This window comes from Streptococcus sp. 9.1, assembly GCF_016648815.1.
Taxonomy (GTDB): Bacteria; Bacillota; Bacilli; order Lactobacillales; family Streptococcaceae; genus Streptococcus; species Streptococcus salivarius_E.
Window position 1 is genome coordinate 1 of the sequence record NZ_JACLQS010000006.1, and the last position, 112,000, is coordinate 112,000.

Annotated in this window: 108 protein-coding genes, 2 tRNA genes and 1 CRISPR repeat array; of the genes, 93 read left to right on the forward strand and 17 right to left on the reverse strand. The window is 39.7% G+C overall.

From position 1 onward, the window contains the following. Window positions 1-779 precede the first annotated feature (779 nt). Complete coding sequence (locus tag H7T93_RS05560; protein WP_201041671.1) at window positions 780-2,108, reverse strand: matrixin family metalloprotease; 1,329 nt, start codon at window positions 2,106-2,108, stop codon at window positions 780-782. 213 nt (window positions 2,109-2,321) lie between these two features. Between H7T93_RS05560 and H7T93_RS05565 the strand changes: the two genes are divergently transcribed. The 9 genes from H7T93_RS05565 to folP all read left to right on the forward strand — a co-directional run bounded on the left by H7T93_RS05565 (window position 2,322) and on the right by folP (window position 11,587). Further along, complete coding sequence (locus H7T93_RS05565) at window positions 2,322-3,059, forward strand: LytR/AlgR family response regulator transcription factor (protein WP_201041672.1); 738 nt, start codon at window positions 2,322-2,324, stop codon at window positions 3,057-3,059. A gap of 310 nt (window positions 3,060-3,369) precedes the next feature. After that, window positions 3,370-4,548, forward strand: coding sequence for a sensor histidine kinase (locus H7T93_RS05570; RefSeq protein ID WP_002884300.1), 1,179 nt, complete (start codon window positions 3,370-3,372; stop codon window positions 4,546-4,548). A gap of 111 nt (window positions 4,549-4,659) precedes the next feature. Further along, window positions 4,660-6,039, forward strand: coding sequence for a hypothetical protein (locus H7T93_RS05575; RefSeq protein WP_037602849.1), 1,380 nt, complete (start codon window positions 4,660-4,662; stop codon window positions 6,037-6,039). Window positions 6,040-6,201: 162 nt separating this feature from the next. Beyond that, a complete protein-coding gene (gene rpsP, locus H7T93_RS05580; RefSeq protein ID WP_002884675.1) occupies window positions 6,202-6,474 on the forward strand; it encodes a 30S ribosomal protein S16 in 273 nt (90 codons plus the stop codon). Between the two features lie 11 nt (window positions 6,475-6,485). After that, window positions 6,486-6,734, forward strand: coding sequence for a KH domain-containing protein (locus tag H7T93_RS05585; protein ID WP_002884680.1), 249 nt, complete (start codon window positions 6,486-6,488; stop codon window positions 6,732-6,734). 161 nt (window positions 6,735-6,895) lie between these two features. Further along, on the forward strand, window positions 6,896-8,158 hold the full coding sequence (locus tag H7T93_RS05590) for a bifunctional folylpolyglutamate synthase/dihydrofolate synthase (RefSeq protein WP_070476700.1): 1,263 nt from the start codon (window positions 6,896-6,898) through the stop codon (window positions 8,156-8,158). A gap of 66 nt (window positions 8,159-8,224) precedes the next feature. Further along, complete coding sequence (locus H7T93_RS05595) at window positions 8,225-10,069, forward strand: APC family permease (protein WP_004183113.1); 1,845 nt, start codon at window positions 8,225-8,227, stop codon at window positions 10,067-10,069. 145 nt (window positions 10,070-10,214) lie between these two features. Next, window positions 10,215-10,778 carry a GTP cyclohydrolase I FolE gene (folE, locus tag H7T93_RS05600; RefSeq protein ID WP_002884345.1) on the forward strand — a complete coding sequence of 188 codons (564 nt, stop codon included), beginning with the start codon at window positions 10,215-10,217 and terminating at the stop codon, window positions 10,776-10,778. A gap of 8 nt (window positions 10,779-10,786) precedes the next feature. Next, window positions 10,787-11,587 carry a dihydropteroate synthase gene (folP, locus tag H7T93_RS05605; RefSeq protein WP_014634879.1) on the forward strand — a complete coding sequence of 267 codons (801 nt, stop codon included), beginning with the start codon at window positions 10,787-10,789 and terminating at the stop codon, window positions 11,585-11,587. A 31-nt stretch (window positions 11,588-11,618) separates the two neighbouring features. Here the strand turns inward: folP and H7T93_RS05610 are convergent, their stop codons facing one another. Beyond that, the gene (locus H7T93_RS05610) at window positions 11,619-13,070 is read right to left on the reverse strand and encodes an alpha-amylase (RefSeq protein WP_021143762.1); all 1,452 of its coding nucleotides are present in this window, start codon (window positions 13,068-13,070) and stop codon (window positions 11,619-11,621) included. Window positions 13,071-13,290: 220 nt separating this feature from the next. Here H7T93_RS05610 and folB point away from each other — a divergent pair, with 220 nt between their 5' ends. The 8 genes from folB to H7T93_RS05650 all read left to right on the forward strand — a co-directional run bounded on the left by folB (window position 13,291) and on the right by H7T93_RS05650 (window position 20,251). Next, on the forward strand, window positions 13,291-13,650 hold the full coding sequence (gene folB / locus H7T93_RS05615; RefSeq protein ID WP_014634877.1) for a dihydroneopterin aldolase: 360 nt from the start codon (window positions 13,291-13,293) through the stop codon (window positions 13,648-13,650). Next, complete coding sequence (gene folK, locus H7T93_RS05620; protein ID WP_014634876.1) at window positions 13,647-14,138, forward strand: 2-amino-4-hydroxy-6-hydroxymethyldihydropteridine diphosphokinase; 492 nt, start codon at window positions 13,647-13,649, stop codon at window positions 14,136-14,138. Before folB ends, folK begins: the two co-directional genes overlap by 4 nt. Before the next feature lie 189 nt (window positions 14,139-14,327). After that, window positions 14,328-15,230, forward strand: a complete 903-nt coding sequence (gene murB, locus H7T93_RS05625) for a UDP-N-acetylmuramate dehydrogenase (protein ID WP_021143763.1) — start codon at window positions 14,328-14,330, stop codon at window positions 15,228-15,230. A gap of 46 nt (window positions 15,231-15,276) precedes the next feature. Further along, complete coding sequence (locus H7T93_RS05630; RefSeq protein WP_002884517.1) at window positions 15,277-16,431, forward strand: ABC transporter ATP-binding protein; 1,155 nt, start codon at window positions 15,277-15,279, stop codon at window positions 16,429-16,431. Continuing rightward, window positions 16,415-17,209: an ABC transporter permease gene (locus tag H7T93_RS05635; RefSeq protein WP_021143764.1), complete on the forward strand. Its 795-nt coding sequence runs from the start codon at window positions 16,415-16,417 to the stop codon at window positions 17,207-17,209. The genes H7T93_RS05630 and H7T93_RS05635 overlap by 17 nt, the downstream gene beginning before the upstream one ends. Next, complete coding sequence (locus tag H7T93_RS05640) at window positions 17,206-17,982, forward strand: ABC transporter permease (RefSeq protein ID WP_002884421.1); 777 nt, start codon at window positions 17,206-17,208, stop codon at window positions 17,980-17,982. The genes H7T93_RS05635 and H7T93_RS05640 overlap by 4 nt, the downstream gene beginning before the upstream one ends. Next, window positions 17,975-19,042, forward strand: a complete 1,068-nt coding sequence (locus H7T93_RS05645) for an ABC transporter substrate-binding protein (RefSeq protein ID WP_014634874.1) — start codon at window positions 17,975-17,977, stop codon at window positions 19,040-19,042. Before H7T93_RS05640 ends, H7T93_RS05645 begins: the two co-directional genes overlap by 8 nt. Window positions 19,043-19,351: 309 nt before the next feature. Then, window positions 19,352-20,251: an SPFH domain-containing protein gene (locus tag H7T93_RS05650; RefSeq protein WP_004183097.1), complete on the forward strand. Its 900-nt coding sequence runs from the start codon at window positions 19,352-19,354 to the stop codon at window positions 20,249-20,251. A gap of 43 nt (window positions 20,252-20,294) precedes the next feature. On the opposite strand, the gene H7T93_RS05655 is transcribed toward H7T93_RS05650, so the two are convergent. Next, on the reverse strand, window positions 20,295-20,690 hold the full coding sequence (locus tag H7T93_RS05655) for a VOC family protein (RefSeq protein ID WP_002884456.1): 396 nt from the start codon (window positions 20,688-20,690) through the stop codon (window positions 20,295-20,297). Window positions 20,691-20,805: 115 nt separating this feature from the next. Between H7T93_RS05655 and H7T93_RS05660 the strand changes: the two genes are divergently transcribed. The 18 genes from H7T93_RS05660 to H7T93_RS05745 all read left to right on the forward strand — a co-directional run bounded on the left by H7T93_RS05660 (window position 20,806) and on the right by H7T93_RS05745 (window position 40,261). Continuing rightward, window positions 20,806-21,699: an ROK family protein gene (locus tag H7T93_RS05660; RefSeq protein WP_021143765.1), complete on the forward strand. Its 894-nt coding sequence runs from the start codon at window positions 20,806-20,808 to the stop codon at window positions 21,697-21,699. Window positions 21,700-21,853: 154 nt separating this feature from the next. After that, window positions 21,854-22,948 carry a 3-phosphoserine/phosphohydroxythreonine transaminase gene (gene serC / locus H7T93_RS05665; RefSeq protein ID WP_014634872.1) on the forward strand — a complete coding sequence of 365 codons (1,095 nt, stop codon included), beginning with the start codon at window positions 21,854-21,856 and terminating at the stop codon, window positions 22,946-22,948. A 12-nt stretch (window positions 22,949-22,960) separates the two neighbouring features. Then, window positions 22,961-23,518 (forward strand): GNAT family N-acetyltransferase, encoded by a 558-nt coding sequence (locus H7T93_RS05670; protein ID WP_201041673.1) that lies wholly within the window; start codon window positions 22,961-22,963, stop codon window positions 23,516-23,518. Between the two features lie 18 nt (window positions 23,519-23,536). After that, complete coding sequence (locus H7T93_RS05675; protein ID WP_021143767.1) at window positions 23,537-24,715, forward strand: 3-phosphoglycerate dehydrogenase family protein; 1,179 nt, start codon at window positions 23,537-23,539, stop codon at window positions 24,713-24,715. 55 nt (window positions 24,716-24,770) lie between these two features. Next, a complete protein-coding gene (locus tag H7T93_RS05680) occupies window positions 24,771-25,265 on the forward strand; it encodes a methylated-DNA--[protein]-cysteine S-methyltransferase (protein WP_201041674.1) in 495 nt (164 codons plus the stop codon). A gap of 34 nt (window positions 25,266-25,299) precedes the next feature. Beyond that, entirely contained in the window at window positions 25,300-25,653 is a 354-nt protein-coding gene (locus H7T93_RS05685; protein WP_014634868.1) for an arsenate reductase family protein, read from the forward strand. A gap of 57 nt (window positions 25,654-25,710) precedes the next feature. Beyond that, window positions 25,711-25,781 (forward strand) — tRNA-Thr (locus tag H7T93_RS05690). Window positions 25,782-25,933: 152 nt separating this feature from the next. After that, window positions 25,934-26,308, forward strand: coding sequence for a CidA/LrgA family protein (locus H7T93_RS05695; protein WP_002884266.1), 375 nt, complete (start codon window positions 25,934-25,936; stop codon window positions 26,306-26,308). Then, window positions 26,301-26,996, forward strand: a complete 696-nt coding sequence (locus tag H7T93_RS05700) for an LrgB family protein (RefSeq protein WP_002886784.1) — start codon at window positions 26,301-26,303, stop codon at window positions 26,994-26,996. The genes H7T93_RS05695 and H7T93_RS05700 overlap by 8 nt, the downstream gene beginning before the upstream one ends. Before the next feature lie 85 nt (window positions 26,997-27,081). Continuing rightward, window positions 27,082-27,642, forward strand: a complete 561-nt coding sequence (locus H7T93_RS05705; RefSeq protein ID WP_014634865.1) for an HAD-IA family hydrolase — start codon at window positions 27,082-27,084, stop codon at window positions 27,640-27,642. Continuing rightward, complete coding sequence (gyrB, locus tag H7T93_RS05710; RefSeq protein WP_201041675.1) at window positions 27,643-29,595, forward strand: DNA topoisomerase (ATP-hydrolyzing) subunit B; 1,953 nt, start codon at window positions 27,643-27,645, stop codon at window positions 29,593-29,595. A 96-nt stretch (window positions 29,596-29,691) separates the two neighbouring features. Continuing rightward, on the forward strand, window positions 29,692-31,416 hold the full coding sequence (gene ezrA / locus H7T93_RS05715) for a septation ring formation regulator EzrA (RefSeq protein ID WP_070656459.1): 1,725 nt from the start codon (window positions 29,692-29,694) through the stop codon (window positions 31,414-31,416). Between the two features lie 111 nt (window positions 31,417-31,527). Next, complete coding sequence (gene serB / locus H7T93_RS05720; protein WP_179968977.1) at window positions 31,528-32,175, forward strand: phosphoserine phosphatase SerB; 648 nt, start codon at window positions 31,528-31,530, stop codon at window positions 32,173-32,175. Between the two features lie 332 nt (window positions 32,176-32,507). Next, a complete protein-coding gene (cas9, locus tag H7T93_RS05725) occupies window positions 32,508-36,665 on the forward strand; it encodes a type II CRISPR RNA-guided endonuclease Cas9 (protein ID WP_179968976.1) in 4,158 nt (1,385 codons plus the stop codon). Beyond that, the gene (cas1, locus tag H7T93_RS05730; RefSeq protein WP_179968975.1) at window positions 36,665-37,534 is read left to right on the forward strand and encodes a type II CRISPR-associated endonuclease Cas1; all 870 of its coding nucleotides are present in this window, start codon (window positions 36,665-36,667) and stop codon (window positions 37,532-37,534) included. Before cas9 ends, cas1 begins: the two co-directional genes overlap by 1 nt. Further along, window positions 37,531-37,875 carry a CRISPR-associated endonuclease Cas2 gene (gene cas2 / locus H7T93_RS05735; RefSeq protein WP_155198200.1) on the forward strand — a complete coding sequence of 115 codons (345 nt, stop codon included), beginning with the start codon at window positions 37,531-37,533 and terminating at the stop codon, window positions 37,873-37,875. The genes cas1 and cas2 overlap by 4 nt, the downstream gene beginning before the upstream one ends. Then, entirely contained in the window at window positions 37,865-38,527 is a 663-nt protein-coding gene (csn2, locus tag H7T93_RS05740; RefSeq protein ID WP_179969059.1) for a type II-A CRISPR-associated protein Csn2, read from the forward strand. The genes cas2 and csn2 overlap by 11 nt, the downstream gene beginning before the upstream one ends. A 320-nt stretch (window positions 38,528-38,847) precedes the next feature. After that, window positions 38,848-39,940: direct repeats of the CRISPR family, unit length 36 nt; unit sequence GTTTTAGAGCTGTGTTGTTTCGAATGGTTCCAAAAC. A gap of 81 nt (window positions 39,941-40,021) precedes the next feature. Then, entirely contained in the window at window positions 40,022-40,261 is a 240-nt protein-coding gene (locus tag H7T93_RS05745; protein ID WP_037602882.1) for a hypothetical protein, read from the forward strand. A 37-nt stretch (window positions 40,262-40,298) separates the two neighbouring features. Here the strand turns inward: H7T93_RS05745 and H7T93_RS05750 are convergent, their stop codons facing one another. Both H7T93_RS05750 and H7T93_RS05755 read right to left on the reverse strand, forming a co-directional pair. Then, a complete protein-coding gene (locus H7T93_RS05750) occupies window positions 40,299-41,189 on the reverse strand; it encodes a DMT family transporter (RefSeq protein ID WP_201041676.1) in 891 nt (296 codons plus the stop codon). A 114-nt stretch (window positions 41,190-41,303) separates the two neighbouring features. Then, window positions 41,304-41,669 carry a histidine kinase gene (locus tag H7T93_RS05755; RefSeq protein WP_201041677.1) on the reverse strand — a complete coding sequence of 122 codons (366 nt, stop codon included), beginning with the start codon at window positions 41,667-41,669 and terminating at the stop codon, window positions 41,304-41,306. A 247-nt stretch (window positions 41,670-41,916) separates the two neighbouring features. Here H7T93_RS05755 and H7T93_RS05760 point away from each other — a divergent pair, with 247 nt between their 5' ends. From H7T93_RS05760 to H7T93_RS05790, 7 genes are all read left to right on the forward strand, one after another. Beyond that, window positions 41,917-42,282: an OsmC family protein gene (locus H7T93_RS05760; RefSeq protein WP_201041678.1), complete on the forward strand. Its 366-nt coding sequence runs from the start codon at window positions 41,917-41,919 to the stop codon at window positions 42,280-42,282. A 93-nt stretch (window positions 42,283-42,375) separates the two neighbouring features. After that, entirely contained in the window at window positions 42,376-42,759 is a 384-nt protein-coding gene (locus H7T93_RS05765; RefSeq protein WP_183139864.1) for a PaaI family thioesterase, read from the forward strand. A 13-nt stretch (window positions 42,760-42,772) separates the two neighbouring features. Beyond that, window positions 42,773-43,747, forward strand: coding sequence for an effector binding domain-containing protein (locus tag H7T93_RS05770; RefSeq protein WP_201041679.1), 975 nt, complete (start codon window positions 42,773-42,775; stop codon window positions 43,745-43,747). Beyond that, window positions 43,748-44,479, forward strand: coding sequence for a pseudouridine synthase (locus H7T93_RS05775; protein ID WP_201041680.1), 732 nt, complete (start codon window positions 43,748-43,750; stop codon window positions 44,477-44,479). It abuts the gene before it with no gap. Window positions 44,480-44,559: 80 nt separating this feature from the next. Further along, on the forward strand, window positions 44,560-44,688 hold the full coding sequence (locus H7T93_RS05780; RefSeq protein ID WP_002884629.1) for a DUF4044 domain-containing protein: 129 nt from the start codon (window positions 44,560-44,562) through the stop codon (window positions 44,686-44,688). A gap of 94 nt (window positions 44,689-44,782) precedes the next feature. Next, complete coding sequence (obgE, locus tag H7T93_RS05785; RefSeq protein ID WP_201041681.1) at window positions 44,783-46,096, forward strand: GTPase ObgE; 1,314 nt, start codon at window positions 44,783-44,785, stop codon at window positions 46,094-46,096. 127 nt (window positions 46,097-46,223) lie between these two features. After that, window positions 46,224-46,421, forward strand: a complete 198-nt coding sequence (locus H7T93_RS05790) for a hypothetical protein (protein ID WP_002884415.1) — start codon at window positions 46,224-46,226, stop codon at window positions 46,419-46,421. Between the two features lie 75 nt (window positions 46,422-46,496). On the opposite strand, the gene H7T93_RS05795 is transcribed toward H7T93_RS05790, so the two are convergent. Together H7T93_RS05795 and H7T93_RS05800 are read right to left on the reverse strand one after the other, a co-directional pair. Continuing rightward, window positions 46,497-47,237, reverse strand: a complete 741-nt coding sequence (locus H7T93_RS05795) for an amino acid ABC transporter ATP-binding protein (protein WP_037601657.1) — start codon at window positions 47,235-47,237, stop codon at window positions 46,497-46,499. Next, window positions 47,237-49,435, reverse strand: coding sequence for an ABC transporter substrate-binding protein/permease (locus H7T93_RS05800; protein ID WP_201041682.1), 2,199 nt, complete (start codon window positions 49,433-49,435; stop codon window positions 47,237-47,239). The genes H7T93_RS05795 and H7T93_RS05800 overlap by 1 nt, the downstream gene beginning before the upstream one ends. A gap of 199 nt (window positions 49,436-49,634) precedes the next feature. On the opposite strand from H7T93_RS05800, the gene H7T93_RS05805 reads away from it, so the two are divergent. From H7T93_RS05805 to rpsU, 9 genes are all read left to right on the forward strand, one after another. Beyond that, window positions 49,635-50,570 (forward strand): CPBP family intramembrane glutamic endopeptidase, encoded by a 936-nt coding sequence (locus H7T93_RS05805; protein WP_201041683.1) that lies wholly within the window; start codon window positions 49,635-49,637, stop codon window positions 50,568-50,570. 68 nt (window positions 50,571-50,638) lie between these two features. Beyond that, on the forward strand, window positions 50,639-51,265 hold the full coding sequence (locus tag H7T93_RS05810) for a hypothetical protein (RefSeq protein WP_021143782.1): 627 nt from the start codon (window positions 50,639-50,641) through the stop codon (window positions 51,263-51,265). Continuing rightward, entirely contained in the window at window positions 51,255-53,246 is a 1,992-nt protein-coding gene (uvrB, locus tag H7T93_RS05815) for an excinuclease ABC subunit UvrB (protein ID WP_201041684.1), read from the forward strand. Before H7T93_RS05810 ends, uvrB begins: the two co-directional genes overlap by 11 nt. 515 nt (window positions 53,247-53,761) lie before the next feature. Then, window positions 53,762-54,226: an 8-oxo-dGTP diphosphatase gene (locus H7T93_RS05820; RefSeq protein WP_021143784.1), complete on the forward strand. Its 465-nt coding sequence runs from the start codon at window positions 53,762-53,764 to the stop codon at window positions 54,224-54,226. A 215-nt stretch (window positions 54,227-54,441) separates the two neighbouring features. Then, entirely contained in the window at window positions 54,442-55,254 is an 813-nt protein-coding gene (locus H7T93_RS05825; RefSeq protein ID WP_201041685.1) for a transporter substrate-binding domain-containing protein, read from the forward strand. Window positions 55,255-55,265: 11 nt separating this feature from the next. After that, window positions 55,266-56,063 (forward strand): transporter substrate-binding domain-containing protein, encoded by a 798-nt coding sequence (locus H7T93_RS05830; RefSeq protein WP_037601673.1) that lies wholly within the window; start codon window positions 55,266-55,268, stop codon window positions 56,061-56,063. A gap of 244 nt (window positions 56,064-56,307) precedes the next feature. After that, window positions 56,308-57,417 carry an aminotransferase gene (locus H7T93_RS05835; RefSeq protein ID WP_070476731.1) on the forward strand — a complete coding sequence of 370 codons (1,110 nt, stop codon included), beginning with the start codon at window positions 56,308-56,310 and terminating at the stop codon, window positions 57,415-57,417. Between the two features lie 67 nt (window positions 57,418-57,484). After that, entirely contained in the window at window positions 57,485-58,279 is a 795-nt protein-coding gene (locus H7T93_RS05840) for a transporter substrate-binding domain-containing protein (protein WP_049545253.1), read from the forward strand. 193 nt (window positions 58,280-58,472) lie between these two features. Beyond that, on the forward strand, window positions 58,473-58,649 hold the full coding sequence (gene rpsU / locus H7T93_RS05845) for a 30S ribosomal protein S21 (RefSeq protein ID WP_002884573.1): 177 nt from the start codon (window positions 58,473-58,475) through the stop codon (window positions 58,647-58,649). A 157-nt stretch (window positions 58,650-58,806) separates the two neighbouring features. On the opposite strand, the gene mscL is transcribed toward rpsU, so the two are convergent. Then, window positions 58,807-59,187, reverse strand: a complete 381-nt coding sequence (mscL, locus tag H7T93_RS05850; RefSeq protein WP_037601679.1) for a large conductance mechanosensitive channel protein MscL — start codon at window positions 59,185-59,187, stop codon at window positions 58,807-58,809. Between the two features lie 162 nt (window positions 59,188-59,349). On the opposite strand from mscL, the gene dnaG reads away from it, so the two are divergent. From dnaG to radC, 17 genes are all read left to right on the forward strand, one after another. Further along, a complete protein-coding gene (gene dnaG / locus H7T93_RS05855; protein WP_049545254.1) occupies window positions 59,350-61,161 on the forward strand; it encodes a DNA primase in 1,812 nt (603 codons plus the stop codon). Window positions 61,162-61,164: 3 nt separating this feature from the next. Then, window positions 61,165-62,274, forward strand: coding sequence for an RNA polymerase sigma factor RpoD (gene rpoD, locus H7T93_RS05860; RefSeq protein ID WP_002884252.1), 1,110 nt, complete (start codon window positions 61,165-61,167; stop codon window positions 62,272-62,274). Window positions 62,275-62,327: 53 nt separating this feature from the next. Continuing rightward, window positions 62,328-62,663 (forward strand): metal-sulfur cluster assembly factor, encoded by a 336-nt coding sequence (locus tag H7T93_RS05865; RefSeq protein ID WP_002884757.1) that lies wholly within the window; start codon window positions 62,328-62,330, stop codon window positions 62,661-62,663. A gap of 10 nt (window positions 62,664-62,673) precedes the next feature. Further along, a complete protein-coding gene (locus H7T93_RS05870) occupies window positions 62,674-63,600 on the forward strand; it encodes a glycosyltransferase family 2 protein (protein WP_037611851.1) in 927 nt (308 codons plus the stop codon). A 119-nt stretch (window positions 63,601-63,719) separates the two neighbouring features. After that, window positions 63,720-64,571 (forward strand): dTDP-4-dehydrorhamnose reductase, encoded by an 852-nt coding sequence (gene rfbD / locus H7T93_RS05875; protein WP_049545256.1) that lies wholly within the window; start codon window positions 63,720-63,722, stop codon window positions 64,569-64,571. Window positions 64,572-64,645: 74 nt separating this feature from the next. After that, complete coding sequence (locus H7T93_RS05880; RefSeq protein ID WP_173018418.1) at window positions 64,646-65,341, forward strand: glycosyltransferase family 2 protein; 696 nt, start codon at window positions 64,646-64,648, stop codon at window positions 65,339-65,341. Window positions 65,342-65,346: 5 nt separating this feature from the next. Continuing rightward, window positions 65,347-65,679 (forward strand): DUF2304 domain-containing protein, encoded by a 333-nt coding sequence (locus tag H7T93_RS05885; protein ID WP_011226332.1) that lies wholly within the window; start codon window positions 65,347-65,349, stop codon window positions 65,677-65,679. Continuing rightward, the gene (locus tag H7T93_RS05890; RefSeq protein WP_049545257.1) at window positions 65,672-66,949 is read left to right on the forward strand and encodes a lipopolysaccharide biosynthesis protein; all 1,278 of its coding nucleotides are present in this window, start codon (window positions 65,672-65,674) and stop codon (window positions 66,947-66,949) included. The genes H7T93_RS05885 and H7T93_RS05890 overlap by 8 nt, the downstream gene beginning before the upstream one ends. Then, window positions 66,946-67,950, forward strand: a complete 1,005-nt coding sequence (locus tag H7T93_RS05895; protein WP_038676540.1) for a glycosyltransferase family 2 protein — start codon at window positions 66,946-66,948, stop codon at window positions 67,948-67,950. Before H7T93_RS05890 ends, H7T93_RS05895 begins: the two co-directional genes overlap by 4 nt. Window positions 67,951-67,956: 6 nt before the next feature. After that, entirely contained in the window at window positions 67,957-69,492 is a 1,536-nt protein-coding gene (locus tag H7T93_RS05900; protein ID WP_049545258.1) for a DUF2142 domain-containing protein, read from the forward strand. A gap of 126 nt (window positions 69,493-69,618) precedes the next feature. Further along, entirely contained in the window at window positions 69,619-70,767 is a 1,149-nt protein-coding gene (gene cps2T / locus H7T93_RS05905; protein WP_037611845.1) for a beta 1-4 rhamnosyltransferase Cps2T, read from the forward strand. After that, window positions 70,764-71,720: a glycosyltransferase family 2 protein gene (locus H7T93_RS05910; RefSeq protein WP_038676534.1), complete on the forward strand. Its 957-nt coding sequence runs from the start codon at window positions 70,764-70,766 to the stop codon at window positions 71,718-71,720. The genes cps2T and H7T93_RS05910 overlap by 4 nt, the downstream gene beginning before the upstream one ends. Further along, the gene (locus H7T93_RS05915) at window positions 71,704-72,513 is read left to right on the forward strand and encodes an ABC transporter permease (protein ID WP_037611841.1); all 810 of its coding nucleotides are present in this window, start codon (window positions 71,704-71,706) and stop codon (window positions 72,511-72,513) included. The genes H7T93_RS05910 and H7T93_RS05915 overlap by 17 nt, the downstream gene beginning before the upstream one ends. After that, window positions 72,513-73,718, forward strand: coding sequence for an ABC transporter ATP-binding protein (locus H7T93_RS05920; RefSeq protein ID WP_037611840.1), 1,206 nt, complete (start codon window positions 72,513-72,515; stop codon window positions 73,716-73,718). The genes H7T93_RS05915 and H7T93_RS05920 overlap by 1 nt, the downstream gene beginning before the upstream one ends. A gap of 20 nt (window positions 73,719-73,738) precedes the next feature. Next, on the forward strand, window positions 73,739-74,773 hold the full coding sequence (locus H7T93_RS05925; protein ID WP_037611839.1) for a glycosyltransferase family 2 protein: 1,035 nt from the start codon (window positions 73,739-73,741) through the stop codon (window positions 74,771-74,773). Beyond that, the gene (locus H7T93_RS05930) at window positions 74,770-76,554 is read left to right on the forward strand and encodes a rhamnan synthesis F family protein (RefSeq protein ID WP_037611837.1); all 1,785 of its coding nucleotides are present in this window, start codon (window positions 74,770-74,772) and stop codon (window positions 76,552-76,554) included. Before H7T93_RS05925 ends, H7T93_RS05930 begins: the two co-directional genes overlap by 4 nt. A gap of 49 nt (window positions 76,555-76,603) precedes the next feature. Next, a complete protein-coding gene (gene radC / locus H7T93_RS05935) occupies window positions 76,604-77,290 on the forward strand; it encodes a RadC family protein (RefSeq protein WP_049545259.1) in 687 nt (228 codons plus the stop codon). Window positions 77,291-77,347: 57 nt separating this feature from the next. On the opposite strand, the gene H7T93_RS05940 is transcribed toward radC, so the two are convergent. The 6 genes from H7T93_RS05940 to H7T93_RS05965 form a co-directional block, all read right to left on the reverse strand. Then, the gene (locus tag H7T93_RS05940) at window positions 77,348-78,043 is read right to left on the reverse strand and encodes a gamma-glutamyl-gamma-aminobutyrate hydrolase family protein (RefSeq protein WP_014634832.1); all 696 of its coding nucleotides are present in this window, start codon (window positions 78,041-78,043) and stop codon (window positions 77,348-77,350) included. Next, entirely contained in the window at window positions 78,036-78,695 is a 660-nt protein-coding gene (locus tag H7T93_RS05945) for a redox-sensing transcriptional repressor Rex (RefSeq protein WP_049545260.1), read from the reverse strand. Before H7T93_RS05945 ends, H7T93_RS05940 begins: the two co-directional genes overlap by 8 nt. A 142-nt stretch (window positions 78,696-78,837) precedes the next feature. Then, on the reverse strand, window positions 78,838-79,185 hold the full coding sequence (locus H7T93_RS05950; RefSeq protein ID WP_037603045.1) for a DUF1831 domain-containing protein: 348 nt from the start codon (window positions 79,183-79,185) through the stop codon (window positions 78,838-78,840). A gap of 1 nt (window position 79,186) precedes the next feature. Beyond that, complete coding sequence (locus H7T93_RS05955) at window positions 79,187-80,299, reverse strand: cysteine desulfurase family protein (protein ID WP_201041686.1); 1,113 nt, start codon at window positions 80,297-80,299, stop codon at window positions 79,187-79,189. 3 nt (window positions 80,300-80,302) lie between these two features. Then, on the reverse strand, window positions 80,303-81,274 hold the full coding sequence (locus H7T93_RS05960; RefSeq protein WP_002884482.1) for a ribose-phosphate diphosphokinase: 972 nt from the start codon (window positions 81,272-81,274) through the stop codon (window positions 80,303-80,305). A gap of 273 nt (window positions 81,275-81,547) precedes the next feature. Next, window positions 81,548-82,123: a CYTH domain-containing protein gene (locus H7T93_RS05965; RefSeq protein WP_002886838.1), complete on the reverse strand. Its 576-nt coding sequence runs from the start codon at window positions 82,121-82,123 to the stop codon at window positions 81,548-81,550. Between the two features lie 95 nt (window positions 82,124-82,218). Between H7T93_RS05965 and H7T93_RS05970 the strand changes: the two genes are divergently transcribed. The 10 genes from H7T93_RS05970 (at window position 82,219) to H7T93_RS06015 (ending at window position 94,445) form a co-directional block, all read left to right on the forward strand. Beyond that, window positions 82,219-82,893 carry a GTP pyrophosphokinase family protein gene (locus H7T93_RS05970; protein ID WP_201041687.1) on the forward strand — a complete coding sequence of 225 codons (675 nt, stop codon included), beginning with the start codon at window positions 82,219-82,221 and terminating at the stop codon, window positions 82,891-82,893. Then, complete coding sequence (locus H7T93_RS05975) at window positions 82,865-83,701, forward strand: NAD kinase (RefSeq protein ID WP_080611878.1); 837 nt, start codon at window positions 82,865-82,867, stop codon at window positions 83,699-83,701. Before H7T93_RS05970 ends, H7T93_RS05975 begins: the two co-directional genes overlap by 29 nt. Further along, window positions 83,698-84,594 (forward strand): RluA family pseudouridine synthase, encoded by an 897-nt coding sequence (locus H7T93_RS05980; protein WP_049554141.1) that lies wholly within the window; start codon window positions 83,698-83,700, stop codon window positions 84,592-84,594. The genes H7T93_RS05975 and H7T93_RS05980 overlap by 4 nt, the downstream gene beginning before the upstream one ends. 13 nt (window positions 84,595-84,607) lie before the next feature. Beyond that, the gene (pta, locus tag H7T93_RS05985; protein ID WP_201041688.1) at window positions 84,608-85,591 is read left to right on the forward strand and encodes a phosphate acetyltransferase; all 984 of its coding nucleotides are present in this window, start codon (window positions 84,608-84,610) and stop codon (window positions 85,589-85,591) included. A gap of 235 nt (window positions 85,592-85,826) precedes the next feature. Further along, on the forward strand, window positions 85,827-87,797 hold the full coding sequence (locus H7T93_RS05990; protein ID WP_070576840.1) for a peptide ABC transporter substrate-binding protein: 1,971 nt from the start codon (window positions 85,827-85,829) through the stop codon (window positions 87,795-87,797). Window positions 87,798-87,977: 180 nt separating this feature from the next. Beyond that, window positions 87,978-89,948 (forward strand): peptide ABC transporter substrate-binding protein, encoded by a 1,971-nt coding sequence (locus tag H7T93_RS05995; RefSeq protein WP_201041689.1) that lies wholly within the window; start codon window positions 87,978-87,980, stop codon window positions 89,946-89,948. Between the two features lie 60 nt (window positions 89,949-90,008). Continuing rightward, complete coding sequence (locus H7T93_RS06000) at window positions 90,009-91,502, forward strand: ABC transporter permease (protein WP_201041690.1); 1,494 nt, start codon at window positions 90,009-90,011, stop codon at window positions 91,500-91,502. Further along, on the forward strand, window positions 91,502-92,428 hold the full coding sequence (oppC, locus tag H7T93_RS06005) for an oligopeptide ABC transporter permease OppC (protein WP_149561435.1): 927 nt from the start codon (window positions 91,502-91,504) through the stop codon (window positions 92,426-92,428). Before H7T93_RS06000 ends, oppC begins: the two co-directional genes overlap by 1 nt. Window positions 92,429-92,437: 9 nt before the next feature. Then, window positions 92,438-93,523: an ABC transporter ATP-binding protein gene (locus H7T93_RS06010; protein WP_201041691.1), complete on the forward strand. Its 1,086-nt coding sequence runs from the start codon at window positions 92,438-92,440 to the stop codon at window positions 93,521-93,523. Beyond that, window positions 93,516-94,445, forward strand: a complete 930-nt coding sequence (locus H7T93_RS06015; protein WP_049527675.1) for an ATP-binding cassette domain-containing protein — start codon at window positions 93,516-93,518, stop codon at window positions 94,443-94,445. The genes H7T93_RS06010 and H7T93_RS06015 overlap by 8 nt, the downstream gene beginning before the upstream one ends. A gap of 51 nt (window positions 94,446-94,496) precedes the next feature. Here the strand turns inward: H7T93_RS06015 and H7T93_RS06020 are convergent, their stop codons facing one another. Genes H7T93_RS06020 through H7T93_RS06030 form a run of 3 tightly spaced genes read right to left on the reverse strand, consistent with a single transcriptional unit; the run spans window position 94,497 to window position 96,374 of the window. After that, window positions 94,497-95,282, reverse strand: coding sequence for a hypothetical protein (locus H7T93_RS06020; protein WP_037601745.1), 786 nt, complete (start codon window positions 95,280-95,282; stop codon window positions 94,497-94,499). Between the two features lie 11 nt (window positions 95,283-95,293). Next, window positions 95,294-95,992 carry an ABC transporter ATP-binding protein gene (locus H7T93_RS06025; protein WP_037601748.1) on the reverse strand — a complete coding sequence of 233 codons (699 nt, stop codon included), beginning with the start codon at window positions 95,990-95,992 and terminating at the stop codon, window positions 95,294-95,296. A 4-nt stretch (window positions 95,993-95,996) separates the two neighbouring features. Beyond that, entirely contained in the window at window positions 95,997-96,374 is a 378-nt protein-coding gene (locus H7T93_RS06030) for a GntR family transcriptional regulator (RefSeq protein ID WP_002886850.1), read from the reverse strand. A 181-nt stretch (window positions 96,375-96,555) separates the two neighbouring features. On the opposite strand from H7T93_RS06030, the gene H7T93_RS06035 reads away from it, so the two are divergent. The 15 genes from H7T93_RS06035 (at window position 96,556) to H7T93_RS06105 (ending at window position 111,998) form a co-directional block, all read left to right on the forward strand. After that, complete coding sequence (locus tag H7T93_RS06035; RefSeq protein WP_037603019.1) at window positions 96,556-97,350, forward strand: HAD-IIB family hydrolase; 795 nt, start codon at window positions 96,556-96,558, stop codon at window positions 97,348-97,350. Further along, window positions 97,343-98,161 carry a Cof-type HAD-IIB family hydrolase gene (locus H7T93_RS06040; protein ID WP_037603016.1) on the forward strand — a complete coding sequence of 273 codons (819 nt, stop codon included), beginning with the start codon at window positions 97,343-97,345 and terminating at the stop codon, window positions 98,159-98,161. Before H7T93_RS06035 ends, H7T93_RS06040 begins: the two co-directional genes overlap by 8 nt. A gap of 10 nt (window positions 98,162-98,171) precedes the next feature. Beyond that, the gene (gene ftsY, locus H7T93_RS06045) at window positions 98,172-99,557 is read left to right on the forward strand and encodes a signal recognition particle-docking protein FtsY (RefSeq protein ID WP_037603013.1); all 1,386 of its coding nucleotides are present in this window, start codon (window positions 98,172-98,174) and stop codon (window positions 99,555-99,557) included. Window positions 99,558-99,791: 234 nt separating this feature from the next. After that, window positions 99,792-100,421 (forward strand): guanylate kinase, encoded by a 630-nt coding sequence (gene gmk, locus H7T93_RS06050; RefSeq protein ID WP_002886854.1) that lies wholly within the window; start codon window positions 99,792-99,794, stop codon window positions 100,419-100,421. 21 nt (window positions 100,422-100,442) lie between these two features. After that, window positions 100,443-100,757 (forward strand): DNA-directed RNA polymerase subunit omega, encoded by a 315-nt coding sequence (gene rpoZ, locus H7T93_RS06055; protein ID WP_002886855.1) that lies wholly within the window; start codon window positions 100,443-100,445, stop codon window positions 100,755-100,757. 142 nt (window positions 100,758-100,899) lie between these two features. Next, a complete protein-coding gene (locus tag H7T93_RS06060) occupies window positions 100,900-103,296 on the forward strand; it encodes a primosomal protein N' (protein ID WP_201041692.1) in 2,397 nt (798 codons plus the stop codon). Window positions 103,297-103,313: 17 nt separating this feature from the next. Continuing rightward, complete coding sequence (fmt, locus tag H7T93_RS06065) at window positions 103,314-104,249, forward strand: methionyl-tRNA formyltransferase (RefSeq protein ID WP_037603007.1); 936 nt, start codon at window positions 103,314-103,316, stop codon at window positions 104,247-104,249. Then, window positions 104,239-105,561 carry a 16S rRNA (cytosine(967)-C(5))-methyltransferase RsmB gene (gene rsmB, locus H7T93_RS06070; RefSeq protein ID WP_201041693.1) on the forward strand — a complete coding sequence of 441 codons (1,323 nt, stop codon included), beginning with the start codon at window positions 104,239-104,241 and terminating at the stop codon, window positions 105,559-105,561. Before fmt ends, rsmB begins: the two co-directional genes overlap by 11 nt. Before the next feature lie 43 nt (window positions 105,562-105,604). After that, window positions 105,605-106,342 (forward strand): Stp1/IreP family PP2C-type Ser/Thr phosphatase, encoded by a 738-nt coding sequence (locus H7T93_RS06075; RefSeq protein ID WP_037620217.1) that lies wholly within the window; start codon window positions 105,605-105,607, stop codon window positions 106,340-106,342. Continuing rightward, the gene (gene pknB / locus H7T93_RS06080) at window positions 106,342-108,216 is read left to right on the forward strand and encodes a Stk1 family PASTA domain-containing Ser/Thr kinase (protein ID WP_014634811.1); all 1,875 of its coding nucleotides are present in this window, start codon (window positions 106,342-106,344) and stop codon (window positions 108,214-108,216) included. The genes H7T93_RS06075 and pknB overlap by 1 nt, the downstream gene beginning before the upstream one ends. 147 nt (window positions 108,217-108,363) lie before the next feature. Then, window positions 108,364-109,122, forward strand: coding sequence for a potassium channel family protein (locus H7T93_RS06085; protein ID WP_014634810.1), 759 nt, complete (start codon window positions 108,364-108,366; stop codon window positions 109,120-109,122). Between the two features lie 162 nt (window positions 109,123-109,284). After that, window positions 109,285-109,983, forward strand: coding sequence for a cell wall-active antibiotics response protein LiaF (liaF, locus tag H7T93_RS06090; protein WP_014634809.1), 699 nt, complete (start codon window positions 109,285-109,287; stop codon window positions 109,981-109,983). Then, window positions 109,980-110,990, forward strand: coding sequence for a sensor histidine kinase (locus tag H7T93_RS06095; protein ID WP_013990239.1), 1,011 nt, complete (start codon window positions 109,980-109,982; stop codon window positions 110,988-110,990). Before liaF ends, H7T93_RS06095 begins: the two co-directional genes overlap by 4 nt. Then, window positions 110,980-111,624 (forward strand): response regulator transcription factor, encoded by a 645-nt coding sequence (locus H7T93_RS06100; protein WP_002884791.1) that lies wholly within the window; start codon window positions 110,980-110,982, stop codon window positions 111,622-111,624. Before H7T93_RS06095 ends, H7T93_RS06100 begins: the two co-directional genes overlap by 11 nt. 302 nt (window positions 111,625-111,926) lie before the next feature. Next, a tRNA-Gln gene (locus H7T93_RS06105) sits at window positions 111,927-111,998 on the forward strand. Window positions 111,999-112,000: the final 2 nt, after the last annotated feature.

The window sequence follows — 112,000 nt, forward strand, 5'->3', positions numbered from 1 at the left end:
ATAAGTCAATTTCATAATAAAAACACCCCAAAAGTTAGATTTTTTCTGTCTAACTTTTGGGGTGCAGTTCAGTGAGCTAGACGCTTTTCTTATGAGAGATCTGATAATCTAGGAATGGGGAAAAGTGTTTGGGGAAGATAGGTATAAATGCTAAGAAGGGTTCCTAGACTATTTAGAAAATGTTTATGAGAACAATAAGTTTTAAATGATAAAACATTTATCTATAACTCATTAGGTCTCTCTTTACATTATCTATTGTACCAAAAAAAATGATAGATAACTTACATATTTAAAAAATGTGTAAGAAAAAATCATGAACAGTCATTTTCTAGTCTTGAATGGTAAATTCCAAATAAATTTCATGAGTGGTTGCAAATTGACTATGATAGGAAATAAAGTTACAAGCCATAGGAACACTAAAAAACGCCTAGCTGCTTTAGCTAGACGTTCTTTATTAGGAGAGATCTGGAAATCTAGGAATGGGGGAAAAGTGTTTGGGGAAGATAGGTATAAATGTTAAGAAGGGTTCCTAGACTATTTTTTATTCTGTTTATGAGAATAATGAGTTAAAACTAACAAAAAGTTGAGCTTTACGACTCATCCGGTCTCTCTTTACATTTTCTATTTTACCAAAAAAAATCCAAAAAACTTTACAATTTGTTTAAAAATGTAAGAAAAAATCATGAACAGTCATTTTCTAGTCGCGAATGGTCATCTCTCTTTATTTAAAAAAGCAGAACCATCCAGTCCTGCTTGAATAGTAGTGATAATGTATTGTCTTAGACAATTTTGCTATAGAGTTTCTTAACGTTGTTAATATCAACAGGTTGGATGCTTGTTTTTCCACCTTTAGGCTCCATTACAGAAGCAACGGCACTGTTGTGATCCAGTCCGATTGAATGTCCCAGTTCATGCTGGGCAGTGTTAAGAAGTTTCCCACCATTCTTTTGGTAATAATTGTTTTGGACGTGGAAAGTATTCAGGTATACAGTAGCATTACTATACTGTTTACTTGGGAGGTAATAAGTAGAGTAGGTAATTCCAAGAGGAGCTGCTACATTACCTTCATAACGTTCATCAGCAATGATGTTAGCTTTTTGTTTATCGTTAGTGAGCAAGAAGTTAAAGGCTCCAGTCTTGTTCCAAGAGGTGATAGCTTCTTTGTAGGCACTCACGATTTGTGGATTTTTAGCATTGATGAAAACTGTCGCTTCCTTACTTGACCAGTGTGGTGTAGCATAGTTATCCTTAACGAGCACATTATTTTTTTGCCAGACTTGAGTCACTCGATCCACTGGTTTAGCAGGTTGGATAGGAGTGGCTCCTGGATTTGTGGGTTTAGTTACAGTCGTTGTTGGCTTCTTAGGCTGTGTCGTTGTAGGAGTTGCTGGCTTGTTTACAACAGTCGCAGGTTTCTTAGGTTGACTAGTTGCCGGTGTTGTAGGTTTGTTAGCGACTGTGGCTGGTTTTTTAGGTTGACTAACAGCAGGAGTTGATTGTTTAGGTTTTGTTGTAGCTGTTGTCGTGGGCTTTGTAGAAGGTGTTAATGGTTTTGGAATATAAGTAGATAGAATCTTATGAACGTTACCATTATTAATTTCTGTTGATACCCATGTAGCACCATCTTTTGACCAGGTTTGTGCTTGAGCGACAGTTTCGGTCTTTGGTTCAGAGTGATTTTCTACAGCCTTATGATTGCTATCTGTATTTGTCGGAATTCTAGTCCCATAGGTTTTGCTACCAGTCTGGCTGTCGACAGTACTGCTAGCTGTTTGACTATCTTGTTTCAATTCCTCAAAAGTCGGAGTATTTGTGGGCGTTTGTTCATAGTCATTTTCATGTGTATGAAGATCATCTACAGAGGTATGTGACACAGTAGTCACAGTAGTAGGTGTTTCACTAGATACACCTGTTTGAGTGATGGTATTGGTATTTGTAGTTGTTTCAAGTTCAGAAAATGTCATAGCCTGGTTAGGATCTGAAACATAGGTTTGATCCGCAGAGGCATGCTGAGGATTTCCCACAAGAAAAGCACTAATGATACCGACAGTTGCAAGGGTTAAGATGGTCTTTGTCTTAGTCCCTTGCGTTTTAAAAGAACGTAACATAACTTTCTCCTTTTTAATATAAAACAAAAACAGTTCTCATGATAACATCTAAAAATGAAGACAAAGTGACAAGTAGATAACAATTGTTTTATAAATGAAATGAGGTGAGTTAAAAAGACTTTATGCTGTAAAAAAAGGAATAATATCCGATTAATTATGATAAAATGTTAAATAGGTATATTAAAGTATATTAGAAAGAAAGAGGGAAATAAGATGCTTTCTATTATCGTCCTTGAAGATGATGCCTTGCAGCGTCATCGTGTTAGCCGTTTATTGGACGAAGCAGTTGAGGAGTCGAAGGCCGTTGTTGATGGGATTACCTTTTATGAGCAGGGTCAGGACTTGTTAGATGCTGATAGAGGTTCGGGTAAATCCATGGTTTATCTTTTGGATATTGACCTTAAAAATCAAACGAAGCAGGGACTAGATATTGGGCTTGAAATCCGTAAGGAGGATTTGAAAGCACAAATCGCTTTTGTTACAGCCTACTCTGAGTTTATGCCCTTGACCTTCCGTTATAAGATTCAAGCTTTGGACTTTGTTGATAAGTCTATGGAAGATACAGATCTTAAGAGAGCCTTGGTAGAACTTTTAGATTTTGCGTATTCGCAGGTTGAGCAAGAAACCAAGGCACAGAGTCTGACGGTAAAAACGGATAAAAATGATGTTAACATTCCTTATGATGACATTTTATACATTGAAACAGCCCCTGTGCCACATAAGTTGATCGCTCACACCAAGTCAAACCTAGTAGAATTCTATGGAAAAATTGCAGAAGTAGCGAAATTGGATGATATTTTCTTCCAAACGCATCGCTCTTTTGTTGTCAATGTGAGTAATGTGACAAGTGTGGATCGTACGGCTAATATGGTCTTCTTTGAGGGAGACGAGTCCTGCCTCCTATCGCGGACACGTAAAAAAGAACTTTTGGAACGATTGAAAAATCGTTAAGGCTCAGATTTTCCCCTTCTTCTCTAATCATTATTGAAAGTTTTCTGAAAATCGAGATAATTATTTAATTTTATCTCATATAATAGCAGGAAGTGTGATAAAATAGTAATGTGGCTTTTTACTGCTTATTTAAGATTACTAGAAGGAGGTGGCTAACCATTAAATGATGCTCAATTTGCAAATTGCATTAGAATATCTTTTGCATTTCATCGTCATACAGTGGATTTACGAAAAGACCAGCTTGGTCAAGATACCACGTATGATTCTTCCTATTGCGTTCTTAGTTGAATGTATAGGGGGGATACTGGGGATGTCATATAATGTCGGTTTGTCCTTTATGACACCGTTCTACCTTCTTTTTTATGCATATTTCTATGGCAAGGAAAGAACCACCAATATGTTGGCATTTTATGCCTTCTATCCTCTTGTTCTTTATCTTTTGATTTTTAATGGTTATGCCTACTTTTTGATGCCGGGATTTGGTATCACATCGGATTTCCTTAATAAAAGTTATCTTTATTTCATTTTCTTTGACCTTTTAATTATTCCAACATTTGTCGCTCTTTCCAAACTTCTTAATATTGATTTTAAATATTTGAGGGTTTTGGAGCGAGATCGCAAATTTGGTCGGATAATGTTTTTCACTAACTTTGTTTTGATTAGTTATGTGATTATGAACTATTCCGTAGTTGTGGCTTCGCGTTTCTTTGATTTGTACTATGCTGGCCATATTATAACCTTGATTGGCTATATAGCGATTCTTTATGCTGTTTACAGTGTCAATAGATACGCAGATGAGTACTTTGAAAATGAGCGAAGAAAAGAAAATCGTCGTCACTTGGATGACCTAGAGAAGTATTCTGAACAAGTCGAAAGTCTTTACGAAACGTTACGCAGTTTCCGTCACGACTATACTAATGTTATGATTTCGCTTAATGAAGCCATTCAGATGAAAGACATCGACCAAATCAAGATGATTTATGATAGTGTCTTGAAAGATTCGGCATCAGATTTGAAGCAGCAAAAGTTTGATTTGGCAAAATTAACTCGTGTGACCAACATGCCGCTTAAGAGTCTGTTGTCATCTAAAGTAGCCGAAGCTTTTGATAAAGGTATTCAATGTCATGTTGAGGTTGAAGAGGGCGTCTTCTTCACAGATATGCGTCCACTCGACTTGATTACAATTATATCCATTCTTTGTGATAATGCTATAGAAGCTACTGTATTAGCAGATGAACCAAAATTATCTATCGCTATCTTTAAGATGGAAAATCAATCAGTTATTGTTGTTGAGAATTCAACTAAGGAAGCTTCTATTGATGTAGCTCCTTTGAAACAAAGAGGATTTTCAACAAAAGGAACAGGTCGTGGATTGGGCTTGGCAAATATCGAAGAGATTCTCTTTAGATACGATAATGTCACGCTTGAAACGGAATCAGCACAACACCGTTTTGTCCAATTATTGTCTATTACACCAAAAGAAGATTAATGGGGATTTAATAAGAATTTTTAGAATTCTTATTAATCCCTATTTTTATGTTAAAAAGTATGGTAAAATAGGGAAGTTAATCATGTGTTTTTTAATTCAGGGGGATTTATTATGTTGAAAGACGAATGGTTAGAGTACTTTGAGGCTGTGAATGGCCGAAAACCAAGACCAATCGACTTTAAAGAAGCCTTGGAACGAGGAGAGTTTGTTCTCTCTGAAGGTGCAGAGGCTCACCAAGTAGCTGATCAAGGAGAATCATCAGCTGACCAACAGTTTGAAGAAGGAACCGCAACTGCCAGAGCACTAGCCCAGTCTCAGAAAGAGCGTGACAACGCGCAAGAGGCTATGGCAAATGCGGCCCAAGAAAAGAGAAAGGCCCTATCTCAAGAGACTGTTGGTCAAGTAAGAACCATTCAGTCGGGCCGTCAGGCTGAGGATATTCAAAAAGAAGAGGAACAACGCAAACGCGTCGCAGAGGCTAAGGAGCGTTTGGCAAGCTATGCGCCAACCCGTCCAGATGCAGGAAATCATTCTGTTAATACCTCGAGTGAGCCTAATCAATCTATTCCAGTTTTCAGTAACCAAGCACAGCATCTTGGATTGTCTGAGGATTTGACAAAACTTGATCATAAGGAAGAAAAAGCAGCTAAGAAGCTTGCTCGTCAAGCTACTCGTGATAAGAAAAAGGCTGAAAAATTAGCTGCTAAAGCTAAATCTAAGGAAGAACAGACAGTTGCCAGACTAGAAAAGAGATTGGAAAGTCAGGTTCGTCTTCTAGAAACGATTCAAAACGCTAATCAAAAATCGCAAAAGGCCAAAAATTGGGGCAAAGGAGCCTTGATTTCTAGTCTTGTTGCTGTTGTTTTGATGTTGCTTGTTGGTGGTGTATACGGTTTTTGGCGTAATGCTTCGGGGAACATTGAGGGGACTTGGGAATTAAAATCGTCTAAGGTATTGGACGAAAATTCTGGAAAGTTAACCAATGCTCTGAAAGAACATGAAGATAAAGATGAAATTTACGTCTCTTTCCTTAAAGTTGATCAGTCTAATAATTTACAAACACATTCTTACTTTTATAAAAAAGGTGAGGAGGATCAGCCTACTTTTACAGCTTCAGATTATTTGAAGGAATATCAAGTTGTTGATCAGTGGAATAAATCGATTACCTATACTAAAGAAGTTTCAGAATTTAAGCGTGAGTTGACTAAAGTTGTCTCGCAACTTTATCCAAATGCAGATAAGAATCTAGTAGATTACTATATTTCGGATAATGTAGATAACTATCGACTCTACCGTAAAGGGAAACGCACCAAGTCTTATACTGTAAATAAAGATACCTTGGTTGTTTCTACCTACAACGAGGATGGCAAGTTGACCAGTCGTGATACTTACGAGAAAGTGTCGAAGGCAGCTGCTAAGGGTTTAGAAGCTGAATATGCTGAAGCAAAGGTAGCTTATGAAAAAAATCACAAGACTACAACTAAGAAATAGTCGAAAAGGAAGTTAGAGTTTGACTCTAACTTTTTTTGTAGAAATTTTAAGTCTGTCAAGTTTTTTTCTTGACACATAAAAATGATATGGTATACTAGTTAAGGTCGAGGGGCGATAAGTGCCCCCACCATAATAAAAAACTAAAGAAAAGAGATATTAAAAATGGCAGTAAAAATCCGTTTGACTCGTATGGGTTCTAAGAAAAAACCTTTCTACCGTATTAACGTTGCAGATTCACGTGCTCCACGTGATGGACGTTTCATCGAAACAGTTGGTACTTACAACCCACTCGTTGAAGAAAACCAAGTAACACTTAAAGAAGAACGTGTTCTTGAGTGGTTGTCTAAAGGTGCACAACCTTCAGATACAGTTCGTAACATCCTTTCAAAAGAAGGCGTTATGAAGAAATTCCACGAATCAAAATTCTCAAAATAATTTTTTAGCCTATGGATACCATTGAAAATCTTATTATCGCTATCGTTAAACCTTTAATTGCTTCACCAGATCAGTTGACCATCAAAATTATTGACGGTCCTGAGTTTTTGGAGTACCATCTTGACCTTGCCCCAGCCGATATTGGGCGCGTTATCGGGAAAAAAGGACGTACTATTACGGCGATAAGAGCGATTGTCTATTCGGTACCTACTCAAGGTAAAAAAGTTCGTCTTGTTATTGACGAAAAAGAGAAAGCTTAAGAGGTGACCCTAGGGTTGCCTTTTTTGCATATTTTGGTTATACCTAGGAGTCTTTGGTATAATAAGAGCGTCAAAGCATTAAGCTCAGGGAAAAACTAGAAATCTAGTTTAGAGGTCAGCTTAATGACTAAGTTGAAGCATTAGCCAAAAAAGGAGTAATTATGACTTATCAGGAAGCGTTGGATTGGATTCATGGACAATTAAAATTTGGCATCAAGCCTGGCTTGGAGCGTATGGCTTGGATGCTTAAAGAGTTGGGAAATCCACAAGATAATCTCAAGGCTGTGCATATCGTGGGAACAAACGGCAAAGGGTCTACAGTCAATGCCCTCCAAACCATTTTCACCCAAGCGGGTTATGAGGTTGGAACCTTTACTTCACCCTATATTATTGACTTCAAGGAACGAATTTCTCTTAACGGTCAGATGATTTCAGAAGAGGACTTACTTGACCTGGTTAATCGAGTGAAGCCTGTGGTTGAACGGCTGCCAAAAGAGACAGAGCATGAAAATGCGACAGAGTTTGAAATTATCACAGTTTTGATGTTCCTCTATTTTGGTCAGGTCCATCCTGTTGATATCGCATTCATTGAAGCTGGAATGGGTGGTCTTCATGATTCGACTAATCTCTTTAAGCCCTTGGCAGTCCTGTGTCCATCGATTGGTTTGGATCATCAGGCTATTTTGGGAAATACCCATGCTGAAATTGCTGCTGAGAAGGCTGGTGTTTTGAAGAATGAGGCTCCCTTTATTTATGCGACTGACCGTACTGATGTTCGAGATGTTTTCGAGAAGAAGGCGCGAGAAGAAGGTTCTAAGACCTATGAGCTGGGGAGAGATTTCACAGCTGAAGGGTCAAGCCTTTCCTTTGATTTTACCTATGGAGAGCAAAGGTTAGATGATATAGCCTTGGCTATGGCCGGTCAACACCAAGTAGCAAATGCTAGCTTGGCTATCATGGCTTCTTTATTGCTTCAAAAAGATTATCCTAAAGTAACGCCTGAACTCATAAAGGATGCACTGGCTCATGCCAATTGGCGAGGTCGAACAGAATTTTTAAGACCTAATCTCATGATTGATGGTGCTCATAATAATGAGAGTGTTAAAGTTTTGATTGACTTGTTGCAATCAGAATATGCAGATAAGGAGATTGAACTTCTCTTTGCGGCGATTGACACCAAGCCTATTGATGGCATGCTTGCCCAACTAAAATCGGTTGGTGACTTGACTGTAACGAGTTTTGACTATCCAAATAGTGTTAAATTAGATAAATACCCAGAGGCTTATAATCAGGTACCAGACTTCAAAACATGGATTAAAGGACATGTGACGACTGACAATAAGAAACTTTATGTGATTACGGGATCTCTATACTTCATTTCTCAGGTCAGAAAATGGGTTTTAGAGCAGGCAAGTGATGGTTAAGACTTGAAAGATGACATTTAGGGGCGTATAATAGCCCTCGTATGTTTTAAAAGTAAGGAGATCACAATGTTTCAACGTCTGAAAAACATTTTAATCGGTGAACCTTTAACTCATGATGATAGTGGTGATGAACACTTATTGTCCAAGATTCAGGCCTTGGCCATGTTGTCGAGTGATGCGCTATCATCTATCGCCTATGGTCCAGAGCAAGTCGTTTTGGTTCTGACAGCTGTATCTAGTGCGGCTATTTGGTGGTCAATCCCTATTGGACTTTTGGTTCTCGTTCTTTTGGCCAGTCTTACCATCTCTTATAGACAGGTTATCAAAGCCTATCCTCAAGGTGGTGGCGCCTATATGGTAACGACGGAAAATCTGTCTCCTAAGTTTGGCTTGATAGCTGGTGGTAGTCTTTTGGTCGATTACATGTTGACGGTTGCTGTTTCAGTGGCCTCAGGTGCAGATGCCATTACTTCAGCCCTTCCCTTCCTGCATCCTTTCAATCTTGAAATATCAATGATTTTGGTGCTTGTTTTGATGGTTATGAACCTTAGGGGAATGCGTGAATCGGCAAAATCTTTGATGATACCAGTTTATCTCTTCATTGTTTCGACGCTCTTCTTGTTGGGATTTGGTTTCTTTCAAATTTTAACGGGTCATATGCCTTACGCAGCCACAGCACATTTAGGACAACCAATTACAGGTGTATCATTGATTCTTATTTTAAGGGCCTTTACTTCAGGTTCTGCCTCATTGACAGGGGTAGAAGCTATCTCTAATGCGGTGCCTTTCTTTAAGAAACCTAAGGCCAAAAATGCAGCTTCAACCCTCTTTATTATGTCTAGCATTTTGGGGGCTATGTTTGCGGGAATCACCTTCCTCAACTGGTGGACTGGTATTACGCCTCATGCAGGAGTAACTATCTTGTCACAAATGGCTAGAGAAATTCTCGGTCAGTCATGGATTGGTAGTATTCTATTTTACGTTTTCCAATTCTCTACTGCCATGATTCTTGCAGTAGCGGCTAACACAGGTTTTTCAGCCTTTCCGATGTTGTCCTTTAATATGGCGAAAAATAAATACATGCCTCATATGTACCTTGAAAAAGGGGCACGTATGGGATACTCTAATGGGATCTTGACACTTGCAATTGGTGCCATTACCCTTTTGTTTATTTTCCGAGGAAATACGGAACGGTTGATTCCGCTTTATACCATCGGTGTATTCATTCCATTTGCTCTTTCTCAAACGGGGATGGTTATCCATTGGATTCGTGAATATGGTAAGGGATTCTGGAAACATTCTTTAGCTAATATCTTGGGGGCTCTCATTTGTTATGCTATTGTTCTCATTCTCTTCCTTTTCCGTTTAGGAGATATCTGGCCATTCTTCCCAATTATTGCAATCTTGATGTGGATGTTCCTTAAGATTAAAAAACACTATAATGGTGTTGCTCAACAGTTGCGTATTGATGGAGCGGTAGAAGAACACCATTATCAAGGAAATATTGTTCTTATCCTCGTTGGGAATGTTACCAAGGCTAATATCGGAGCTATTTCCTATGCGCGTTCTATTGGTGACAAGGTTATCGCCATGCATGTATCTACTAAGGATACTGAGAACAAGGACAAGGAAACTGAACAAGAGTTTAAAAAATATTTCCCTGAAATTGAGATGGTTCATATCCAATCACCGTACAGCTCAATCACTCAGTCAACCATTCAGTATGTGGACGAGGTCGCCACTCAAGCTGAGAAGGATAATGCGACTCTGACAGTCATGATTCCTCAGTTTGTACCTAAAAAATCATGGCAAACCATGCTTCACAACCAAATGAGTTTACGATTGAAATATTATCTCAAATGGCGTGAGAATATTGTGGTTTCATCTTATTCTTACCACTTGAAAGACTAAAAAATATAAGCGAAGATATCCTCTATATGAAAGGTGGTCTTCGCTTTTTTTGAGATTTAGGTAGCTAGGAAATCTTATTTTTTGCAAGAAAAATCCAGCAAAATAAGGTATAATAGATAGTATTATAACGTTGCAAGAGGAAATTATGGCAAATCAAGAAAAAGTAGAACAAGCAGTCTATCAACTATTGGAAGCTCTAGGTGAAAATCCTGAGCGTGAGGGACTTTTGGACACACCAAAACGTGTGGCTAAGATGTATGCTGAAATGTTTTCAGGTCTAAATGAAGACCCTAAGGATCAATTTACAGCTGTCTTTTCAGAAGTCCATGACGAAGTTGTCCTTGTCAAGGATATTCCTTTTTACTCTATGTGTGAGCACCATTTGGTTCCATTTTATGGTAAGGCCCACGTGGCTTATTTGCCAAGTGGAGACAAGGTGACAGGACTTTCCAAATTAGCGCGTGCGGTTGAAGTAGCTGCTCGTCGTCCACAGTTGCAAGAACGTCTTACAGATCAAGTTGCTACAGCACTTGAAGAAGCTCTGAATCCTCGAGGAGTTTTTGTCATGGTTGAAGCAGAGCACATGTGCATGACCATGCGAGGCATTAAGAAACCAGGAAGTAAGACAATCACAACTGTCGCTAAGGGCCTTTATAAAGAAGACCGTGAAGAACGCAAGGAAATTCTTTCATTGATGCGTGATTTTTAGGAGTTAAGATGTTTATTGGCAAACATGAGATTGCAGGTAAGGCCTGTATTATGGGAATCTTGAATGTCACCCCTGATTCTTTCTCAGATGGTGGCGATTTTGACACTGTAGAGGATGCGTTGGCTCAGGTTGAGCGTATGATTGCCCAGGGAGCTGCCATTATCGATGTAGGTGGCGAATCTACAAGACCAGGAGCAGAATTTGTGACCGAGGAAGAAGAGATTGCTCGTATCGTGCCAGTTATTCAGGCTATCAAGGCAAAATATGATGTGCTCATCAGTATTGATACCTATAAGACAGCTACTGCCAGAGCTGCTCTTGAAGCAGGGGCAGATATTCTAAATGACGTCTGGGCTGGACTCTATGATGGTCAGATGCTAGCTTTAGCAGCTGAAAAGAATGTGCCGATTATTCTCATGCATAATCAAAAAGAAGAAGTATACAATGATGTCACAGAAGATGTCTGTACATTCCTCAGTCAACGAGCCCAGGCCGCCTTGGAAGCAGGTGTGGCCAAGGACAATATCTGGATTGATCCAGGCTTTGGCTTTGCGAAAAATGTCCAACACAATATTGACCTGCTAAAAGGTTTGGACAAGGTCGTTGCCTTGGGCTATCCTGTTCTTTTTGGGATTTCTCGTAAGCGTGTTGTGGACTACCTACTAGGTGGAAATACCCAAGCTAAGGACCGTGATCAGGGAACGGCTGCTCTATCTGGCTATGCTGTTAGCAAGGGCTGTCAGATTGTCCGTGTGCATAATGTTGATGCCAATCGTGATATTGTTAAGACCATTTCAGGGATTTTATGATACTAAAAAAAGCTCGATTGAGCTTTTTTTCTTAGTCTTGAATTGTCCAAACGCTGACAGATTTTTCAGAAACTGGGAAGTCTCCCCATCCGTCTTCGTCAATGGTTACAGTATCAGAGCAGTTTCCAAGAATGTCATAGAAGGTTTGTCCAGCCCAATCACTACCAATTTCCATAGACTTGCTGTTAGCAGCATCATTAGAGATTGTTACAGCTAATGGAGCGCCATCTTCGTTGCCAGAGCGTGTCCATCCAATACAGTTTGGATTATCAAAGTAGTCTGTTTGCTCTCCGTAAGCTAGGTCTTTACGAGCGTAGAGCAAGGTATCTAGGGTTTCTTGGAAATTTTCTTGAGCAAATTCACCTTCGATTCCATAGTAGTCACCATAAAATAGGCAAGGAAGACCGTCTTCACGGAGAAGAATGAGAGCATAAGCAGCTGGTTTAAACCATTCTTCAACAGTAGATTCTAGAGCTTGTCCGCGTTGAGTGTCGTGGTTGTCTACGAAGGTCACGGCATGTTCAGGATGATTTTTGACCAAAGAATGATCGAAAATTGTTGTTAAATCATAATCAGCTCCAGCTGTGCTAGCGTTGTGTAGATTGTTGTGAAGGGGAACATCAACGAGGTCAAAACGTTTTTCAATCTTTTCAAGATAGGTATTGTTATCATCTTCGTTACCATTCCAAAATTCACCAAAGACATAGAAGTCTTGACCTTGTTTTTCTTTGACATCGCGAATAAAATTACGCATAAAGAAAGAATCAATGTGCTTAATAGCATCCATGCGGAAGCCTTGAACGCCTGTTGTTTCAACGAACCAATCTGCCCATTCATAAATGTTTTCGATAACTTCAGGGTGTTTATAGTCTAGGTTAGCATACATAAGGTAGTCAAAGTTACCATTCTCATTGTCAACCAAGTCGTTGTCTGCCCAACCTTTGTTGTCACCTTGGATAAGATAGATACCACTTTTATTACGTTTAGCATCGAAGTCAGTTCCGTTAAAGTGGTACCAGTGCCATTCAAAATCGTTGTAGGCCTTATTGCGTCCGTCAAAGGTGAAGTGTGTCCAGCCTTCTATTTCAAATGGTTCGCTGATTTCTTGGGTACGGTCCTCTGGGTCAACTTCGACCACTTCGAAGGTCTCGAGTTTATCAGCTGCGGCCTTGTGGTTAAGCACAACGTCGGCCATAGGTACGATACCAACTTCTTTGAGTTGGTTGATAGCATTGAGATACTCTTCTTTAAGGCCGTATTTGGTGCGGACAGTTCCTTTTTGGTCGAATTCTCCAAGGTCAAAGAGGTCATAGACTCCGTAACCAACGTCATCTTTGTTGGTAGCTTTAAAAGCAGGTGGCATCCAAACGTGGCTGATGCCTAGGTCTGCTAAATGTTGGGCATCTTCAGCCAAATTGTTCCAGTGTTGTCCGTCACTTGGGAGATACCATTCAAAGTATTGCATTGCGGTTTGATTAGTCATAGTTTTTTTCCTTATTAGTTGAGATAGTCTTGCTTGTAATCAGGAGTCTTTTTAACTCCTGTGCCTATATTTTACCAAATCAGAAGAATTATGCAACCGATTGCATAAGCGTAAACACAATAACTTCAGATCTGTCTAAAATATCATACTAATTAGAGACCAACTTTTCAACTGTTTTGTGCTAGAATAAAGAGGAGTATAGTCGTCTTAAGGAGAAACTATGGATAAAATTATTTTAAATGGTTGCCGTTTTTATGGCTATCATGGGGCTTTTGCTGAGGAACAGACCCTGGGACAAATTTTTGTGGTAGATTTGGAATTGGCTGTTGATTTAACTAAGGCCTCACAGAGTGACAATCTAGATGATACGGTTCACTATGGATTGGTTTTTGAAGCCGTGCAAAAACAAGTGGAAGATAAAAAGTATATTTTGATTGAGCGTTTGGCTGGTGCGATTTGTGAGGATTTATTTGCACAGTTTCCACCAATTCAATCTATTAAAGTTCGAATTACTAAGGAAAATCCACCAATTAATGGGCATTATAAGAATGTTGGTATCGAATTGGAGCGTAGCCGATGACAAGAGTTTATTTGAGTTTGGGATCTAATATGGGAGACCGTCAAGGCTATCTTCAAAAAGCTGTGAAGACCTTGAATGACTTACCTGAGACGGAAGTTAAAGCGGTATCCTCTTATTATGAAACGGCTGCCTGGGGACTGACTGATCAGGCTGATTTTTTGAATCTTGCCTTGGCTTTAGAGACGAAGTTGCCAGCAGAGACCTTACTAAGGTCATGTCAGCAAATTGAAAAAGACCTTGATCGCGTTCGTCATGAGCATTGGGGGCCTCGGACGGTAGATATAGATATTCTTCTATATGGGCAGGAAATCTGGGAGACTGAGCACCTTAAAGTGCCCCACCCATATATGAGTCAGAGAGCTTTTGTTCTGGTGCCCTTAGTAGAGATAGCAGATGATTTGGTTGACCCTAAAACTGGGCAAGCTTACAAAAATTATTTGAGTCAATTAAACACTAGTGATGTCCGTAAATTGGAGCTTATGGACTAGCTTTGCGTGAAATTCCTTGTCGTCAAGATGGGGAATTTTTGCTATAATTAAACTTGGCTTTTTGCTGTATTTTTCTTCTAATTTTTAGGGAAAAATACTCACTCATTTTTAGGTAGTGATAGTAATATGGGGAAGTCTATCACGATACCTACAAAGAAAACAATGTATAGAAAAAGTATGGAAAATAACATGTTAGATGAACTTAAAGAAGATTTAGTGGGGATTGATATTCGTTTCGACGAACCCTTAAAACGTTATACATATACCAAGGTTGGTGGTCCAGCAGATTATTTGGCCTTTCCACGAAACCGCTATGAACTCTCTCGTATTGTCAAATTTGCTAATAAGCATGACATTCCTTGGATGGTGCTTGGTAATGCCAGTAATTTGATTGTCCGTGACGGTGGTATCAGAGGTTTTGTGATTATGTTTGACAGGCTCAATGGTATCGCAGTTAATGGTTATCAAATTGAAGCTGAAGCGGGAGCTAACTTGATTGCGACAACCAAGGTAGCCCGTTTTCAAAGTTTGACTGGTTTTGAATTTGCAGCGGGGATTCCAGGTAGTGTTGGTGGTGCCGTCTTTATGAATGCTGGTGCCTATGGTGGCGAGATTGCCCATATCTTGGTTTCTGCTCAGGTTCTTACAAAAGACGGTGATATTCGTACGATTGACGCAAGAGATATGCGCTTTGGTTATCGTCGTTCAGTGCTCCAAGAAACAGGAGAAGTGGTTATTTCAGCTAAATTCAACCTCAAACCAGGAGACTACGAGCAAATCAAGAATGAGATGAACCGTCTTAATCACTTGCGAGAGCTTAAACAACCTCTTGAATACCCTTCATGTGGTTCGGTCTTTAAACGTCCACCAGGTCACTTTGCAGGTCAGCTGATTATGGAAGCTAACCTCAAGGGACATCGTATCGGCGGTGTTGAGGTGTCAACTAAGCATGCTGGTTTCATGGTCAATGTTGATCACGGAACAGCTAAAGATTATGAAGACCTTATTGCAGATGTTATCGCCAAGGTTAAGGAAAATTCAGGTGTTAAACTAGACCCTGAAGTACGTATCATTGGCGACAAATTAAACTAATAAAACCCTATCCCTATATTTGCTATCCATGGAGGATTTATGACAATTGACTAATCCGATTATTGCCTTTCGAAACGTCTCAAAAGTGTTTGAAGACAGTGGCACACAAGTTTTAAAAGACATCAACTTTGAATTAGAAGAAGGTAAGTTTTATACCCTACTTGGGGCTTCTGGTTCTGGTAAATCAACAATTTTGAACATCATTGCAGGTCTCTTAGATGCGACCAGTGGTGACGTCCTTTTGGATGGAAAGCGTATCAATGATATTCCTATCAATAAAAGGGATGTCCACACCGTTTTCCAATCTTATGCCCTCTTTCCACATATGAATGTCTTTGACAATGTGGCTTTTGCCCTTAAATTGAAAAAGGTGCCTAAAAAGGAAATCGAAGAGCGTGTAGAAGAAGCCTTAAAGATGGTTCAACTCAATGGTTATCAAAAACGCTCAATTCAAAAATTATCAGGTGGTCAACGTCAACGTGTTGCCATTGCCCGAGCAATTATTAACCAACCACGTGTGGTCCTTTTGGATGAGCCCTTGTCAGCACTGGATTTGAAACTACGTACTGAAATGCAATACGAGTTGCGCGAATTGCAGCAACGTCTAGGGATTACCTTTGTCTTTGTAACCCACGACCAAGAAGAAGCCTTGGCCATGTCGGATTGGATTTTTGTTATGAACGATGGTGAAATTGTTCAATCAGGAACTCCGGTTGATATCTATGACGAACCTATTAACCACTTCGTTGCAACCTTTATTGGAGAATCTAACATCCTACCAGGTGTTATGATTGAGGACTATTTGGTTGAGTTCAATGGGAAACGTTTTGAATCTGTTGATGGAGGAATGCGTCCTAACGAACCTGTCGAAGTGGTTATTCGTCCTGAAGATTTGCAGATTACACTTCCTGAGGAAGGCAAATTGCAAGTTCGCGTGGAAACTCAGCTCTTCCGTGGGGTCCACTATGAAATCATTGCCTATGACAATCTTGGCAATGAATGGATGATTCATTCAACCCGTAAGGCGATTGAGGGTGAGATTATCGGTCTTGATTTTACGCCTGAGGATATTCATATCATGCGTCTTAATGAGACAGAAGAAGAGTTCGATGCACGTATTGAAGAATATGTGGAAGTGGAAGAACATGAAGATGGCTTGATTAATGCCATTGAGGAGGAGCGCTATGAAGAAAACAGCTAGCCTCTTCTCGGTACCTTACCTCCTTTGGCTCCTACTCTTCGTGGTTGCTCCAGTGCTCATGCTACTCTATCAGTCTTTCTTTGATATCAGTGGCAACTTTACTTTGGATAATTATGGCACCTTCTTTTCCAGTTGGACTTACTTAAGGATGAGTTTTAACTCGGTTCTTTATGCAGCCATCATTACTCTGGTAACGCTTATTATCTCTTATCCGACGGCATATCTTTTAACCAGACTGAAGCATAAGCAACTTTGGTTGATGTTGGTCATTTTGCCAACCTGGGTCAATCTCCTTCTGAAAGCCTATGCTTTTATGGGGATTTTTGGTCAACAAGGCGGTATCAATGCCTTTCTCGGTTTCTTTGGGATTGCACCCATGCAAATCCTCTTTACGGATTTCTCCTTTATTTTCGTAGCTAGTTACATTGAAATTCCCTTTATGATTCTACCGATTTTCAATGCACTGGATGATTTGGATGAAAATATTGTGAATGCAAGTAAAGATTTGGGAGCCAATGATTGGCAGACCTTTACCAAGGTTATTTTTCCCTTATCGCTTAATGGGGTACGCTCTGGTGTCCAGTCGGTCTTCATTCCTAGTCTCAGCCTCTTTATGCTGACACGCTTGATTGGTGGTAACCGAGTTATCACCCTAGGGACAGCTATCGAACAGCATTTCCTCACGACACAAAACTGGGGAATGGGGGCAACCATTGGTGTTGTTCTTATTGCTGCTATGATTGCGACAATGTGGTTAACAAAGGAGAGACGTCAATGAAAAAATTTGCAAATCTCTATTTAGCTCTTGTCTTTGTTATCCTTTACCTGCCAATCTTTTATTTAATCGCCTATTCTTTCAATAGTGGTGGCGATATGAATAGTTTCACAGGTTTTACTCTGGATAACTATCAGAGCATGTTTTCAGATAGCCGACTTATGTTAATCCTGGCTCAAACCTTCTTTTTAGCTTTCCTTAGCGCTCTTCTGGCAACGATTATTGGTACCTTTGGGTCTATCTTTATCTACGAGAGTAAACAGAAGCAGCAGACTGGGATTTTATCTCTAAATAACGTGCTCATGGTTGCACCGGACGTTATGATTGGTGCAAGTTTCTTGATTCTCTTCACCTTGATTGGTTTCCAACTAGGTTTTGTATCTGTCTTATTGAGTCACATTGCCTTTTCAATCCCAATCGTGGTTCTCATGGTGTTGCCACGTCTCAAGGAAATGAATCGAGATATGGTGAATGCCGCTTATGACCTAGGTGCCACTCAATGGCAGATGTTACGTGAGGTTATGTTGCCATACTTGACACCTGGTATTATTGCTGGTTATTTCATGGCCTTTACCTATTCATTGGATGACTTTGCAGTAACCTTCTTTGTAACGGGGAATGGTTTTTCAACACTTGCTGTGGAAATTTACTCACGTGCACGTAAAGGGATTTCTCTGGAAATCAATGCCTTGTCTACCGTTGTTTTCCTATTCTCTATTCTTTTAGTGATAGGTTACTATGCGATTACCAAGGAGAAGGAGGAGCAGGATGCGTAGACTCTATCAATTTCTGGCAGGTATCTTAGCCATTATCTTCTTCCTTTGGGGTATCTCTGCCTACATGCAGAGTCGTACAGGAAATGTGTCGGACAAATTAGTTATCTATAACTGGGGTGATTATATTGACCCAGACCTCCTGACCAAATTTACAAAAGAAACGGGCATCAAGGTTCAGTACGAAACCTTTGATTCCAATGAAGCCATGTATACCAAGATTAAGCAGGGCGGAACAACCTACGATATCGCTGTACCGTCAGACTATACCATTGATAAAATGGTTAAGGAAGACCTTTTGGTGAAGTTGGATAAATCTAAAATCAAAGGTTTTGACCAGATTGGTTCAAGCTTTAAAGGGCTTAGTTTTGACCCTCACAATGACTATTCCATCCCTTATTTCTGGGGAACTGTCGGTATTGTTTATAATTCAAAATTGGTGAAAAAAGCACCACAGCACTGGGATGATCTTTGGTCACCAGATTACAAAAACCAGATTATGCTAGTTGATGGTGCGCGTGAAGTCCTTGGTTTCTCACTCAATAGCCTGGGATATAGCTTGAATACGAAGAACATGACTGAATTACGTTTGGCTGAAACTAAACTTAATAGTCTAACACCAAATATCAAGGCTATTGTTGGTGACGAGATGAAGGGCTACATGGTTCAAGGTGATGCGGCCATTGGAATAACCTTCTCAGGGGAAGCTAGTGAGATGCTTGATAAAAATGAGGACCTACGTTATGTTGTCCCATCTGAAGGCTCAAATCTTTGGTTTGATAATCTGGTGATTCCTAAGACTGTAAAGCATGAAAAAGAGGCTTATGCCTTTATCAACTTCATGCTTAAACCGGAAAATGCAGCCCAAAATGCTGAATATATCGGTTATGCCACACCTAACCAAGCAGCTAAAGCTTTGCTTCCAAAGAGTATTACTGATGATAAAGCCTTTTATCCATCAGAATCAACCATTAAAAACCTTGAAGTCTATAACAACTTAGGACAAAAATGGCTCGGAATCTATAACGATATTTACCTTCAAGTTAAAATGTATCGTAAGTAAGTCTTTTGAGATTTGAGTTTTGGATGCCATCTAGAATGATTCTTCAAACGATTTTATTTTCGAAAATACTAAGAGGCTGAAACGATTTCGTTTCAGCCTTTTTCTTATATCGAAAAGTCTCGCCTGTTGCGTACAACTCTCTCGATTAACAGGAGTTTCCAAGTTTTCAAGAGTGCTGACATATAAGCGATAAAGAAAGTGTCTCTTTTACACTATTTCGAACGAGCTATGCTATTTTTCTTGAAAAATTGTATCACTGTGCTATAATAAAGCAAAGAAAATTTTAATGTTTATTTTGGAGGACTTAACATGCAAGCAGCACTTCTCTTTTTACTGTTTTCATTCCTGATTATTTTGGGAATTCTCATCAGTATGCTTTACGTTGTACGTCAACAGTCAGTGGCTATCGTTGAACGTTTTGGGCGTTATCAAAAAATTGCAACGAGTGGGATTCATATGCGTTTACCATTTGGTATCGATAAAATTGCCGCTCGTATTCAATTACGTTTGCTTCAAAGTGAGATTGTGGTTGAGACTAAGACAAAGGACAATGTCTTTGTCATGATGAATGTGGCTACTCAATATCGTGTTAATGAGCAAAATGTTACAGATGCTTACTATAAACTCATGCGTCCAGAAGCTCAAATTAAATCATACATTGAGGATGCTCTCCGTTCATCAGTTCCTAAATTGACGCTCGATGAACTCTTTGAGAAGAAAGATGAAATTGCCCTTGAGGTTCAACACCAAGTGGCTGAAGAAATGACAACTTATGGTTATATCATTGTTAAGACCTTGATTACCAAAGTTGAACCAGATGCTGAAGTTAAACAGTCTATGAACGAAATCAATGCTGCTCAACGTAAGCGTGTCGCAGCTCAAGAATTGGCAGAAGCTGATAAGATTAAGATTGTCACAGCAGCTGAAGCTGAAGCTGAAAAAGATCGTCTTCACGGGGTTGGTATTGCCCAACAACGTAAGGCTATCGTTGATGGATTGGCTGAATCAATCGCAGAACTTAAAGAGGCCAATGTGGGTATGTCTGAAGAGCAGATTATGTCTATTCTTTTGACTAACCAATACTTAGATACGCTTAATACTTTTGCGGCTAAAGGCAATCAAACCTTATTCCTACCAAATAATCCAAACGGTGTGGATGATATTCGTACCCAAATTTTGTCAGCCTTAAAGACAGATAATAAAAATTAAGCACAAAAAGAAGCCAGATCTATACGATCTGACTTTTTTTGTTTTATTTTTCTAGGAATTGCGTCAAACGGATAACTTCAATCTTATAGCCATCTGGATCAGTGATAAAGTAGTACATTTTTGGTTTACCAGGAAGACCTGAGAGGTCTGTAACAGTGTAGCCAGCCTCTTTGTGAGCTTGGTGTGTAGCTTCTAGGTCATCAACACCAACGGCGATATGACCATATCCATCCCCGAGATCATAAGCTTCATGGTCGTAGTTATAGGTTAATTCCAACTCATAATCAGGATCATCTTCGAGTTGTAAATAGACAAGGGTGAACTTATATTCTGGAAAATCATTTCGACGAGCTTCTTTGAAACCAAGTGCCTCTTTATAAAATTTAAGTGAGGCTTCTAGGTCCTTGACACGGACACAAGTGTGTAGAAATTTAGTCATGTGAGATACTCCTTTTATCTAATTGTGTAAGTTTATGATAGCATTTTGGAACCGTTTTTTCTAGTTTTTGCTCTTTTGTGTTATAATGACGAAAAACAATCTGTGGAGGATGCTTATGACGATTTTAGCGATTGATTTTGGGGGAACACAGGTGAAGTCAGCACTTGTTTCGGAGCAGTTCGCCATTGAAAAGAATCTGCCGACGCAGTCATCCCCACAAACCTTGGAACAAGCTATTGACGTGATTGATCAGATAGTTACTTCAGTTAAAGTAGACTTATCAGGTTTAGCAATTAGTGTTCCAGGGACAGTTGATACTGAGGAAGGTGTGATTTATCATGGTGGCTTATTGAGGTTCTTCCACGGTTTTCGTATTAAAGAGGTCCTCGAAGCCAAGTACCATCTGCCTGTAATGGCACTTAATGATGGTAAAGCAGCGGCCTTGGCAGAGCTAGCCACAGGTCATTTGCAAGGAGTGACCAATGGTGCAGCCCTTGTTTTGGGTTCAGGTCTAGGTGGTGGATTCATTATTAATGGTAAACTTTTTCAAGGAAGCCACTTTCAAGCAGGGGAGTTGACCTTTCTGTTACCAGTTCAAATGGAAAAAGTTGATCCTTCATTGATGCGAGGCATGGATTTGTCGGCTGTCGGTTTAATTACCAAGGTAAATGAAGTGCTAGGTAACTCAGATTTAAAGGATGGTTTAGCCGCGTTTAAGGCCATAAATGCAGGAGATGAGACAGTCTATCCGCTTTTTGAAAGCTATTGCCGTAATCTAGCCATTACCATTTTGAATCTTCAAACCATCTTTGATGTGGAAACCTTTGTTATTGGAGGTGGTATTTCAGCCCAGCCGATACTTATCGAGGAGGTCAACCGCCAGTTTGATAAGGTTCACCATGAGATTGACTTTATCGGTAAAATTATTAAACGTCCCGAGATTGTTGCTTGTCATCATCATAATGGAGCTAATCTAATTGGGGCAGCCTATTTTCTTAAGCAAAAATAAACGGATACTAAAATCAATTACTGATGAAAATATACATAAAATACCTAACTTTTTTGAGGCGATCGGTTAATCCCGTTCGTTTTTTACTGTTAACACTTTACAATATTCAGAAAATTCGCTATAATAGGACCATTAAAATTTTGGAGGTGTCTTTATGACAATTTATAATTTCTCAGCAGGACCTGCTACATTACCAAAACCAGTGCTTGAAAAAGCCCAAGCTGAATTGCTTAACTATCAAGAATCCGGTATGTCCGTGCTAGAAATGTCCCACCGTTCTCCAGAATTTGACAAAATCGTTAAAGATGCGGAAGCGACACTTCGTGAGCTTATGGCCATTCCTGATAACTATAAGGTTATTTTCTTGCAAGGTGGCGCTTCAACACAATTTACAATGGTCCCACTTAACCTCGCTCAAGGTAAGAAAGCTTACTACCTTGTAGGTGGTTCATGGGGTAAAAAAGCTTATACAGAAGCTGTTAAACTTTCAAAAACCATTCCTTTTGAACCAATTCTTTTGGCCTCTTCAGAAGAAACTGTTTACGATCACATCCCAAGCTTTGACCCAGCAACAATTGATCCAGAAGCTGCTTATGTTCACTTGACAACGAACAATACCATTGAAGGAACATCTATCTACGATTTGCCTGATACTAATGGTGTGCCAATTGTAGCTGATATGTCTTCAAATATTTTGGCTGCTCGTTACAATGTTGAGGACTTTGCCCTTATCTATGCTGGTGCTCAGAAAAATATTGGACCTGCTGGGGTGACAGTTGTTATCGTTCGTGAAGACTTCCTTAACGACCAACCACAATTGTCTGCCATGTTGGATTACCGTATTCAAGCTGAAGCAGGATCACTTTACAATACACCACCATGTTTCAACATCTATATTTCAAAACTCGTCTTTGACTGGGTTAAAAATGAAATTGGTGGCGTGGACAAGATGGCTGAAATTCAACGTGAGAAATCAGGTCTTCTCTACGACTACATTGAGTCATCTGATTTCTACACAAATCCTGTCAAAGATGCCAAGGATCGTTCTGTCTGCAACATCCCATTTGTAACACCAAGTAAAGAGTTGGATGCTAAGTTTGTAGCAGAAGCAGATGCTCTTGGTTTCAAGAATATCAAAGGACACCGTTCAGTAGGTGGTATGCGTGCTAGTGTTTATAACGCTTTCCCACGTCAGGGTGTACTTGACTTGATTGACTTTATGAAGAAATTTGAAGCCGAAAATAAATAATTAGGTAAAGAGATGGAAATTAGACAAGCCTTCCCAAATGAAATTGGGGCTATCATGACTGTGATTGAGAGTGCTAGAACTGCTTTAGCAGAAGCGGGGAGTACTCAATGGCAAGGATCTGATGGTTACCCTACTGAAGAAACTATCTTTGACGATGTCCTTAACGGGCAGGCCTATGTAGGAATTGTTGATGGTCAAATCGTTTCTTATGCTGCGGTGATTGTTGATGGAGACCCTGCTTACGACAAAATCTATGATGGGGACTGGAAACACCACAATAAACGCTACATTACCTTTCATAGAATCGCCGTTTTAAGTGAATTTACGGGTCAGGGCATTGCTCAAACCTTCATTCAAGGTCTTATTGAGGGAACGGATGCTCATGATTTCCGTTGCGATACGCATGAAAAGAATACTGTCATGCAGCATATTTTGGAGAAACTTGGCTATGTCTATTGTGGCAAGGTTCCTATTGATGGTGAACGTCTTGCTTATCAGAAAATCAAAACTAAGCGAGAGCAAGCCTTTTATCAAGAACTTGATGAAGCAGCTCACCACGGGATACATTGATTTAAGAGGAATATAATTATGGTATTTAGTGTAAAAACGTATAACAATATTAACCAGATTGGTTTGAAGGAACTTGGAAATCATTTCCAAATTGATGGTGATTTAGCGGAAAATCCGGATGCCTATATCATTCGTAGTCAAAATCTCCATGACACTGTTTTTCCTGACAACTTGAAAGCTATTGCGCGTGCTGGTGCAGGTACTAACAATATCCCAGTTGACGAAGCAACTGAAAAAGGGATTGTTGTCTTCAATACTCCAGGTGCCAATGCCAACGCTGTTAAAGAAGCTGTTTTGGCCTCTATCTTACTCTCAGCACGTGACTATATTGCGGCCAATGCTTGGGTTAACACACTTAGTGGTGATGATGTTCCTAAACAAATTGAAGCAGGTAAGAAACAGTTTGCAGGTAGCGAGATTGCTGGTAAGACATTGGGTGTTATCGGGCTCGGTGCTATTGGTGCACGTATTGCCAATGATGCTTACCGTTTGGGAATGAAGGTCTATGGTTACGACCCATATGTTTCTATTGAAGCTGCTTGGAATATCTCTCACCATGTAAAACGTGTTTCTGATCTTAAAGAGATTTTTGAAAACTGTGACTATATCACTGTTCACGTTCCATTGACACCAGATACAAAAGGTACTTTCAATGCGGATGCCTTTAACCTCATGCAAAAAGGGACAACTATCATTAACTTTGCCCGTGCAGAGTTGGTAGATAACGATGCCCTCTTTGATGCTTTGGAAACAGGTGTGGTTAAACGCTATATCACCGACTTTGGTACAGAAGACCTCCTTAACAAACCTAAGGTGACTGTCTTCCCACACGTTGGTGGATCAACAAGTGAAGCAGAACTTAACTGTGCGATTATGGCTGGTCAAACCATCCGTCGTTTCATGGAAACAGGTGAAATTGTTAACTCTGTTAACTTCCCACGTGTGCAACAGGCCTTGAGTGCCCCATACCGTATCACTTTGATTAATAAAAACGTGCCTAATATTGTGGCTCGTATCTCTACTGCGGTTTCTGATTTTAATATCAATATCGATAATATCATCAACCGTTCTAAGGGTGACTATGCCTATACACTTCTTGACCTTGATGAAACAGACAAATCTAAGATTGATGAATTGGTTGCTAAGTTTGAAGCTAGTGACAATATCGTTCGTGTGCGTTTGATTAAAGGTAAATAATAAGAGTTAATTGACAGGAACAAGAGATTCCTGTCTTTTTTGTTATAATAAAGACATGCTTTATCGTCAGTATTATTTATCTCCTATTGGACGCTTGTGCTTGGTGGCAAGTGACCAAGCGCTTTATGGTATTTGGTTGGAGGGGCAAAAGCATTTTCAGGCAGGGATCAAGGAAGAGGAGCTAGTAGACACCTCAAATTCTATCTTGAAAATAACCAAGAATTGGTTAGAGGCTTATTTTAAGGGGGATAATCCAAGTCCAGATATCCTCCCTCTAGCTGATAGGGGGACAGATTTTCAACAAAAAGTCTGGTCAGTTTTAGGGGAGATACCTTATGGACGGACTATTAGCTATGGACAGATTAGCCAGCAAATCTCCTGCAAATCAGCTCAGGCTGTAGGAACTGCTGTTGGTAAGAATCCCTGGTTGATTCTGATCCCTTGTCATCGGGTTCTTCCTAGTAGTGGTCATATAGGAAATTACGCCGCAGGAGAAGACGCCAAGCGTTTCTTACTTCATTTAGAAGGCATTAGGTTTGACAATCCTTAGATAGATATCTTATGCTAGAAAAAAGGAGAAAATTATGTACACTTTTTATGAATATCCCAAATGTAGCACTTGTCGTAAGGCAAAGGCAGAACTCGATCAATTAGGTTTAGATGTTGAATCTATTAATATTAAGGAAAATCCACCTTCAGCTCAATTTTTAAAAGAGCTTTTGGTAGGGTCAGATTTAGAACTTAAGAAATTCTTCAATACGAGTGGTCAATCCTACCGCTCTCTAGGTCTAAAGGATAAGTTGCCAACCCTATCTCTTGATGAAGCTGTTGAACTCTTGGCTTCAGATGGTATGTTGATTAAACGTCCTATCTTGATTAAAGATGGTAAGGTTTTACAGGTTGGTTACCGTACCCCTTACCAAGACTTAAATTTATAAAAAATAAGCAAAAAATCTTGCCACAGTAAATAGAAGTATGGTAAGATTAAAACAGTTGCCGCTATAGTTAAATGGTATAATAGAGCAATGGTAATGCTCCGTTCCGAGTTCAATTCTCGGTGGTGGCATCTGTGATAAAGTCCAGCCTTAGGGTTGGATTTTTTTATGTTCAAAGAGGTTGATTTATACCTCTCAATTTTTCAAAAGAATTTACTGAAAACTCTTGAAATTCAAAAAAAAAGGAGTAGACTAATAGGTGATTAAACCTAGGAGGCAAGTCGTGAAATACTACGTTCAATTCATGTTGATTTGTTTGTTTGCCGTTATTGGTGAAGCTATTTCAACATTCTTTAAATTACCTATTCCTGGAAGCATTATTGGCCTATTCTTGCTTCTGATTGCTCTTCAGCTTAAGTGGATTCGTCTACGTCATATTCATGCAGTAGCAGAGTTTCTAATTGCCAATATGACTATTCTATTTTTGCCAGCAGGTGTCGGTATTATGGAACGATGGAATGCTATTTCAGCGAATATTGTCCCTATTATTTTGATTATTATGGGAGCCTTGGTCCTTAATATTGTTGTAATTGCAGTAGTTGTCGGATTCATCAAAAAACATTTTGAAGGTGATTACGAGGAGGTTAAACGTGGCTAATTTTTTTAATACACCCTTGTTTGGGCTAACACTTTCTGTACTAGCTTACACAATAGGGCTTTTGATTTATCGCCGTTTTCCTAATCCTTTGACAACGCCTCTCCTTGTATCGACTGCCTTGATTATCGTTATTTTGCATTATACAGGTATTTCCTACAAGGATTACTATGTCGGTGGCTCTTATCTGAACAGTTTGATTATACCTTCAACAGTCGCGCTAGCAGTTCCTTTTTATAAAAATCTACACCTCATGCGCCATCACTATAAGAGTATTCTAATTGGATCAACTGTTGCCTGTGTTCTAAATACGAGTTATACGGCCCTGATTGCTAAGCTTTTTGGGATGGATTATTTCCTAGCAATCTCTCTCTTTCCTAAGTCTGTAACGACTGCCATGGCTGTAGGAATTTCGGAAAAAATGCAGGGGATTACGACAGTAACCTTGGTCGTCGTTGTTATTACGGGAATCTTAACCTCTGTCTTGGGCCCTGTCTTCTTAAAAATGATTGGCATTAAAGATCCAGTTGCTATCGGACTTTCACTCGGAGGAACTGGACACGCCGTAGGTACCGGAGCTGCCTTCAGATATGGTCAGGTTGCAGGTGCCATGGGTGGTCTTTCAATTGCTGTAACAGGGATTCTATATGTCTTTATTAGTCCTATTGTGGCAAGTTTGATTCTGAAATAAAAAATTAAGGTTTGGATAGGTTTTCCAAGCCTTTTTAGCTGTGAAAAACAAGCAAAATCTGACCTTTTATGTTATAATTAAGGTTATGAATTATGGAGATTATATCTGGGATTTGGGTGGTACCTTGTTGGATAATTACCAGGTATCAACCCAAGCCTTTCTAGCAACTTTAGAACAATTTGAGCGTACAGCAGAACCTCAAGCAGTCTATGATGCCCTTAAGGTATCAACGAGCACTGCCATTGCTATGTTTGCGCCTGATATAGCTGATTTTCGAACCCTATATAAGCAGGAGGAAGCCAAGCATTTACAGGAACCTGTTCTTTTTGAAGGTGCTAAGGCTGTCCTAGCTAAGATTGTGACCGAGGGTGGGCGTAATTTTTTGGTTAGCCACCGTAATCACTTGGTGCTAGAAATCCTTGACAAAGCAGAAATTGCCTCTTATTTTACGGAGGTTGTAACTTCTGAAAATGGCTTTGCTAGAAAGCCGAGTCCAGATAGTTTCCTTTATTTAATTAAAAAATACGATATTAAACACGGCTTGGTCATTGGTGACCGCCAGATAGATATAGAGGCAGGAAAAGCAGCAGGTCTGGATACTTTGCTTGTTGACGGCCATAAATCATTATTGGAGATTGTGACATAAATGACTGATGAATTAAAAAATATTGAAGAAAAAGCGCAAGAATATGATGCCAGCCAGATTCAAGTCCTAGAGGGGCTTGAAGCGGTACGTATGCGCCCAGGTATGTATATTGGATCAACCTCAAAAGAAGGGTTGCATCATTTGGTATGGGAGATTGTCGATAACTCAATCGATGAGGCCTTGGCTGGTTTCGCCACTCATATTCAGGTTTTTATTGAGCCGGACAATTCTATCACGGTTGTCGATGATGGTCGTGGTATTCCAGTCGATATCCAAGAAAAAACTGGTCGTCCTGCAGTTGAAACTGTCTTTACGGTACTTCACGCTGGTGGTAAATTCGGCGGAGGCGGTTATAAGGTCTCTGGTGGTTTGCACGGGGTTGGTTCTTCGGTCGTTAATGCCCTCTCAACACAACTTGATGTTAAGGTTTATAAAAATGGCCATATCCACTTCCAAGAGTATAAACGTGGGGTCGTGGTAGCAGATTTGGCAGTAATTGGTGAAACAGAGAAACATGGTACGACTGTTCACTTTACGCCAGACCCAGAGATTTTCCAAGAGACAACCGAGTTTGATTTTGGAAAATTGGCTAAACGTATCCAAGAGCTAGCCTTTTTGAATAAGGGGCTCCGTATCTCTATCACAGATAAGCGTGAGGGTCTCGAACAAGAGAAACACTATCACTACGAAGGTGGTATCACGTCTTATGTGAAATACATCAATGAAAACAAGGATGTTATCTTTGACGAACCTATCTACACTGATGGTGAAATGGATGGTATTTCGGTTGAAGTTGCTATGCAATATACAACTGGCTATCATGAAACAGTGATGAGTTTTGCAAACAACATTCACACCCATGAAGGTGGTACTCACGAACAAGGTTTCCGTACAGCCTTAACGCGTGTCATTAATGACTATGCACGTCAGAATAAGATTCTCAAAGAAAAAGATGATAATTTGACTGGGGATGATGTTCGTGAAGGGTTGACTGCTATCATCTCTGTCAAGCATCCAAACCCACAGTTTGAAGGTCAAACCAAGACCAAGCTTGGAAACTCTGAAGTAGTTAAGATTACCAATCGTCTCTTCAGTGAAGCTTTGAGTCGCTTCCTCTTGGAAAATCCTGCCATTGCTAAGAAGATTGTTGAAAAAGGGATTTTGGCTTCTAAGGCTCGTATCGCCGCTAAACGTGCCCGTGAAGTGACACGTAAGAAGTCAGGTCTTGAAATTTCTAACCTTCCAGGGAAGTTGGCAGACTGTTCATCAAATAATGCCGAAATGAATGAACTTTTCATTGTCGAAGGGGACTCAGCTGGTGGTTCTGCTAAGTCAGGACGTAACCGTGAATTCCAAGCCATTCTGCCAATTCGAGGTAAGATTTTGAACGTTGAAAAGGCTAGCATGGATAAGATTCTAGCCAATGAAGAAATTCGTTCTCTCTTCACAGCTATGGGAACAGGTTTTGGAGCTGAATTTGATGTCAGCAAGGCTCGTTACCACAAGTTGGTAATCATGACCGATGCCGATGTCGATGGGGCCCACATCCGTACTTTGCTTCTGACTTTGATTTACCGCTTTATGCGTCCAGTCTTGGAAGCAGGCTATGTCTACATTGCTCAACCACCAATTTATGGGGTTAAGGTTGGTTCTGAGATTAAAGAGTACATCCAACCTGGTGCCGATCAAGAAGACAAATTGCGTGCTGCTCTTGAAAACTACAGTGTGGGACGTTCAAAACCTACAGTACAACGTTATAAAGGTTTGGGTGAAATGGATGACCACCAACTTTGGGAAACTACCATGGACCCTGAAAATCGTTTGATGGCACGTGTTTCTGTGGATGATGCTGCAGAGGCCGATAAGATTTTCGATATGCTGATGGGAGACAAGGTTGAACCTCGCCGAGAATTTATCGAAGAAAATGCCGTTTACAGTACTCTAGATATCTAATATTCTTTTAGAAAAGGGTGCAATGCTAGGATAACTATGATATAATCGTAATGTTATTCTACATTTATGAACATAATAGACGATTAAGGAGAAACTATGTCTAGCGGAATTGTTTTACTGATTGTAGTGGTAGTTATGCTCGTAATTATCGCTTACTTAGTCGGTATTCTTATTAGAAAACGAAATGATTCGCGGATTGCACAGCTTGAAGAACGCAAGCAAAAATTGTTTGACTTGCCAATTAACGAAGAAATTGAAGAAGTTAAAAAGCTTCACTTGATTGGACAAAGTCAAACAACATTCCGTGAATGGAATCAGAAATGGATTGATATCTCGACAAATTCATTCGCAGATATTGAAAATCATATTTTCGAAGCTGAAAATATGAACGATACCTTCCATTTCTTCAAGGCTAGTGGTGAAATCAATAACATTGAGAGTCAGTTAGATCTTGTGGAAGAAGACATCAAGTCTATCCGCGAAGCGCTCTCAACCTTGAAAGAACAAGAAGAAAAGAACAGTGCTCGCGTTAAGCATGCATTAGACTTGTACGAAGAGTTGCAAAACTCAATCGAGGAAAACTCTGATAATTTCGGTTCTACCATGACTGAAATCAATAAACAGCTTAAAAACATTGAAGCTGAGTTTGCTGAATTCGTGACTCTTAACTCATCAGGTGACCCTGTTGAAGCATCTACTATCTTGGATCGTGCAGAAGAGCACACTATTGCATTGGGTCAAATTTCAGAGAAGATTCCTGCTATTGTAGCTAAGTTGGAAGATGATTTCCCAGATCAGTTGGATGATTTGGAATCTGGCTATCGCAAGTTGATTGAGCAAAATTATCACTTCCCTGAGAAAAATATCGAACGTCGCTTCCAAGAAATTCGTGAAGCTATCCGTTCAAACTCAAGTGAGTTGGTTTCTCTTGATTTAGACCGTGCGGAAGAAGAAAACGCTGAGATTCAAGAAAAAATTGACAACTTGTATAGCATTTTTGAACGTGAAATTGCCTCATACAAGGTTGTTATGCGTCAAAAGAAAATTTTGCCAGATTATCTCAAGCATGCTAAAGAAAACAACAAGAAACTTCAAGAAGAGCTTGAGCGTCTCATGTTGACTTACATCTTCGATGAAACATATGCGGCAGATGTTCGTAGCTTTGCATCTGATATTTCAGGTGTGGAGACGGCTGTTCTTCCGACCCTTGAAAATTTTGAAACTCAGGTAAAACCATTCTCAGAACTTGAGAAAATCTTTGAAAAGAGTCTTAATACCTTGTCAGCTGTTGAAAATGGTCAGGTTGAGGTCTTTGAAAATCTTCAGGCTATTGAGATAAACGAAGCTAAAGCACGTGAAGAGCTTGATCTTTATGTTAATAAATTGCATGTTATCAAGCGTTACATGGAAAAACGTAACCTGCCAGGTATTCCTCAATCCTTCTTGAGTGTATTCTTCTCAACTAGTGCTCAAATTGAGGCCCTTATGGACGAACTCAGCCGTGGCCGTATTAATATTGATGCGGTAATGCGTTTGACAGAAACATCTAAAAACGCCATTGATCATTTGGAAGAGACTGCTTACTTGGTTGTTCAAAATGCAACCTTGACTGAGCAACTCTTGCAATACTCAAACCGCTACCGTTCGTTCGAACCTGCTGTTCAAAGTAGCTTTGAGCATGCACTTAAATTGTTTGAGGTTGATCATGATTATGATGCATCTTTGGAAGAAATCTCTTATGCCTTGGAAACAGTTGAACCAGGTGTGACAGATCGCTTTGTATCATCTTACGAGAAGACACGCGAACAAATTCGTATGTAAGAGAAAGATTCTGGACTGCGGTCCAGAATTTTTTGTAAGGTCCGTTTTTCATTTCATATTTGAATTAAATCTAGTGAAGGCTTATATAGACATCGAAGAATCGAGGTAATTATGTCAGAAGTTAAAGGTTTATTAGTTATGGACGTAGATTCTACGCTAGTCCAAGAAGAAGTTATTGATTTATTGGGAGAAGAAGCAGGCGTTGGTCAAAAGGTTGCTGAAATTACAGAGCGTGCCATGCGTGGAGAATTGGATTTTAGACAGGCCTTGAATGAGCGTGTGGCGACCCTCAAGGGATTGCCAGAGAGTATATTTGACAAGGTCTACGCTCGTATTCATTTCAACAAGGGAGCCAAGGAACTTGTAGATGAACTCCACGCCCGTGGCTTTAAGGTAGGCTTGGTTTCTGGAGGTTTCCATGAGACTGTGGATAGACTAGCAATTGAAGCAGGAATCGATTATGTTAAGGCTAATCACCTAGAGGTGATTGACGGTGTCTTAACTGGTAAGGTCTATGGTGACATTGTCACCAAAGATGTCAAGGTAGCCAAACTCAAAGATTGGGCAGCAGAAAATGGTCTCGAACTCTCGCAAACCATTGCTATGGGTGACGGTGCTAATGATTTGCCTATGATTAAGACAGCTGGCATCGGCATCGCCTTTTGTGCTAAACCAATTGTCCGTGAACAAGCGCCTTACCAAATCACAGAACCAGATTTGTATAAGGTGATTAAGATTTTGGATGGGGTTAAGAAATAGTAGCCATAAAAAGAGTCCTTTGGATAATTCCAAGGGACTTTTTGGGCATCAAAAAAGCACCGAATCGGTGCCACTTTCTCAAGTTGAATACGGACTAAGCCTTATTTTAACTTTGCTGTATTGTTTCGAATGGTTTCAAACCGCTCTTATTATATAGCTTTGTAACCAATATGTCAAATTACTACAGAGTAAGGTAATAAAAAAATTATTTTCTTAATCATAATACTTTAACTCTGTACTATTAATAAGTAGTTCGATCAGGTGTTGAAATGTTCTTTAATAAGTGTATAATATTTTCTATAAATTAAGATTTTTCAAATAAGGAGAAAAGCATGACTAAGCCATACTCAATTGGACTTGATATTGGGACGAATAGTGTTGGATGGGCTGTAATAACTGATGATTACAAGGTTCCATCTAAAAAAATTAAAGTCTTAGGAAATACGAGTAAAAAGTATATCAAAAAGAACCTGTTAGGTGCATTACTCTTTGACTCTGGAATCACAGCAGAGGGAAGAAGATTGAAGCGTACTGCAAGAAGACGTTATACTAGACGCCGTAATCGTATCCTTTATTTGCAGGAAATTTTTAGCACAGAGATGGCTACATTAGATGATGCTTTCTTTCAAAGACTTGACGATTCATTTTTAGTTCCTGATGATAAACGTGATAGTAAGTATCCGATATTTGGAAACTTAGTAGAAGAAAAAGCCTATAATGATGAATTTCCAACTATCTATCATTTAAGGAAATATTTAGCAGATAGTACTAAAAAAGCAGATTTGCGTCTAGTTTATCTTGCATTGGCTCATATGATTAAATATAGAGGTCACTTCTTAATTGAAGGAGGGTTTAATTCAAAAAATAATGATATTCAGAAGAACTTTCAAGACTTTTTGGACACTTATAATGCAATTTTTGAATCGGATTTATCACTTGAGAATAGTAAACAACTTGAGGAAATTGTTAAAGATAAGATTAGTAAATCAGCAAAGAAAGATCGTATTTTAAAACTCTTTCCTGGGGAGAAGAATTCGGGTATTTTTTCAGAGTTTCTAAAGTTGATTGTAGGAAATCAAGCTGACTTTAGGAAATATTTTAATTTAGACGAAAAAACTTCCTTACAGTTTTCTAAAGAAAGCTATGACGAAGATTTAGAGACTTTGTTAGGTCACATTGGAGATGATTACAGTGATGTCTTTCTCAAAGCCAAAAAACTTTATGACGCTATTCTTTTATCAGGTATTCTGACTGTAACTGATAACGAGACAGAAGCACCTCTTTCTTCTGCCATGATAATGCGATATAAGGAACACGAAGAAGATTTAGCGTTACTAAAGGCATACATAAGAAATATTTCACTAGAAACATATAATGAAGTATTTAAAGACGACACCAAAAACGGTTATGCTGGTTATATTGATGGAAAAACAAGTCAGGAAGATTTCTATGTTTATCTAAAAAAACTATTGGCTGGTCTTGAAGGTGCGGACTATTTTCTTGAAAAAATTAATCGAGAAGACTTTTTAAGAAAGCAACGTACATTTGATAATGGTTCGATACCATATCAGATTCATCTTCAAGAAATGAGAGCAATTCTTGATAAGCAAGCTAAATTTTATCCTTTCTTGGCTAAAAATAAAGATAGAATCGAGAAGATTTTAACCTTCCGAATTCCTTATTATGTAGGTCCACTTGCGAGAGGGAATAGTGACTTCGCTTGGTCAATAAGAAAACGAAATGAAAAAATTACACCTTGGAATTTTGAGGACGTTATTGACAAAGAATCTTCGGCAGAGGCTTTCATTAATCGAATGACTAGTTTTGATTTGTATTTGCCAGAAGAGAAGGTACTTCCAAAGCATAGTTTCTTATACGAAACTTTTACTGTATATAATGAATTAACAAAAGTTAGATTTATTGCCGAAAGTATGAGAGATTATCAATTTTTAGATAGTAAGCAGAAGAAAGATATTGTCCGACTTTATTTTAAAAATAAAAGGAAAGTTACTGATAAGGATATTATTGAATATTTACATGCAATTGATGGATATGATGGAATTGAATTAAAAGGCATAGAGAAACAGTTTAATTCTAGTTTATCTACTTATCACGATCTTTTAAATATTATTAATGATAAAGAGTTTTTGGATGATAGTTCAAATGAAGCGATTATCGAAGAAATTATCCATACTTTGACAATTTTTGAAGATAGAGAGATGATAAAACAACGTCTTTCAAAATTTGAGAATATATTCGATAAATCCGTTTTGAAAAAGTTATCTCGTAGACATTACACTGGCTGGGGTAAGTTATCTGCTAAACTTATTAATGGTATTCGAGATGAAAAATCTGGTAATACTATTCTTGATTACTTAATTGATGATGGTGTTTCTAACCGTAATTTCATGCAACTTATTCACGATGATGCTCTTTCTTTTAAAAAGAAGATAAAGAAATCACAAATTATTGGTGACAAAGATAATATTAAACAGGTCGTTCAGGCTTTGCCAGGAAGTCCTGCGATTAAAAAAGGTATTTTACAAAGCATAAAAATTGTAGATGAATTAGTTAAAGTTATGGGAAGAAGACCTGAGTCAATTGTTGTTGAGATGGCTCGTGAAAACCAATATACCAACCAAGGTAAATCTAATTCTCAACAACGCTTGAAACGTTTAGAAGAATCTCTCAAAGACTTAGGTAGTAAGATACTTAAGGAAAATATTCCTGCAAAACTCTCTAAAATAGACAATAACGAACTTCAAAATGATCGACTTTATTTGTATTATCTTCAAAACGGAAAAGATATGTATACCGGAGAAGAATTAGATATTGATAGATTAAGTAATTATGATATTGATCATATTATTCCTCAAGCTTTTTTGAAAGATGATTCTATTGACAATAAAGTACTTGTTTCATCTGCTAGCAACCGTGGTAAATCAGATGATGTTCCAAGTTTAGAGGTTGTTAAAAAAAGAAAGACACATTGGTATCAATTATTGAAATCAAAATTAATTTCTCAACGAAAATTTGATAATCTGACAAAAGCTGAGCGAGGAGGTTTGTCACAAGAGGAGAAAGCTGGGTTTATTCAACGCCAGTTGGTTGAAACACGTCAAATAACAAAACATGTAGCTCGTTTACTTGATGAGAGATTTAATAATAAAAAAGATGAAGATAATAAAACGATACGAACAGTAAAAATCATTACCTTGAAATCTAGCTTGGTTTCTCAGTTTCGTAAGGATTTTGAACTTTATAAAGTCCGTGAAATCAACGATTTTCATCATGCTCATGATGCCTACTTGAATGCCGTTGTAGCAAGTGCTTTACTTAAGAAATACCCTAAACTAGAGCCAGAATTTGTGTACGGTGACTATCCAAAATACAATAGTTTTAGAGAAAGAAAGTCAGCTACAGAAAAGGTATATTTCTATTCAAATATCATGAATATCTTTAAAAAATCTATTTCTTTAGCTGATGGTACAGTTATTGAAAGACCACTTATTGAGGTAAATGAGGAGACCGGTGAATCCGTTTGGAATAAAGTAGCAGACCTAAGTACTGTTAGAAAAGTTCTTTCATATTCACAAGTTAATGTTGTCAAAAAAGTTGAGGAACAGAATCACGGATTGGATAGAGGAAAACCAAAGGGATTGTTTAATGCAAACCTTTCTTCGAAACCAAAACAAAATAGTAAAGAAAATTTAGTAGGTGCTAAAGAGTACCTTGACCCCAAAAAGTACGGAGGGTATGCTGGAATTTCTAATTCATTTGCTATTCTTGTTAAAGGTACAATTGAAAAAGGTGCTAAGAAAAAAATAACAAATGTACTAGAATTTCAAGGAATTTCTATTTTAGATAGGATTTATTATAGAAAAGATAAACTTAATTTTTTACTTGAAAAAGGTTATAAAGATATTGAGTTAATTATTGAATTACCTAAATATAGTTTATTTGAACTTTCAGATGGTTCACGTCGGATGTTGGCTAGTATTTTGTCAACGAATAATAAGAGGGGAGAGATTCACAAAGGAAATCAAATCTTTATTTCACAGAAGTTTGTGAAATTACTTTATCATGCTAAAAGAATAAGTAGCACATTTAATGAGAATCATAGAAAATATGTTGAAAATCATAAAAAAGAGTTTGAAGAATTATTTTACTATATTCTTGAGTTTAATGAGAATTATGTTGGAGCTAAAAAGAATGGTGAACTCTTAAAATCTGCTTTTCAATCATGGCAAAATCATAGTATAGATGAACTCTGTAGTAGTTTTATAGGACCTACCGGAAGTGAAAGAAAGGGACTATTTGAATTAACCTCTCGCGGAGGTGCTGCTGATTTTGAATTTTTAGGTGTTAAAATTCCAAGGTATAGAGACTATACCCCATCATCCCTATTAAAAGATGCCACACTTATTCACCAATCTGTTACAGGCCTCTATGAAACACGATTAGACCTTAGCAAACTAGGAGAGGATTAATGGCGGGTTGGAGAACAGTAGTCGTAAACACACATTCTAAACTGTCATATAAGAATAATCACCTTATTTTTAGAAACTCATATAAAACTGAGATGATTCATCTTTCTGAGATTGATATACTTTTATTGGAAACTACTGATATTGTACTAACCACTATGTTAGTAAAGAGATTAGTTGATGAAAATATCCTTGTTATTTTCTGTGATGATAAACGATTGCCGACAGCTTTTCTTACACCGTATTATGCACGTCATGATTCTAGTCTACAAATAGCTAGACAAATTTCTTGGAAAGAAGATGTTAAATGTGAAGTATGGACGGCTATTATTGCACAAAAGATATTGAATCAGTCCTACTATTTGGGAGAATGTTCCTTCTTTGAGAAATCTCAATCAATTATGGAGTTATATCATGGTTTAGAACAGTTTGATCCTAGTAATCGTGAGGGTCACTCTGCCAGAATTTATTTTAATACACTTTTCGGTAATGACTTTACTAGGGAAAGTGATAATGATATCAATGCAGCGCTAGATTATGGTTATACTTTATTATTGAGTATGTTTGCACGTGAGGTTGTCGTCTGTGGTTGTATGACACAAATTGGTTTAAAACATGCTAATCAGTTTAATCAATTTAACCTTGCTAGTGATATTATGGAGCCATTTAGACCAATTATAGATAGAATTGTTTATCAAAATCGACATAATAATTTCGTTAAAATCAAAAAAGAACTCTTTTCGATCTTTTCAGAAACCTATCACTATAATGGAAAAGAGATGTATTTATCAAACATTGTTAGTGATTATACAAAAAAAGTTATAAAAGCGTTAAATCAGTTAGGTGAGGAAATTCCTGAATTTAGAATATGAGTTATAGATATATGCGAATGATATTAATGTTTGATATGCCAACAGATACTGCTGAAGAGAGGAAAGCGTATCGTAAGTTTAGGAAGTTTCTTTTAAGTGAAGGTTTTATTATGCACCAGTATTCGGTTTATAGTAAACTTTTGTTAAATAATACTGCAAATACAGCAATGATTGGACGACTTAAGGCTAATAATCCTAAAAAAGGAAATATAACAATACTAACAGTTACTGAAAAGCAATTTGCCCGTATGATTTATTTGTACGGAGATAAAAACACAAGTATTGCCAATTCAGACGAAAGATTAGTATTTTTAGGAGAAAATTATTGTGATGAAGATTAATTTTTCGCTTTTAGATGAGCCTTTGGAGATTAAGCAGGGAACAGTTCTCGTAATTGAGGATGTGAGTGTGTTTGCTCAATTAGTCAAGGAATTCTATCAGTATGATGAACAATCGAATTTAACAATATTTGATAGTAAAATAAGGAGTTTAAAGTCCTCTGACTTACTGTTAATAACAGATATTTTAGGTTACGATATTAATACTTCTCAGATATTAAAGTTGCTTCACATAGATATAGTAAGCCAGTTGAATGACAAACCAGAAGTTAGATCGGAAATAGATTCTTTGGTATCATTGATTACTGATATTATATTGGCAGAGTGTTTAGAAAATGAACTAGATATAGAGTATGATGAGATTACACTTTTAGAACTAATAAAAGCGTTAGGTATCAGAATCGAAACTAAGTCTTGTACGGTTTTTGAAAAAATATTTGAGATTCTACAGATTTTCAAATATTTGGCTAAAAAGAGAATTTTAGTATTCGTCAATAGCTTGTCATATTTTTCTAATGATGAAATTTATCAAATCTTGGAATATACAAAGTTATTACAAGCTAATGTATTATTTTTGGAACCTAGACGGATTGGGAGGTTTCAACAATTTGTTTTAGATAAAGATTACATTTTGATGCCCTATAATAACTTGTAATTTGGTAATGAGTATAGATAGTCTTGAGTTATTTCAAGACTATTTTTTTAGTGTTTAGTGTTTCTGTATAAAGTTGAGTAGAAGAATCATTTTGTTAGAGAGTAGATTATAAGGTTTTGATAGAGGAGGAGTTAAATTGGTTGCCATAAGATTCCTAAGAAATACTCCAATATGGTGACAGTGACATTTTGTCTAAAACGTTGATATATATAGCTTTTTAAGGTATAATAAACATAAAAACGGGATCATTTTGAAGCTGAAGTCATGCTGAGATGAATAGCGCGATTACGAAATCTGGTAGAAAAAAGACAGTCTACGAGGTTTTAGAGCTGTGTTGTTTCGAATGGTTCCAAAACCTGACCACGGTTTGCCATTAGATCAATTAGGTTTTAGAGCTGTGTTGTTTCGAATGGTTCCAAAACACCTAAACCGGGTACGGTTGCAGTCTACACGTTTTAGAGCTGTGTTGTTTCGAATGGTTCCAAAACCTTTTGAAGATACATATAGCATGCAATCTTCGTTTTAGAGCTGTGTTGTTTCGAATGGTTCCAAAACGTCCTGGTACAAGTATCTTAAGCAACAAGGGTTTTAGAGCTGTGTTGTTTCGAATGGTTCCAAAACGATCACACAAGAGTTCACTTTTATGCCCAGGTTTTAGAGCTGTGTTGTTTCGAATGGTTCCAAAACATGGAATTACGTAAAGAAGTTAATGCTATTGTTTTAGAGCTGTGTTGTTTCGAATGGTTCCAAAACTCAGTCATGAAGTGATAACACCAGTAGTTCGTTTTAGAGCTGTGTTGTTTCGAATGGTTCCAAAACCTTGCTATTTAGTTGTTTTTCTAAATCTTTGTTTTAGAGCTGTGTTGTTTCGAATGGTTCCAAAACCGGTACGAGATACACCCACAATCGCCCGACGTTTTAGAGCTGTGTTGTTTCGAATGGTTCCAAAACGGTTTCCAAGAATGACCGAGTATGGTTTTGGTTTTAGAGCTGTGTTGTTTCGAATGGTTCCAAAACTTATCCGTATCTGGTTTAGTAGTCTTGTACGTTTTAGAGCTGTGTTGTTTCGAATGGTTCCAAAACTTCAATAACAACTATCAAGACCAAGGGCGTGTTTTAGAGCTGTGTTGTTTCGAATGGTTCCAAAACGGTGTATATCCTGGTATGGAACACATGAGAGTTTTAGAGCTGTGTTGTTTCGAATGGTTCCAAAACGAAAGACTTTTCTCTTTCAATTACATATAAGTTTTAGAGCTGTGTTGTTTCGAATGGTTCCAAAACGATTACTAAAATCAAAGAATATATAGCGTTGTTTTAGAGCTGTGTTGTTTCGAATGGTTCCAAAACTTCCCCAATATCTTGTTTTACTGAACGTACGTTTTAGAGCTGTATTGTTTTAAATGGTTTCACTCCCCCATTGTAATGATTTTGGTTGACTTCTCTTCAAACGAATCTTATCATAGAGGAGTATAGTATTGAAATGGGGGAAGAGACATGTTATACGAATATCCGGCGATTTTTCACACGATTGAGGAAGGTTATCAAATTAGTTTTCCTGACTTTGGTCGTAGCATTAGGGCAGATTCTTTGCCTCTTGCCATGACGAAAGCATCTGTGTTTTTATCACATATTATAAAGGGCTATGGAGATAAGGATTTACCTGTGCCGACTGCGGTAAGTAGTATTCCTAATGAGGAAGAACTCGTCGTTTTGATTCAAACAGAGCTTGATTAAGACTAAAAAACTCTCGGAAGATCGATTACCGAGAGTTTTAGTTTTTATTGGCCACATAGACGCCCAAGACGACTAAAATTCCTGCAAAAATTTGTAGATGTGAGAAGGGCTCTCCTAAGACAATAACAGCAGCTAGAATAGATATAATTGTCGAAATCCCAATGAAGGAAGCTGTTCGGTTAACCCCGATATTGGCGATGGCAAAATTTGATAGCAAATAGCCCAGAACACTACATCCCAAGCCTTGATAAAGGATAGTGATTGTAAATTTTGGATTGGTCAAAGGAAGAAGTAAGAGTTCTTTTAAGTAGCCAGCTAGAAAGCCTTGGCTGAGTGCAAAGAGTCCAAATGTCAGGCAACCACTGGCAAGCATAAAATAGGTAATCTCAAGGCTGGTGAATTGACTTGCCCTTTCAACATCAACGCAATACAGGGCGTAGGAGATGACTGCTAGCCCTAGAATCAAGTAGCCAACAAGGGAGAAGTGAGTAGAACCGCCAGCAGCAAAGACAGCTATGATGATACCGATGAGGGTTGTGATGACACCGACCACCTGCCAACGGCTAGGCCATTCTTTTAAAATTAGGCTGGACATGATAAGGGCAACGACTGGGATACAGGCTAGGAAGGCTCCGCTTTCAGAAGCTGTCGTCATACGAATGCCAATCGTTTCGCAGATAAAATAGATAATCGGATTGAGAATGGCAATACGTGTCAGTGGTTTGAGATTTCTACCATTAATTTTTAGCCGACGTCGGCTGAATAGGAAATAGAGGTTGATAAAAAGGAAGGCGGTGACAAAGCGCCAAGAGATTAAAGCCAGGTCACTGACCTGTGCTGTAATAGATTTGGTAAAGATAAAACTGAGCCCAAAGAGAATCTCACAGGTCGCTGCAGCCAAGCATCCTAAGATAATTTTATTCTTCATTATCTCACCTCCTGAATTTGGATTTCCACGCCTATTATAGCACTTTCAGGAAGCGTTTACATCAATCTGAACCTAAAAAATAGACTAGCAGATTAGCTAGCCTATCTTATCTTATTAGTTACCAATTGAGACAGTTCCGTCTGAACCAACTTTGACATTTGTACCGTCTTGGCTATTAACTTCGACTGAGCCATCTTGACCAACTGTTGCGCTGTTACCTTCGCTATCGTTGGCTTCGACAGTATTATTGCCGTTTGTTTTTGCTGAGTTACCGTTTCCGTCGCTCACTTCAGTTGAACCGTCTTTGTTGACTTTTACTGAAGCGCTTGAATCCGTTGAAGAAGATTCTTTGGTCACCTTGCTTGATGATGGTGTTGAAGATGATGAGTCAGTTTTGTCTTTAGAGTTGCCACATGCTGCTAAGGTCAACAAGGCAAGAACTGAGACAGAGGCTAAAGTTAATTTAGAAAACATTTTCATAATAGTCTCCCTTTTTTCTTAGTAAATTTATTTTAAATGAAAAAGGAAAGATTTAAAAGCGCTTCCAGTCGTTTTTACGCAACTGTAATCCCTTGGTAATATCAGTGTTGTTACAGGCTAATCTATTGGAAAATAAGAGGTAGATTCCCTTACGCTTCTAGGAGGTTTGATAGATATTTCAAATCGTTCAGTCAGGTTGTAAGGCCTCTCTTTGTTATAATAATAGAAAACAGAATGAGGTGACATCATGTATCAAACGACAGTTAAAGGTGATAAACGATTCCATTCGCTTTCAGAGGGATATGGAGCACCGGTGGAACTTTTTGGCTACACAGAAGATGGGGAAACACCGATGAGCTTGGTCAATATTGCCTTGGCTTCCTGCGTGACCATGTGTCTACAAAGCTATTTTGCCAAGTATCAGGGGATTGAGGAGCTTGCCATTCAGGTTGATTCCAGCTATGAAGAAGGACATTTCACACTTGAGATTCAGTTACCTGAGGGTCTGATTTTGGAAAATGAGCAAGAACTCCTAGCTTTTGTGTATGATTATTGTCGAGTGAAGAAGCTTTTTCGTGAAGATATTCAGGTTGATATTAGCTTAGCCAAATAAGCTTATTATCCTTTATGAACTTCGTGTTATACTAATAGATAAAGACGTGTCATTTCACTGGGGGTGGAATGAGCAGCAATAGGAGGGCTTGCTATGCAAGACAAACTACATGAAATCCGTGTGTTTGAAAATTTTCAAGAAGAAGTATTTGAAGCTGGACATGTCGTCGTGACAACTAAGGTGGTTGAGAAGTCCCTAAATTACTTTGGTAATGCCCACGGGGGATATTTGTTTACGCTTTGTGATCAGGTTGCAGGGCTGGTGGCTATTTCAACAGGTGACTATGCAGTGACGCTTCAGTCTAATATCAATTTTCTCAAGGCAGGGCATTTGTCTGACCAACTCAAGATTGAGGGATTGTGCGTTCATAATGGCAAGACGACCAAGGTGGTGGAGGTTGTCATTACTAATCAGGAAGAGAAAATTCTTACAAGGGCTACGTTTACCATGTATGTGACAGGCTCGGTCGAGGAATAGAAAAGGAGCGTTTATGTCAGATTTTCAAACCATGGATGACTTTGCGGTCTTTGTTAATGACTACCTGACACCAGACCGATTGAAAGTTCAAGCCTATTCTTATGCGTCAGACCAGCAGGAGCTCTCTCTTCTTGTGACCATTGATGATTACGAGATGATGTGTCGTTGGCATGCTGTCTGGACTTTTTCAGGGTTACACCAGGCCTTCTTTCAGTCTGTAATGGACTTGGATAACAGCTTTTCTATTGATAGTGATAGCTTGGCTATGAAAGTACGTTTAAGGGATCAAGAGCTCTTGTTTCAAGCAAAGGGGCTTGAGATGGTGGTTGTCGATTTGCCTGAGCCCCTTTTTCGTTTAGCTGATGTGTCTTTTAACGAAGGAGGAAAGCACTTTACCTACCTTTGTGAAGACCTAAGTGTTACAGCAGAAGATTGGGTCTTGGTTCCTATAGGTTTTGGTAATGCTGAAAAAGAAGCATTTGTAGAAAGGATTTCCTATGTCCTAGCAGATGAGGTTCCAGTTGAACTGACAAAACTGAAAAAGGTGATTCAAAAGCTAGATTTAGTAACCGTTCGTTATGATGTGAAGGTTGTTCGAAAGGGATTTTTGAGTTTTTCAGGGATGGTTTTTGAGGGCGAGGAACTAGGTAAGCCAACAGACTTTCTTTGGGTACCCTTTTTGGCAGAACAAGATGATTTGGCTGTTCCTACCTATGGTATTCGGATCAATGATGGCAGTCGCAAGACTTATGTAACGGCCTTGGCTGGTGAGGATGATAGTATGGAAATGATTGCTCTTGCACCAGCTACTTATGCGGTTTTTAAACTTAGTGGGCCTGCAACAGCAGCTGTTTGGGAGAGTTTTCATTATGCTAAGAAACATTTTGAAATGATTAATCAGCCAACTGTAGAGGTTTATCCACCAGGGAATCGTCAGGCTGAAGATTATGAGATGGAAGTTTGGATTCCAATAAAGGAGGAAGTATAGATGCGTCTGGATAAGTTTTTGGTTGATTGTGGTGTTGGTAGTCGCAGTCAAGTCAAGACCTTTCTCAAAAAGAAGCAAGTGACCGTAAATGGTCAGGTGGAGACATCACCTAAGACTCAGATTGATGAGAATCAAGATCAGATTGCTTTTCAAGGTCAAGCATTAACACACGAGACCTTTGTTTACTATCTTTTAAATAAGCCTCAGGGTGTCATTTCAGCAACAGAGGATGCCCGTCACAAGACAGTGCTCGATTTACTCGATGACACAGCAAGACATAAGCAAGTTTTTCCAGTTGGTCGCTTGGATATTGACACTCATGGTCTTCTTCTATTGACCAATAATGGTGACTTAGCTCACGCCATGCTATCTCCAAAGAAACATGTGGACAAGATTTATCAAGCCAAGGTGGATGGTATCATGGATCAGGAGGATATTCTGGCTTTTGAAAAAGGGATTGAACTCAAAGACCATACTTGCCAATCAGCTAAACTAGAGATTGTATCCGTAGATAGGGCTGCTGGGACTAGCTTGGTTCAGATTACCATTGCTGAGGGGAAATTCCATCAGGTTAAGCGTATGGTAGCTGCTTGTGGTAAGGAAGTGACAGAGTTACAACGTATGAGTATGGGGCCTTTAAGTCTGCCAGATGATTTAGAACTTGGTGCTTGGCGACGTTTAACCGAGGAGGAGTTGGAAGCTTTGGCTGTTTTTGGAATTCCTTTGGCTTAAGCTAGTTAAGAGTTGCGAAATGGGCAGATTTTTGTTACTATTATTGTGAAATAATAGAAGAAAAAACGAGGTAAATTCAAGTGGCATTTGGAGATAACGGACCACGTAAGAAATCATTTTTTGAACGTCTAACAGTATTGGTCGTTTTGATTATGCTATTAGTAACAGTTGGGGCATTGATTTTCCAAGCAGTCGCAGCTGTCCTTTAAGACGCTATCAAGCGTTTTTTTGTGTCTGTCAGAAATTCTTTTATATGAGAATGTCTTGATATAGGACACATGAATCAGAAAGAGAGATATAGAGATGAGTATGTTTTTAGATACAGCCAAGATTAGTGTCAAAGCTGGTCGTGGTGGTGACGGGATGGTCGCTTTCCGTCGTGAGAAATATGTACCCAATGGCGGTCCTTGGGGCGGTGACGGTGGTAAGGGTGGCTCAGTCATTTTCAAGGTTGACGAAGGCTTGCGTACCCTTATGGATTTCCGTTATAACCGTAAATTCAAGGCTAAGAATGGCGAAAAAGGGATGAACAAGGGAATGCACGGTCGAGGTGCTGAAGACCTCATCGTTAGCATCCCGCCAGGTACGACAGTTCGTGATGCTGAGACTGGCAAAGTTATTACTGATTTGGTTGAAGATGGCCAAGAGTTTGTCATTGCTCACGGTGGACGTGGTGGTCGAGGAAATATCCGTTTTGCAACACCTCGTAACCCTGCTCCTGAAATCGCTGAAAATGGTGAACCAGGAGAAGAACGTGAACTTCAATTGGAATTGAAGATTTTGGCTGATGTTGGTTTGGTTGGTTTCCCATCCGTTGGTAAATCAACGATTCTCAGTGTGGTAACAGCAGCAAAACCAAAGATTGGTGCCTATCACTTTACGACAATCGTTCCTAACTTGGGGATGGTTCGTACGAAGTCAGGTGAGAGCTTTGCCATGGCTGACCTTCCAGGATTGATTGAGGGGGCTAGCCAGGGTGTTGGTTTGGGAACGCAGTTCCTTCGCCACATTGAGCGTACACGTGTTATCCTTCATGTGATTGATATGTCAGCGAGTGAAGGGCGTGATCCTTACGAGGATTATCTTCAAATTAACAAAGAGTTGGAAACTTACAACCTTCGCTTGATGGAACGTCCACAAATTATTGTGGCTAATAAGATGGACATGCCTGGGGCTGAGGAAAACTTGAAAGAGTTTAAGGAAAAATTGACTGCTAACTATGATGAATTTGATGAGTTGCCACAAATTTTCCCAATTTCAAGTTTGGCTCACCAAGGTTTGGAAAATCTCTTGGAAGCTACTGCAGAATTGCTTGATGAGACAGATGAATTCTTGCTTTATAGCGAAGACGATATGGAACAAGAAGAAGTGTACTACGGCTTTAACGAGGATGAACGTCCATTTGAAATTAGCCGTGACGACGATGCCTCATGGGTACTTTCTGGTGAGAAACTTGAAAAACTCTTTGTCATGACTAACATGGAACGTGACGAATCAATCATGAAATTTGCACGTCAATTGCGTGGAATGGGAGTTGATGAAGCACTTCGTGAACGTGGTGCTAAGGATGGCGACATCGTTCGTATCGGTAACTTCGAATTTGAGTTTGTGGATTGACGTTGAAAGACTCTCTAAGTGCCAAGCACTTGATAGTCTACGGCAGCCGCTATGGCGGACTGCCTATCAACCTCACTAACTGCGTAAGGTCATTGAAATATAAAAATATTGAAATAAGAGGTTTACAATGGGAGATAAACCGATATCCTTCAGGGATAAAGATGGGAACTTTGTTTCTGCGGCCGATGTTTGGAATCCAAAGAAACTTGAGGAACTCTTTACGCGCTTAAATCCTAACCGAAAACTCCGTCTTGAGCGTGAACGTTTGGCAAGGGAAGAAGCAGCAAAACACCCTGAATTAAATGAAGAAACAGAGCAAGTCTAGCACTTGCTCTGTTTTTTTCTTATCCAAATTGGTAAGCAAAAACAGTTACTCTAGCAAGAGTAACTGTTGTGATGATTAAGCGTTTAGAACCTTGTCCAAGAATTCTTTCAAACGTGGGTGTTGTGGGTTATCGAAGATTTGATCTGGCGTACCATCTTCGAGGAACTCACCGTCCGCAGTAAAGATTACTCGGTTGGCTACCTGACGGGCAAATCCCATTTCGTGAGTAACGATAATCATGGTCATACCTTGCTCTGCCAATTCTTTCATAACGTTAAGAACGTCTCCGACCATTTCAGGGTCAAGGGCAGAAGTAGGTTCGTCAAAGAGCATGATGTCAGGATTCATCGCCAAACCACGTGCAATTGCTACACGTTGTTTTTGTCCACCTGACAAGCTATCAGGTGTAGCATCGGCTTTGTCAGCAAGTCCAACACGATCAAGAAGATCCATAGCTAATTTATCAGCTTCTTCCTTGTTCATACGTCCAAGTTCAACAGGTGCAAATGTTACGTTTTCAAGGACTGTCATGTGTGGGAAGAGGTTGAAATGTTGGAAGACCATCCCGATATTTTCACGGGCTTTGTCAAGGTCTGTCTTAGGATCTGATAATTCATAGCCATCAACGACTACTTTACCAGATGTCACTGTCTCAAGTAGGTTAAGCGTACGAAGGAAGGTTGATTTACCTGAACCTGAAGGACCGATGATACATACAACGTCACCTTCGTAGAATTTGGCGTCAATGCCTTTAAGGACTTCATTGTCGCCGTATGATTTGTGCAAGTCCTGCACATCGATTTTCAATTCAGCCATTATTTAAGTCTCTTTTCTAGTCGTTTAGCCAATTTCGTTAAGCATGTGATGATGACCAAGTAAAGGATGGCCAAGATTGCATACATACGGAATGATTGGTAGTTACGAGCAATGATGATTTTACCAGTTTGGAAAAGTTCAACCAAACCGATAGCTGATACGATAGTCGTATCTTTCAATGAGATAACAAATTGGTTGATGAAGTTTGGCAACATCAAGCGGACCGCCTGTGGCAAGATGACCTTACGCATTGTTGTATTGTAAGGAACACCCAAGCTTCGGCTGGCTTCCATCTGACCAATTGGGACAGCTTCGATACCACCACGTACAATTTCGGCAATGTAAGCACCACCGTTAAGTGAAAGGGCAATTGTCGCTGCCACAAAATCATTGATTGGTGACTGGTGACCAGTGATGTTTTCAATCAAGTTAGGAATACCCCAGTAGATGAAGGCTGCAACGATCATCAATGGGATACCACGAACCACGTCAACAAAGACTTGTGAAATCACACGAAGTGTCTTGTTTGGTGCAACTGCCATCATACCGAAGATAACACCGATAATCATGGCAATAGCAAATGAAAGAAGAGTCAAACCAAGGGTAATTCCAAGACCTTGGAGAAGTTGTTTGTAGTTGTTTTTAATCAAGCCTACGATGGTTGTTTCATCGGTAGCTTTTTTTGTGCTTCCTTCTTTTGATTTGTTGCTATCGAGGTATTTATTGATAATCTTATCGTAAGTACCATCTTTCACGATAGCAGCCAAACCATTGTTGAACATTTCAATCAACTCAGGATTAGCACCTTTTTTAACAGCAAAGCCGACTTCACCAGTAGCAATACCTTCAATTGGTGTTGTAAAGTTACGCCCTTGTTGGATAGCGTATAGAAGAACGGCTTCATCATCCATAAGAGCATCGATTGAACCAGAGTTCAAGCTGTCGTACATAGTAGAAGCTTCATCGTAAGCACGAACAGTAAAGCCATATTCATCAGCGTGGTCTTCCAACCATGAGTAAGATGACGTACCATTTTTAGCTCCTACAGTCTTACCTTTGAGATCCTTGTAAGATTTAACCTTACTTCCTTTAGCTACAGCCAAACGAATGTTTGATGTGTAGTAAGGATCAGAGAAGTCAAAGATTTGTTTACGAGCATCAGTGATGGTCATACCAGCCAATACGGCATCAGCTTGGCTAGATTGTACAGCATTAAGTGATGCATCGAAACCAGGGTTTGTCAATTTGACATTGAAACCTTGGTTTTTAGCAATGGCATTGATGATATCGACATCGATACCTACATATTTACCTGAACCATTTTGGTATTCGAATGGAGCAAAAGATGAGTCCATTGAGATAGTGTAGGTTTCCTTAGCAGGAGTGGCTTTGGCGTTAGCATCACCAGTCAATTTAAGATCTGCTGAAGGTTTTGATGAAGAAGATTTTTCCGAGTCACCCAACCATTTGTTCATGATTTTGTCGTAGGTGCCGTCTTTCTTCATTTCCTTAAGAGCTTCGTTGAAGTCTTTGATAAGCTTTTCGTGTTTTCCGCCTTTTTTAACAGCGAAAGCGAAGCTACCGATAGATTCAGGCTTAATGTTGATAGCGTAGTCTTTTCCTTGACCAATAGCGTATTTAACAACTGGTGTGTCGTCCATAGCTGCGTCAACTGAACCTGAATCCAAGCTATTGTTCATCAAATCACTAGTGTCAAAAGTTTTAACTGTGAAACCATATTTGCTAGCGTTTTTATCAAGCCAAGTTTGAGCAGCGGTACCGTTTTTAACACCGACTGTTTTACCCTTCAATTGTTTGTAGTCGCTGACTTTGTCGCTGCTACGTGTATAGATAACAATTGAAGTGTCGTAATAAGTGTCTGAGAAAGTGAAGACCTTCTTACGTGCGTCGGTAACAGTCGTACCGGCCATTAGGGCGTCTGCTTGGCCTGATTGAACAGCGTTAACGGCTGCATCGAAACCAGGAAAGGTTTGGTTAACATCCCAATTTTTACGTTTGGCAACTTCGTTGATGATATCAACGTCGATACCCTTGTAGGTCTGATCAGAATCTTTGAATTCAAATGGGGCATAGGCTGTATCTGAAACGACTGAGATAGTCTCGGCAGATACCTTAGCTCCGAAAACAAAGAAAACTGACATGACACTCAAGAAGAGTGTCAGAAGTTTTTTCTTCATTATAAAAAGTTCTCCTTTATAAAATACCTTCCTATTCTATCAAAAAAAGGTCTTGTTATCAAACTTCTAGGAGTTTGATGTTAGGAAATGTAACAAGGTTCGTTAGCTATGAGAGCTATCTGAGAAGAAGTTGACAAGCTTGTGTCAATTAGTTACACTGTAATCGAATACATGTAAGATTTGTTACAGGAGCTAAAAAATGAAGAAACGTATGCTTGAGAAATATACTAGCCGATATGATAAAGTTCCAAGTTGGCTGATGATTATGCTGTCCTGTTTTATTGCCTTTGGTTATGTCCTTATCGGTGGGTTCCTGGCTGGGATTGCTGTGGGAATTCCTCTCTTTATTGTTTTTGCTTTCTTGATGCTTAATGGCAATATTCAGCTACAAGATGTCAATACAATTTCCTTTAATTTGTTCTCAACTTTATATTTCCAGTTGGGCGTCTTTGTTTTTATTGCCTTAGTTATCTTTTTCTGGGTTAAAGTTGTTGAAAAACGTCCCATTCGTACACTTGGATTTTTCAAGGGTCATATTTGGTTGAACTTGCTTAAGGGTTGGGGGCTTGGGACTCTACTCTTGTTAGTTAGTTTCTTTGGGACTTATTTACTTGGAGGGTTAGAATTTCTAAAAGTAGACTTTTCTCAGAGAACCCTCTTATATATACTATCCCTAATCCCTTTTTGGTTTATCCAAGGTGGAACCGAGGAACTGGTGACACGTGGTTGGTTACTTCAGACGGTGACTAATAAATTGAACCTTTCCTGGGGAATTGCTATTTCAAGTTCTTTCTTTTCAATATTACACTTAGGAAATCAAGGTGTTACAGCCTTGTCTCTTATCAGTATTGTTCTAGTAGGAGTTCTCACGGCGCTTTACATGCTCAAGACAGATAATATCTGGGGTGTAGCGGCTCTTCACGGTGCTTGGAACTTTGCACAAGGAAATCTAGTTGGCGTGTCAGTTAGTGGACAGAATGCAGGCGGCAGCTTATTGCACTTTCAGGCCAGGTCAGGCGTGCCTGATTGGTTGTCAGGTGGGGCCTTTGGCCTAGAAGGGAATATCGTTACCTGTCTCGTACTCCTGGTAGGTATCGTCATCCTTCGTCTACAATTGAAAAAAGAAAACTTTTAAGGCTGAGTTCAAAGACTCGGTCTTTTTACTTCTGTGTTAAAATAGAAGAAACGCTTGGAGGAGACAATATGATAGTTAAGCTTGATAGGGTCATGTTGAAATTGAAAATAGTCGTTGGCCTTATATTTTCTGTCTTGTCTTTATGGATTCTTTGTCCTGAGCTAATTAGAGGTTCTCTTCGTGATAATCCAGTCAAGCAGTTCCTTGCTGTCATTGTTTTATTTTGGCTTTTATTATCCATTGTTCACCTTATAGACGGTATCGTAAATCTCAAAGGTCATGGAAAGCTCTTGGAACTGGATGACAATTCCTTGACCTACTATGGCCAAGCATTTGGACGGAAAACTTTTGACATTCCCTTATCCGAGATTGAATTTGTCAAGAAAGCTTGGACAACACGGATGGAGGATATTGGACGCTCTTCGACAGTGAGATATTCTTTGAAACGCATCGAGCATGTCTTCGACTATGATGCCGAGGTTGATGATAAAAAGAGATATCAGGTGTTGCTTATCTTCTTCAAAAATGGTGAGACAGCTGTTACCTATGACAAAAAACTTGGTCATCAATCACGGAAGAAACGTGCCTATGTCGCTAAGATGCGAATGATTCAAATTCCGCTTACAAGTGGGGAAATCTTCTCCGACCAAGAGATGAATGATTACATAAATGAAAGGAAAAAGAATGATAGATAGAAAAGAAGACAACCAATTTCATTTGGTTTCTAAATATGAACCTTCTGGGGACCAACCTCAGGCCATCGAAACCTTGGTTGATAATATCGAAGGTGGGGAGAAGGCTCAAATCCTAAAGGGAGCGACAGGGACAGGTAAGACCTATACCATGAGTCAGGTCATCCAGCGCGTGAATAAACCAACCTTGGTTATCGCCCACAATAAAACTTTGGCAGGTCAGCTTTACGGAGAATTCAAGGAGTTTTTCCCAGACAATGCTGTAGAATACTTCGTTTCCTACTATGATTTCTATCAGCCAGAGGCCTATGTACCATCATCAGATACCTATATCGAAAAAGATAGCTCTGTAAACGATGAAATTGATAAGCTACGACACTCAGCAACGTCGGCCCTCCTTGAGCGTAATGATGTTATCGTTGTGGCTTCTGTTTCTTGTATTTACGGTTTGGGTTCGCCTAAAGAATATGCTGATTCAGCAGTTAGTCTTCGTCCAGGCCAAGAAATTTCTCGAGACAAGCTGCTAAATGACCTAGTTGATATCCAGTTTGAGCGAAACGATATTGATTTCCAACGTGGGAAATTCCGTGTGCGTGGCGATGTGGTCGAAATTTTTCCTGCCAGCCGTGATGAGCACGCCTTTCGTGTCGAATTTTTCGGTGATGAGATTGACCGCATTTGTGAGATTGAGAGTTTGACAGGACGCAATCTCGGTGAAGTCGAGCACCTTGTTCTTTTCCCGGCGACTCACTTTATGACTAATGAAGAGCATATGGAAGAGGCCATCAAGAATATTATGGAAGAGATGGAAGCTCAGGTTAAGCAATTTGAAGCTGAGGGTAAGCTCATCGAGGCTCAACGTATCCGCCAAAGGACAGAATACGATGTTGAAATGCTTCGTGAGATGGGCTACACAAATGGTGTTGAAAACTACTCACGACACATGGATGGGCGAAAAGAGGGCGAGCCACCGTTCACCTTGCTTGATTTCTTCCCAGAAGATTTCCTCATCATGATTGATGAAAGTCATATGACCATGGGTCAGATTAAGGGAATGTATAACGGAGACCAGGCCCGTAAGAAGATGTTGGTTGATTACGGTTTCCGTTTGCCATCGGCGCTTGATAACCGTCCACTTCGACGTGAAGAATTCGAGAGTCATGTGCATCAGATTGTATATGTTTCTGCTACCCCAGGTGACTATGAGATAGAACAGACCGAGACTGTGGTTGAGCAAATCATTCGTCCGACAGGACTTCTTGATCCAGAAGTCGAAGTGCGTCCAACTATGGGTCAAATGGATGACCTCCTTGGTGAAATTAATGCCCGTACTGAAAAAGGCGAGCGTGTCTTTGTAACAACTTTGACTAAGAAGATGGCTGAAGACTTGACGGACTACCTCAAGGAAATGGGTGTCAAGGTCAAATACATGCATTCTGATATTAAGACCCTAGAGCGTACGGAGATTATTCGTGACTTGCGTTTGGGTGTCTTTGATGTTCTTATTGGGATTAACCTTCTCCGTGAGGGGATTGACGTTCCTGAGGTTAGTCTGGTTGCTATTTTGGATGCTGATAAGGAAGGCTTCCTTCGTAATGAACGTGGGCTTATTCAAACGATTGGACGTGCTGCCCGAAATAGCGAAGGGCACGTTATCATGTATGCGGATAAGATTACGGAGTCTATGCAAAAAGCCATGGACGAAACAGCTCGTCGTCGTGAAATCCAGATGGCCTATAATAAGGAGCATGGCATTGTTCCACAAACGATTAAGAAAGAAATTCGTGACCTTATTTCGATTACCAAGGCTAATGAAGCAGAAGTGGCAGAGGATACTGTGGACTACAGTGCCATGAACAAGAAAGAACGCCAAGAAGCCATCAAGAAACTTCAAAAACAAATGCATGAAGCAGCAGAACTACTTGACTTTGAATTGGCGGCTCAAATCCGTGATATGGTGCTAGAACTGAAGAGTATGGATTAGAAACACTGGACGTTAGGTTGATGCTTTAGCAAGATGAACTTTCAAAAAAGGAGGCAACATTGAATTCAAGTTGGTTTAAGACAATCTGTCTTTTTATACCAGGTTTTGTTATTTCTTTTCTGATTTATGTTTATTTCCCTACCTTATTTTGAAGTGGTATATTGTTTCCGTTTGAGCTTAACTTTCTTATCTGGTTCCTCTTACTTCTTGCCCATAAGGATCAGATTGCCTATAAGCATCAGAGAAAAATTGCAGCTTTTATTGGTTTAAATTTTAACCTTATTGTATTTCTGTTGCATGCTATGGTAGGTATAAGTGATATGAATGAAGAGAATCCGCGAATTATTTTTGAGCCCTTGTGGATGATAAAAAGAGAACTTGTTTGGATACCAATATTTGGTTATATATTGTTTATGGCTTTCTATGCTTCTATTTATCTGCATTTGCGACATCGAGAGTCGATTAAAAAATAATTGTTAAGATTTTATTTGACTACTTACTAGAAAGGACTATCTATGTCACGTTCACAAGCTACTATTCTGACCAACATGTGTCTCATCGAAGATGGTCAAGGGAATATTGTCATGCAAATTCGCGATCCCAAGCGTTATTCTTGGTCGGGTGCTGCCCTACCTGGTGGTCATATTGAAGCACACGAGGGGCTAGTGGAGTCAGTTATTCGTGAGGTCAAGGAAGAAACTGGCTTGACCATTAAAAATCCTAAATTGGTTGGTATGAAGCATTGGTACACGACAGATGACGAGCGTTATCTTGTTTTCCTCTATAGAACTTCAGACTTTGAAGGAGACATTCATTCGACAGAAGAGGGAGAAGTCCGTTGGGTTGCCAGGGAGGACGTACCTAAGATGGAGCTGGCCTATGACATGCTCAACCTCCTGCGCGTGTTTGAAGAGGACCAACTCTCTGAACTTTTCTATCGTGAGCGTCTTGAAAATGACTTTATCCGAGAATTTTGGTAAGAATATGAACTATTTATTCAAATGAATGAATAGTTTTTTTGTCGTTAAAATCAGAAAGAAGAGCTTTAAATAAGTAATTTTTAGATTTTGCAATGACGATAAAATTAATAAAAATGAAAATTATAATCAATAAAAGTTCATTTTTTCATTGACAAATGCATAATAATGCATTATTATACTTACATAAGTTAATAAATATAGAAAAGAGATTGATTATGAAAACATGGAAAAAACTTTTGTTGGGATTTGCAGGAATCTTTGCTTTGACGACTTTAGCAGCTTGTTCTTCGTCGAAGGACACTTTGGAAAAGGTACAAGATAAAGGAACTTTGACAGTTGCTCTTAATCCTCACTTTGCTCCTTTTGAATTCAAGACAATCCAAAATGGTAAGGATACGATTGTTGGGGCAGATGTTGAAATTGCTAAGGCTATTGCAGATGAGCTTGGTGTAAAAGTTAAATTCTCTGAAATGTCTTTTGATAATGTCTTAGCCAATGTTCAATCTGGTAAGGCAGATATCGCCATTTCCGGAATCTCAGCTACTGAAGAACGTCAAAAAATCTTTGATTTCTCAGATACTTACTATGAGTCTGAAACGGTTCTTGTTGTCAAAAAAGATGCGACAGGAACTTACAAACAAACCGGTGATTTTGCTAAAAAATCTGTAGCCGTTCAAAAAGGTTCTATTCAAGAAAACATCGCCAAAGCAAACTTGTCAGATGCTAATGTGGTATCCTTGGCACAACCTGGTGAAGCTATCAATGAATTGAAATCTGGTCAAGTTGAAGGAGTGGTTCTTGAAAAAGCCATTGCACAAGGTTATGTAGATCAAAACAGTGATCTAGCTGTGTCAGACATTACGCTCAAGTCAGATTCAAAAGATGCCTATGCCGTCGCAATGCCTAAGGGAAGCGATAAACTAAAAGCAAAGGTTAAGAAGGTTATCGCTAAACTCAAAAAAGAAGGTAAGATTGACAGCTATGTTCAAGATGCCTATGCTCTTTCACTTAAGAGTTCTAGTAAATAAGGGGTTATTATATGAAGAAAGTTTGGTTTATCCTTACAGCTCTAGTCGCCACGTGCTTTCTAGTTGCTTGTAGCGGAAGTCAGGGAGTAAGTCCCAAAACGATTAAGGAAAAGAAGAAAATTGTCGTGGCAACAGAATCTGAATTTGCGCCTTTTGAGTTCAAATCGTTGGTTAACGGCAAAGATACGCTGGTTGGAGCAGATATCGAATTGGCCAAAGCTATCGGTGAAAAACTCGGTGTAAAGGTTGAATTTTCAGTGATGTCTTTTGATAATGTTCTTGCTAACGTGCAAAGTGGTAAAGCCGATATCGCCATTGCAGGGATTTCGGTGACAGACGAACGTAAGAAGGTTTATGATTTTTCTGACAGCTACTATACGTCAGAAAATGTAGTGATTGTCAAAAAAGACAAGGTAAATGACTACACAAGCACTGATAGTCTCGCAAAACAAACGGTCGGTACGCAAAAAGGGTCTGTCCAAGAAACCGTTGCTAAGAAACAAATCCCTAAGGCAAGTGTCGTATCACTGTCTTCAAATGGTGAAATGATTAACGAACTCAAGTCAGGTCAGCTTCAAGCAGTTGTACTTGAGAAGGCCATTGCAGAAGGTTATATCGCTCAAAATGATGATTTAACCCTTGCCAACTTTAATCTCAAGTCAGATGGCACAGATGCTTATGCCGTCGCAACACGTAAGGGTTCAGATGACTTGCTTAAAGAAATCAATGCCGTCATCAAAGAGACTAAGGACTCTGGAAAATTTGACCAATGGTTGAAAGAAGCATCAACCTACAAACAAAGTAAGTAAATTTAAAACTTCCGAGCACCTGAAAATAGTAAATTTCAGGTGCTTTTATCACGGTGGAAGGTTTCGTTTGACACTCGCTTTGCCCACTAAAGAGAGTCTCAAAAATAGTCTTAAATCTAAAATGGGGCAATCCCCCATTTTTTATTGAATTCTCTGTTAAAAACAGTTATTATCAAAGTAGGTAAGTCTGTCAAAATAGACAAATGACATCGTATAGAGTGCTTAAGAAAAGCAAGGAGAAACTATGAAGCTACCACGTTTTGGTGTTGAAGAATGGCTTAATGTCCATGAAAAATCTGCCATATATGATATCGCAGGAGTTTCAATTAAGGCCCTCACAATGGAAGAATTATTTGACCTATCAGGCCTTGATAAGGACGCCTTTTTTGCCCAACTACTAAAGAAAAAGATGGATTACGGCTGGATTGAGGGGTCACCAGAGTTCAAGACTCAAGTGGCTAGCTTATACAAGAACATGCCGGTTGATAATATCCTCCAAACCAATGGGGCTACAGGAGCGACGATGCTAGCTCTTTACGCTCTTATTGAGCCTGACGACCATGTCATTTCCATGTATCCGACCTATCAACAGCTCTATGACATTCCTAAGTCGCTAGGGGCAGACGTGGATCTCTGGGAGGTTGAAGAGGACAAGGGCTGGTTGCCTGATTTGGATCAACTCCGTCGTCTGATTCGCCCTAATACCAAGATGATCTGTATTAACAACGCCAACAATCCTACCGGTGCCCTTATGGACGCTGCTTACCTCGAGGAGCTGGTGGCTATCGCTAAAGAAGTAGACGCCTATATCTTCTCAGATGAGGTCTATCTCAGTTTTGACCAGCCTACGCCTTCTATTGTGGATTTGTATGAAAGGGGCATTGCCGTCAATAGTCTGTCAAAGACCTATTCGATTCCTGGTATTCGAGTTGGTTGGGTAGCTTCTAATACTGAGGTGGCAGACATTCTGCGGGACTACCGCGATTACACAATGATTTGTGCAGGTGTCTTCGACGATATGGTGGCTACCCTTGTTTTAGAAAATAAAGAAGCCATCTTGGAACGTAATCGTCAGATTGTAGAGGAAAATCTAGCTCTTATGGACGTGTGGATTGCCAAAGAGCCTAAGGCTAGCTGGATTCGTCCTGCCAGTGTGTCAACTTCCTTCGTCAAATTAGATGTTGACCGTCCCATTGAAGAGTTCGCCTTAGAGCTTCTTCAGGAGTACGGTGTGCTTGTGGTTCCAGGTAACCGTTTTGACAAGGAGTCGCATGTCCGCATTGGTTATTGTTGCGATAAGGAGGTCCTTCAAAAGGGCTTGGAAAAACTGTCGCAATTTCTTAATAAATGTTGACAATGCTACTAATTTTAAGTAAAATAACAAGCGAAAAATTATATTTATACAGGAGTTTCTTATGAAAATGAAAAAACTATTCCTCGGAGCTATGGCTCTCCTTGCTGCTGTTACTTTGGTGGCATGTGGGTCAAAAAAAGACGCTTACGAATCTATTAAAGAAAATAAAAAACTTGTCGTAGCTGTTAGCCCTGACTATGCACCATTTGAGTTCAAAACATTGGTAGACGGTAAAGACCAAGTTGTCGGGTCAGACATCAAGTTGGCACAAGCTATTGCTGATGAACTTGGAGTTAAACTCGAAGTGACAACTATGAGCTTTGACAATGTCCTTTCTAGCCTTCAATCAGGTAAGGCTGATCTTGCTATCTCAGGTATCTCAGTAACAGCCGAACGTAAGAAAACCTTTGATTTCTCAGATCCTTACTACGAAACACAAAATGCTATCATCGTTCGCAAAGATCAAGAGTCTACTTACTCAAGTCTTGATGCTTTCAAAGGTAAGAAAGTAGCAGTTCAAAAAGGTACCATTGAAGAAGGCCTTGCTAAGAAACAATTGAAAGATTCAACAGTCGTATCACTTACAGCAATGGGTGAGGCGATTAACGAGGTGAAATCTGGCCAAGTTGATGCTGTTGACCTTGAAAAACCAGTAGCAGAAGGTTACGTGGCACAAAATTCAGATTTGGCTTTGGCAAGCGTTGCCCTCAAAGTTGATGATGGCGATGCAAAAGCAGTCGCTATGGCTAAAGGCAACGAAAGATTGAAAGAAGTAGTCAACAAAGTCGTCAAGAAATTGAAAGCAGATGGTACTTACGACGAGTACATCAAGGATGCTTCTAAATACACAGCAGTTGAATAAATCAGTAGCTAGGGGAGATGCCTCCTCTAGTTTTTGTATAGGAAAAAACTTGGATAGTTTTAGTAGACTTAGAAGTCAACTGTAATAGCAAAAATTCCTAAACTTAAAATATATTTCTTGACAGAAAAAGACGAGTCTTGTATACTTGAATAGAACGTGTAAAATGTTACATTATCTTGAGGAGGTGAATTCAATGTCAAAAACAGTAGTACGTAAAAACGAATCACTTGACGACGCTCTTCGTCGTTTCAAACGTTCTGTGACTAAAGCTGGTACTCTTCAAGAGGCTCGTAAACGTGAACATTACGAAAAACCTTCTGTAAAACGTAAACGTAAATCAGAGGCAGCTCGCAAACGTAAAAAATTCTAATTAAGAATGAAATTAACAGAAAAAACTTGAGTCTTCTCAAGTTTTTTTCTTTTCATCGAATAAATAAGTCAGTTAGTAGTCCTGAGATACAAAAAATAAGACGTCTGAGATTTCAGACGTCTTAAGTTTCATATGTCTTTAGTTGAACAAATAAAGATTATTTGTTTGCAAGAAGATCGCGGATTTCAGTAAGCAATTCTTCTTGTGATGGACCTGCTGCTTCAGCAGCATCCTCAGCTTCTTTTTTGCTAAGAGCAGTTGCTTTGCTAGCAGCTTTAACAACGAAGAAGAGAGTAGTACCAACGATGATGAAGTTGATAACTGCGCTCAAGAAGCTACCGTATGCGATACCGTTCCATGACAATTTAGAGAGGTTTTCAACGTTAGCGGCCTTAACAACTGGGTTAAGGATAAGTGGTGTGATGATATCACCAACAAGTGAAGTGATGATAGCGTTGAAAGCAGCCCCCATAACAACGGCTACAGCAAGATCAAGGACATTACCCTTGAACAAAAAGTCTTTAAGTTCTTTAATCATTTTGACAATGAATCCTTTCTTTTATTTACTTTTAATATTTTATCTGGTTTTGTAAATCTTGACAAGAGATTTGCTCATGAAAAATCAATTTTATTTTACTTTCATTTTTCATCGTGTTATAATTAGGGGTAATGCAATTATGGTAAGATAGGGGGCGATTAGATGGTAATTGATAAAGCTTTAATAGAAGATATTAAGAGTAGTACCAATATCGTCGACGTGATTGGTGAAGTTGTCAGTCTTAATCGTGCTGGCCGCAATTACCTGGGTCTCTGCCCCTTCCATAAGGAGAAAACCCCCTCATTTAATGTTATTGAGGACAGACAGTTTTACCATTGCTTTGGTTGTGGCAAGTCTGGCGATGTCTTCAAATTTTTAGAAGAATATCGTCAGATTTCTTTTCAAGAAAGTGTCAAGGTTCTGGCAGATCGGCTAGGTATCGCAGTTAGTATAGATGCGCCAAGACAAGCCAAGCAGCAAAATTCTCCTAATCAAGCTTTTTATGATCTTCATGAGGATGCACTTAAGTTTTATCATGCTGTTCTCATGACGACTAAGATAGGAGAAGCAGCGCGTGCCTACCTCTATGAGCGTGGGATGACTGACGAGTTACTCAAGGCCTTTCAGATTGGCCTATCCCCTGACGAACCAGATTATCTCTACCAGTCAGTTTCAAAAAAATATGACGAAGAGGTACTGACAGAATCAGGTCTTTTTAATCTTTCTGAAAATAATCGCATTTTCGACACTTTTAAAAATCGAATTATGTTTCCACTAAAAAATGAGTTTGGAAAGACAATCGGTTTTTCAGGACGTGTTTGGACTAAGGAAGATATAGAGAAGGGGCAAGCCAAGTACAAAAATACAAGGGCTACCCGTATTTTCAATAAGTCCTACGAACTCTACCACTTGGATCAGGCTAAACCAGTGATACAGAAGACACATGAGGTTTATCTGATGGAGGGGTTCATGGATGTCATTGCTGCCTATAGGGCTGGGCATGTTAATGCTGTGGCTTCTATGGGAACGGCGTTGACCCCTGAGCATGTTAATCGTCTGCGTAAGTTAACCAAGAAAATTGTTCTGACCTATGATGGTGATAAGGCTGGGCAAAATGCGATCGCCAAGTCTCTTGAGCTTTTATCGGATTTTCAAGTCGATATTGTTAAAATTCCAGACAATATGGACCCTGATGAATATCTACAGAAAACATCCGAAGAGGCTTTGGGGAAACTCTTGGTCGAGTCCCGTATTTCAGATGTGGAATTTTGGATAGGACAGCTAAAACCTGCTAATGTAGACAATCTTCAAGCAGAGATTGCCTATGTTGAGCAGATTGCTAAGATTATTGCCAAGTCACCTTCTGTGACGGCACAAAATTCCTACATTTCTAAGGTGGCCGACCTTTTGCCTGACTTTGATTTTTTCCAAGTCGAGCAAGCGGTCAATAACGAACGGTTGACCATTAGGAATCAGCAGACGGCTCAATTATCGGCTGCTAGTAATAGTGCTTATGAGTCTTCGGCGTCAGGGTTCAGAGGGGCGGTCAAACTACCTTCTACACCAAGGATTACAGGTCTTCGTCGAGCGGAAAACCAACTCTTCCATCGTATGCTTAATCATCCTATGATATTGAATGACTATCGCATGAGAGAGGAGTTTTTCTTCCAAACACCTGAGTTAGAGGAGCTTTATCGTATTCTGAAACAAGATGGTCAGATTGATACCGTAGCTTTGTCTCTACTTTCTCAAGAGGTGCAAACAGCCTATTATCAGGTTTTAGAGGAAATTTTACCACCTGAAACCAGTCTTGAAGAAGTTCAGGCTATCGAAGAGCGTAGAAATCATTTTTTGAGGGAACAGGACTTTCGTAAGCAAAGTAAACAAATAAGAGAATCAAGTAACCACGGTGATGTGGATGCAGCGGTGGAAGCCCTGCAGATGCTCATCGCCCAAAAACGAGATATGGAGTAACACATGGCAAAGAAAAAACAAAATACAGCATTTAACGTTCAAGTCGCTGATTTCATCCGTAACCACAAAAAAGCTGGTACAGCAATTGATGATGAAGTCACAGAAAAACTAGTTATCCCATTTGTTCTTGATGCTGATGGGATTGATGACCTTTTGGAACGTTTGACAGACGGTGGTATCTCTATCACTGATAAGGACGGAAATCCTTCATCTAAATATGTTGTTGAAGCCCCAAAACCAGAAGAGTTGACAGATGAGGAACTTCTTGGTTCAAACTCAGCTAAGGTCAATGACCCTGTTCGTATGTACCTCAAAGAGATTGGGGTAGTGCCTCTCTTGAGTAACGAAGAGGAAAAAGAATTGGCTATCGCTGTTGAAAATGGTGACTTGGAAGCTAAACAACGTTTGGCAGAAGCCAATCTTCGTTTGGTAGTCTCAATCGCTAAACGCTATGTAGGACGTGGTATGCAGTTCTTGGACTTGATTCAAGAAGGTAACATGGGGCTTATGAAAGCCGTTGATAAATTTGACTACTCTAAAGGCTTCAAATTCTCAACTTATGCGACATGGTGGATCCGTCAAGCGATCACACGTGCCATCGCAGACCAAGCACGTACCATCCGTATCCCAGTTCACATGGTTGAAACTATTAATAAATTGGTGCGTGAGCAACGTAACCTCTTGCAAGAGTTGGGACAAGACCCAACACCTGAGCAAATCGCTGAACGTATGGATATGACTCCAGATAAGGTTCGTGAAATCCTTAAGATTGCTCAAGAGCCAGTTTCTCTAGAAACACCTATCGGTGAAGAAGATGATAGCCATTTGGGTGACTTTATCGAGGATGAAGTTATTGAAAATCCAGTAGATTACACAACTCGTGTGGTTCTTCGTGAACAATTGGATGAAGTGCTTGATACTCTTACAGACCGTGAAGAGAATGTTCTTCGTCTTCGTTTCGGTCTTGATGATGGGAAGATGCGTACTTTGGAAGATGTTGGTAAAGTCTTCAATGTTACTCGTGAACGTATTCGTCAGATTGAAGCTAAAGCCCTTCGTAAATTGCGCCACCCAAGCCGTAGTAAACAACTTAAAGACTTTATTGAAGACTAAGATAGTAAATGGAAGGGGCCTGATTATTAGGCCCTGATTTTGGAGGAAAAGCTATGTCTGAAGTAAAATACACTGAAGCAGAAATTGAAAAAATCAAGGACCGTATCTTAGAAGCTTTAGAAATGGTTATTGACCCTGAGTTGGGAATTGATATTGTCAACCTTGGCCTTATTTACGATATCCGTTTCCAGCAAGATGGCTATACTGAAATCGATATGACCTTGACGACTATGGGATGCCCACTGGCAGACCTTTTGACAGACCAAATTTATGACGCTATGAAAGAAGTGCCAGAAGTCACTAAGACAGAGGTTAAATTGGTCTGGACACCAGCATGGACTATCGAAAAGATGAGTCGTTATGCCCGTATCGCCCTAGGTATTCGTTAGGAGAAATCTTATGAAAACACTGGCTATCGTTGTTCCTTGTTATAACGAGGAAGAGACTATTCATCCTTTTTTAGAGGCTTGTCAGGCAGTTGAGCGACAAATGGCCAATCAGTTGGCTTTCAACTATTACTTTGTCAATGACGGTTCAAAAGATCGCACCTTGGAAGTTTTGAGACAGGTTTCAAAACAATTTGAAAATGTTCACTATCTCTCTTTCTCTCGTAATTTTGGGAAGGAAGCAGGTTTACTGGCAGGACTTGAAGCAGCCCAAGGTGACTATGTCACAGTTATGGATGCCGATCTTCAAGATCCACCTGAACTTCTTATCGAGATGTATGCCAAAATCCAAGAAGGTTACGACGTTGTCGGAACACGACGTGCTGACCGCAAGGGTGAGCCACCTATTCGTTCACTCTTTGCTAAGGCCTTCTATTGGTTGATAAATAAAGTTTCTGATACCGAAATGGTGGATGGGGCACGTGATTTCCGCTTGATGACTCGTCAAGTCGTTGATGCCATCCTTGAGCTCAAGGAAGTGAATCGCTTTTCAAAAGGGCTCTTTTCTTGGGTCGGCTTTGATGTGGCCTACGTCTCTTATGAAAATCGTGAACGTGTGGCAGGAGAGACTTCTTGGTCTTTCTGGAGCCTATTGAGTTACTCACTTGATGGCTTTATCAACTTCTCAGAAGTACCCTTGAAACTTGCCACATGGGCAGGAACCTTCTCATTCTTAATCTCCTTGGTTGGAATTCTCTTTGTCGTTATCCGAAAACTAACTATAGGTGGGAGTGTTGCAGGCTGGGCAAGCCTTGTCTCGATCATCCTCTTTATCGGAGGAATCCAACTCTTGGCCTTGGGAATCATCGGGAACTATATTTCAAAGATTTTCCTAGAAACCAAGAAACGACCGGTGTATGTTATTAAAGAAAAAGGGTGAAGATAACCAGCTATTTATACAAATAAATTTGTTGTATAGAATTATTTATGAAAGCAGATTTTTTCTGCTTTTTTTGATAAAATTAAAGTGCTATTAATGAAAATTACAAGGAGAAAAATATGATTCTAGTAACAGGTGCAAATGGCCAACTCGGAACTGAGCTTCGCCACCTTCTTGACGAACGTAACGAAGAATATGTAGCAGTAGATGTGGCAGAAATGGACATCACTGATGCTGCCAAAGTAGATGAAGTATTTGCGGAAGTAAAACCAACCTTGGTTTATCACTGTGCTGCTTACACAGCTGTTGATGCTGCTGAAGATGAAGGTAAAGAGCTTGACTATGCTATCAACGTGACAGGTACTGAAAATGTTGCTAAGGCTGCTGAAAAACATAGTGCAACGCTGGTTTATATTTCAACGGACTACGTTTTTGATGGTGAAAAACCAGTCGGTCAAGAGTGGGAAGTTGATGATAAACCAGATCCACAGACAGAGTATGGTCGTACAAAACGCATGGGTGAAGAGTTAGTCGAAAAACATGTGACTAACTACTACATTATCCGTACTGCGTGGGTATTCGGTAACTATGGTAAGAACTTTGTCTTCACTATGCAAAACCTTGCTAAGACTCACAAGACACTCACAGTTGTTAATGACCAACATGGCCGCCCAACTTGGACACGTACTTTGGCAGAATTTATGACTTATTTGGCTGAAAACCGTAAGGAATATGGTTACTATCACTTGTCAAATGATGCAGCAGAAGATACAACTTGGTATGACTTTGCGGTTGAAATCCTCAAAGATACTGATGTTGAAGTGAAACCTGTTGATTCAAGCCAGTTCCCAGCCAAAGCTAAACGCCCACTTAACTCAACAATGAGTTTGGCTAAGGCTAAGGCTACAGGATTTGTCATTCCAACATGGCAAGATGCTTTGAAAGAGTTTTACAAACAAGAAGTGAAGTAAGAATCAAGGTCAGTTAAATAGATTTGAATATATTTGACTGACCTTTTTAATAGAGTTTTCAGGAGAAACTACGTATAAAAATGTCAGATTTACTCATTATTATTCCAGCCTATAACGAAGAAGGCTCGATTGAAAATGTTGTTAACAACATCATTCAAAATTATCCTCAATATGACTACGTCATTATCAATGATGGCTCTCGTGATAAGACTTCACAAATTTGCCATGAGAATCATTACAATATTGTTGATTTGCCAGTGAATCTCGGTCTTGCGGGAGCTTTTCAAACAGGTTTAAGATATGCATATGAGCATGGTTATAAAAAAGCGGTGCAATTTGATGCAGATGGTCAACACTTACCAGAATATATTCAAGGTCTGGAAGAAAAAATCAATGATGGCTTTGATTTAGTTATTGGTTCTCGATTTGTTACAGAGAAACGACCAAATTCTTTACGAATGTTAGGTAATATCTTAATTAGTTCAGCTATTAAACTTACCACAGGTAAGACAATTAAGGACCCAACTTCAGGAATGAGAATGTTCTCAGAAGATTTAATTAAAGAGTTTGCACTCAATATTAACTATGGTCCAGAGCCAGATACCGTTTCTTATCTCATCCGTAATGGTGTAAAAGTTGCGGAAGCGCAAGTTAGAATGGAAGATAGACAAGCGGGAGAAAGTTATTTGACCCTTTCTCGTTCTATCAAATATATGACACACATGTTTGTGTCAATCCTACTCATTCAAAACTTTAGAAAGCGAGGCTAGATGCCATGACTATTTGGTTTCAAATTGTTCTAATTTTTGTATCTCTAGCGACAGTTACCTTCATTCTTAGAGGGATTCGAAAATCTCAAGTACAAATCAACGATTCACTATTTTGGATTTTCTTCTCACTGGTATTACTTGTATTTAGTGTCTTTCCAAAATTAGCTGAGATCATTGCGAGAGCATTAGGAATTGTTTCGGCGGTAAACTTTATTTTCCTTTTTATCATTTTCCTTCTACTGATTAATCAATATCAATTAACAGTTCGCTTATCTAAACTTGATACAAAGTTCAAAAACTTAGTACAAACAATTGCCTTGAGAGGAAAAGATGAGTAAAAAAAGTCAGCTTCCAGATGCAAAAACGATATATTTTTGGAATCTGCTGGGAAATTTAGCAGCATCAGGTGTATCGGTTTTATATCTTTTAATCGTTACTCGATTGACTTCGGCGTCTCTAGCTGACCAATTTAGTTTGGTATGGTCTATCGGGACTCTCTGGGTAGTTATCGGTCTTTTTCAAGTTCGAAATTATCATGGAACAGATGTAAGGCAGAAGCATTCGTTTAGAGCGTACTTTCAAGCCCGTATTTTAACGATACTTGCCATGATAGTAACACTGTTACCTTATTTAAAGATAATAGGAGGAAATAGATATACCTCGTCTGTTATTTTAATGGCGTTTCTGATGATTTTATATCGAGCTTGGGATTCAGTTTCTGATCTTTTTCAGGGGTTGTTTCAACAACGTGAGCGTATGGATATTGCAGGGAAGACCATGTTCTATCGTTATTCGACTAGTACGGTGGTCTTGTTTCTTGCTTTGCTTATTTCAAAATCTCTTATTATATCCTTGCTAGCTTTGACCATTTGGAATGGACTTTTTATTTTATTATATGAGTTTAGGTTTGTTCATCACTTCGAATCAATTAATTGGAGAGGAGTATTTGACCTAAGGAAGATTCATGAGTCTCTGGATATCCTTAAGGAGTGTTTCCCACTTTTCTTGAACGGTTTCATACTACTTTATGTTTTGAATGAGCCTAAGTTAATCATTGAGCGAGGTTTATCTGAGGGAGTATTACAAACAGGAATGCAAAGAGATTTCAATATTCTCTTCATGCCTGTCTTTTTCATGAGCCTTATTATTCTAATGGTTCGTCCTTTGATTACACAACTTGCTTTTTTGTATGTGGACAAAGAATACGAGAAGTTTGATTCGATTATAAAAAAACTTTTGCTTTATATCATAGGTGGTGGGTTACTAGTAGTTTGTTTAGCTTATTTACTAGGAGTCCAAGTATTAGGACTAGTCTTTGGATTAGATTTAGCATCTTATCAGGTACCATTTACAATTTTGATTTTAGCTGGAGTTTTGTACGCTGTCGCGATTATTTTTGAAAACATCCTTACCATTATGCGAAAGCAACACCTACTGATTGCTATTTATGTTGCTATGTTAGTTGTTACTTTATTAATTACTAAGACATTTATCTATTCGTGGGGGATGCTTGGTGCTTCGTTAGCATTTTTAGTAGTTATGATTGTGTATGTGTTTGGTATTTCAATTATTTATTTTAGAGAAAGAATTAAAGAGAGAAGACAATGACTTACGATTTGACTGTAATTATTCCAGTATATAATACTGAAAAATATCTACGAAGATGTTTAGAAAGTATTGTAAATCAAGATGATATTGAAAAGTGTTCCCTTAAGGTAATTTGTATAAATGATGGGAGTACTGATGGATCTCAAAAAATAATAGAAGAATTTGTTGAGAAATATCCTTATATAGAGATTTTTAATAAAGAAAATGGTGGGTTAGCTGATGTCAGAAATACTGGCTTACAGTTTATCCACGATAGTCTTTATACTGTGTCACTTGATTCAGATGATTTTTGGGATAGATCTTTTTTAACAGAGTTTAACAAATATAAATCAAGTAACTATGATTTAATATTTTTCGATATTAATTTAGTCGACTATGAAGGAAATCTGGTAAAAGAATTAATTGTTAATCCTAAATTTGATAAGTATGATAAGAAAAAAGATTTCATGGTTGTGAAACATGCTGCATGGTCGAAGATTTGTAGGACCGACCTATACGATAACATTACTTTTCCAAAAGGTAAGTTATACGAGGACCTTGCAGTTATGCCCTATTTAACTAGTAGAGCTGAGAAAATCCATTATATTCAGAAACCACTTATTAATTATGTTATTAATACTCCCGGGTCAATTATGAATTCAAGTAAATCTAATATCTTTGATATTTATGACTCGTTAACTCATCTGTTTAATTTATTTGGAAATCATTTTGAGGAGTATAAGAATGAACTACAATATTTAGCAATTGAGCATTTATGTGTTGGTCATACGTATCGTTTGTTGAATTACCCTGAGGCTACAAAACAAGATTTTAAAGATATTGTTATCTTTATGGAAAAATATTTTGGAAAACATTGGGATAAAAATAAGTATGTTAAACGTGGTGTTCAAAAAGTAAATATCAATTCATCCTTATCCTACGTTGTTCCATTCTTTTTGAAGTTTTTGAAATATGGTGGTTTTGGTGTTTGGCCAGTCATCAAAAAAGTGAAAGGTAGTTGAGTAATAATGCAAACAGATTTTATTGCTTCAAAAATGCAGGAAGTTTCTTCCGATTTTTTGAAGAATTTACGAAAACACTGGGTGCAAGTTATCCTGGTTTGGCTTACAATTGGAATAACATATATATATTTAGGGGGAAGTCTGGTTAATCTTCCTAAAAGTTTATTGTTAGTAACAGGCATATTCTTTTCTATCATTATTTTATTGCCAGGGAAATTTTATAACAAAATAGCCATTGCTATTGTACTTTCAGGAAGTTTATTTGTTGTTTCTTCCCCTAACCTTGACATTCCAGATGAGAATGCACATTTTGCTCGTGCCTTATATGTAGCAGATTTCCATGCTTATCTACCGAAAAAAGACAAGGATTTAAAAGTCTCAGATGATGTTAGTAAGGTTACTAAAGAGTTTAAGGTGCCTTTAAAGCAAACTGGTTTAGATAAGATAAAAGTTTCTTTTAAAAAGGTACATTCTTCACTTTTTATTGTTACCAATGCATCATCTTTTATCCCTTACATTCCTCAAGTGATTGGTATTTGGATAGCAAGAATCCTAGGACTTAGTCTCCTATGGTTGGTTATTTTAGGTCGATTTTGTAATTTAGTTTGCTATGCCTTAATTACTCGTCTTGCTATAAAGAAAGCTAAAGGTTTTGAAATTCTTTTTGGCACCATTGCTTTGTTACCAATGTGTGTTTATTTAGCGGCTTCTTTCAGTACTGATGGAATGGTTAACGCATTAACGTTTTATTTGATAGCACAGTTCTGTTATCTGATAAATAGAGAACAAAAAGTAAGTTTAAGAGATATGATCATTTTTGCAGCACTGAGCTTAGTTTTAGCAACGATGAAATTACCATATGTTCTTTTAGTGGGCTTATTATTGTTTATACCAAAGGAAAAGATGACAATTAAGAAGAACTATCTTTATGCAGCTCTATTAATTTTTGTTACCGCCATATTAAGTTTCTTATGGTTGAAGCAATCGAGTGATATTAATGCAAGTAAGGTAACTCATGGTGCAAACCCAGTGGACAAGATAAAATTCACTATTGCACATGCTAACGTCTTTTTCAAGACCTTCCTTCGGGAATGGATTGACTTGATTCCCAATAAGATGGGGTCATTATTTACTTTCGGTTGGTTAACCTATGGTTTAGGTAATATTTCGTGGTATTATCTTATCTTTGTAAGTTCTATTATTTTAATGCTTCCTCAACCTTTACCTTTACCAAAAATTAGTAAAATTGGTACTGCACTTGTAGCTATTGGAATTTCATTTGGTATTTTAATGACTTCATATCTTATGTGGGGCCAAACTGCTGATATTAGTTTTGCAGGTGTTCAAGGTCGTTATTTCACAGGTGTTTTACTCCTATTAGGTTTGTTTGTTAACTGTTCAAGAGTATTTTATCCTCAAAATAACATAGACTTCGATGAGACAATTGATAGACGAGAATACTTTGTTTATGTTATTGCCAATCTGTTTATATTGATGTCAGTAGTATTGACAATTCTTCAGTATTACGGTGTGAAGAACTGAATTTCTAGCATTTTATAAATAGTTTTTTTAAGCAGTCCTTAGTGGCTGCTTTTCTGTTTGCATTAGGCAAAAGCTTTGTAAAATGGTATAATTGACTAGATTATAGACTTGTTAGAAAGGGGATTTATGCAACACGTATTCATTATCGGAAGTCGTGGACTTCCAGCAAAATACGGTGGTTTTGAGACATTTGTAGATCAATTAGTCTCCAACCAAGTTTCATCCCAAGTTAAATACCATGTTGCCTGCCTTTCTGATCAAAAGGCCTATGAGCATTTCGAATATAAGGGTGTAGATTGTTTCACGATTAAGGCACCGAAATTAGGACCGGCTCGCGTTATTGCCTATGATATGATGGCTATTAATTACGCTTTGAAGATAATCCATGAGGAAAATATAGAAGAACCGATTTTCTATGTTCTAGGAAATACTATAGGTGCTTTTGTGGCTCCCTTTGCTACTAAGATTCATAAAATTGGTGGTAAATTCTACATTAATCCAGATGGTTTGGAGTGGAAAAGAGCTAAGTGGCCCAAGCCAGTACAAGCTTATCTAAAGTACTCTGAGAAAGTAATGACAAGACATGCTGATTTAGTTATCTCGGATAATCCAGGCATTGAAACTTATATTCAAGATGCCTATCCGTGGTCTAAGACAACTTATATTGCTTATGGAACAGACTTATCACCGACAAGACTTACAAATCAGGATGCTAAAGTTAGAGATATTTACAAGACGTGGAACACTTACGAGAAAAACTATTATTTGATTCTTGGTCGTTTTGTTCCAGAAAATAACTATGAAACGGCCATTCGTGAGTTTATGAGTTCCTCAACAAAACGTGATTTAATTATTATTTGTAATCATGAGGGCAATGCTTATTTTGAGGAATTGCGTTCTAAAACACAGTTTGATACGGATCCACGTGTGAAGTTTGTTGGAACAGTTTATGATCAAGACCTATTAAAATATATTCGCAAAGAAGCCTTTGCTTATATTCATGGTCATGAAGTTGGAGGAACCAACCCTGGCTTACTGGAAGCTATGGCACAAACTGATTTGAATTTAGTATTAGGCGTCTCATTTAACCGGTCAGTAGCTCAAGATACAGCTTGTTATTGGAAAAAAGATGAGGGCAATCTGTCCTATTTGATTGATCAAGTAGATGGTGTTTTAGATTACTCTGAACTAGGAAAGTTAGCTAAGGAGAACATGGAACAGAACTTTACTTGGAAAAAAATTGTAGGTGAGTACGAGGAGTTATTTTTATCATGAAAGTAAATATCTTACTGTCAACCTACAATGGTGAGCAGTATTTAGCAGAACAAGTGAAGAGTATCCAAGAGCAAACCTATCAAGAGTGGAAACTTCTCATACGTGACGATGGTTCATCTGATGGGACAGTTGAAATTATTAAACAACTGGCTGCACGAGATTCACGTATTCACTTTATCAATGAGAATCATGTTGAAAACGTTGGTGTAATCAAAAGTTTCCATGCCTTACTTAAGCATGGGGAGGCAGACCTATACTGTTTCAGTGATCAGGATGATTTTTGGCTTCCTGAAAAAATCTCACTTCAAGTGGCAGAAGCCAAAAAGTATTCTCAGGATAAACCTTTACTCATTTACACAGATTTAAAGGTAGTGGATGAAAATTTATCTGTCCTGCATGAGAGTATGATTCGTACTCAGTCTGACCATGCGAATACTGAGCTGATTCAAGAGTTGACTGAAAATACAGTTACTGGTGGCGTTGCTATGATAAACCATGCTTTAGCAGAACTATGGACTGGTGAGGAAAAGCATGATTTACTGATGCATGACTGGTATCTGGGTTTGCTAGCTTCTGCCTTTGGTAACTTAGTCTATATTGATGAGCCAACCGAGCTTTATCGTCAGCATAGCAGTAATGTCCTTGGCGCCCGAACTTTGCGAAAGCGGATGAAAAATTGGGTTAGACCCCATATCCTTTTTGCCAAATATTGGAGTCTTATCAAAGCTAGTCAAGATCAGGCTAGAAATTTGTTAGAACTCCCGTTAAGTTCACAGAATAAGGAAATCATTGAAAACTTTGTGACAATTATGGATGCTCCATTTAGAGAACGTTTAGCACGTATCCGAAAATACGGTTATCGAAAAAATAGAGCTTTTCACACAACTGTGTTTACGACATTGATTCTTACAAAGTTTGCATATAGAGGAGAGAAAGATGTTAGACTTTTTTAGTCAGAAAAATCGTATTTTGTTACGAGAAATGGTTAAAACCGATTTCAAATTGCGCTATCAAGGTAGTTTAATCGGTCATTTGTGGTCTATTTTGAAACCACTTATGCTCTTTACAATCATGTACCTAGTGTTTGTTCGCTTCTTGCGTTTTGACGACGGAACACCGCATTACGCTATTGGCCTCTTAATTGGTATGGTTACATGGAGTTTCTTTTCAGAAGCGACGAGTATGGGTATGATGTCAATTGTATCAAGGGGTGACTTGTTACGAAAATTGAATTTTTCGAAAGAGATTATCGTCATTTCATCTGTTGTTGGGGCTTCAATTAACTATATTATCAACCTACTTGTTGTCTTTGTTTTTGCCTTGGTAAACGGTGTTAATTTTTCAGTTGGATGGTTGACAGTTATTCCATTATTTGCGGAACTTTTCCTTTTCTCAGCTGGTATTGCCTTTGTCTTAGCAACGCTCTTTGTTAAGTACCGTGACATTGGTCCGATTTGGGAAGTAGTTATGCAAGCTGGTATGTATGCGACACCCATTATCTATTCATTGACATTTATTTTGCAACGTGGACAAGTTAAGATTGCAAAACTGATGATGTTGAATCCTTTAGCACAAATTATTCAGGACTTGCGACATTTTATTGTCTTCTCAGGTAGCTTACGTGGTTGGGATTTAATTGGACATAAGGCTATTGCTATCATTCCGTATTTCCTACCACTTGTTATCTTTGCTATTGGTTACTACATTTTCCATCATCAAGCTAAAAAATTCGCGGAGATTCTCTAATGACAGAAAAGAAAATTGCAGTTAAAGTGGACCATGTAAGTAAGTTTTTCAAATTACCGGTTGAGTCTACTCAAAGTCTTAGAACTGCCCTAGTAAATAGGTTTAAAGGAATCAAAGGCTATAAAGAACAACATGTCTTGAAAGACATTGACTTCGAAGTTGAGGAAGGTGATTTCTTCGGAATCGTGGGACGAAATGGTTCAGGGAAATCAACATTATTGAAGATTATTTCTCAAATTTATGTTCCTGAACAAGGGACGGTTACCGTAAATGGCAAAATGGTTTCATTTATTGAACTTGGTGTCGGTTTCAACCCTGAATTAACTGGACGTGAGAATGTTTATATGAACGGAGCCATGCTTGGCTTTACGACGGCAGAAGTTGATGCCATGTATGATGAGATTGTTGAGTTCGCAGAGCTTGAAGATTTCATGAACCAAAAACTCAAGAACTACTCGTCTGGTATGCAGGTCCGTTTGGCTTTCTCTGTGGCTATCAAGGCACAGGGTGATGTTCTTATCCTTGACGAGGTTCTTGCAGTAGGTGATGAAGCCTTCCAACGTAAGTGTAATGACTACTTTATGGAACGTAAGAAATCAGGGAAAACAACAATTCTTGTAACCCATGATATGGGAGCTGTTAAGAAGTACTGTAACAAGGCTATTTTGATTGAGGACGGATACATTAAAGCCAAAGGCGAGCCTAGAGACGTTGCCAATCAATATAGTTTTGACAATACAGAACAAGTAATCACTTCAGAACAATCAGGAATTGAAAGAAGTGGTTCAGTTGTGGAAAATCTGAAGTTATCACTATTGTCTTCTAAGAGAGCGACACCAAATGAACCAATTTCATTTGATTTGATGTATACTCTGCTAGAAGATGTGCCTACTTATATTGCTATCTCATTTACAGATATTGATCGTAATATTTGGATTTACAATGATAATACGATGGATAATTTAACAAGTGGCAAGGGTGATGTTAAAGTAAACTATCAGTGTTCACTGGCAGGGCTAAACGATATTAAGTTAAAACTCGAAATTACTGTAAGGGATGCGAATAACCAAGTTCTAGCCTTTCTTCCAGCTGATGAGATTCCAGTTATTGTTCTAAATAGGGATGATATTGATGAAGATGACGAGTCAGCTAAAGATTCTGCAACTGGTATTATTCAAAGAAATGGGAAGTGGAGTTTTTCTTAAGAGAAAAAAGGGAAGTTTGAATGAAAGTATCGATTATTTGTACCAATTATAATAAGGGGGATTGGGTACGAGAGGCTATAGATAGCTTTCTCAATCAGAAAACTAATTTTGATTTTGAGATTATTATCATTGATGATGCTTCAACAGATCATTCGTATGAGATTATTCAAGAGTATCAAAAAAAGTTTCCTGAAAAAGTTAGAACTTTTCGTAATGAAGTGAATCTTGGCATTACTAGAACATGGAAAAAAGTTTGCCAAGAAGCTAAGGGTCAATACATCGCGAGATGTGATAGTGATGATTTTTGGACGGACCCATTAAAACTTCAAAAGCAAGTTGATTTGCTAGATGCTTCAACGGATTCACTATGGTCAAATACCGAATTTGACATGGTAGACCTAGACGGAAATCTTATCCAAAAAGATGCCTTTGCTAATAAGGCACTTCCTTTGATTGATTCTTACGAAGAGATGCTTGTCATGAAAGGAATGACAATGGCTTCAACCTGGGTGGTTGATACCGCTCTTATGCAAGATGTATCTGCTCAAATTAGCGATACAGCTGCAGACGATACATTTGAGTTGCAACTTGAATTATTCAAACGCACTAAAATTTCTTTTTTGAGTGATTCCACTACTGTATATCGTATGAATTTGGGATCTGATTCAAAACCTATGACATTGGAGACTGCTGAAAGGCGGTTCACTGGTATCTTAGATTCTCAAATTAAATATCTCAACAAGTATCCAGATCAGGATATTCAAAGAATTTCACACTTGGCCCTCGTTAAGGATCGTGATTTGGATATCTTAGTTTTTAAAAAAGACCGTCAGATAGAAGACTTGAATTTGAAACTAAATCAGGTATCACAGATTTCTCATGACCAAAATGAGTATATTGAAGTCTTGAAGAAAGAAAATCAAGATTTTCAAAGTGAGTTGAATCGTATACAGAGTTTATATGATGACTTACAAATCCAATATAACAGTGTTGTTACTTCGAGAAGATGGACAATACCAACTAAAATTATTAATTTCTTTAGGAGAAGTAAATGAAACGTCTATTGCTTTATGTTCATTTCAATAAATATGATCATATTAGTCGACATGTATTTTATCAACTTGAACATATGAGACCCTTGTTTGATAAATTGGTTTTTATTTCAAATAGTCGTCTTAGTGAAAGTGAAGTACAAAAGCTTCGTGATAAACACTTGATTGATGATTTTATCCAACGTGAGAATAAGGGTTACGATTTTGCTGCTTGGCATGATGGTATGGAATTTGTTGGATTTGATAACTTGAAACAGTATGATTCTGTCACTGTTATGAATGATACCTGTTTTGGTCCTCTATGGGATATGGCACCAATCTATGATAAATATGAATCAAACCCAAATGTAGATTTTTGGGGTATGACTAATCATCAAGGAATCAAGGCTGGTGATATTTATATTCATGAACATTTGCAATCTTACTTTATTTCATTTAAAAAACGTTTAGTTGAATCTAGTGTTTTCCAAAAGTTCTGGAAGTCAGTTGAGAGTTTCGAAGATGTTCAAAAGGTAATCGATAATTATGAAACTCTTTATACCAAGAAGTTTATGGATGCTGGATTTAAGTATGAATCGATTCTTAATACGATTCCACTAAATGATAAGTTTTTCCATAGTAATTTTACAATTCATTATCCTCATGTTTTGCTTGATGCAGGGGTTCCATTTATTAAGGTTAAGACATTTGATTTAACCCAGCACCTTGCACCTTATTTGCTTAAGGAAATTGAGAATAGAACGGACTATCCGGTAGAATTCATTTTGTCACACATGTCGGATATGAGTTTACCGACTCCACCTTATTTACTTGATCGCAAAGTCATTGAGGAAAGCTCAGAGACATATTCAGACACTAAAAAAATTGCTGTACATCTTCACACCTACTATGTCGACTTACTCGAAGACTTTTTGAAGCAATTTGAGAATTTTCACTTTACTTATGACCTCTTCTTAACAACGGATTCTGAAGAGAAGAAGGAAGAGATTCAGTCTATCCTTGATAAGAATGGAAAAGTAGCTCGAATCTTTATTACTGGGAATCGTGGACGTGATGTTATTCCAATGCTTAAGTTGAAAGATGAACTTTCTGCTTATGATTATATTGGACATTTCCATACGAAAAAATCACCAGAATACCCTTATTGGGTTGGAGATTCATGGCGAAATGAACTTTTCTCAATGTTAATTCAACCTGCTGATAATATTATTGCAAATCTAGAACGTGATGATAGGTTAGGGCTTGTAATTGCTGATATTCCAACTTTCTTCCGTTATACTAAAATTGTGGATCCTTGGAATGAGAATCGTTTTGCCGAAGGAATGAATGATTTATGGGAGCGTATGAATCTTGGTCGAGAAATTGACTTTGATAAGATGAATACTTTTATCATGAGTTATGGAACATTTATTTGGTTTAAATATGATGCTTTGAAACCGTTGTTTGACCTTGATTTGCAAGATGAAGAAATCCCAGCAGAACCAATTCCTCAACATACCATTTTGCATTCAATTGAGCGTATTCTAGTTTACCTCGCATGGGCAAGACGTTATGATTATGCGATTGCAAAAAACGATATCTATATTACGCCTTTTGTAGATAATGTTGTGTTAAATATCCGACCTGATACTTTACCAAATACCTATATTAATTTTGATAATATCGGTGGTATAAAAGGTGCTCTCAAATATATTATTGTAGGTCCAGGAACTGCTGTGAAGTATATTTTGAGAAGAATAAAACGTAGATTTACATCCAAGAGTAGTAAAAATACTATGAAATAGTAATTATCCCCCTCCCACTTACGAATAGGTAAGTAGGAGGTTTTTTCTTATGTATAGTATTGTATCTGAGGAGTCGGGACTTTTGCCTCGTGAGCGACTCTTACAGAAGGGTGCAGAGGTTTTATCGGACCAGGAGTTGTTGGCGATAGTGCTGCGAACAGGGACCAAGTCTGAGTCGGTCTTATCTATGGCTAATCGTATTTTGAAAGGGATGACGAGTTTGGCGGATTTGTCTCGCTTGTCCCTGAATGAGCTTCAGGAGATTCCTGGTATTGGGCGTGTGAAGTCTATTGAGCTGAAGGCTATGGTGGAGTTGGCTAAGCGGATTGAGAAGGCTGAGTTGGCTCGTTCCGAGCAGATTATGTCCAGTCAGCAGGTGGCCCGTCGTATGATGTTGGATATTGGGGACAAGCCTCAGGAGCATCTGGTGGCTATCTATTTGGATACGCAGAATCGTATTATTCAGCAAAAGACGGTCTTTATTGGTGGTGTTCGACGTTCGATTGCTGAGCCACGTGAGATTTTGCATTATGCCTGTCATCTGATGGCAACGTCTTTGATTGTGGTTCACAATCATCCGTCAGGTGAGGCCTATCCTAGTCGTAATGATATTGATTTTACTCAAAAGATTAAGCGGTCCTGTGACGACTTAGGGATTTGTCTGCTTGATCATCTGATTGTTGGCAAATCGACCTATTATTCTTTTCGTGAGGAGAGGGAGGATTTTGAGCTTTAGATTGAGCCGATGGAAAAAAGACAAGAGAAAAGCAACTGAGTGCAGTCTCAGTTGCTTTTAAAGTTCGTTAACGACGTATTCAAAGAGTTTGAGGTCTTCTTCACGTTTGTCTAGGAGAAGCTCTGGGTGCCACTGTACACCAAGAAAGCGAAGGTCTGGACTATTTGACTCAACAGCTTCGACTGTGTTGTCCTCAGGATCACGCGCAATGACACGAAGGTCAGAGGCCAAGTGTTTGATACTTTGATGGTGGAAGGAGTTGATAGAGGTTTCACTTCCGTAGATTTCTGCCAACTTACTGTTCTCATCAACAATCATCTCATGGTAGAGGTAATCAGACGGCTTGTCCTGCCAGTGATGCTCAATATCTTGATGGAGGCTACCACCTAGTGCGACGTTCATGAGTTGGGTTCCACGACAGATTGAAAAGATGGGTTTCTTCTGCTTAGTGGCTTCCTCGATGAGTGCCATTTCAAAGATATCCCGTTCGAGGAAGAAGTCATCTTCACTGGCATGGTTCTCTTCGTTGTAGAATTTAGGGTCAACGTTTTGCCCACCGATCAGGATAAGCTTATCAATCATGGAGATGTAGGTCTTGGCTTCCGAAGGATCGGATACTGGTAGTAGGATTGCTAGGCCACCGGCTCTTTGAACTCCTTCTACAAAGCCAGATGGGGCATAGGACCAGTTGATGTCTTCATGGGCTGGATTAGGCCTTACATTGGCAGTGATTCCGATAATTGGTTTAGTCATTGTTTCTCCTTGATTTTTCTTCTTCTTTCATGAAATAGAGTAGGGTTTGTAGTTCGCTAGTCAAGTCTACATATTGGACCACCACATGGCGTGGAAGATTGAGGTTAACTGGAGAGAAGCAGAGAATGCCTTCAATTCCGGCATCAACCAAAAGATCAGCCACCTCCTGAGCCTTAACTGATGGCACTGTCAGGATGGCTGTTTTGATATCTTCTTGAGCGATTTTCTCCTTGATTTGAGAGATACCATAGATAGGGATCTTATCTTCGGTTTGTGTCCCTACTAATTCATTATCATCTGTATCAAAAGCCATGACCAGCTGCATGCGATTGCGCTCTTGAAAACGGTAGTGGAGGAGGGCACGCCCGACATTCCCAACACCTACGAGGAGTACCTTGGTAGTCGCATTGTCATTAAGGAGTTCAGCGAAAAATGTCATTAGCTTATTCACATCATAACCAAAGCCACGACGACCTAGCTCACCAAAGTAGGAGAAGTCTCGACGAACAGTGGCAGGGTCAATCCCAATAGCTTCAGCAATTTGTTTAGAGCTTGCTTTGTCGATATTTTCACGATGGAATCGCTTGAAAATACGATAGTAGAGAGAGAGACGTTTGGCAGTGGCGTTTGGGATGTTTTTCTCAAATGTCATTGATCGCTTTCCTTTCTTCAATTAGTATGATTCTCTTATATTTTAAGAAAAGTTTGTGAAGATTGCAACAAAATAGTGTAGATGAGGCGATATAAAAAACCTATCACAAGGATAGGCTATTTCTATGTATTAAGAAAGAAGTTTAGACTTCTTCTTGCTCGAAAACGTTACGATCAACCAAACTCTGCATCAAGAAATAGAATTTCTCTTGCAAGATGTGATGATCTTCATTTTTAAAGATATTAACGTTACGAAGGCCAGATTTGTCTGTAATCGACAATTTGAAACCAGTCAAGTCTTTGTTAATAGTGATTTTGAGTGGGAAACCTTCGCCTGAGTTAGGCACTTTTTCGAGAAGGCGGTGCAACTCGTAGTTTCCGATTTTATTTTGCACAAAAGTCGTATCACGTAGAGTGAATTTTTTGACATTAGGACTGATGTTGTAACGGTACTTACAGTCAGTCAAATGAATGCTTTTTTCAAATGCCATGTTAGTCTCCTATGATTTGATTAAGTTTTTCTGCTAGGGCCTGGAGTTCTTCAGCGGTATTTTCCTCTGATAAACTAATGCGAATGGCTGTTTTTAGCTTGTCAGAATCCTTGCCATAGAGGGCCTGGATGACATGGCTAGGGTCAACAGTTCCAGCAGTACAAGCAGAACCTGTTGAGACAGCAAAGCCAGCTAGGTCTAACAAGGTTAAGAGAGGGCCGTTTTCCTTATCAGGAAAACTGATGTTGATGACGTGAGGTAGGCTAGGTCCTCCACCATTGATTTCATAAGGAATGGTAAGGGAATCTAGAAAGGCCTGACGAATCGTTTCAACATGCTGGTAATTGTCTTGGTAGTGGTCACTAGCATGCTTGTAAGCAGCGGTCATACCGGCAATACCGACCAGATTTTCAGTACTGGCACGGCGTTTTTCTTCTTGCTCACCACCGTGAAGTAGGTTGTCAAAATGCAAATCGTTATGATAGAGCAAGCCGACACCTTTAGGTCCGTGGAATTTATGGGCACTAATAGAGAGAAAATTGGCTCCAAGTTCCTCTGGGTGAATAGGAAGCTTTCCTGCTACCTGAACGGCATCGACGTGGAAGGCAGCTTGGTGATTGGCAAGCAAGTCACCAATTTCCTTAATAGGAAGCAATTGGCCAGTCTCATTATTGGCATACATAACAGAAACCAGAATGGTATCGTCACGTAAGGCATCAGCGATTTGTTGGGCAGTAATGACTTGATTTTCTGGTTGAATATAGGTTACTTCAAAACCAAAACGCTCTTCCAAGTAGGCCATGGTGTGAAGGACAGAGTGGTGTTCAATAGCAGTTGTAATCAGGTGCTTACCTTTAGATTGATTGGCTAGGGCGTAACCTTTGATAGCTGTATTGTTTCCTTCAGTCCCACCAGAAGTGAAAATAAGCTTACGAGCAGGGACTCCAAAGTGTTTGGCCATTTCTTCACGGGCTTCACGAAGTTCCTTAGAAGCCTGTCGACCGTAAGCATGGAGGCTGGATGGATTCCCAAAGGTTTCAGTCATGACATGTGTCATAGCTGAAATAGCAGCAGTATTTAAAGGAGTTGTTGCCGCATTGTCCAAATAAACCATAGCTTAGTCCTCGTTTGCAGTGTAAGCAAAGAGTGGGCTAAGTGGTTGACGTTCGAAAATACGAGTAGTAGCGTTAGCGATTAGCTTACTTGCTGAAATGTATTTAACGTTTGTAGGAACTTTTTCTTTAGTTGCAACTGAATCTGTCACCAAGATTTCTTTAATTGGGGCAGCGTTGAGGACTTCAGCAGCACCTCCTGCAAAGAGACCGTGACTAGCTACTGCATAGATGTCTTTAACGCCACCACGTTCAAGGATTTTAGCAGCTTCAGCAAACGTTTTACCAGTGTTAAGGATATCATCAACCAAGATTGCTGTTTTTCCTTCAACCTCACCGATGATGTAGCCTTCTTCACGTTCTGAATCATCTTGAGCGTAGTCAATGATAGCGATTGGTGCATCAAGGTAGTCCGCCAAGCTACGAGCACGTTTAACACCCGAGTTTTTAGGGCTAACAACGACAACATCACTTCCTGTGAATCCTTTTTTGTTGTAGTATTCAGCAAACAAAGGCATTGTGAAGAGGTTGTCTACTGGGATATCGAAGAATCCTTGAACTTGGACAGCGTGAAGGTCAAGCGTCAAAACACGATTGACACCAGCTTTAACTAGCATATTGGCAATCAATTTAGCAGTGATTGGTTCACGTGACGCAGCGATACGGTCTTGACGTGCATAACCAAAGTAAGGCATAACAACGTTGACAGAGTTAGCACTGGCACGTTTGCAGGCATCAATCATGATGAGCAATTCCCAAAGGTGGTCGTTAACAGGGTTGCTAGTAGATTGGATGATATAGATATCGTCCCCACGAACAGACTCTTCAATGTTGATCATGATTTCACCGTCAGAAAATTGACGTGAAGATACTTTACCAAGTGGCAATCCAGTAGCCTCAGCAATTTTTTCAGCAATCTCTGGGTTTGAGCTGAGCGAGAACAATTTCAATTGTGGGTTTGCTTTTTGATGTACCATGACGATGGTGACTCCTTTAAAAAAATAAGATGCTAAGCCCAGTTAGGGCTATTGTAATAAAACTAAAGATAGTTCTATTTTAGCAAAAAGAAGCAGAAATTTCAGCCTTCAAAGTGTGATATTAGTGAAAAATACCGAACCTTTGTTAGATAAAACGCCTTTGTATGCGTTTTTAGAGAAATCTATTACCCTCTGGAGTTCTAAATACTTGTGGCATTTGAAGCTACATGTGTTTAAAATAAAAAAACAAGGAGCCAACTCCTTGTCTAAATTTTAGTCTTTGTCTCGTTTGAGGGTAGCTACAAAGCGTGCAACCTTACTCTTGGCATACTTAAAGTCAATGTTATTTTCTTTAAGAAAGGCATCAAAGTCGTCTTTACCTTTCTCAGCATCCGAAACTTCTAGTTCAAGCTCATAGTCTTTCTTGTCAGCATAGACATTGACATCAAGAGCCATGAGGCCGATGTTGGTCTGGTACTCGCGACGGGTTGTGGTCAAATGTCCGAGGATGGTTAGGTCTTCTAGTTTAACCCCACGCTCTAGAAGAATGGATTTGATCTGACAATCAGGAAAGTCCAGTGACTTAGTCAAAGCCTTAGCATCCGCACAATCCATGGTAACGTTGTACTCCATGTTCCCGACTTTTTCAGGGATTTTCAAGGTCAGCTCACCATGAGTTGGAAGTGTCCTGATACGCAAGGATAGTTTTTTGTTTCTCATGTCACTCTGAGGAGTGTCGATGTAGTAGTTGGTTTGCGTAACAGGTGTCACATGGGAGAAAAGCATCGCTAAACGATTGTACTCGTCTTTGGTGAGTAGAGTCTTGTACTCTATCTCTAAATGGTTCATGTGTGTCCTCCCTTGTGCTTTCAAATGTGGTATAATATAACAGATTGTATTTATTTTATAAAAAACTAAAGCTTTTGACAAGGAGGAGTCCTATCTTGACCATGGATTGGGAAGAATTTCTAGACCCCTATATTCAGGCCGTAGGTGAGCTCAAAATCAAGCTCCGAGGCATTCGTAAACAATTTCGTAAGCAAAATCGTCACTCGCCCATTGAGTTTGTGACGGGACGTGTGAAGTCAGTGGCTTCCATTGAGGAGAAAATCGCCCTTCGTGGCCTTTCGATTGAAAATTTGGCTCAAGATATGCAGGATATCGCTGGTCTCCGAGTCATGGTCCAATTTGTCGATGATGTGGATGAGGTTTTGGCTTTGCTTCGTCATCGTAGTGATATGACCATAGTCTCAGAGCGTGACTATATTAGGAACCGTAAGAATTCGGGTTATCGCTCTTACCATGTTATCGTGTCCTATCCGGTTGATACCATTGATGGTCGTAAGGAAATTTTGGCCGAGATTCAGATTAGGACTTTGGCTATGAACTTTTGGGCCACCATTGAACATTCCCTTAACTATAAGTATCAGGGAAATTTTCCAGAGGAGATTAAACTTCGCTTGGAAAATACGGCCCGTATGGCTTATGAGCTTGACGAAGAAATGCGTAAGATACGTGATGATATTAGAGAAGCCCAGTTGCTCTTTGATCCAATTAATAGAACTTTGAAGGATAGTGTAGGAAATAGTGATGACACAGATGAAGACCTCTTCGGATGAGATGAAGGTAGCTATTATTGCCAATGGCAAACCCCAAAGTAGGCGTGTTGCCTCGAAACTTTTTAATGCCTTACGAGATGATCCTGATTTTTATTTGACCAAGAAAAATCCAGATGTGGTCATCTCAATTGGTGGTGATGGCATGTTGCTATCGGCCTTTCATATGTATGAAAAAGAGCTTGCGCGTGTGCGTTTTGTAGGGATTCACACGGGTCATTTAGGCTTTTATACGGATTATTTGGACAGTGAAGTGGATCAATTAATCGAGACGCTTCGAAAAGATAGTGGTGCAAAGATTTCTTACCCTCTTTTGAATGTCAAATTGACCCTGGCTGATGGTCGTTCTTTTACGTCGATTGCCCTCAATGAAGCAGCCATCAAGCGTAATGAGAAAACCATGGCAGCAGATGTTTGCCTTAATGATGTCTTGTTTGAGAGCTTCCGTGGAGATGGGTTGTCAGTGTCGACGCCTACAGGATCAACGGCCTACAATAAATCCTTGGGTGGTGCGGTCCTTCATCCCACTATTGAAGCCTTGCAACTGACAGAGATTGCCAGTCTTAATAATCGTGTGTACCGGACCTTAGGAAGTCCCCTTATTGTGCCCAAGCATGAGAAGATTACCGTTTATCCTACCCGAATGGGAAGCTACACTCTATCCGTTGATAATAAAACCTATACCAACCGTAATGTGAAAAAGGTAGAATTTTCAATCGACCAACGTAAGATTTCCTTTGTTGCTAGTGCCAGTCACACAAGTTTCTGGGAACGCGTACGTGATTCCTTTATTGGAGACATGGAAGAATGAGATATGAATTTACCGTAGGACGTTCCTGTCGAGTTAAGACCTTTTTGAAGGAGCATGATATTTCAAAAGGACTTCTGGCCAAGATTAAGTTTGAAGGTGGTCATATTTGGGTTAATGGCGAGGAGCAGTTTGCGACTTATCCTGTCCATGAAGGAGATGTGGTTACTATTGAAATTCCTGATGAGGCGCCACACGAGACCTTGAAACCCATTCCTTTTGACCTGGATATCGTCTATGAAGATGATAACTTCTTGGTGGTTAATAAACCTTATGGTTATGCCAGTATTCCAAGTGTTAACCATGACAATACCATGGCTAACTTTGTTAAATATCATTTTGTTAGCAATAATTATCCTAACCAGCGGGTGCATATCGTGACACGTCTAGATAAGGACACGTCTGGTCTTATGCTGTTTGCTAAGCATGGTTATGCCCACGCGCGTATGGATAAGCAGTTGCAGCAGAAGTCTATTAAGAAACATTACTACGCCTTGGTTGAAGGTGATACCAAACTTGAGGAGCAGGGAGAAATCATTGCACCGATTGCGCGTGATGTGGATTCAATTATTACACGTCGGGTTCATAAATCAGGGAAATATGCCCATACGAGCTATCGCTTGGTAGCTGATTATGGTAGGGTTAAACTGGTTGATATCAATCTTCATACCGGACGTACGCACCAGATTCGTGTGCACTTTGCTCACTTAGGTTTGCCTCTTTTGGGAGACGACCTTTATGGAGGGTCCCTAGACTACGGTATTAAGCGTCAAGCCTTGCATTGTCATCGTCTTGCCTTTATTGATCCTTTCACCAAAAAAGAGATGGTCCATGCATCTTCCTTGACAGATGATTTTGAAACCGTTATCATGAACTTACAAACTAAAAAAGATTGATTGAGGAGTTTTTATGCGTAGTCTATTTGGTGAACTTCGTGAACGTATTGTAGGGAAAGGAATTAAGATTGTTTTCCCTGAGGGGAACGACGACCGTGTGGTTCGTGCTGCTGCCCGTTTGAAATTTGAAGGATTGGTGGATCCTATTATTTTGGGAGACCCAGCTGAGGTTCACAAAATCTTGAGCGATCTTGGTTTTGCAGACTTTAACTATACGATTATTAATCCTGAAACCTATGAAGGTTTTGAGGAAATGAAGGAAAAATTTCTTGAAATCCGTAAAGGAAAAGCGACAGTCGAAGATGCAGAGAAATTGCTTCGTGATGTCAACTATTTCGGTGTTATGCTAGTTAAACTTGGTCTTGCTGATGGAATGGTTTCAGGTGCTATTCACTCAACAGCGGATACGGTACGTCCTGCCCTTCAAATTATCAAAACAAAACCAGGTATTTCACGTACATCAGGTGTTTTCCTTATGAACCGTGAAAATACTGATCATCGCTTGGTTTTCGCTGATTGTGCGATCAATATTGAGCCAAATGCTCAAGAATTGGCAGAAATTGCGATTAATACTGCTGAAACAGCTAAAGTTTTTGGTATTGATCCTAAAGTGGCCATGCTTAGCTTCTCAACAAAAGGTTCTGCTAAATCGCCAAAAGTTGACAGGGTAGTAGAGGCAACAAATATTGCTAAAGAAATGCGTCCTGACTTGGCTATTGATGGTGAGTTGCAGTTTGATGCAGCCTTTGTTCCTGCAACAGCGGCGATTAAAGCACCAGATAGTGATGTAGCAGGACATGCTAATGTCTTTGTCTTCCCAGGTTTGCAAGCAGGTAACATTGGATATAAGATTGCCCAACGTTTGGGAATGTTCGAAGCTATCGGACCAATCTTGCAAGGTCTTAATAAACCTGTTAACGATCTCTCTCGTGGTGCCAGTGCTGAAGATATTTACAATTTGGCGATTATCACAGCTGCTCAAGCTCTTAATGGCTAATTTTTACTTAAAAACAGAGGTTTAACCAAGGTGTTAGACCTTTTTGTTTTATGCATGACGAGTGATTAAAAATAAATTGATTGAAGTGGCTAGAAATCTAGGAAATACAAGGGATTGTTGAGTTTATCGTGTTTTATCATGTAAAATACTTGTTCAAATTGTCTGACAACGACTGTTTTTCTTGATTATTTATGCTATAATGAAAGAGTAAAATTTTATTTTTTGGAGAAATCTTATGAAAAAAAGCAAATGGTTAGCCCTTGCGGGTGTGGCACTCCTCAGTGTAGGTGCCTTAGCGGCTTGTTCTTCTAAGTCAAGTACTAGTGGAACGACTTATGGTTATATTTATAACTCAGATCCTGAAACTTTAGACTATATCACGTCAAATACTGGACCTACTAAGACTGCTGTAACTAACGGTGTAGATGGTCTTATGGAAGCAGATAAATATGGAAATCTTGTTCCTTCAGTAGCTGAAGATTGGTCTGTCTCTCAAGATGGTCTTACCTATACCTATAAAATCCGTAAGGGTGTTAAATGGTACACTTCAGATGGTGAAGAGTATGCTGATGTGACTGCTAAGGACTTTGTGACTGGTCTTAAGCATGCGGCTGATTCCAAAGCTGGAGCCCTCTATTTGGTACAAGATTCTATTGCAGGCTTGTCTGACTACCTCTCTGGTGCCAATAAAGATTTCTCAAATGTAGGTGTCAAAGCAATCGACGATCACACATTGCAATATACCCTTAAAAAACCAGAACCATACTGGAATTCTAAGACAACCTATGGTTTGCTCTTCCCGGTTAACGAAGACTTTCTTAAGAATAAAGGAAAAGATTTTGGTAAGTCAACAGACCCAACCTCTATCCTTTATAACGGTCCTTTCCTTCTTAAATCTTTGACAGCTAAATCATCTATCGAGTTGACTAAGAATGAGAATTATTGGGATAAGAAGAACGTGCATTTCGACGCTATCAAATTGTCATATTATGATGGTTCTGACCAGGAGGCTCAAGAGCGTAGCTTCTCAGATGGTGCTCTCAGCATTGCACGTGTATTCCCTATGAGCTCTAACTATGCGTCAGTAGAAAAGAAATATAAAGATAATATTTATTACACAGCACCAGGTGCGTCTACAGCAGCTATTGGTGTGAATATTGATCGTCAAAGCTATAAATTCTCAGCTAAGAAGACAGATGCTGAAAAGACATCAACTAAGAAGGCTCTTCTAAACAAAGACTTCCGTCAATCAATCAACTTCGCTATTGATCGTACAGCTTATCAATCTCAAGTTAATGGTAAAGATGGGGCAGCTCTTGCTCTACGTAACCTCTTTGTTCCTTCTGATTTTGTCAGTGCAGGTGATAAGACCTTCGGTGACCTTGTGACAGAGAAAATGAGCACTTACGGTGATGAATGGTCTGGTGTCAATTTTGCGGATGGTCAAGATGGTCTCTACAATGCGGAAAAAGCTAAGACTGAGTTTGCCAAAGCCAAAGAAGCTCTTCAAGGTGAAGGTGTTCAATTCCCAATTCACTTGGACCTTCCAGTTGATCAAAGTTCTAAACTTAATGTTGCTCAAGCTCAATCATTGAAACAAACGATTGAAAAATCATTGGGCAGTGAAAATGTCGTTATCGATATCAACCAGTTGTCATCTGATGATATGCAAAATGCTACTCTTAATGCGGCTAATGCGGCAGCAGAAGACTGGGATATTTCAAACGGTGTGGTTTGGGGTCCAGACTATCAAGATCCATCAACTTACCTTGATATCTTTAAGACAACTTCAAGTGAAAATACCAAGACTTTCATGGGTTATGATGATCCAAACAATGCAGCCGCAGCCCAAGTAGGTCTTAAAGATTATGATGCCTTGCTTGATTCAGCAGCTTCAGAAACAACAGACCTCAACGCTCGTTACGACCGTTATGCACAAGCTCAAGCTTGGTTGGAAGATAGCTCACTTGTCATTCCATTGACTGTTGGTAACGGTGCAGCACCAGTTATCTCACGCTTGACACCATTTACGGGTGCTAGCATGCAAGTGGGTGATAAGAACTCATCAGACTACTTCAAATATGTGAAACCACAAGAAAAAGTAGTTACTAAGAAAGAATATGAACAAAGTCGTGAAAAATGGCTTAAAGAAAAGAAAGCATCTAACGAAAAAGCTCAAAAAGATCTTGAGAAACACGTTAAATAATATTCTTGAGAAAAAGGCAGTTAGCCTTTTTCTTTTGTCCAAAAAGGGCTAATCCATAGTGTTCGTAAGGGGTAAAATTGTGAGAAAGTCAGTATAAGACAAAATATTCTGAAAATTGTACTCATCTTATTTTTTATGGTATAATGTAGGCATATAAAAAAGATTTTTTGGAGAATGCTTATGAAAAAAAGTAAATGGTTGGCCCTTGCGGGTGTTTCACTCCTAAGTGTTGGGGTTTTAGTGGCTTGCTCATCAAAATCAAACACTTCAAGCAATACTTATAACTATGTTTATACTGCTGATCCTGAGACATTGGATTACCTTATTTCCAATAAAGGTTCAACGACTGACGCTGTGACAAATGGTGTCGATGGCCTTTTGGAAAACGATAAATATGGTAACTTGGTACCTGCTATTGCCAAGGATTGGACTGTTTCAGCTGATGGTTTAACTTATACATACAAACTTCGTAAGGGAGTTAAATGGTATACTTCAGACGGTGAAGAGTATGCGGATGTAACAGCTAAAGACTTCGTAACAGGTCTTAAGCATGCTGCTGATAAAAAGACTGAGTCAATTTACTTGGCAAAAGATTCTGTAGTAGGTCTTGCTGATTATTTCAATGGTACTGATAAAGACTTCTCTAAAGTTGGCGTTAAAGCGCTTGATGATTACACTCTTCAGTACACACTTAAACAACCAGAACCTTACTGGAATTCTAAGATGACTTATTCTCTCTTCTGGCCTGTAAATGAAGAGTTCCTTAAGTCAAAAGGGGATAGCTTTGGTAAATCAACAGATCCATCATCTATCCTTTATAATGGTCCTTACATCCTTAAGTCATTGACAGCTAAATCATCTATTGAATTGGCTAAAAATGAAAACTACTGGGATAAGAAAAATGTCCACTTCGATGGCATTAAACTTTCTTTCTACGATGCTTCAGACCAAGAATCGCTTGTTCGTAATTTCACTGATGGCGCTTATAGTCAAGCACGTCTATATCCAACAAGCTCAAACTTTAATTCAGTAGAAAAACAATATAAAGATAATATCTTCTATACACAACCATCTGCAGATATTGGTGGGGTTGGTGTTAATATTGACCGTCAGTCTTACAACCATACATCTAAGAAGACTGATGCTGAGAAAGATTCAACTAAGAAAGCTCTTCTTAACAAGGACTTCCGTCAATCAGTTAACTTCGCTATTGACCGTACTGCTTATTCAGCACAACTTAATGGTGAAAAAGGTGCAGCCCTTGCAGTTCGTAACCTTCTTGTAAAACCTGATTTTGTTTATGCTGGTGACAAGTCATTCGGTGATTTGGTAACTGAAAAGATGGCTTCATATGGTGACGAGTGGTCAGGTGTTAACCTTAAAGACAGTCAAGATGGTATCTTCAATGCTGATAAGGCTAAGACTGAATTTAATAAGGCTAAGGAAGCCCTCCAAGCACAAGGTGTTCAATTCCCAATTCACTTGGACCTTCCAGTTGACCAAGCTGCAAAACCAACTGTAGCACGTGCACAATCTTTGAAACAATCTGTTGAAAAGACACTCGGTAAAGAAAATGTGGTTGTAGACGTTCATCAAATGTCTCAAGATGATCTTCTTAACAGTACTTTGTATGCAGCTAACGCAGCAGCAGAAGACTGGGATATCAATATTTCAGTTGCTTGGGCACCTGACTATGAAGACCCATCAACATTCCTTGATATCTTCAAGACAACAGCTAGTGAGAACACAAAAACTTACATGGGATTTGACGATCCTAACAATGCAGCAGCAGCTCAAGTAGGTCTTAAAGACTTTGATGCTTTGGTTGACAATGCAGCTAAAGAAACAAGCGACCTCAACGTACGTTATGAACGTTATGCAGAGGCACAAGCTTGGTTGGAAGATAGCTCACTCTTCATGCCACTTATGGTTAACAAGGGTGCAGCTCCAATGGTAGCTCGTTTGACACCATTCTCGGGAGCCTACTCTCAAGTAGGACCTAAAGGTTCTGACAGATACTTCAAGTACCTCGAACCTCAAAAAGATGTTGTCACTAAGAAAAACTATGATAAAGCCCGTGAAAGCTGGCTTAAAGAAAAGTCTAAGTCCAACGAAAAAGCTCAAAAAGACCTTGAGAAACACGTTAAATAAAAGGACGATGGAACTTTCTCATTAGATTGGGAAAGTTCTTTTGGAATTAAAGGAAGAGACATGAAAAAATACATTTTATTGAGAACCCTCCGTTCTCTATTGTCAATATTTGTCGTGACGGCCTTGACCTACACGATCATCTATACCATGGTGCCGAGGCGTCTGATTTTCAGACAGGACCCTAACTACAACAAGATTGCTAAGACAGCCGACTCTAAGGCTAACTATGAAAATACAATCTATGAACGTATGGGTTATATCGAGTACTACGACACCAAAGAGTTGCAGGAGAAAGCTAGCTCCCTTGATAAGTCAGTAACCACTAAGCCAACAAAAGAAAATAAAGCTATTTACCAAAAATATGTGGATAGTTTAGGACGTGGCTGGCGTTTGCATCAGTTCAAGCAAAGCAAACAATTCTATGCGACACGTGATGTGCCAGTGCTTGAACGTGTGTTTGGTTTCTATGCACACCTCTTTGAATTTGACAATACTGGATGGGTTAAAGATAAAACAAATCCAAACTTGAAGCGTTACATCCGTATTGAAAATGACCCAGCTATCGGTTGGTCAGTTGTCGGTTCAGGAACTAAGCATAAATACTTGCTTTACTTTAACAGTCAGTTCCCATTTGTTCACCAAAACTTTGTGAAGATGAACCTTGGTACATCTTACCCAACCTATGCTGAGCAGGGTGTTCTTGATGTTATTACACAAGGACAAGGGCAAACACAAAGCTCTGAGGTCAACTTCCCTACTGGTAAGAAAGTATCTTCAGTAGATATCTACTCTCGTACTTATAAATCACCAAGTCAGGCTGATGCTAGGGATCGTTCTTACTATGGTGATGACCCTTACACAGCTACTAAGAGTCGCTACCAGTACCCATCAATGGTGACAAGTTCTGCCATTGCTGGTTTGATTGGTTTGGTCTTGTCTTATGCTTTGGCAATTCCATTGGGATCATACATGGCACGCTTTAAAAACACACTCTTTGATAGTGTGTCAACTGGTATCTTGACTTTCTTGCTCTCACTACCAACCATCGCCTTGGTTTATATCATTCGTTTGATTGGTTCTAAGATTGGTCTTCCAGATTCCTTCCCTATCTTGGGTGCGGGTGACTGGCGTTCATACGTCTTGCCATCTGTAATTCTCGGTCTCTTGTCAACACCAGGTCTTGCCATTTGGATTCGTCGTTACATGATTGACTTGCAATCACAAGACTTCGTCCGTTTTGCACGCGCCAAAGGGTTGTCAGAACAAGAAATTTCGAATAAACACATTTTCAAAAATGCTATGGTTTCCTTGGTTTCAGGGATCCCAGCATCTATCGTTAGTGTTATCACAGGGGCAACCTTGACAGAAACAATCTTCGCCTACCCTGGTATGGGTAAAATGTTGATTGACTCAGTTCGTGCTTCAAATAACGCTATGGTTGTGGGTCTTGTATTTATTTTCACAGCCCTTACCATCTTCTCATTGCTTGTGGGTGATATCCTTATGACTATAATTGACCCACGTATCAAATTGACATCTAAAGGAGGTAAATAATGGCTTCAATTGATAAAAGTAAGTTCCAATTTGTAAAGCGCGATGATTTTGCCTCTGAAACAATTGATGCGCCGGCCTATTCATACTGGAAATCAGTGATGCGTCAGTTCTTCAAGAAAAAGTCAACAACTGTTATGTTGGGTATCTTGATTGCTATCATTTTGATGAGCTTTATCTACCCAATGTTTTCAAAATTTGACTTCAATGACGTGTCTAAGGTTAATGACTTTAGTGTGCGTTATGTGCATCCAAATGCTCAATACTGGTTCGGTACAGACAGTAATGGTAAGTCTCTCTTTGACAGTGTTTGGTTTGGAGCTCGTAATTCTATCCTTATTGCTGTTATCGCTACCTTCCTTAACGTTGCTATTGGTTTAGTCGTTGGTGCTGTTTGGGGGATTTCTAAGACCTTCGATATGATTATGATGGAAATCTACAACATCATCTCAAACATTCCTGCCCTCCTTGTCGTTATCGTCTTGACTTACTCATTGGGTGCTGGTTTCTGGAACATGATCTTTGCCATGACTGTCACAGGTTGGATTGGTATTGCCTATACTATCCGTATTCAAATCATGCGTTACCGTGATTTGGAGTACAACTTGGCTTCTCGTACTTTGGGAACACCAACTCCTAAGATTGTGGTTAAAAATATCATGCCACAACTTGTATCGGTTATCGTGACTATGGCTAGTCAGCTCTTGCCAGGATTTATCTCTTACGAAGCTTTCCTTTCTTACTTTGGTTTGGGGCTTCCCGTTACGACGCCTAGTCTTGGTCGTTTGATTTCAGACTATGCACAGAACGTTACAGTCAATGCTTATCTCTTCTGGATTCCATTGACTACCTTGATTCTCGTTTCCCTTGCTCTCTTTATTGTCGGTCAAAACTTGGCGGATGCCAGCGACCCACGTACGCATAGATAGGAGTCCAATATGACAGAAAATAAAAATGTAATATTATCGGCTCGCGATATCGTCGTGGAATTTGACGTTCGTGACCGTGTTTTGACAGCTATTCGAGGAGTTTCCCTTGATTTGGTTGAAGGTGAAGTTTTAGCCTTGGTTGGTGAGTCTGGTTCAGGTAAATCAGTATTGACTAAGACTTTCACAGGGATGCTTGAAGAAAATGGTCGTGTAGCTAGCGGTTCTATTGATTATCGTGGCCAAGATTTGACCAAACTTAAGAGTCACCAAGATTGGGCACATATTCGTGGGGCTAAGATTGCGACTATCTTCCAAGATCCTATGACCAGTCTTGACCCAATTAAGACTATCGGTAGCCAAATTGTTGAAGTCATTGTCAAACACCAAGGAAAATCAGCCAAAGAAGCTAAAAAAATGGCCATTGACTACATGGACAAGGTTGGTATTCCTGATGCTGAAAAACGTTTCAACGAATATCCTTTCCAATACTCTGGTGGGATGCGTCAACGTATCGTCATTGCCATTGCCTTGGCTTGTCGTCCCGATATCCTTATCTGTGACGAACCAACAACTGCTCTCGATGTGACCATTCAAGCTCAAATCATCGACCTCTTGAAATCACTCAAAGAGGAGTATGGTTTCTCAGTGATTTTCATTACCCATGACCTTGGTGTGGTAGCAAGTATCGCAGACAAGGTTGCTGTTATGTATGCTGGTGAAATCATTGAGTATGCAACTGTTGAGGAGATTTTCTATGAGCCTTGTCATCCATACACGTGGAGCTTGCTTTCAAGCTTGCCACAGTTGGCTGATGATAAGGGTGAGCTTTTCTCAATTCCAGGGACACCACCATCACTTTATACACCAATTGTTGGAGATGCCTTTGCCTTGCGTTCAGACTATGCTATGCAAATTGACTTCGAGGAAAAAGCACCACAATTCCAAGTCTCAGATACTCACTGGGCTAAGACCTGGCTCTTACATGAGGATGCACCAAAAGTTGAAAAACCTGCGGTTATCCAAAATCTACATGAAAAAATCCGTGCTAATATGGGATTTGCACATTTAGGAGATGAGGAGGAAGGCAATGCCTGAGAAGTTAGTTGAAGTAAAAGATGTGGAGATTTCCTTCGGTGAAGGAAGCAAGAAATTCGTTGCTGTCCACAATGCTAATTTTTTCATCAACAAGGGTGAAACCTTTTCCCTCGTTGGTGAGTCTGGTAGTGGTAAAACTACTATCGGTCGTGCCATTATTGGTCTGAATGATACAAGTAATGGTGAGATTATTTTTGACGGTAAGAAAATCAATGGACACTTATCTCACTCTGAGAAAAACGACCTTATCCGTCGTATTCAGATGATTTTCCAAGACCCTGCGGCTAGTTTGAATGAACGTGCAACGGTTGATTATATCTTGTCTGAGGGCTTGCATAACTTCCATCTCTATAAGGATGAGGAAGATCGTAAAGCCAAAATCAAGGAAATCATCAAAGAAGTGGGACTTCTTGAGGAACACTTGACACGTTACCCTCACGAATTTTCTGGGGGACAACGTCAACGTATCGGTATTGCGCGTTCCTTGGTTATGCAACCTGACTTGGTCATCGCTGATGAACCAATCTCAGCCCTTGACGTGTCAGTCCGTGCCCAAGTTTTGAACTTGCTTAAGAAATTCCAAAAAGAGTTGGGATTGACCTACCTCTTTATCGCTCACGACTTGTCAGTGGTCCGTTTCATTTCTGACCGTATCGCTGTTATTTACAAGGGTACAATCGTGGAAGTTGCTGAGACAGAAGAACTTTACAACAATCCTATCCACCCTTACACCAAGTCACTCTTGTCTGCTGTTCCTATTCCAGACCCAATCTTGGAACGTAAGAAAGTCTTGAAGGTTTATGATCCAAACCAACACGACTATTCTGTCGATAAACCAGAAATGGTTGAAGTACGTCCAGGACACTTTGTTTGGGGTAACAAGGCCGAAATCGAGACTTATCGTAAAGAACAAAGTAAATAAGTCTTTTCAATGCAAAAAAAAATCGTGTTCCACAAGGAACACGGTTTTTCTTTAGTCTAAATTTAAGCGTTTGGTCATGATATAGTAGGTACCAAAGTAACTTGCTCCGATGAGAATGAGAGACTGAACTAGACTAAATATATATGACGAGTTATTAATTGCAGTATTTGTTGCATCTCCGGTCAAGGCTGCACCGATTCCAAAGAAGAAACCAATAAAGAATAGGATAGCCTGAATGGCAAAATAAGCGACAAATCCCATAAGAACTTTGTTAGTGTTAAAGAGGTTACCGATACTAATACAGAGGTAATAGAAAAGGATACCAGCAATCATTGACAAGATTGTAGAAGGGATGAAGAGGTAGAAAGCGCCTATCTCTTTTAGGATCTGGCCAAAGTAGCTGGTAGCTAGTAGGATATCTTTCATATCAAGGCAGAAAGCAGCTATAATTCCAATCGAAAGGAGTATAACGAGTGATGAAATGATATCTAAAATAAAGGCTACCAAGAGTTTAGACAAGATTAATTGGTGAGCAGAAACTGGGAGCGTATTGGTTAGATAACCTTCTCTCCCAAAGACAGTCTTTGCAAAGCGTCTGACAATGAGGACTATTGTCGCTATATAAATGGTTCCCCATACGATAATGGTAGCAAAAACCATCAGTGTGAAGAAAGCAAAGAAGAGTAGACTAGGTTCTTGGTGGCTCTGTTCAGTTACAAAAATAGATTTTCGAAGCATTAAACCCAAGGGGATAGAGAGTAGGATGGCAATACCATAGATGCCAAGATACCATTTACGGACCGATTGTAATTCATATTTAACTAATTTCCAAAACATGCTCATACCTCCTAGTTGTGGAACATCTCTCTAAAGAGTTTGTCGATAGATTTGCCATGGGCTTGACGGATATTATCAGCATCACCCTGAAGTTCAATCTGACCGTATTTTAAGAAGACAACTTCATCTAGGACGGATTCAATATCTGCAATCAAATGGGTTGAAATGATCACAGAAGCATCTTCAGAGTATTGGTTGATGATGGTTTTAAGAATGTAGTCACGTGACGCGGGATCGACACCACCAATAGGTTCATCGAGGAGATAGAGTTTAGCCTCACGACTCATAACCAAAATCAACTGAACTTTTTCTTTGTTACCTTTTGAGAGGTCTTTAAGGCGCAAATCAGGCTGGAGCATTAAATCCTGCAAGAGTTGCAAGGCAAGAGGATAGCGGAAGTCAGCATAGAAATCTTGGAAGAAGTCCAAGTAGTATTGGATAGTCTTACTTTCATCTAAATAGGTTGTGTCAGGCAAATAAGCCACTTGCGCCTTAGTGATAGGTGACGGCTGAAATCCATTAATGGTTACTAAACCAGAAGTTGGTTGGAGGAGGCCATTCAAAATCTTGATGAGAGTTGTTTTACCACTACCGTTTGGTCCTAAGAGACCAATGATTTTACCAGAAGGGATGGACATGGTCACATCTCTAAGGGCTGGAATACCATTATAGGTCTTGGTGAGATTTGTTAGAGTTACAATATCAGTCATCGGTCTATAAGTCCTTTCCTGTTTGTTCGATGTAGTCAGTGATGATAGCTTTGATTTCAGGTGAGTTAAAACCAATGGCTGCCATCTCAGTGACAAAGTTTTTCATGAGACTTTGGGCAATCTCGTGTCGTTTTTGATCAATTAGTTTTTCATCTTCGGTAACAAAGCGACCAGAGGTACGGGCAGAATAGACCAGCCCCTCTTTTTCAAGTTCTTGGAAGGCTCTTTGTACAGTGTTAGGATTGACCCCAGCTTCTTGAGCAAATTCTCTAACGGGTAGGAGTTGTTGTCCCATACTCAATTCCTTGGAAGCTATCTTCAGTTTGACGCGATAGGCGATTTGGAGATAAATTGGCGATTTTTCATCAAATGTCCAAGCCATAAGAGACTCCTTTCTAAAAGTATAATAGTGTTATTTTTGTACTATCGTAATGATACAACTAAAATACTGAATTTGCAAGTAAAATGCCATATTTTCTCTAATTTCTTTGGCTTTTCCCAAACTTATATTCCTATTTTTGGTACAATAGGGGCAAGTATGTTCGACCTGAAGGGAGATTATTTTGAAAATTTTAGCAACAGATATGGATGGGACTTTTCTAGACCATCTTGGTGCCTATGATAAGGCGCGTTTGGAAAACCTTTTGGATGCGTGTGAAGCTAAAGATTACGTTTTTACAGTAGCTTCTGGCCGAGCTCTCTTGGCCTTGGAGGAGCTTTTTGATGGTTTTGTGGACCGCATTGCTATTATTGCGGAGAATGGGGCCTTGGTTCAGTATAAGGGTGAAGTCCTGTTTGAGTCCAAGTTAGAACCTAAAGATTATTTAGAAATTGCAGACACGACTTTAGCCTTGCCAACTTGTGAAGGGGTTCTCTTGTCTGGACGTCGAGGTGCCTATGCACCAAACGATGCAGATCCAGCCTATCTTAAGGCCATGGAACGTTACTATGAAAATGTCATGGTAACAGACCTTGAAGCGGTCACAGATGATATTTTCAAGGTAACTGCTAAGTTCCAAGGGGATACCATTATGGAACGTGGTGACTACCTCAACACAATTTTTGAGGATATGACAGCTGTGACAACTGGCTTTGATTCCATGGATATTATCCTTAAAGGGGTGGACAAGGGCTTTGGTCTCTACCATCTTTGTCAAGAGTTGGGACGTCAGGCTTCAGATGTTGTAGCCTTTGGTGATAACCTCAACGATATGGAGATGTTGACCTTTGCTGGACGTGCAGTTGCTACGGAAAATGCGCGTGATGAGATTAAGGCAGTGGCAGATGAGGTGATTGGTCACCATAAAGATGGTGCAGTCTTTGACTACATGGAAGGGTTGGTGGGCTCAGATGTCTGAGATTAAATTACTAGCCTTGGACCTAGATGGAACCCTCTTTACTAAGGATAAGCAAGTAACAGCTGAAAATAGAGCTGCTTTGAAGGCGGCAGAAGCTAAGGGGGTTCATGTGGTCATTACGACTGGTCGTCCTCTACCAGCTATTACTCATATCTTGGAAGATTTGGGCTTGTTAGATGATAAGCACTATAGTGTGACCTTCAATGGTGGCTTGGTTCAGCGTAATAATGGGGATATCCTCATAAAGAAAGAGATGAGTCGAGAAGATTTAAAGCAGATTTATGCTGTCTTCGAACCTCTAGGGCTTCCTATGGATGTTATCAGTGATGGCATTGTCTATGGTGTTCCGAGTAAAGGCAATCATTCTCTCTATCGTCAGGCTAATCCTACCTTGACCTTCGTTGATGTGGAGAGTATTGATGACATTCCTGAAAATATCGTCTATAATAAGGTAGTTACGGTCTGTGAGGAAGAGTTTTTGGATGCCCAAATTCAAAAACTACCTGACCATCTATACCAAGCGTTTGAGGTATTTAAGTCTCGTGAGATTATCCTAGAAGTCATGCCGAAAGGGGTTCATAAAGCTGTAGGCTTGAAACTTTTGTCTGATTATCTTGCCCTTGATAAAAGTCAGGTTATGGCTATGGGAGATGAGGAAAATGACTTGACCATGTTGGAGTGGGCTGGTCTAGGTGTGGCTATGGCAAATGCTGTTCCTAAGGTTAAGGCTGTTGCCAAGGCAGTAACGACAAAAACTAATGAGGAATCTGGAGTGGCTGAGGCCATCCACAAGTATATTCTAGAGAAATAAGGAGAACCAAATGGGTCTATTTGATCGATTATTTGGACAAGAGGAAAACCAATCACAGGAAACTGTAGCAAATCAGGAAATTTCAGAAACTGAGGCTCTTGATAATCAAGACTTGTCAACAAGTGAAAGTCAAACAGAACAGCTCAGTGAGTCAGAGACTCAAGTAGAAGAGATTTCGTCTACAGAATCTGTTGAAGAAAGCGAATCTACAGTGACAGAAGAAAGTGAAGTAGCGTCTGATGAGGACCTATCTGTTGATGATCAGGCCTCAAGCGAAGCAGAGGGCGTATCAGAGTCAGAAGAAAGCCAAGTCGCTGTGGATAACCACTTCGCAGATGTCATGGCTGATTACTATGCTAAAAAGGCTCAGGTAGCTGCTGCTGCAGAAAAAGGTGAAACGGTTACTTTTGAGGCTGTTCAAACTCGTAAAGTTGAGGAAAAACCTGAAGAAGTTCAGGCTTCAAAAACTGAAACAGAACAAGAAAAATACAATCGTACCCTTAAGAAGACGCGTACAGGTTTTGCTGCCCGTTTGAATGAATTCTTCGCGAATTTCCGTCGAGTTGATGAGGAGTTCTTCGAAGAATTGGAAGAAATGCTGATTCTTTCCGATGTTGGTGTTAATGTTGCAACGCAATTAACGGAAGACTTGCGCTATGAAGCCCGCCTTGAAAATGTCAAAAAGACTGAAGATTTGCAACGCTTGATTATCGAGAAACTTGTGGACATCTACGAGAAGGATGATGTCTACAAGGAGCAGATTAATTTCCAAGATGGTTTGACAGTCATGCTTTTCGTTGGTGTCAACGGGGTTGGTAAGACAACGTCTATCGGTAAGTTGGCGCATAAATACAAACAAGAAGGCAAAAAAGTCATGTTGGTAGCTGCCGATACTTTCCGTGCAGGAGCGGTTGCTCAGTTGGTTGAGTGGGGACGTCGTGTTGATGTGCCGGTAGTGACTGGTGCAGAGAAGGCTGACCCAGCTTCAGTGGTTTATGATGGTATGGAAAAGGCCCTTGCTGAGGGAGTTGACGTCCTTATGATTGATACTGCGGGTCGTTTGCAAAATAAAGACAATCTTATGGCAGAGCTTGAAAAGATTGGTCGTATTATCAAACGTGTGGTTCCAGAAGCACCTCATGAAACCCTCTTGGCCTTGGATGCCTCAACAGGTCAAAATGCCCTTAGTCAGGCTAAGGAATTTTCAAAAATTACACCTCTTACAGGTCTTGTCTTGACTAAGTTGGATGGTAGTGCCAAGGGTGGGGTGGTTTTAGCCATTCGCCAAGAGTTGGATATTCCAGTTAAGTTAATTGGTTTTGGTGAGAAAATTGATGATATTGGTGAGTTCCATTCAGAAGAATTCATGCAAGGTCTCTTGACTGGTTTGGTTTAAAAGAGTATTTAAAAAAGAGTGAGTACTGAGAAAAGGAATTCACTCTTTTTAATGGTGTCCTCACCTTGAAAAAAGTCGCTTTTATTGGTAAAATAGTAAGGAAAAACGCATGCTCTGAAAAGTGAGCTGTAACTTAATCACTGAACAACCCCTAAGCCAAAAAAAGAGATGATTGTTTTCTCTTTTTTAAGGTGAGTCATAAGAAGATTTTTAATCTTAGTTTAAGGAGAAGACATGTCTGAACGTGGACTTTTGATTGTTTTTTCAGGGCCTTCTGGTGTCGGAAAAGGAACTGTTCGTCAGGAGATTTTTTCAACACCTGACCATAAATTTGAATACTCAGTATCAATGACCACACGTGCTCAACGTCCTGGTGAAGTTGATGGAAAGGATTATTTTTTCCGTTCGCGTGAGGAGTTTGAAGAGCTTATTCGTAAGGGTCAAATGTTGGAATATGCTGAGTATGTGGGTAACTACTACGGAACACCTTTGACTTATGTTAATGAAACCTTGGATAAAGGTATTGATGTTTTCCTTGAAATCGAGGTTCAAGGGGCCCTTCAGGTTAAGAAAAAGGTACCAGATGCTGTCTTCATCTTTTTGACGCCACCGGATTTGAACGAGCTTCAAGAACGTTTGGTTGGTCGTGGGACAGATTCTGAGGAAGTTATTGCTCAACGTATCGAGCGTGCGCGTGAAGAGATTGCTCTTATGAGCGAATACGATTATGCCATTGTTAATGACGAAGTGCCTTTGGCTGCTGAGCGTGTCAAACGTGTTATTGAAGCAGAACACTTCCGAGTTGACCGTGTGATTGGTCGCTATCGTAATATGATTTCAGAAAAGAAATTATCAGATAAATAAATTAGAAATAGGTATAGAATTATGATGTTGAAACCCTCTATTGACAAACTTTTGGATAAAGTGCCTTCAAAATATTCATTGGTTATTTTGCAAGCCAAACGTGCCCATGAATTAGCCGCTGGTGCTGAACCAACTCAAGAGTTTACGTCAGTAAAACCAACCCTTCAAGCCCTTGAAGAGATTGAATCTGGTAATGTGACTATCCACCCAGATCCAGAATCTAAACGTGAATTGGCACGTTTGAAAGTGATTCAAGCACGTCTTGCTGCTGAGGAAGAAGAACGTAAAATCAAAGAACAAATCGCTAAAGAAAAAGAAGAAGGCGATAAGATCTAAAATCAAAGTCTTGCTTTGGTTTATGAGGAGAGGGGAGCTGAGGCATAGTGTCTCAGCTTCCTTCTTTATGACGAAAATAGGCAGCTCACATTTTCTTGAGTTTGGAAGATACTGGTCTTAAGGAAGTGACAGGAGGAAATTTATGGTTTTAGTAGCACAAATTATTGTAGACGTTCCTCTGATGCAGACGGATAGGCCTTATAGTTACCTTATCCCTGAAGCCATGCAAGAACAAATCGCCATCGGTATGCGGGTTCATGTGCCTTTTGGTAAAGGAAATCGTCTACTTCAAGGTTTTATTATTGGCTTGGAAGAGCAGGAAAATTTAAGAGATTTTCCTGAACTAAAAACCATCGCTGAGCTTTTAGATTATGAGCCAGTGCTTAATCAGGAACAGCTGGATTTGGCTGATCAGATGCGACATACGGTCTTTTCTTATAAGATTTCCATCTTGAAGTCAATGCTACCCGGTCTCCTTAATTCGCAGTACGATAAGGTTATCATGGCAACTGATAAACTGGGTGAAGAGGAAAAAGCGACTCTCCTTCAAGGGCAGAATCATATTCTTTTCTCGCAGTTGTCAGAGGTACAACGTCAAGCCATTCCTCGTCTGGTCCAGTCTGGGCGTGTAACGGTTGATTACCTTGCTAAAGATAAGCAGAATATTAAGACTGAGAAGCACTATAGTGTTCAAAAGGGGATTCTCGAGACTTTGGCAATTTCGCAAAGGGCTAAGAAACGATTGGAGTTGCGAGACTTCTTGCTAGAAAAGAGTGAGTCTGGCAAGTTGACGGATCTCCACAAGCTTTTTTCACGAGATGTGGTTAAGTTTTTCATTGAAGCTGGTGCCTTGGTCATCACCGAAGTTGAGGTCAATCGTGCCGATAGCTACTTTGAAAAGGTAGAAAAGACAGATTTTCTTGAGCTTAATGCCCAACAGGCGCATGCGGTTGAAGAAATGACGTGCCAAATTGGACAAGGTGGCAAACCTTTCTTATTGGAAGGAGTGACGGGATCAGGTAAGACAGAGGTTTACCTGCATCTTATCGAGAGGACCCTGGCTATGGGAAAAACCGCCATTGTCTTAGTGCCAGAGATTTCCCTAACACCCCAAATGACCAATCGTTTCATTTCGCGTTTTGGGGACTTGGTGGCGATTATGCATTCAGGCTTGTCAGACGGTGAGAAATTTGACGAGTGGCGTAAGGTTAAATCTGGTCAGGCCAAGGTTGTGGTAGGAGCGCGTTCGGCTATCTTTGCTCCTTTGGACAATATCGGGGCAATCATTATCGATGAGGAACATGAGGCTACTTATAAACAAGAGTCCAATCCTCGCTATCATGCAAGAGATGTTGCCTTGCTTAGGGCTAAGAGTCATGGAGCTGTGCTTGTCCTTGGGTCAGCAACACCCTCTATTGAGACACGGGCGAGAGCTCAGAAAGGGGTTTACCATTTTCTTGAGTTGACACAAAGGGCTAATCCTCATGCTAAAATTCCGCAGGTGGAAGTGGTGGACTTCAAGGATTTTGTGGGCCGTCAAGAGGCGAGTGATTTTACGCCACCTCTTTTGGAAAAAATCAGGGAACGTTTGGCACGTAAGGAACAAGTCGTATTGATGTTGAACCGTCGTGGGTATTCCTCTTTTGTCATGTGTCGTGACTGTGGCTATGTGGATGATTGTCCGAATTGTGATATTTCACTGACCTTGCACATGGATACTAAGACCATGAATTGTCACTATTGTGATTTTCAAAAAGCAATACCACATGTCTGTCCCAACTGTCAGAGTCGTCAGGTTCGCTATTATGGGACTGGGACACAGAAGGCTTATGACCAGTTAACGGAACTTTTGCCAGAAGCCAGAGTGATTCGTATGGATGTTGATACGACACGTAAGAAAGGGGCTCACGAGAAACTCTTAGAGACTTTTGGAAATGGTAAGGCTGACATTTTGCTTGGGACTCAGATGATTGCCAAGGGCTTGGATTTCCCAAATGTTACCTTGGTAGGGGTCTTGAATGCAGATACATCGCTTAATTTACCAGATTTTCGTTCGGCTGAGCGTACCTTCCAGCTTTTGACACAGGTGGCTGGTCGTGCTGGTCGTGCTGACAAGGAAGGGGAAGTTATTATTCAAACCTATAATCCTAATCATTATGCCATTCGGTTTGCGCAACAACAGGATTATGAAGGTTTCTATGCCTATGAGATGGGGATTCGACGTCAGTTGGCCTATCCGCCATATTTTTATACGGTAGGAATCACGCTTTCTCACAAGGATGAAGAGTTTGTCGTCCACAAGAGCTATGAGGTTATGGCTTATTTAAGAGAGTACTTGTCAGACAAGGTGACCTTCCTAGGGCCAACGCCTAAGCCTATTGCTCGAACACATAACCTTTATCATTATCAGATTATTATCAAATACCGTTTTGAGGATAACTTGGAAGAAACGCTTAATAGGGTCCTTGACATGACTCAGGAACCTGAAAACAAGGACCTGCGTTTGATTATCGATCACGAACCTCAGAATTTTACCTAATCTAGAAAAGGAAGAATATGACAAAATTAGTATTTATGGGAACGCCTGCCTTTTCAGCGACTGTGCTGGAAGGACTTTTGACAGATGAGCGTTACGATATTGTTGCTGTGGTGACGCAACCAGACCGTGCTGTCGGCCGTAAAAAAGAAATTCGCATGACACCGGTCAAGGAAGTAGCCTTGGCGCATGACTTGCCAATTTATCAACCGGAAAAATTGTCAGGGTCAGAAGAAATGGCGCAATTGATGGCGCTTGGTGCTGATGGGATTGTTACTGCAGCTTATGGGCAATTTTTACCAAGCAAGTTGCTTAATAGCATGGATTTTGCGGTGAATGTCCACGCTTCTCTCTTGCCAAAATACCGTGGTGGGGCACCTATTCATTATGCCATTATCAATGGGGATGCAGAAGCAGGTGTGACAATTATGGAAATGGTCAAGGAGATGGACGCTGGTGACATGGTTAGCCAAAAGGCCTTGCCAATTCTTGACGAGGATAATGTTGGTACCATGTTTGAAAAATTGGCAGTCTTGGGTCGTGACCTTTTGCTTGAGACCTTGCCTGCCTATATTGCTGGAGAAATCAAACCTGTTCCTCAAGATGCCAGTCAGGTAACGTTTTCGCCAAATATTAGTCCAGAAGAGGAGAGACTTGATTGGAATAAGTCGGCTCGTGACATCTTCAATCAAATCCGTGGCATGTATCCATGGCCTGTGGCACATACCTTGCTTGACGGCAAACGTTTCAAGATTTATGAAGCAGACTTGGCAGAAGGCCAGGGACAGTCTGGTCATATCATTGAAAAGACCAAGAAGAGTTTGGTAGTTGCGACTGGTCAGGGAGCTATTTCACTTAAGACAGTTCAGCCTGCAGGAAAGCCTCGGATGGCTATTGCTGATTTCCTTAATGGGGTCGGACGCAATCTTGAAGTAGGTGATGCATTTGGCCAATGATTGGAAAAAAACAGCCCGTGGACAGGCACTTGAAGTCTTAGAAGAAGTCTTCCAGGAAGGAGCTTACTCAAATATTGCTCTCAATGCCCATCTGAGCAAGTCGCGTCTGACAGATAAGGACAAGGCCTTGGTGACGGAAATTGTCTATGGGACCGTCGCTCGTAAGATTACGTTGGAGTGGGTCCTAGCCCATGTCATCGAGGACCGTGACAAGCTTGAACCTTGGGTCTATGACTTATTACTTTTGAGTCTCTATCAGTTGGCCTATTTAGATAAGATTCCAGCCCATGCGGTGGTTAATGATGCCGTTTCTATTGCCAAAAATCGTGGCAATAAAAAGGGTGCTGAGAAGCTGGTCAATGCGGTTCTTCGTAAACTATCCAGCCAGCCTTTGCCAGATCCAAGCACGATCAAACGTGTCAATAAACGCTATTCTGTTCAGTATTCTCTACCAGTATGGTTGGTTAAAAAACTTATCGACCAGTATGGAGAGGATCGTGCCCTTGCTATTTTCCAAAGCCTTTTTGTGAGAAACAAGTCTAGTGTGCGTGTAACGGATGCGTCACGTTTGGAAGAGATTGCAGAGGCCACTGGTGCTGAGCGTTCAGTATTATCCCCAGTCGGGCTTGTTAAGTCTTCAGGTTACTTTGCTGGGACAGATTATTTTAAAGAGGGCTTGTTGACCATTCAGGATGAGACCAGTCAACTGGTTGCGCCAACTTTAGGGATTCAAGGCGAGGAAGAAATCCTGGATGCCTGTGCGGCACCTGGAGGTAAGACGGTACATATGGCCTCATATTTGACGAGTGGACATGTGACGGCACTTGACCTCTATGATCATAAGCTTGCTCTTATCGAAGAAAATGCACAACGTCTTGGACTAGCTGACAAGGTTAAGACTCAGAAACTGGATGCTAGTCAGGTACATCAAGTCTTTCCAGCTGATAGTTTTGACAAGATTTTAGTGGATGCACCTTGTTCTGGAATTGGGCTCATTCGTCGGAAACCTGACATCAAATATAACAAGGATCTCCAAGATTTTGAGTCCCTCAAGGCCGTACAGTTGGATATCCTATCCAGCGTTTGTCAAACCCTACGAAAAGGTGGTATAATAACATATAGTACTTGCACCATCATAGCAGAAGAAAATCAAGAGGTGATTCAAGCCTTTCTTGAGAGCCATCCTGATTTTGAGCAAGTTGCCTTAGACCATCCATGTAAAGACATCGTGGTCAATGGCTGTTTGGCAATTACCCCCGAACAGTATCTAACTGATGGTTTTTTCATCGCACAGTTGCGTAAAAAAGCTTAGGATTACAGAGGAGGAAATGCTGACGCAAGTCAGAAAGAAAACTATGGAAATATCATTATTAACGGACATTGGCCAAAAACGGTCAAATAACCAAGATTTTGTTAATAAATTTGTCAACCAAGCTGGTGTTACCCTTGTCGTTGTTGCAGACGGGATGGGTGGACACCGTGCTGGAAATATTGCCAGTGAGATGTCAGTGACTGATCTTGGTCGCGACTGGATTAACACTGATTTTAGTGAGTTGAGTCAGATTCGTGATTGGATGATTGCTGCCATTGATGCAGAAAATCGTAAAATTTATGAACTTGGCCAAAACGAAGAATATAAGGGAATGGGAACAACTATCGAGGTTCTTGCCTTTGTTGATAATGCTGTGATTTTCGCCCACGTTGGGGATTCACGTATTGCCCTTATCCGTAATGGTGAGTATAAGCAATTGACGAATGACCATTCTTTGGTCAATGCTCTTATCAAGGCTGGTCAGTTGACCGAAGAAGAAGCAGCAGTTCACCCACAACGTAATATCATTACGCAATCTATTGGGCAAGCTGCTCCGATTGAGGCTGACCTTGGTGTTCAACAATTGGAACCAGGGGACTATATTTTGGCCAATTCAGATGGTTTGACCAATATGATTTCAGTTGAACAGATTGTACATATTGTCAATAGCCCTGGTTTCGTCGAAGAAAAAACGAGTCGTTTGGTAGCTGCAGCCAATGAGGCAGGTGGTCTTGATAATATTACCGTTGCTCTCATTAAGATAGAAAGTGAGGAAGGATAATGATCCAAGTTGGCAAATTGTTTGCTGGACGTTATCGAATCCTTAAATCTATCGGACGTGGTGGTATGGCGGATGTTTATCTGGCTAATGACCTGATTCTGGATAATGAAGAAGTGGCCATTAAGGTGCTTCGTACCAATTACCAAACGGATCAGGTGGCTGTGGCGCGTTTCCAGCGTGAAGCGCGTGCCATGGCAGAACTCAGTCATCCTAATATCGTTGCTATCCGAGATATTGGCGAAGAAGACGGCCAGCAGTTCTTGGTGATGGAGTATGTGGACGGTTCGGACTTGAAGAAATACATTCAAGACCATGCGCCACTTTCTAACCAAGATGTTGTGCGTATCATGGGGGAGGTACTTTCCGCCATGACACTTGCCCATCAAAAGGGCATTATCCACCGTGACCTTAAGCCACAAAACGTTCTTTTAACTAAGGACGGTACGGCCAAGGTTACAGACTTCGGAATTGCGGTTGCCTTTGCAGAGACTAGCCTAACTCAAACCAACTCTATGTTGGGTTCTGTCCACTACCTCTCACCAGAGCAGGCTCGTGGATCTAAAGCGACTATCCAGAGCGACATCTATGCTATGGGTATTATGCTTTTTGAAATGTTGACAGGTCATATTCCTTATGATGGTGATAGTGCAGTAACCATTGCACTCCAACATTTCCAAAAGCCACTCCCATCGATTTTGGCAGAGAACCGTAACGTTCCTCAAGCCTTGGAAAACGTGGTAATTCGAGCAACAGCCAAAAAACTAGAAAATCGTTATAATAGTACTTTGGAAATGAGCCGTGACTTGGTAACGAGTTTGCATCCTAGTCATCGACGCGATGCCAAGGTAGTCTTTGATGATATGACGGATACTAAGACCTTGCCAAAGGTTGATCCAGTTCCATCAGCAAGCCTTGAGAAAAAGGCTGTTGCTGCTGAGCCATCAGAGCCTACACCTGCTCCAAGTAAACAACCAAGGAAAAAAACGACACCAGCTAAGAAGAAAAAGAAGAAGAATTTCTTCTCAACCTTGCTCAAGGTTTTCCTAGGACTTGTCTTTATTGGTATCATCATCTTTGCCTATTTGGTATTTACCAATCCTGATAATGTCCAGGTGCCTAATGTGGTCGGTCAAGAGTTGTCCACAGCTCAGACTAAAATTGAGGGTGCTGGATTTAAGGTAGGAGAAGTCAAAGAAGTGGAAGATGATTCTGTCGATACGGGCAAGGTCATCAAGACTGATCCTACAGCTGGAACTACACGAAAAGAAGGATCAAGCATTGATGTCTATGTTTCTTCTGGTAGTAAAGGTTTCGCTTTGAAAGACTACAAAGGTAAAAACTATAAGGATGCCATTGAGGACTTAACTTCGAATTATGGCGTTTCTGAGGACCAAATTGATATTCAGCATGTCGAAGACGACAGTGCTGAAGAGGGAGAAATCCTATCTCAAAGTCCAGGGAAAAACAAGTCTTTCAATCCTAAGGATAGTAAGGCCAAGATTAAGTTCCGTGTGGCAACTCCTAAGACAGTTACCATGCCTGATGTGACTGGTTTGACGGTTTCAACAGCGGTTCAAACCTTGAATCGTAAGAGTATCTCAAGTAGTAGTATCGAGTATCATGACTATAATACTGGTGCCAAGTTAGACAAGGATAAGGTTCCTAGCAGTACAGAGGTCCTTTATCAAGATCCACAAGCTGGTACAAGTGTTGATGGTACAGTGATTCTCTATGTTTCGGTTGCAACAGCAAGTTCAAGCCTACAGTCAAGCTCAAGCAGTACGACACATTCGTCATCGACGAGCTCAAGTACTGACAGTACAACTTCAAGCACTGAAACCTCGACAGAGGCTACTCACACAGAGCTACAGTAGTTTTAAATAACTAAGGTAACAAAAAAAGAGAGGTTATTTCATCTCTCTTTTTTGTTATCTAGACTTCTTGTCGATAGCTTAAAAAGCCTGCTTGCCAGGGGTCAGAGATTCTTTTATAATGAAGACATCACATATAGGAGAGACGCTATGAGAAACCGTAGAAAACTGAGAAGGTATATCATTACCTACGATATCGTCATGACGGTCCTGGCCCTGATTTCCATTGGCTTGGTTATCTTTGATTTGGTTGGATTAATTTCAATTGGAAGGCGACCTTTCAGAGTGATAGATCAGTCTATAACGCTCATCTTTGCCATTGATTATGCGATTCGTTTCTCCTTGGCACCTCGTAAGCGAATTTTTGTGAAAACACATATCTTGGACTTGTTAGCTATTATTCCCTACAATGAAGTCTTTACCTTCCTCCGTTTTTCAAGGGTGGGACGCTTTGCTCGTTTGGCCAAACTCTCTCGCTTAATTGGTTTGAGTAGTAAGCTCAAGCACATTTCCAATCGCATTAATCGCAGAAATGGCTTTTATTTTCTGCTTTCGGTTAATAGCATTATCATCCTTATCAGTAGTGCTATTATTGCTAGAGTAGAGCACCATAATTTTATAGATGCTATTTGGTGGTCTGTAGCAACGGTTACCACAGTAGGTTATGGAGATATCGTTCCTCGAACATTGGTAGGTAAGGCCGTTGCGGTCGTTCTTATGTTTAGTGGGATTGCCACTCTGGGGTTGTTAACAAGCTCTCTCAATAATATTTTTGTGCGGTCAGGTCGTCAGACTGAAAGAAAATTGGCTGAGATTGAGAAGGAGTTGGCAGAGCAGCGTGTCATACTGGAGGAAATCAGAAGTACGGTGCAACTCATAAATAGTAAAATGGACGAAACTGACGATTAGGATTTTTGAATGAAAGACAGTGTTTCCTGTAATGGAGACACTTTTTTGCTTTCTGCTGCTCCTTTTCTATCTTGACTAGTCGGTGCTCAAACTGGGTCTTTTTGTCAATTGCCTTAAAATTTGATAGAATGAAGCCTGTATACTTTTATTTGAGAGGTCCTTATGACCAAATTTAATTTTTTCTTAGTGGTGGAAGCCTTGCTTTTGACTCTGGGCCTGATCACCATCTTTAATAATGATATTACCAGTTTTATTTTCATTCTGGTTTTGACCTTGTTGGCCGTTCGCTTTTTTAACAAGGAATCCAAGAGTGACTTTGTCTTGACCATCTGTTTGATATCACTTTTTCTGGTTTCCATGTGGAATATCTATGTGGTGCTTGCTATCCTAGTGGGTGTGGCCTATGTTATGATAAACCATTTTTCACAGGTTAAGAAAAAGAATCGCTATGCTCTCATTCAATTTAAGGAAGACGATTTGGATCCTCGGGCTGTCCGAAATCAGTGGATTGGGACTCGTATGGAACCTGTCAGTGATCGTTATGACTTTGATGATATCAATATCATCCGTTTCTTTGGGACAGATGTGATTGATTTGACTCAGGTTATTGTTTCGGGGCGAGATAATGTCGTGATTTTGCAGAAACTCTATGGACCGACGACTATCTTGGTACCAATTGATGTTTCCGTCAAACTCAACATATCGGCAATTTATAGCTCTGTCACCTTCTTTAATGAAGATGAATACGACCTCCGTTATGAAAGCTTGACCTTGCAGGGGGCAGAGTATGAGCATGCCCATCGGACGGTTAAATTGATTCTCAATGTGGGAGCTGGACCAGTGGAGGTACGTCGCAAATGAAGAAACAGTACCTATTTTTAATCCTGATTTATTCGGTTGTTGTTTTGGTTGGTGTTACCCTTGTAGTGATGGATAGCTTTAACCTCAACTTTTCACTGGTTTTCGGCAATCTGTCTCAGGCCTTCCACTTCCTTTTTAACATGGTTTTTGTGGTTCTGAGTTTGCTTATTTTGCTTTATATTCTCTGGGCCATTGCCAATGATAACAGTATGCGTTCAGTCAATCAGGATTTGCGACGTATTATCAATAATCAACCAGTCAAACGTCAGGGAGATATTGAGTTAGACAAGAATATGATGCGCTTATCTCATAAGATGCGTAAATTGACTAAGGACTTGCAGAAAACTGAGAATGCCCAAGCTCTACAAAGCCGTGATATTATCAAGAAGGAGCGCGGACGTATTGCTCGTGACCTTCACGATACCGTTAGTCAGGAGCTTTTTGCGGCTAGTATGATCCTATCTGGAGTCTCTCAGATGGCGGACCAACTAAGTAAAGAAGATTTGCATAATCAGATCCAGGCGGTTGAGGCTATGCTTACAGACGCTCAAAATGATATGCGTGTCTTGCTTTTGCATCTTCGTCCGACAGAGCTTGAGAACAAGACCTTGCAAGAAGGCTTGCAGATGATTCTTAAGGAATTAACCGATAAATCCAATATCCATGTCGTCTACAAGGATATGGTTAAGAAAGTGCCCAAGCGTATTGAAAATAATCTCTTTAGGATTGCCCAAGAGTTTATCTCTAATACCCTTAAGCATGCCAAGGCTAGCCAGATAGAGGTTTATCTCTATCAAAATAGTCAGGAAATTCAATTGAAAATGTTGGATAATGGTGTTGGTTATGACTTAAATGCGTCGACTGACGAGATGAGTTATGGCTTGAAAAATATCCAAGAGCGTGTCGATGAAATGGCAGGAACTGTGCAGTTCCTATCAGCTAAAGGTAAGGGGACGTCTATTGATGTCCGTGTGCCGATATTAAGAGGAGAAGACAATGTCGAATAAGATTAATGTGATTTTGGTCGATGACCATGAGATGGTCCGTTTGGGACTTAAGAGTTTCTTGAATCTCCAAGGAGATGTAGAAGTCGTTGGAGAGGCAGGGAATGGTCGAGAGGGTGTTGATCTTGCCTTGGAACTGCGACCAGATGTCGTCGTTATGGACCTTGTTATGCCTGAATTAGATGGTGTTCAAGCGACTTTGGAATTGCTCAAAGAATGGCCTGAAGCCAAGATTTTGGTTTTGACTAGCTATTTGGACAATGAAAAAATTTATCCAGTCATTGAAGCTGGAGCCAAAGGCTATATGCTTAAAACCAGCAGTGCGGCAGAGATTCTCAATAGTATCCGTAAGGTTTACCGTGGTGAAGAAGCTATCGAAACTGAGGTGGACAATAAGATTAAATACCATGATAGCCATCCGGACCTACACGATGACTTGACGGCACGTGAACGTGATATCTTGGCCCTTTTGGCTAAGGGGTATGACAATCAAACCATTGCTAATGAGCTATTTATTTCGTTGAAAACCGTTAAAACTCACGTGTCTAATATCCTTGGAAAACTCAATGTTGATGACCGTACTCAGGCTGTTGTTTATGCCTTTAGACATCATTTGGTTTCGCAGGATGATGAATAAAGCTATCAACTAAGCTTGTTATCTAGGGGCTAGAGAGGGTTATCATAACTCTTAACCCTAAGTCGGATTTTATGAGTCAAATTCTTTGACTTTATTTCTAGCAAAACATATAATTAAACCATCCTAAAACTTTTCTTTTTTCATATGAGGTTGAAGCGACCTCATATCATCTATCTAAGTTCGCTTAGATGATGAAATCTCCTAACTCCTAGCAATCGGTATTTCCGGTTGCTTTTTTTGAAAAAAAGTTTAAAAAAGTGTTGACAGCCTACTAGTTTTTCTGTAGAATAATAAGAGTCTTTTGGGGTATAGCCAAGCGGTAAGGCAAGGGACTTTGACTCCCTCATGCGTTGGTTCGAATCCAGCTACCCCAGTT

What these genes read in the sequence shown, in the direction of transcription:
- H7T93_RS05560 (WP_201041671.1), bottom strand. Translation starts at nt 2,108, where the DNA reads ATGTTACGTTCTTTTAAAACGCAAGGGACTAAGACAAAGACCATCTTA.
- H7T93_RS05565 (WP_201041672.1), top strand. Translation starts at nt 2,322, where the DNA reads ATGCTTTCTATTATCGTCCTTGAAGATGATGCCTTGCAGCGTCATCGT.
- H7T93_RS05570 (WP_002884300.1), top strand. Translation starts at nt 3,370, where the DNA reads ATGTCATATAATGTCGGTTTGTCCTTTATGACACCGTTCTACCTTCTT.
- H7T93_RS05575 (WP_037602849.1), top strand. Translation starts at nt 4,660, where the DNA reads ATGTTGAAAGACGAATGGTTAGAGTACTTTGAGGCTGTGAATGGCCGA.
- rpsP (WP_002884675.1), top strand. Translation starts at nt 6,202, where the DNA reads ATGGCAGTAAAAATCCGTTTGACTCGTATGGGTTCTAAGAAAAAACCT.
- H7T93_RS05585 (WP_002884680.1), top strand. Translation starts at nt 6,486, where the DNA reads ATGGATACCATTGAAAATCTTATTATCGCTATCGTTAAACCTTTAATT.
- H7T93_RS05590 (WP_070476700.1), top strand. Translation starts at nt 6,896, where the DNA reads ATGACTTATCAGGAAGCGTTGGATTGGATTCATGGACAATTAAAATTT.
- H7T93_RS05595 (WP_004183113.1), top strand. Translation starts at nt 8,225, where the DNA reads ATGTTTCAACGTCTGAAAAACATTTTAATCGGTGAACCTTTAACTCAT.
- folE (WP_002884345.1), top strand. Translation starts at nt 10,215, where the DNA reads ATGGCAAATCAAGAAAAAGTAGAACAAGCAGTCTATCAACTATTGGAA.
- folP (WP_014634879.1), top strand. Translation starts at nt 10,787, where the DNA reads ATGTTTATTGGCAAACATGAGATTGCAGGTAAGGCCTGTATTATGGGA.
- H7T93_RS05610 (WP_021143762.1), bottom strand. Translation starts at nt 13,070, where the DNA reads ATGACTAATCAAACCGCAATGCAATACTTTGAATGGTATCTCCCAAGT.
- folB (WP_014634877.1), top strand. Translation starts at nt 13,291, where the DNA reads ATGGATAAAATTATTTTAAATGGTTGCCGTTTTTATGGCTATCATGGG.
- folK (WP_014634876.1), top strand. Translation starts at nt 13,647, where the DNA reads ATGACAAGAGTTTATTTGAGTTTGGGATCTAATATGGGAGACCGTCAA.
- murB (WP_021143763.1), top strand. Translation starts at nt 14,328, where the DNA reads ATGTTAGATGAACTTAAAGAAGATTTAGTGGGGATTGATATTCGTTTC.
- H7T93_RS05635 (WP_021143764.1), top strand. Translation starts at nt 16,415, where the DNA reads ATGAAGAAAACAGCTAGCCTCTTCTCGGTACCTTACCTCCTTTGGCTC.
- H7T93_RS05640 (WP_002884421.1), top strand. Translation starts at nt 17,206, where the DNA reads ATGAAAAAATTTGCAAATCTCTATTTAGCTCTTGTCTTTGTTATCCTT.
- H7T93_RS05645 (WP_014634874.1), top strand. Translation starts at nt 17,975, where the DNA reads ATGCGTAGACTCTATCAATTTCTGGCAGGTATCTTAGCCATTATCTTC.
- H7T93_RS05650 (WP_004183097.1), top strand. Translation starts at nt 19,352, where the DNA reads ATGCAAGCAGCACTTCTCTTTTTACTGTTTTCATTCCTGATTATTTTG.
- H7T93_RS05655 (WP_002884456.1), bottom strand. Translation starts at nt 20,690, where the DNA reads ATGACTAAATTTCTACACACTTGTGTCCGTGTCAAGGACCTAGAAGCC.
- H7T93_RS05660 (WP_021143765.1), top strand. Translation starts at nt 20,806, where the DNA reads ATGACGATTTTAGCGATTGATTTTGGGGGAACACAGGTGAAGTCAGCA.
- serC (WP_014634872.1), top strand. Translation starts at nt 21,854, where the DNA reads ATGACAATTTATAATTTCTCAGCAGGACCTGCTACATTACCAAAACCA.
- H7T93_RS05670 (WP_201041673.1), top strand. Translation starts at nt 22,961, where the DNA reads ATGGAAATTAGACAAGCCTTCCCAAATGAAATTGGGGCTATCATGACT.
- H7T93_RS05675 (WP_021143767.1), top strand. Translation starts at nt 23,537, where the DNA reads ATGGTATTTAGTGTAAAAACGTATAACAATATTAACCAGATTGGTTTG.
- H7T93_RS05680 (WP_201041674.1), top strand. Translation starts at nt 24,771, where the DNA reads ATGCTTTATCGTCAGTATTATTTATCTCCTATTGGACGCTTGTGCTTG.
- H7T93_RS05685 (WP_014634868.1), top strand. Translation starts at nt 25,300, where the DNA reads ATGTACACTTTTTATGAATATCCCAAATGTAGCACTTGTCGTAAGGCA.
- H7T93_RS05705 (WP_014634865.1), top strand. Translation starts at nt 27,082, where the DNA reads ATGAATTATGGAGATTATATCTGGGATTTGGGTGGTACCTTGTTGGAT.
- gyrB (WP_201041675.1), top strand. Translation starts at nt 27,643, where the DNA reads ATGACTGATGAATTAAAAAATATTGAAGAAAAAGCGCAAGAATATGAT.
- ezrA (WP_070656459.1), top strand. Translation starts at nt 29,692, where the DNA reads ATGTCTAGCGGAATTGTTTTACTGATTGTAGTGGTAGTTATGCTCGTA.
- serB (WP_179968977.1), top strand. Translation starts at nt 31,528, where the DNA reads ATGTCAGAAGTTAAAGGTTTATTAGTTATGGACGTAGATTCTACGCTA.
- cas9 (WP_179968976.1), top strand. Translation starts at nt 32,508, where the DNA reads ATGACTAAGCCATACTCAATTGGACTTGATATTGGGACGAATAGTGTT.
- cas1 (WP_179968975.1), top strand. Translation starts at nt 36,665, where the DNA reads ATGGCGGGTTGGAGAACAGTAGTCGTAAACACACATTCTAAACTGTCA.
- cas2 (WP_155198200.1), top strand. Translation starts at nt 37,531, where the DNA reads ATGAGTTATAGATATATGCGAATGATATTAATGTTTGATATGCCAACA.
- csn2 (WP_179969059.1), top strand. Translation starts at nt 37,865, where the DNA reads ATGAAGATTAATTTTTCGCTTTTAGATGAGCCTTTGGAGATTAAGCAG.
- H7T93_RS05745 (WP_037602882.1), top strand. Translation starts at nt 40,022, where the DNA reads ATGTTATACGAATATCCGGCGATTTTTCACACGATTGAGGAAGGTTAT.
- H7T93_RS05750 (WP_201041676.1), bottom strand. Translation starts at nt 41,189, where the DNA reads ATGAAGAATAAAATTATCTTAGGATGCTTGGCTGCAGCGACCTGTGAG.
- H7T93_RS05755 (WP_201041677.1), bottom strand. Translation starts at nt 41,669, where the DNA reads ATGAAAATGTTTTCTAAATTAACTTTAGCCTCTGTCTCAGTTCTTGCC.
- H7T93_RS05760 (WP_201041678.1), top strand. Translation starts at nt 41,917, where the DNA reads ATGTATCAAACGACAGTTAAAGGTGATAAACGATTCCATTCGCTTTCA.
- H7T93_RS05765 (WP_183139864.1), top strand. Translation starts at nt 42,376, where the DNA reads ATGCAAGACAAACTACATGAAATCCGTGTGTTTGAAAATTTTCAAGAA.
- H7T93_RS05770 (WP_201041679.1), top strand. Translation starts at nt 42,773, where the DNA reads ATGTCAGATTTTCAAACCATGGATGACTTTGCGGTCTTTGTTAATGAC.
- H7T93_RS05775 (WP_201041680.1), top strand. Translation starts at nt 43,748, where the DNA reads ATGCGTCTGGATAAGTTTTTGGTTGATTGTGGTGTTGGTAGTCGCAGT.
- obgE (WP_201041681.1), top strand. Translation starts at nt 44,783, where the DNA reads ATGAGTATGTTTTTAGATACAGCCAAGATTAGTGTCAAAGCTGGTCGT.
- H7T93_RS05790 (WP_002884415.1), top strand. Translation starts at nt 46,224, where the DNA reads ATGGGAGATAAACCGATATCCTTCAGGGATAAAGATGGGAACTTTGTT.
- H7T93_RS05795 (WP_037601657.1), bottom strand. Translation starts at nt 47,237, where the DNA reads ATGGCTGAATTGAAAATCGATGTGCAGGACTTGCACAAATCATACGGC.
- H7T93_RS05800 (WP_201041682.1), bottom strand. Translation starts at nt 49,435, where the DNA reads ATGAAGAAAAAACTTCTGACACTCTTCTTGAGTGTCATGTCAGTTTTC.
- H7T93_RS05805 (WP_201041683.1), top strand. Translation starts at nt 49,635, where the DNA reads ATGAAGAAACGTATGCTTGAGAAATATACTAGCCGATATGATAAAGTT.
- H7T93_RS05810 (WP_021143782.1), top strand. Translation starts at nt 50,639, where the DNA reads ATGATAGTTAAGCTTGATAGGGTCATGTTGAAATTGAAAATAGTCGTT.
- uvrB (WP_201041684.1), top strand. Translation starts at nt 51,255, where the DNA reads ATGATAGATAGAAAAGAAGACAACCAATTTCATTTGGTTTCTAAATAT.
- H7T93_RS05820 (WP_021143784.1), top strand. Translation starts at nt 53,762, where the DNA reads ATGTCACGTTCACAAGCTACTATTCTGACCAACATGTGTCTCATCGAA.
- H7T93_RS05825 (WP_201041685.1), top strand. Translation starts at nt 54,442, where the DNA reads ATGAAAACATGGAAAAAACTTTTGTTGGGATTTGCAGGAATCTTTGCT.
- H7T93_RS05830 (WP_037601673.1), top strand. Translation starts at nt 55,266, where the DNA reads ATGAAGAAAGTTTGGTTTATCCTTACAGCTCTAGTCGCCACGTGCTTT.
- H7T93_RS05835 (WP_070476731.1), top strand. Translation starts at nt 56,308, where the DNA reads ATGAAGCTACCACGTTTTGGTGTTGAAGAATGGCTTAATGTCCATGAA.
- H7T93_RS05840 (WP_049545253.1), top strand. Translation starts at nt 57,485, where the DNA reads ATGAAAAAACTATTCCTCGGAGCTATGGCTCTCCTTGCTGCTGTTACT.
- rpsU (WP_002884573.1), top strand. Translation starts at nt 58,473, where the DNA reads ATGTCAAAAACAGTAGTACGTAAAAACGAATCACTTGACGACGCTCTT.
- mscL (WP_037601679.1), bottom strand. Translation starts at nt 59,187, where the DNA reads ATGATTAAAGAACTTAAAGACTTTTTGTTCAAGGGTAATGTCCTTGAT.
- dnaG (WP_049545254.1), top strand. Translation starts at nt 59,350, where the DNA reads ATGGTAATTGATAAAGCTTTAATAGAAGATATTAAGAGTAGTACCAAT.
- rpoD (WP_002884252.1), top strand. Translation starts at nt 61,165, where the DNA reads ATGGCAAAGAAAAAACAAAATACAGCATTTAACGTTCAAGTCGCTGAT.
- H7T93_RS05865 (WP_002884757.1), top strand. Translation starts at nt 62,328, where the DNA reads ATGTCTGAAGTAAAATACACTGAAGCAGAAATTGAAAAAATCAAGGAC.
- H7T93_RS05870 (WP_037611851.1), top strand. Translation starts at nt 62,674, where the DNA reads ATGAAAACACTGGCTATCGTTGTTCCTTGTTATAACGAGGAAGAGACT.
- rfbD (WP_049545256.1), top strand. Translation starts at nt 63,720, where the DNA reads ATGATTCTAGTAACAGGTGCAAATGGCCAACTCGGAACTGAGCTTCGC.
- H7T93_RS05885 (WP_011226332.1), top strand. Translation starts at nt 65,347, where the DNA reads ATGACTATTTGGTTTCAAATTGTTCTAATTTTTGTATCTCTAGCGACA.
- H7T93_RS05890 (WP_049545257.1), top strand. Translation starts at nt 65,672, where the DNA reads ATGAGTAAAAAAAGTCAGCTTCCAGATGCAAAAACGATATATTTTTGG.
- H7T93_RS05895 (WP_038676540.1), top strand. Translation starts at nt 66,946, where the DNA reads ATGACTTACGATTTGACTGTAATTATTCCAGTATATAATACTGAAAAA.
- H7T93_RS05900 (WP_049545258.1), top strand. Translation starts at nt 67,957, where the DNA reads ATGCAAACAGATTTTATTGCTTCAAAAATGCAGGAAGTTTCTTCCGAT.
- cps2T (WP_037611845.1), top strand. Translation starts at nt 69,619, where the DNA reads ATGCAACACGTATTCATTATCGGAAGTCGTGGACTTCCAGCAAAATAC.
- H7T93_RS05910 (WP_038676534.1), top strand. Translation starts at nt 70,764, where the DNA reads ATGAAAGTAAATATCTTACTGTCAACCTACAATGGTGAGCAGTATTTA.
- H7T93_RS05915 (WP_037611841.1), top strand. Translation starts at nt 71,704, where the DNA reads ATGTTAGACTTTTTTAGTCAGAAAAATCGTATTTTGTTACGAGAAATG.
- H7T93_RS05920 (WP_037611840.1), top strand. Translation starts at nt 72,513, where the DNA reads ATGACAGAAAAGAAAATTGCAGTTAAAGTGGACCATGTAAGTAAGTTT.
- H7T93_RS05925 (WP_037611839.1), top strand. Translation starts at nt 73,739, where the DNA reads ATGAAAGTATCGATTATTTGTACCAATTATAATAAGGGGGATTGGGTA.
- H7T93_RS05930 (WP_037611837.1), top strand. Translation starts at nt 74,770, where the DNA reads ATGAAACGTCTATTGCTTTATGTTCATTTCAATAAATATGATCATATT.
- radC (WP_049545259.1), top strand. Translation starts at nt 76,604, where the DNA reads ATGTATAGTATTGTATCTGAGGAGTCGGGACTTTTGCCTCGTGAGCGA.
- H7T93_RS05940 (WP_014634832.1), bottom strand. Translation starts at nt 78,043, where the DNA reads ATGACTAAACCAATTATCGGAATCACTGCCAATGTAAGGCCTAATCCA.
- H7T93_RS05945 (WP_049545260.1), bottom strand. Translation starts at nt 78,695, where the DNA reads ATGACATTTGAGAAAAACATCCCAAACGCCACTGCCAAACGTCTCTCT.
- H7T93_RS05950 (WP_037603045.1), bottom strand. Translation starts at nt 79,185, where the DNA reads ATGGCATTTGAAAAAAGCATTCATTTGACTGACTGTAAGTACCGTTAC.
- H7T93_RS05955 (WP_201041686.1), bottom strand. Translation starts at nt 80,299, where the DNA reads ATGGTTTATTTGGACAATGCGGCAACAACTCCTTTAAATACTGCTGCT.
- H7T93_RS05960 (WP_002884482.1), bottom strand. Translation starts at nt 81,274, where the DNA reads ATGGTACATCAAAAAGCAAACCCACAATTGAAATTGTTCTCGCTCAGC.
- H7T93_RS05965 (WP_002886838.1), bottom strand. Translation starts at nt 82,123, where the DNA reads ATGAACCATTTAGAGATAGAGTACAAGACTCTACTCACCAAAGACGAG.
- H7T93_RS05975 (WP_080611878.1), top strand. Translation starts at nt 82,865, where the DNA reads ATGACACAGATGAAGACCTCTTCGGATGAGATGAAGGTAGCTATTATT.
- H7T93_RS05980 (WP_049554141.1), top strand. Translation starts at nt 83,698, where the DNA reads ATGAGATATGAATTTACCGTAGGACGTTCCTGTCGAGTTAAGACCTTT.
- pta (WP_201041688.1), top strand. Translation starts at nt 84,608, where the DNA reads ATGCGTAGTCTATTTGGTGAACTTCGTGAACGTATTGTAGGGAAAGGA.
- H7T93_RS05990 (WP_070576840.1), top strand. Translation starts at nt 85,827, where the DNA reads ATGAAAAAAAGCAAATGGTTAGCCCTTGCGGGTGTGGCACTCCTCAGT.
- H7T93_RS05995 (WP_201041689.1), top strand. Translation starts at nt 87,978, where the DNA reads ATGAAAAAAAGTAAATGGTTGGCCCTTGCGGGTGTTTCACTCCTAAGT.
- H7T93_RS06000 (WP_201041690.1), top strand. Translation starts at nt 90,009, where the DNA reads ATGAAAAAATACATTTTATTGAGAACCCTCCGTTCTCTATTGTCAATA.
- oppC (WP_149561435.1), top strand. Translation starts at nt 91,502, where the DNA reads ATGGCTTCAATTGATAAAAGTAAGTTCCAATTTGTAAAGCGCGATGAT.
- H7T93_RS06010 (WP_201041691.1), top strand. Translation starts at nt 92,438, where the DNA reads ATGACAGAAAATAAAAATGTAATATTATCGGCTCGCGATATCGTCGTG.
- H7T93_RS06015 (WP_049527675.1), top strand. Translation starts at nt 93,516, where the DNA reads ATGCCTGAGAAGTTAGTTGAAGTAAAAGATGTGGAGATTTCCTTCGGT.
- H7T93_RS06020 (WP_037601745.1), bottom strand. Translation starts at nt 95,282, where the DNA reads ATGTTTTGGAAATTAGTTAAATATGAATTACAATCGGTCCGTAAATGG.
- H7T93_RS06025 (WP_037601748.1), bottom strand. Translation starts at nt 95,992, where the DNA reads ATGACTGATATTGTAACTCTAACAAATCTCACCAAGACCTATAATGGT.
- H7T93_RS06030 (WP_002886850.1), bottom strand. Translation starts at nt 96,374, where the DNA reads ATGGCTTGGACATTTGATGAAAAATCGCCAATTTATCTCCAAATCGCC.
- H7T93_RS06040 (WP_037603016.1), top strand. Translation starts at nt 97,343, where the DNA reads ATGTCTGAGATTAAATTACTAGCCTTGGACCTAGATGGAACCCTCTTT.
- ftsY (WP_037603013.1), top strand. Translation starts at nt 98,172, where the DNA reads ATGGGTCTATTTGATCGATTATTTGGACAAGAGGAAAACCAATCACAG.
- gmk (WP_002886854.1), top strand. Translation starts at nt 99,792, where the DNA reads ATGTCTGAACGTGGACTTTTGATTGTTTTTTCAGGGCCTTCTGGTGTC.
- rpoZ (WP_002886855.1), top strand. Translation starts at nt 100,443, where the DNA reads ATGATGTTGAAACCCTCTATTGACAAACTTTTGGATAAAGTGCCTTCA.
- H7T93_RS06060 (WP_201041692.1), top strand. Translation starts at nt 100,900, where the DNA reads ATGGTTTTAGTAGCACAAATTATTGTAGACGTTCCTCTGATGCAGACG.
- fmt (WP_037603007.1), top strand. Translation starts at nt 103,314, where the DNA reads ATGACAAAATTAGTATTTATGGGAACGCCTGCCTTTTCAGCGACTGTG.
- H7T93_RS06075 (WP_037620217.1), top strand. Translation starts at nt 105,605, where the DNA reads ATGGAAATATCATTATTAACGGACATTGGCCAAAAACGGTCAAATAAC.
- pknB (WP_014634811.1), top strand. Translation starts at nt 106,342, where the DNA reads ATGATCCAAGTTGGCAAATTGTTTGCTGGACGTTATCGAATCCTTAAA.
- H7T93_RS06085 (WP_014634810.1), top strand. Translation starts at nt 108,364, where the DNA reads ATGAGAAACCGTAGAAAACTGAGAAGGTATATCATTACCTACGATATC.
- liaF (WP_014634809.1), top strand. Translation starts at nt 109,285, where the DNA reads ATGACCAAATTTAATTTTTTCTTAGTGGTGGAAGCCTTGCTTTTGACT.
- H7T93_RS06095 (WP_013990239.1), top strand. Translation starts at nt 109,980, where the DNA reads ATGAAGAAACAGTACCTATTTTTAATCCTGATTTATTCGGTTGTTGTT.
- H7T93_RS06100 (WP_002884791.1), top strand. Translation starts at nt 110,980, where the DNA reads ATGTCGAATAAGATTAATGTGATTTTGGTCGATGACCATGAGATGGTC.